The 98,021-nt window shown below is 73.4% G+C and carries 91 protein-coding genes (1 of these 91 running past the window's edge); 47 read left to right on the forward strand and 44 right to left on the reverse strand.

The genetic code is table 11. From position 1 onward, the window contains the following. The 6 genes from WN71_RS05435 to WN71_RS05460 all read left to right on the forward strand — a co-directional run. Window positions 1-209: the 3' end of a DUF2252 domain-containing protein gene (locus WN71_RS05435; RefSeq protein WP_046590443.1), read on the forward strand. 1,225 nt of this gene lie to the left of the window's left edge; the window shows 209 of its 1,434 coding nt (coding positions 1,226-1,434); its start codon lies off the left edge, out of view; the stop codon is at window positions 207-209. Window positions 210-546: 337 nt separating this feature from the next. Continuing rightward, window positions 547-1,167, forward strand: a complete 621-nt coding sequence (locus WN71_RS05440) for an HdeD family acid-resistance protein (protein WP_046590444.1) — start codon at window positions 547-549, stop codon at window positions 1,165-1,167. A gap of 115 nt (window positions 1,168-1,282) precedes the next feature. Then, on the forward strand, window positions 1,283-1,684 hold the full coding sequence (locus WN71_RS05445) for an SHOCT domain-containing protein (protein ID WP_046590445.1): 402 nt from the start codon (window positions 1,283-1,285) through the stop codon (window positions 1,682-1,684). Between the two features lie 222 nt (window positions 1,685-1,906). After that, window positions 1,907-2,314 carry an SHOCT domain-containing protein gene (locus WN71_RS05450; RefSeq protein WP_046590446.1) on the forward strand — a complete coding sequence of 136 codons (408 nt, stop codon included), beginning with the start codon at window positions 1,907-1,909 and terminating at the stop codon, window positions 2,312-2,314. Between the two features lie 115 nt (window positions 2,315-2,429). After that, window positions 2,430-2,876: a DUF6325 family protein gene (locus tag WN71_RS05455; RefSeq protein WP_052743155.1), complete on the forward strand. Its 447-nt coding sequence runs from the start codon at window positions 2,430-2,432 to the stop codon at window positions 2,874-2,876. A 173-nt stretch (window positions 2,877-3,049) separates the two neighbouring features. Next, window positions 3,050-3,616: a cysteine hydrolase family protein gene (locus WN71_RS05460; RefSeq protein ID WP_046590447.1), complete on the forward strand. Its 567-nt coding sequence runs from the start codon at window positions 3,050-3,052 to the stop codon at window positions 3,614-3,616. 21 nt (window positions 3,617-3,637) lie between these two features. Here the strand turns inward: WN71_RS05460 and WN71_RS05465 are convergent, their stop codons facing one another. Beyond that, the gene (locus tag WN71_RS05465) at window positions 3,638-6,751 is read right to left on the reverse strand and encodes a glycoside hydrolase family 2 TIM barrel-domain containing protein (protein WP_046590448.1); all 3,114 of its coding nucleotides are present in this window, start codon (window positions 6,749-6,751) and stop codon (window positions 3,638-3,640) included. 292 nt (window positions 6,752-7,043) lie between these two features. Between WN71_RS05465 and WN71_RS05470 the strand changes: the two genes are divergently transcribed. Continuing rightward, window positions 7,044-9,428: a SpoIIE family protein phosphatase gene (locus WN71_RS05470; protein ID WP_046590449.1), complete on the forward strand. Its 2,385-nt coding sequence runs from the start codon at window positions 7,044-7,046 to the stop codon at window positions 9,426-9,428. Between the two features lie 93 nt (window positions 9,429-9,521). On the opposite strand, the gene WN71_RS05475 is transcribed toward WN71_RS05470, so the two are convergent. Beyond that, complete coding sequence (locus WN71_RS05475) at window positions 9,522-10,073, reverse strand: RNA polymerase sigma factor (protein WP_046590450.1); 552 nt, start codon at window positions 10,071-10,073, stop codon at window positions 9,522-9,524. A 47-nt stretch (window positions 10,074-10,120) separates the two neighbouring features. Between WN71_RS05475 and WN71_RS05480 the strand changes: the two genes are divergently transcribed. From WN71_RS05480 to WN71_RS05500, 5 genes are all read left to right on the forward strand, one after another. Then, window positions 10,121-11,491: a serine/threonine-protein kinase gene (locus WN71_RS05480; RefSeq protein ID WP_046590451.1), complete on the forward strand. Its 1,371-nt coding sequence runs from the start codon at window positions 10,121-10,123 to the stop codon at window positions 11,489-11,491. Window positions 11,492-11,735: 244 nt separating this feature from the next. Next, window positions 11,736-12,458, forward strand: coding sequence for a DUF4232 domain-containing protein (locus tag WN71_RS05485; protein ID WP_046590453.1), 723 nt, complete (start codon window positions 11,736-11,738; stop codon window positions 12,456-12,458). Between the two features lie 203 nt (window positions 12,459-12,661). Further along, complete coding sequence (locus WN71_RS05490; RefSeq protein ID WP_046590455.1) at window positions 12,662-13,915, forward strand: polysaccharide deacetylase family protein; 1,254 nt, start codon at window positions 12,662-12,664, stop codon at window positions 13,913-13,915. Between the two features lie 78 nt (window positions 13,916-13,993). Then, the gene (locus WN71_RS05495) at window positions 13,994-15,292 is read left to right on the forward strand and encodes an SLC13 family permease (RefSeq protein ID WP_046590457.1); all 1,299 of its coding nucleotides are present in this window, start codon (window positions 13,994-13,996) and stop codon (window positions 15,290-15,292) included. A gap of 4 nt (window positions 15,293-15,296) precedes the next feature. Next, the gene (locus WN71_RS05500; RefSeq protein WP_046590460.1) at window positions 15,297-15,782 is read left to right on the forward strand and encodes a universal stress protein; all 486 of its coding nucleotides are present in this window, start codon (window positions 15,297-15,299) and stop codon (window positions 15,780-15,782) included. Between the two features lie 23 nt (window positions 15,783-15,805). Here WN71_RS05500 and WN71_RS05505 read toward each other — a convergent pair whose 3' ends face one another. Both WN71_RS05505 and WN71_RS05510 read right to left on the reverse strand, forming a co-directional pair. Then, entirely contained in the window at window positions 15,806-17,623 is a 1,818-nt protein-coding gene (locus tag WN71_RS05505) for an RICIN domain-containing protein (RefSeq protein ID WP_046590462.1), read from the reverse strand. Between the two features lie 603 nt (window positions 17,624-18,226). Beyond that, a complete protein-coding gene (locus WN71_RS05510; RefSeq protein WP_046590465.1) occupies window positions 18,227-19,198 on the reverse strand; it encodes an aldo/keto reductase in 972 nt (323 codons plus the stop codon). 168 nt (window positions 19,199-19,366) lie between these two features. Here WN71_RS05510 and WN71_RS05515 point away from each other — a divergent pair, with 168 nt between their 5' ends. Both WN71_RS05515 and WN71_RS05520 read left to right on the forward strand, forming a co-directional pair. After that, on the forward strand, window positions 19,367-20,308 hold the full coding sequence (locus WN71_RS05515) for an endo alpha-1,4 polygalactosaminidase (protein WP_420856457.1): 942 nt from the start codon (window positions 19,367-19,369) through the stop codon (window positions 20,306-20,308). A 68-nt stretch (window positions 20,309-20,376) separates the two neighbouring features. Further along, window positions 20,377-20,790, forward strand: a complete 414-nt coding sequence (locus WN71_RS05520) for a DUF3224 domain-containing protein (protein ID WP_046590467.1) — start codon at window positions 20,377-20,379, stop codon at window positions 20,788-20,790. On the opposite strand, the gene WN71_RS05525 is transcribed toward WN71_RS05520, so the two are convergent. Next, the gene (locus WN71_RS05525) at window positions 20,787-21,320 is read right to left on the reverse strand and encodes a flavoprotein (RefSeq protein WP_046590470.1); all 534 of its coding nucleotides are present in this window, start codon (window positions 21,318-21,320) and stop codon (window positions 20,787-20,789) included. The two genes, WN71_RS05520 and WN71_RS05525, sit on opposite strands and share 4 nt — an antisense overlap. 95 nt (window positions 21,321-21,415) lie before the next feature. Continuing rightward, entirely contained in the window at window positions 21,416-22,090 is a 675-nt protein-coding gene (locus WN71_RS05530; RefSeq protein ID WP_046590472.1) for an FMN-dependent NADH-azoreductase, read from the reverse strand. A 68-nt stretch (window positions 22,091-22,158) separates the two neighbouring features. Here WN71_RS05530 and WN71_RS05535 point away from each other — a divergent pair, with 68 nt between their 5' ends. After that, on the forward strand, window positions 22,159-23,067 hold the full coding sequence (locus WN71_RS05535) for a sigma-70 family RNA polymerase sigma factor (protein ID WP_046590474.1): 909 nt from the start codon (window positions 22,159-22,161) through the stop codon (window positions 23,065-23,067). Here WN71_RS05535 and WN71_RS05540 read toward each other — a convergent pair. Together WN71_RS05540 and WN71_RS05545 are read right to left on the reverse strand one after the other, a co-directional pair. Then, window positions 23,059-23,265 (reverse strand): ferredoxin, encoded by a 207-nt coding sequence (locus tag WN71_RS05540; protein WP_046590477.1) that lies wholly within the window; start codon window positions 23,263-23,265, stop codon window positions 23,059-23,061. The genes WN71_RS05535 and WN71_RS05540 overlap by 9 nt on opposite strands. Window positions 23,266-23,275: 10 nt before the next feature. After that, window positions 23,276-24,532 (reverse strand): cytochrome P450, encoded by a 1,257-nt coding sequence (locus tag WN71_RS05545; protein ID WP_079177666.1) that lies wholly within the window; start codon window positions 24,530-24,532, stop codon window positions 23,276-23,278. A 489-nt stretch (window positions 24,533-25,021) separates the two neighbouring features. Between WN71_RS05545 and WN71_RS05550 the strand changes: the two genes are divergently transcribed. Continuing rightward, window positions 25,022-25,471 (forward strand): nitroreductase family deazaflavin-dependent oxidoreductase, encoded by a 450-nt coding sequence (locus WN71_RS05550; protein WP_046583364.1) that lies wholly within the window; start codon window positions 25,022-25,024, stop codon window positions 25,469-25,471. Window positions 25,472-25,583: 112 nt separating this feature from the next. On the opposite strand, the gene WN71_RS05555 is transcribed toward WN71_RS05550, so the two are convergent. Next, window positions 25,584-26,735: a cation diffusion facilitator family transporter gene (locus tag WN71_RS05555; protein ID WP_420856453.1), complete on the reverse strand. Its 1,152-nt coding sequence runs from the start codon at window positions 26,733-26,735 to the stop codon at window positions 25,584-25,586. A 100-nt stretch (window positions 26,736-26,835) separates the two neighbouring features. Here WN71_RS05555 and WN71_RS05560 point away from each other — a divergent pair, with 100 nt between their 5' ends. Continuing rightward, on the forward strand, window positions 26,836-27,132 hold the full coding sequence (locus tag WN71_RS05560) for a DUF4235 domain-containing protein (protein WP_046583365.1): 297 nt from the start codon (window positions 26,836-26,838) through the stop codon (window positions 27,130-27,132). 129 nt (window positions 27,133-27,261) lie between these two features. Here the strand turns inward: WN71_RS05560 and WN71_RS05565 are convergent, their stop codons facing one another. From WN71_RS05565 to WN71_RS05575, 3 genes are all read right to left on the reverse strand, one after another. Continuing rightward, on the reverse strand, window positions 27,262-27,654 hold the full coding sequence (locus WN71_RS05565) for a VOC family protein (protein ID WP_046583366.1): 393 nt from the start codon (window positions 27,652-27,654) through the stop codon (window positions 27,262-27,264). Window positions 27,655-27,793: 139 nt separating this feature from the next. Then, entirely contained in the window at window positions 27,794-28,258 is a 465-nt protein-coding gene (locus WN71_RS05570; RefSeq protein ID WP_046583367.1) for a pyridoxamine 5'-phosphate oxidase family protein, read from the reverse strand. A gap of 66 nt (window positions 28,259-28,324) precedes the next feature. Beyond that, window positions 28,325-29,044: a TetR/AcrR family transcriptional regulator gene (locus tag WN71_RS05575; RefSeq protein ID WP_046583369.1), complete on the reverse strand. Its 720-nt coding sequence runs from the start codon at window positions 29,042-29,044 to the stop codon at window positions 28,325-28,327. Between the two features lie 124 nt (window positions 29,045-29,168). On the opposite strand from WN71_RS05575, the gene WN71_RS05580 reads away from it, so the two are divergent. Continuing rightward, window positions 29,169-30,671: an APC family permease gene (locus tag WN71_RS05580; RefSeq protein WP_046583372.1), complete on the forward strand. Its 1,503-nt coding sequence runs from the start codon at window positions 29,169-29,171 to the stop codon at window positions 30,669-30,671. A gap of 225 nt (window positions 30,672-30,896) precedes the next feature. Beyond that, entirely contained in the window at window positions 30,897-32,531 is a 1,635-nt protein-coding gene (locus tag WN71_RS05585; RefSeq protein ID WP_046583374.1) for an amidohydrolase, read from the forward strand. A gap of 95 nt (window positions 32,532-32,626) precedes the next feature. Here the strand turns inward: WN71_RS05585 and WN71_RS05590 are convergent, their stop codons facing one another. Both WN71_RS05590 and WN71_RS05595 read right to left on the reverse strand, forming a co-directional pair. Next, a complete protein-coding gene (locus WN71_RS05590) occupies window positions 32,627-33,532 on the reverse strand; it encodes a hypothetical protein (RefSeq protein ID WP_046583376.1) in 906 nt (301 codons plus the stop codon). A gap of 270 nt (window positions 33,533-33,802) precedes the next feature. Beyond that, window positions 33,803-34,768: a GlxA family transcriptional regulator gene (locus WN71_RS05595; RefSeq protein ID WP_046583378.1), complete on the reverse strand. Its 966-nt coding sequence runs from the start codon at window positions 34,766-34,768 to the stop codon at window positions 33,803-33,805. Window positions 34,769-34,833: 65 nt separating this feature from the next. Between WN71_RS05595 and WN71_RS05600 the strand changes: the two genes are divergently transcribed. Together WN71_RS05600 and WN71_RS05605 are read left to right on the forward strand one after the other, a co-directional pair. After that, the gene (locus tag WN71_RS05600) at window positions 34,834-35,799 is read left to right on the forward strand and encodes an NADP-dependent oxidoreductase (protein ID WP_046583381.1); all 966 of its coding nucleotides are present in this window, start codon (window positions 34,834-34,836) and stop codon (window positions 35,797-35,799) included. Between the two features lie 239 nt (window positions 35,800-36,038). After that, entirely contained in the window at window positions 36,039-36,419 is a 381-nt protein-coding gene (locus WN71_RS05605; protein ID WP_046583382.1) for an anti-sigma factor antagonist, read from the forward strand. 63 nt (window positions 36,420-36,482) lie between these two features. On the opposite strand, the gene WN71_RS05610 is transcribed toward WN71_RS05605, so the two are convergent. Beyond that, window positions 36,483-37,436, reverse strand: a complete 954-nt coding sequence (locus WN71_RS05610) for a ribose-phosphate diphosphokinase (RefSeq protein WP_046583384.1) — start codon at window positions 37,434-37,436, stop codon at window positions 36,483-36,485. Window positions 37,437-37,736: 300 nt separating this feature from the next. Here WN71_RS05610 and WN71_RS05615 point away from each other — a divergent pair, with 300 nt between their 5' ends. Continuing rightward, window positions 37,737-38,417 (forward strand): DUF4230 domain-containing protein, encoded by a 681-nt coding sequence (locus WN71_RS05615; protein ID WP_046583386.1) that lies wholly within the window; start codon window positions 37,737-37,739, stop codon window positions 38,415-38,417. 412 nt (window positions 38,418-38,829) lie between these two features. Continuing rightward, complete coding sequence (locus WN71_RS43400; RefSeq protein WP_420856458.1) at window positions 38,830-39,261, forward strand: VanZ family protein; 432 nt, start codon at window positions 38,830-38,832, stop codon at window positions 39,259-39,261. Window positions 39,262-39,355: 94 nt separating this feature from the next. On the opposite strand, the gene WN71_RS05625 is transcribed toward WN71_RS43400, so the two are convergent. Then, window positions 39,356-39,601 carry a hypothetical protein gene (locus WN71_RS05625; RefSeq protein ID WP_046583390.1) on the reverse strand — a complete coding sequence of 82 codons (246 nt, stop codon included), beginning with the start codon at window positions 39,599-39,601 and terminating at the stop codon, window positions 39,356-39,358. A 136-nt stretch (window positions 39,602-39,737) separates the two neighbouring features. Here WN71_RS05625 and WN71_RS05630 point away from each other — a divergent pair, with 136 nt between their 5' ends. Then, entirely contained in the window at window positions 39,738-40,781 is a 1,044-nt protein-coding gene (locus tag WN71_RS05630; protein WP_046583478.1) for a PHP domain-containing protein, read from the forward strand. Between the two features lie 330 nt (window positions 40,782-41,111). Then, complete coding sequence (locus tag WN71_RS05635) at window positions 41,112-42,074, forward strand: SDR family NAD(P)-dependent oxidoreductase (RefSeq protein WP_046583479.1); 963 nt, start codon at window positions 41,112-41,114, stop codon at window positions 42,072-42,074. Window positions 42,075-42,083: 9 nt separating this feature from the next. Here the strand turns inward: WN71_RS05635 and WN71_RS05640 are convergent, their stop codons facing one another. Both WN71_RS05640 and WN71_RS05645 read right to left on the reverse strand, forming a co-directional pair. Further along, window positions 42,084-42,926, reverse strand: a complete 843-nt coding sequence (locus tag WN71_RS05640; protein WP_046583392.1) for an alpha/beta fold hydrolase — start codon at window positions 42,924-42,926, stop codon at window positions 42,084-42,086. A gap of 529 nt (window positions 42,927-43,455) precedes the next feature. After that, complete coding sequence (locus WN71_RS05645) at window positions 43,456-44,745, reverse strand: ROK family transcriptional regulator (RefSeq protein ID WP_046583393.1); 1,290 nt, start codon at window positions 44,743-44,745, stop codon at window positions 43,456-43,458. Window positions 44,746-45,098: 353 nt separating this feature from the next. Here WN71_RS05645 and WN71_RS05650 point away from each other — a divergent pair, with 353 nt between their 5' ends. Further along, window positions 45,099-48,362 (forward strand): NACHT domain-containing protein, encoded by a 3,264-nt coding sequence (locus tag WN71_RS05650; RefSeq protein ID WP_079177667.1) that lies wholly within the window; start codon window positions 45,099-45,101, stop codon window positions 48,360-48,362. Window positions 48,363-48,383: 21 nt separating this feature from the next. On the opposite strand, the gene WN71_RS05655 is transcribed toward WN71_RS05650, so the two are convergent. From WN71_RS05655 to WN71_RS05665, 3 genes are all read right to left on the reverse strand, one after another. Beyond that, a complete protein-coding gene (locus tag WN71_RS05655) occupies window positions 48,384-48,809 on the reverse strand; it encodes a CBS domain-containing protein (protein ID WP_046583395.1) in 426 nt (141 codons plus the stop codon). A 69-nt stretch (window positions 48,810-48,878) separates the two neighbouring features. Then, complete coding sequence (locus tag WN71_RS05660) at window positions 48,879-49,547, reverse strand: dienelactone hydrolase family protein (RefSeq protein ID WP_046583397.1); 669 nt, start codon at window positions 49,545-49,547, stop codon at window positions 48,879-48,881. Window positions 49,548-49,787: 240 nt separating this feature from the next. Continuing rightward, entirely contained in the window at window positions 49,788-50,582 is a 795-nt protein-coding gene (locus WN71_RS05665) for a DUF3626 domain-containing protein (RefSeq protein WP_046583482.1), read from the reverse strand. Window positions 50,583-50,816: 234 nt separating this feature from the next. Here WN71_RS05665 and WN71_RS05670 point away from each other — a divergent pair, with 234 nt between their 5' ends. The 3 genes from WN71_RS05670 (at window position 50,817) to WN71_RS05680 (ending at window position 53,780) form a co-directional block, all read left to right on the forward strand. After that, complete coding sequence (locus WN71_RS05670; protein WP_046583398.1) at window positions 50,817-51,311, forward strand: FBP domain-containing protein; 495 nt, start codon at window positions 50,817-50,819, stop codon at window positions 51,309-51,311. An 83-nt stretch (window positions 51,312-51,394) separates the two neighbouring features. Beyond that, entirely contained in the window at window positions 51,395-52,654 is a 1,260-nt protein-coding gene (locus WN71_RS05675) for an FUSC family protein (protein WP_046583401.1), read from the forward strand. Between the two features lie 73 nt (window positions 52,655-52,727). Continuing rightward, entirely contained in the window at window positions 52,728-53,780 is a 1,053-nt protein-coding gene (locus tag WN71_RS05680; protein WP_046583403.1) for a hypothetical protein, read from the forward strand. Between the two features lie 27 nt (window positions 53,781-53,807). On the opposite strand, the gene WN71_RS05685 is transcribed toward WN71_RS05680, so the two are convergent. Then, window positions 53,808-54,710, reverse strand: a complete 903-nt coding sequence (locus tag WN71_RS05685; RefSeq protein WP_046583405.1) for an SDR family oxidoreductase — start codon at window positions 54,708-54,710, stop codon at window positions 53,808-53,810. A 233-nt stretch (window positions 54,711-54,943) separates the two neighbouring features. Between WN71_RS05685 and WN71_RS05690 the strand changes: the two genes are divergently transcribed. Both WN71_RS05690 and WN71_RS05695 read left to right on the forward strand, forming a co-directional pair. Further along, a complete protein-coding gene (locus tag WN71_RS05690; protein ID WP_046583407.1) occupies window positions 54,944-55,888 on the forward strand; it encodes a LysR family transcriptional regulator in 945 nt (314 codons plus the stop codon). A gap of 274 nt (window positions 55,889-56,162) precedes the next feature. After that, on the forward strand, window positions 56,163-57,380 hold the full coding sequence (locus WN71_RS05695; RefSeq protein ID WP_079177679.1) for a lactonase family protein: 1,218 nt from the start codon (window positions 56,163-56,165) through the stop codon (window positions 57,378-57,380). Here WN71_RS05695 and WN71_RS05700 read toward each other — a convergent pair. Further along, window positions 57,348-58,082, reverse strand: coding sequence for a DUF2470 domain-containing protein (locus WN71_RS05700; protein ID WP_046583408.1), 735 nt, complete (start codon window positions 58,080-58,082; stop codon window positions 57,348-57,350). The genes WN71_RS05695 and WN71_RS05700 overlap by 33 nt on opposite strands. A 97-nt stretch (window positions 58,083-58,179) precedes the next feature. Then, window positions 58,180-58,785: a TetR/AcrR family transcriptional regulator gene (locus WN71_RS05705; protein WP_046583410.1), complete on the reverse strand. Its 606-nt coding sequence runs from the start codon at window positions 58,783-58,785 to the stop codon at window positions 58,180-58,182. 177 nt (window positions 58,786-58,962) lie between these two features. On the opposite strand from WN71_RS05705, the gene WN71_RS05710 reads away from it, so the two are divergent. Then, window positions 58,963-60,522: a cytochrome P450 gene (locus tag WN71_RS05710; RefSeq protein WP_046583411.1), complete on the forward strand. Its 1,560-nt coding sequence runs from the start codon at window positions 58,963-58,965 to the stop codon at window positions 60,520-60,522. Between the two features lie 87 nt (window positions 60,523-60,609). Here WN71_RS05710 and WN71_RS05715 read toward each other — a convergent pair whose 3' ends face one another. Then, window positions 60,610-61,461 (reverse strand): pentapeptide repeat-containing protein, encoded by an 852-nt coding sequence (locus WN71_RS05715; protein ID WP_046583413.1) that lies wholly within the window; start codon window positions 61,459-61,461, stop codon window positions 60,610-60,612. Between the two features lie 185 nt (window positions 61,462-61,646). Between WN71_RS05715 and WN71_RS05720 the strand changes: the two genes are divergently transcribed. After that, window positions 61,647-61,847, forward strand: a complete 201-nt coding sequence (locus WN71_RS05720; RefSeq protein ID WP_046583485.1) for a DUF5999 family protein — start codon at window positions 61,647-61,649, stop codon at window positions 61,845-61,847. A gap of 19 nt (window positions 61,848-61,866) precedes the next feature. Here the strand turns inward: WN71_RS05720 and sigJ are convergent, their stop codons facing one another. The 10 genes from sigJ to WN71_RS05770 all read right to left on the reverse strand — a co-directional run bounded on the left by sigJ (window position 61,867) and on the right by WN71_RS05770 (window position 72,772). Continuing rightward, complete coding sequence (gene sigJ / locus WN71_RS05725) at window positions 61,867-62,769, reverse strand: RNA polymerase sigma factor SigJ (RefSeq protein ID WP_046583415.1); 903 nt, start codon at window positions 62,767-62,769, stop codon at window positions 61,867-61,869. 123 nt (window positions 62,770-62,892) lie between these two features. Then, complete coding sequence (locus WN71_RS05730; protein WP_046583417.1) at window positions 62,893-63,636, reverse strand: PIG-L deacetylase family protein; 744 nt, start codon at window positions 63,634-63,636, stop codon at window positions 62,893-62,895. Window positions 63,637-63,689: 53 nt separating this feature from the next. Further along, window positions 63,690-64,991 (reverse strand): alpha/beta fold hydrolase, encoded by a 1,302-nt coding sequence (locus WN71_RS05735; protein ID WP_046583418.1) that lies wholly within the window; start codon window positions 64,989-64,991, stop codon window positions 63,690-63,692. A gap of 120 nt (window positions 64,992-65,111) precedes the next feature. Next, window positions 65,112-66,134 carry a LacI family DNA-binding transcriptional regulator gene (locus WN71_RS05740; RefSeq protein WP_046583419.1) on the reverse strand — a complete coding sequence of 341 codons (1,023 nt, stop codon included), beginning with the start codon at window positions 66,132-66,134 and terminating at the stop codon, window positions 65,112-65,114. A gap of 77 nt (window positions 66,135-66,211) precedes the next feature. Further along, entirely contained in the window at window positions 66,212-67,654 is a 1,443-nt protein-coding gene (locus tag WN71_RS05745) for a BNR repeat-containing protein (protein ID WP_046583420.1), read from the reverse strand. A gap of 17 nt (window positions 67,655-67,671) precedes the next feature. Further along, entirely contained in the window at window positions 67,672-67,992 is a 321-nt protein-coding gene (locus WN71_RS05750; RefSeq protein ID WP_046583490.1) for an L-rhamnose mutarotase, read from the reverse strand. Window positions 67,993-68,009: 17 nt separating this feature from the next. Continuing rightward, complete coding sequence (gene rhaS / locus WN71_RS05755) at window positions 68,010-69,089, reverse strand: rhamnose ABC transporter substrate-binding protein (RefSeq protein ID WP_046583422.1); 1,080 nt, start codon at window positions 69,087-69,089, stop codon at window positions 68,010-68,012. Between the two features lie 65 nt (window positions 69,090-69,154). Beyond that, window positions 69,155-70,129, reverse strand: a complete 975-nt coding sequence (locus tag WN71_RS05760; protein WP_046583424.1) for an ABC transporter permease — start codon at window positions 70,127-70,129, stop codon at window positions 69,155-69,157. Further along, window positions 70,122-71,258 carry an ABC transporter permease gene (locus tag WN71_RS05765; RefSeq protein ID WP_240529566.1) on the reverse strand — a complete coding sequence of 379 codons (1,137 nt, stop codon included), beginning with the start codon at window positions 71,256-71,258 and terminating at the stop codon, window positions 70,122-70,124. The genes WN71_RS05760 and WN71_RS05765 overlap by 8 nt, the downstream gene beginning before the upstream one ends. Then, a complete protein-coding gene (locus WN71_RS05770) occupies window positions 71,255-72,772 on the reverse strand; it encodes a sugar ABC transporter ATP-binding protein (RefSeq protein ID WP_046583425.1) in 1,518 nt (505 codons plus the stop codon). Before WN71_RS05770 ends, WN71_RS05765 begins: the two co-directional genes overlap by 4 nt. A 307-nt stretch (window positions 72,773-73,079) precedes the next feature. Here WN71_RS05770 and rhaI point away from each other — a divergent pair, with 307 nt between their 5' ends. The 6 genes from rhaI to WN71_RS05800 all read left to right on the forward strand — a co-directional run bounded on the left by rhaI (window position 73,080) and on the right by WN71_RS05800 (window position 81,088). Further along, window positions 73,080-74,240 carry an L-rhamnose isomerase gene (rhaI, locus tag WN71_RS05775; RefSeq protein WP_046583427.1) on the forward strand — a complete coding sequence of 387 codons (1,161 nt, stop codon included), beginning with the start codon at window positions 73,080-73,082 and terminating at the stop codon, window positions 74,238-74,240. 248 nt (window positions 74,241-74,488) lie between these two features. Next, window positions 74,489-76,528: a bifunctional rhamnulose-1-phosphate aldolase/short-chain dehydrogenase gene (locus tag WN71_RS05780; protein WP_046583428.1), complete on the forward strand. Its 2,040-nt coding sequence runs from the start codon at window positions 74,489-74,491 to the stop codon at window positions 76,526-76,528. Then, window positions 76,525-77,970, forward strand: coding sequence for a rhamnulokinase (locus tag WN71_RS05785; RefSeq protein WP_046583432.1), 1,446 nt, complete (start codon window positions 76,525-76,527; stop codon window positions 77,968-77,970). Before WN71_RS05780 ends, WN71_RS05785 begins: the two co-directional genes overlap by 4 nt. A 207-nt stretch (window positions 77,971-78,177) precedes the next feature. Next, window positions 78,178-78,933: a (Fe-S)-binding protein gene (locus tag WN71_RS05790; protein WP_046583434.1), complete on the forward strand. Its 756-nt coding sequence runs from the start codon at window positions 78,178-78,180 to the stop codon at window positions 78,931-78,933. Beyond that, window positions 78,930-80,417, forward strand: coding sequence for a LutB/LldF family L-lactate oxidation iron-sulfur protein (locus WN71_RS05795; RefSeq protein ID WP_046583436.1), 1,488 nt, complete (start codon window positions 78,930-78,932; stop codon window positions 80,415-80,417). Before WN71_RS05790 ends, WN71_RS05795 begins: the two co-directional genes overlap by 4 nt. After that, window positions 80,414-81,088, forward strand: coding sequence for a LutC/YkgG family protein (locus tag WN71_RS05800; RefSeq protein ID WP_046583438.1), 675 nt, complete (start codon window positions 80,414-80,416; stop codon window positions 81,086-81,088). Before WN71_RS05795 ends, WN71_RS05800 begins: the two co-directional genes overlap by 4 nt. A 22-nt stretch (window positions 81,089-81,110) precedes the next feature. On the opposite strand, the gene WN71_RS05805 is transcribed toward WN71_RS05800, so the two are convergent. Then, the gene (locus WN71_RS05805) at window positions 81,111-81,698 is read right to left on the reverse strand and encodes a hypothetical protein (protein WP_046583440.1); all 588 of its coding nucleotides are present in this window, start codon (window positions 81,696-81,698) and stop codon (window positions 81,111-81,113) included. Between WN71_RS05805 and WN71_RS05810 the strand changes: the two genes are divergently transcribed. Then, a complete protein-coding gene (locus WN71_RS05810) occupies window positions 81,697-82,383 on the forward strand; it encodes a hypothetical protein (protein WP_240529567.1) in 687 nt (228 codons plus the stop codon). The two genes, WN71_RS05805 and WN71_RS05810, sit on opposite strands and share 2 nt — an antisense overlap. Window positions 82,384-82,414: 31 nt before the next feature. On the opposite strand, the gene WN71_RS05815 is transcribed toward WN71_RS05810, so the two are convergent. Beyond that, the gene (locus WN71_RS05815; protein WP_046583443.1) at window positions 82,415-82,990 is read right to left on the reverse strand and encodes a TetR/AcrR family transcriptional regulator; all 576 of its coding nucleotides are present in this window, start codon (window positions 82,988-82,990) and stop codon (window positions 82,415-82,417) included. Between the two features lie 120 nt (window positions 82,991-83,110). On the opposite strand from WN71_RS05815, the gene WN71_RS05820 reads away from it, so the two are divergent. After that, complete coding sequence (locus WN71_RS05820; protein WP_046583446.1) at window positions 83,111-83,968, forward strand: AAA family ATPase; 858 nt, start codon at window positions 83,111-83,113, stop codon at window positions 83,966-83,968. A gap of 83 nt (window positions 83,969-84,051) precedes the next feature. Beyond that, window positions 84,052-85,452, forward strand: coding sequence for a VWA domain-containing protein (locus tag WN71_RS05825; RefSeq protein ID WP_046583495.1), 1,401 nt, complete (start codon window positions 84,052-84,054; stop codon window positions 85,450-85,452). 147 nt (window positions 85,453-85,599) lie between these two features. Here the strand turns inward: WN71_RS05825 and WN71_RS05830 are convergent, their stop codons facing one another. The 6 genes from WN71_RS05830 to WN71_RS05855 all read right to left on the reverse strand — a co-directional run bounded on the left by WN71_RS05830 (window position 85,600) and on the right by WN71_RS05855 (window position 90,554). Next, the gene (locus WN71_RS05830; RefSeq protein ID WP_046583448.1) at window positions 85,600-85,965 is read right to left on the reverse strand and encodes a cupin domain-containing protein; all 366 of its coding nucleotides are present in this window, start codon (window positions 85,963-85,965) and stop codon (window positions 85,600-85,602) included. Between the two features lie 76 nt (window positions 85,966-86,041). Then, entirely contained in the window at window positions 86,042-87,016 is a 975-nt protein-coding gene (locus tag WN71_RS05835) for a pyridoxal-phosphate dependent enzyme (protein WP_046583451.1), read from the reverse strand. Then, entirely contained in the window at window positions 87,013-87,795 is a 783-nt protein-coding gene (locus tag WN71_RS05840) for a helix-turn-helix transcriptional regulator (RefSeq protein WP_046583497.1), read from the reverse strand. The genes WN71_RS05835 and WN71_RS05840 overlap by 4 nt, the downstream gene beginning before the upstream one ends. A gap of 177 nt (window positions 87,796-87,972) precedes the next feature. Continuing rightward, window positions 87,973-88,875: a TIGR03943 family putative permease subunit gene (locus WN71_RS05845; protein ID WP_046583453.1), complete on the reverse strand. Its 903-nt coding sequence runs from the start codon at window positions 88,873-88,875 to the stop codon at window positions 87,973-87,975. Beyond that, window positions 88,872-89,987, reverse strand: a complete 1,116-nt coding sequence (locus tag WN71_RS05850) for a permease (RefSeq protein ID WP_240529568.1) — start codon at window positions 89,985-89,987, stop codon at window positions 88,872-88,874. Before WN71_RS05850 ends, WN71_RS05845 begins: the two co-directional genes overlap by 4 nt. Window positions 89,988-90,194: 207 nt before the next feature. Further along, window positions 90,195-90,554, reverse strand: coding sequence for an ArsR/SmtB family transcription factor (locus WN71_RS05855; protein WP_046583456.1), 360 nt, complete (start codon window positions 90,552-90,554; stop codon window positions 90,195-90,197). Between the two features lie 161 nt (window positions 90,555-90,715). Here WN71_RS05855 and WN71_RS05860 point away from each other — a divergent pair, with 161 nt between their 5' ends. The 5 genes from WN71_RS05860 to WN71_RS05880 all read left to right on the forward strand — a co-directional run bounded on the left by WN71_RS05860 (window position 90,716) and on the right by WN71_RS05880 (window position 96,463). Further along, a complete protein-coding gene (locus tag WN71_RS05860) occupies window positions 90,716-92,161 on the forward strand; it encodes an MFS transporter (protein ID WP_079177669.1) in 1,446 nt (481 codons plus the stop codon). Window positions 92,162-92,180: 19 nt separating this feature from the next. Next, window positions 92,181-92,726, forward strand: coding sequence for a hypothetical protein (locus WN71_RS05865; protein WP_240529569.1), 546 nt, complete (start codon window positions 92,181-92,183; stop codon window positions 92,724-92,726). A gap of 94 nt (window positions 92,727-92,820) precedes the next feature. Next, entirely contained in the window at window positions 92,821-94,038 is a 1,218-nt protein-coding gene (locus WN71_RS05870; RefSeq protein WP_046583459.1) for a permease, read from the forward strand. Window positions 94,039-94,237: 199 nt separating this feature from the next. Further along, entirely contained in the window at window positions 94,238-94,843 is a 606-nt protein-coding gene (locus WN71_RS05875) for a hypothetical protein (RefSeq protein WP_046583461.1), read from the forward strand. 30 nt (window positions 94,844-94,873) lie between these two features. Continuing rightward, on the forward strand, window positions 94,874-96,463 hold the full coding sequence (locus WN71_RS05880) for an FUSC family protein (RefSeq protein WP_079177670.1): 1,590 nt from the start codon (window positions 94,874-94,876) through the stop codon (window positions 96,461-96,463). A gap of 214 nt (window positions 96,464-96,677) precedes the next feature. On the opposite strand, the gene WN71_RS05885 is transcribed toward WN71_RS05880, so the two are convergent. Then, the gene (locus WN71_RS05885; protein WP_046583467.1) at window positions 96,678-97,700 is read right to left on the reverse strand and encodes a LacI family DNA-binding transcriptional regulator; all 1,023 of its coding nucleotides are present in this window, start codon (window positions 97,698-97,700) and stop codon (window positions 96,678-96,680) included. Window positions 97,701-98,021 lie beyond the last annotated feature (321 nt).

A 98,021-nucleotide genomic window follows, 5' to 3' on the forward strand; every position in this document is an offset into this window, starting at 1 on the left:
AGATCTGCGGGGCGTCGCTGGCCCGCGCCCATGCCCGCTCGGGCGACCCCATCGCGATCGGGTCCTACCTCGGCCACGGCGACGCGTTCGACGAGGCCCTCGCGGAGTTCGCCCGGTCCTACGCCGACCAGAACGAACGCGACCACCAGGCGCTCGACGACGCGGTGGCGCGCGGCCGGGTCACCGCCCGCACCGACCTGACGGAGTGAACGTCCCGGGCCCGGGCGGAAGGGACGGTCACGAATGTCCCGCCCGCGCGGACGGGACGGTCAGGAGTGTCCTGCCGGCCCGGACGGGACGGGACGGGACGGTCAGGAGTGTCCTGCCGGCCCGGACGGGACGGGACGGGACGGGACGGGACGGGACGGGACGGTCAGGAGTGTCCTGCCGGCCCGGACGGGACAGGACGGTCGGGAGTGTCCGACCTGACGGAACGACGACCCCGGGCGCGGGCCGACCGACGAGCGGCGTCCGGTCGATCTCACCCTCCCGGGGTGAGGACCGCGCCGAGATCCGGGCTCAGGCTCGGAGGTGGAGGCAACCGTCATGAGCCAACCGACAACCCCCGCGCCGGCGGATCCGCAGGATTTCCTCGCGGATCTCGGCGACTCCTGGATCTGGGCGCTCGGGCTCGCCCTGGCCACCCTGATCCCCGGTGTCGTCGTGCTCGTCTGGCCGGAGGAGACCCTGCACGTGCTGGCCGTCGTGATCGGCCTGCACTTCCTGGTGGTGGCCGTCTTCGGCTTCGTGAACGCCTTTTCCCGTTCGCGCAACGAGAGCGGCGGCGGCCGGCTGCTGCGGGCGCTGATCGCGTTCGCGGCGCTGGTGGTGGGCGTGCTGTGTCTGCGGCACCCCTTGCAGACCATCGCCGTGCTGGCGCTCGTCATCGGGCTGTTCTGGCTGCTGTCCGGGGCGATGACCCTGTACATCGCGATCGCCGACCGCAACCTGCCGCACCGCGGCCTGGTGATCGCCACCAGCACGCTCGGGATCGTCGCCGGGATCGTGGTGCTCTGCTTCCCGGTGGACTCCGCGGTCGCGCTGGCCCGGCTGCTCGGCCTGTGGCTGGTGCTGCTCGGCGTGGCCGAACTGGTCATGGCGTTCATGGTCCGCTCCGCGCTGCGGCGCCTGCGCTCGGCCCGGACGGGTCCGGTGACCGCGACCTGAGCACCCCGCTCCCCCTTCCCTCTCTCGCGCTCCCCCGCCCCGGCGGGGGCCCGCCTCTTCCCCGCTTCCCGTGCCGCTACGCGGACTTCACGGCCTTCACCGAACGGAGCCGACCATGAACTACCCGCTGCTCGACGTCTTCTGGACCATGCTCTGGTTCTTCCTGTGGATCATGTGGTTCATGCTGCTGTTCCGGGTCTTCGTGGACCTGTTCCGCGACGACTCGCTCAGCGGCTGGGGCAAGGCGGGCTGGGCCGTCTTCGTGTGCGTGCTGCCCTTCCTGGGCGTCTTCGTCTACCTCATCGCCCGCGGCAAGGGCATGGGCGAACGCGATCTGCGCCAGGCCCGGGAGCGCGACAAGGCGTTCCGCTCGTACGTCCGCGAGGCGGCGGCCGAGACCCCGCAGACCAAGCCCGCCAAGGCCGACGAGCTGGGCAAGCTGGCGGCCCTGCACGAGCGGGGCGCCATCACCGACGCCGAGTACGAACAGGCCAAGACCAAGGTCCTCGCGGCCTGATCCCGGAGCGGCGCGACGCGCCGGCGGGACGCCTCCCGCCGGCGCCCGGCCGGGCATCACCCGCCACGGGTGACCCGTCCGCCGGATCACCCACCTCGGGTGATGCCGCTCCAAGAACGGCGGGCGCACGGTGAGAGACGTAGGGCCCGCGACGACTCCCGACGAGACCCGGGGGCCTTGGACGCCGCGGCACCGCCGCGGCGGCGACAAGCGGAGGCAACGATGGACTATCCCCTGCTCAACGCGTTCATGACCATGCTGTGGTTCTTCCTGTGGGTCATGTGGTTCGTGCTGCTGTTCCGGATCATCGGCGACGTCTTCCGCGACGACAGCATGAGCGGCTGGGGGAAGGCCGGCTGGACGATCTTCGTGTGCGTGGTGCCGTTCCTCGGCTGCTTCGTCTACCTGATCGCACGCGGCAGGGGCATGGGCGAGCGCGACCGGCGCCAGATGCAGGAGCAGGAGCAGGCGTTCCGTTCCTACGTCCAGCAGGCGGCTGCCGACACCCCCGCGCCGACCGGTCCGAGCCACACCGACGAGCTGATCAGGCTGGCCGGGCTGCACGACCACGGGGACATCACCGACGCCGAGTACGAGCAGGCCAAGGCGAAGGTCCTCGCGTCGCACTGACCCGCCGCAGGGGCCCGGCCGTGCGGCGCGGGCCCCGTCCGCACCGCACGGGCGTCGTCCGCACCGCACGGCCCCGCCCGGCGAGCGGGCACCGCCCATGAACGGAAGAGGCGCCATGAGCACCATGGGACCGGTCGACCTGGTCATCCTGTCGTTCCCGGCGCAGCGGCCGCCGCAGTCGTTCCTGGCGGCGCTGGAGCTGGTCGAACGCCGCAAGGACGTCCGCATCCTCGACGCGCTGATCGTCACCAAGAGCCCCACGGGCGAGGTGGGACGCGTCGAGCTGTCGGACATCGAGCACCTCGGCGACATGGCCGCCGAGCTCGCCGCGCGGCGCACCCTCGGGATGCTCGGGATCGACGACATCCACGAGATCTCCACCGTGATGGACCCGGACACCACCGTCCTGGCCCTGCTGGTGGAGAACGTGTGGGCCCGCGAGGCCCTCGAGGAGGCCCGCAAGCACGACGGTCGCATGCTGGCCACCCTCCGCATCCCCTACGAGCAGATCGCCGAGGTGGAGGCCGAACTGGCCGCCTCGGCGAAGGCGACACGGCGCTGACGGCGGCGCGGCCGCAGTCCGGCGGGAAGCACGGGAGCGGGGCGGCCGTCCGCCCCGCTCCCGCCGTGCCGGTGGTGGTGCCGATGGCGGTCTGACGGCGTTGTCAGTGGCGGCCTCTACTGTGGCCTGGACATGAGATCGGTACCGCAGGACCCGAGACACCGGAGGTCGCCATGACCACGTTGCCCGACCGGCCGAACACCGCCCTGCTCGTCATCGACGTCCAGCAGGGCGTGGTGGAGGGCTCGCCCCGCCGCGACGAGGTGATCGAGAACATCAACACCCTGATCGGCAAGGCACGCGCGGAGGACGTGCCGGTGCTCTGGGTGCAGCACTCCGACGACGGCCTGGTCCTGGGCAGCCCGGAGTGGGAGTACGTGGCGGAACTGACGCGTCTCGACGACGAGCCCCTCGTGCACAAGAAGTGGGGCGACTCCTTCGAGGACACGGAGCTGGAGTCGCTGCTCGCCGAGCGGGGCGTGGGCCGGATCGTGGTCACGGGCGCCCAGACCGACATGTGCATCCGCTCGACCCTGCACGGCGCCCTGGTGCGGGGGTACGACGCGACGCTGGTGGGTGACGCCCACACCACCGAGGACCTCACGAAGTACGGCGCCCCGAGCCCGGAGCAGGTCATAGCCCACACCAATCTGTACTGGGGCTTCCAGAACGCCCCGGGCCGTTCGGGCGGCACCGTCTCCACGGCGGAGGTGTCCTTCACGGCGGCGGACGCCGGCTGAGGGCGCCCGTCCGCGATCAGCTCACCCCGCCGGTGCCTCCAGCTTGCTGATCCGCACCGCGCCCTGCGGCTCGCCCGGATGCGCGCTGGTCAGCGTCAGCCGCAGCCGGGAGCCGCGGGCCTGGTCGAAGGTGATCACCGTGGGCGTGTCGGAGGTGGCGGCCCAGTCGACGGTCTGTCCGGTGACGGGGGCGTAGGCGTGCCCGTTCCACACCGCCACCTCGACACCCGCGGGCAGGCTGTGGGTGCTGTCCGTGGTGAAGGAGACCTCGATGCGGCCGAAGGTACGGGTGCGTCCCCAGTCGACGGAGACCCAGTCCTTCGGGCGGGCTCCGCTGAAGGCGGGCAGCAGGGCGGTGGCCGACTTGGCGAAGGCGTTGGACCAGCCGGTGGTCGCGTCCCCGTCGAGCACGGCGGCGGGCAGGGTGTCGGTGCGGCCGGAGTAACTGGCGTCGGCGAGGGGGTAGTCGGGCGGCGCGGGCAGATCGGCGGCGAAGGCTGCCGCTGGGGTGGTCGCGGCGGAGCGGGCGGAGGTGGTGCGCACCGAGGTGCTGCCCTTGTGCAGGCCCTCCGCGGTCGCGGTGACCCGCAGGGTGCCGGCGCGGGTGCCGGAGCGGACGATGGCGAGGGCCTTGCCGTGGAAGGCGGTGCGGGTGGTGGCCTGGTAGCGCTCGGCGCTCTCCTCGCGGCCGTTGTCGAGACCGGCGAGTGAGCCGCCGGTGACGTCGAAGGTGATCAGGTGCTCGGCGTCGGGCACGACGACGCCGTGGACGTCGACGACGTCGGCGGTGACGAACACCAGGGAGCGGCCGTCCGCGGCGAGCGTGGTCCGGTCGGGGGTGAGGCGGACGGCGTGCGGCGCTCCGGCGGTGCGCAGCACGTCGGTGGCGACGGCCTTGCCGCCGCGCCGGGCGACGGCCTTCAGCTCGCCGGGCGCGTAGGGCACCTGCCAGACGAGGTGGAGCTTGCCCGCGCTGCCGTTGGGGCTGGTGTAACTGCCGGGGTAGGCGCCGGTGGTGACGGTCTTGTCGTCGCCGGTGGCCTCGGTGGTCTCCAGGTAGGCGCGGCCGTCGGTGGTGGTCTTGGTGTCGAAGGTGCGGGTGCCGAGGGAGGTGCCGTTCAGGAACAGCTCGACGGTGGGCACGTTGGCGTAGGCCCACACCTCGACGGTGTCGCCCGCCTCGTGGTTCCAGGTCATCGGCAGCAGGTGCACCATCGGTTCGTCGGTCCACTGGCTGCGGAAGAGGTGGTACATGTCCTTGGGGAAGCCGGCGGTGTCGACGGCGCCGAAGAAGGACGCCTTGACCGGGAAGACGTTGTACGGCGTGGGCTCGCCGATGTAGTCGATGCCGGACCACAGGAACTGCCCGGCGAACCACTTGCGGTCGCGGTCCTTCTTGTGGCCGTACTCGCCGCTCATGGTCCAGGAGGCGAGGTTGTTGTCGAAGGAGGAGGTGGCGCGTCGGCCGGGGGTGTGGTTCTCGCCGGTGTTGAGGTGTTCGGGCTCCTGGTAGGTGGCGCGGGTGGAGGTCTCCGAGGAGGACTCGGACTCGAAGAGGAACAGGTGCGGGTAGGCGGCGTGCAGCGCGTCGACCGACTTCGCGGTGTTGTAGTTCAGGCCGAGGCCGTCGAGTTTGGCGAGCATCAGGTCCGCGGCCGAGCCCTTGGCGGGCACCGAGCGGTACTTGTCGGAGCCGATGACGAGGGGCCGGGTGTCGTCGGCGGCCCTGATGGCGGCGATGATGCGGTCGGCCATGGCGAGGCCGGCGGTGGAGGTGGAGTCGGGGATCTCGTTGCCGATGGACCACAGCACGACGGCGGGCGAGTTGCGGGCCGCGAGCACCATCTCGGTGGCGTCCTTCTCGCACCAGGCGTCGAAGAAGCGGTGGTAGTCGTAGGTGGTCTTGCCGGTGTGCCAGCAGTCGAAGGCCTCCACCATCATCACGATGCCCAGCTCCTCGCAGACCTCGATCATCTGTGGCGAGGGCGGGTTGTGGGAGGTGCGGAAGGCGTTGACGCCCATCGACTTCATGAGGGTCATCTGGCGGCGGACCGCGTCGAGGCTGATCGCGGCGCCGAGCGCGCCCTGGTCGTGGTGGAGGTCGACGCCCTTGATCTTGGCGGGGGTGCCGTTGAGGGAGAAGCCTTCGTCGGGGTCGAAGCGGTAGGAGCGGATGCCGAAGCGGGTGCGGTGGGTGTCGGTGGTCCGGCCGCCGACGCGCAGCTCGGTCTCCAGGGTGTAGCGCCTGGGGGTGGCGAAGTCCCACAGCTTCGGCCTGGGCACGGTGAGTTCGTGGGTCTCGGTGTGGGTGTCGGTGACGCTCACCGTGGTCGTCGTTCGAGTGACCGAACGACCGTCGGGATCGAGGACACGCGAGACGACCTCGACGTCCGCGGCGGTACCGGAGGCGTTCTCGACGGCGGTCCGGACCCGGACGACGGCCCGCTCGGCGCTGATGTCCGGGGTGGTGACCCAGGTCCCCCAGCGCGCCACGTGCACGGGTTCGGTGACCACGAGCCGGGCCTCGCGGTAGATGCCGCTGCCGGAGTACCAGCGGCTGCTGGGGAGTTGGTTCTGCACCTTCACCGCGAGCACGTTCTCGGTGCGGCCGTCGGTGTGCAGCAGGCCGGTGAGGTCGAAGGCGAACCCGGTGTAGCCGTAGGGGTGCTGGCCGACCTCGGTGCCGTTGCAGTAGACGTGGGAGTCCATGTAGACGCCGTCGAACTCCACCGAGATCCGCTTGCCCGCGTAGCCCGACGGCAGGGTGAAGGCGAGGCGGTACCAGCCGAGGCCGCCGGGGAAGAAACCGGTTCCACTGGTGGTGTTGTGGTCGGTGGTCGGCGTCTGCTCGATGCTCCAGTCGTGCGGTACGGCGACCTCGCGCCAGCCGGAGTCGTCGTAGCCGGGGTCGGCGGCGCCCGCGTAGGCGCCGGTCGGGTCGGTGATCCCGCCCGCGTCGACCAGCGCGAAGCGCCAGCCGTCGCGCAGGGCGAGCGTGCGGCGCCCCCCGGTGTACGCGGCGTGTCCGGGGTCGCCGGAGGCCTCGGCGGCACGGGCGGCGGGGGCGCCGAGCAGCGCTCCGGCCGCGGGCGCCGCCGTAGAGGCGATAAGAACCGATCTGCGAGTGACGGTCATGGCGGCTCTCCCTCATCAGGGACCAGAAGTACTCACAACTGATCGTTACCGCACAGATTCTGACGTGATGGCACACGGCCCCGTCAAGGGTCGGGCAATCGCTTTCCGTCCCGCTTCCCGTCCGTCTGTCCGTCCCGCCTTCCGTCCCGCGCGCCGCGTGGCCGGAATTCACCCTTGACCGAGCCGCTGCGTCACAGCGGGCGATCGGGTCCGCACACCGGCCCGAAGCACTAGGCTGGAACGCAAGTGAACGCACCTGCTCACGGTGAGTGTGCGCTTGGGAGTGGCGAGGATGACGCCGGTGTATCCGTTCGACGACGCGGCGACGGCTCGGGCCGTCATCAGCGAGGACGGCACCCTGGCCGAGTGGAGCGAGGGCGCCGGCCTGCTGCTCGGGCACACCGCGGACGATGTCGTGGGAGGCCCCTACACGCGGCTGCTCGCCGACGGCACCGCGGACCGGCCCTCTCCCGGCGGCCCGCGCTGGGACGGAACGCTCACTCTGCGCCACCGCGACGGACACACCGTGGACGTCTGGCTGCTCGCCCACCACCGGCAGGCCGAGGACGGCGGCCCCGGCGACTGGCTCGTGGTCACCCCGCTCAGGAGCGGCGAGCCGCGCTCCCCGCAGGACCCGACGGACCCGCTGGCCACCCCGGCCCACTCCCCCTGCGCCATCGCCGTGTACGACGACCGGCTGCGGCTGGCGGGCGCCAACGACGCCATGGCCGAGGTCATGGGCCTGCCCCCGGCGCGGGCGCTCGGACTGCGGCCCTCCGAGATCGGCGGCAAGCCGGAGAGCGCCGACATGGAACGCCACATGCTGCGGGTGCTGACCACCGGCCGCGCCGAGGACGTGCAGACCTACGCGCGCAGCGGCGGCGAGGACCGCGCGCACGCCTGGCTGGCCCGGATGGCCCCGGTGCGCGACGCGGCGGGCCGGGTGTGCGGGGTGTCCGTGGCCGCGCACGACTTCACCGACAACTACCTGGCCCGCGAGCGCCTCCAGCTCGTCAACGAGGCGGGCACGCGCATCGGCACCACCCTCGACGTCACGCGCACCGCGCAGGAGCTGGCGGACGTGTGCGTGCCCGCCTTCGCCGACTTCGTCACCGTCGACCTGCTGGACCCGCAGGAGCACGGCGGCGAGCCACCCGCCACGATCACCGCCCCGGTCGGGCTGCGCCGCATCGCCCACCAGTCGATCAACCCCGGCGTCCCCGAGGCGCTGCTGGCCCCCGGCCGGACCCTGGTCTACCCGCCTTCGTCCCCGCAGGCGGACTCGCTGACCGCCGGACACACCATCGTCAGCTCGGCGCCCGGCGGCGACCTCGACCAGTGGCTGTCGTGGGACCCGGTACGCACCGAGCGGATCCGCGAGTACGGCATCCACTCCTCCATGTCGGTGCCGATCCAGGCCCGCGGCCTGACCCTCGGGGTCGCGGTCCTGCACCGGCACCGGCGCCCCGACCCGTTCACCCCCGACGACGTGCTGCTCGCCGAGGAGATCACCACCCGGGCCGCGGTCTGCATCGACAACGCCCGGCGCTACTCCCGCGAGCGCGAGACCGCGCTCGCCCTCCAGCGCAGCCTGCTGCCGCGCTCCCTGCCGCGCACCGCCGCCCTGGAGGCGGCCTCCCGCTATCTGCCCGCGGCGCGCGCCGGCGTGGGCGGCGACTGGTTCGACGTCATCCCGCTGTCCGGGATGCGGGTCGCGATGGTGGTCGGCGACGTCGTCGGGCACGGCGTCCAGGCCTCCGCGACCATGGGCCGGCTGCGCACGGCGGTGCGCACCCTCGCCGACATCGACCTCGCCCCGGACGAACTGCTCACCCACCTCGACGACCTCGTGGTCCGGCTCTCCGCGGAGGCCGGGAGCGAGGGCAGACCCGGCGAGGTCGACTCGAGCTGTCTCTACGCCGTGTACGACCCCGTCTCCCGCCGCTGCACGCTGGCCCGCGCCGGCCATCCGGCGCCCGTCATGATCCGGCCGGGCCGCGCGCCGGAGCTCGTCGAGCTGCCCGCGGGCCCCGCGCTGGGCATGGGGGGACTGCCCTTCGAGTCCGCCGAGTTCGACCTGCCCGAGGGCACCGTGCTCGCCCTGTACACCGACGGCCTGATCGAGAACCTCGACCGGGACGAGGCCGTCGGCCAGGAGCTGCTGTGCGACGCGCTCGCGGCACCCTCGAACTCGCTCGACGAGGCGTGCGACCGGGTCCTGCACGCGCTGCTGCCGCCGGGCGGCGCCCCGGACGACGTGGCCCTGCTGCTGGCCCGCACCCAGGGCCTGCCCGCCTCGCAGGTGGCGACCTGGGACATCCCGGCCGACCCGTCGCTGGTCGCGCCGATCCGCAAGCAGGTCGTGGAGCAGCTGGACGCCTGGCGGCTGACCGAGGCCGCGTTCACGACCGAGCTGGTGGTCAGCGAACTGGTCACCAACGCCATCCGCTACGGCGCCCACCCGATCCGGCTCCGGCTGATCCATGACGCGACCACGCTGATCTGCGAGGTCTCCGACACCAGCCACACCGCGCCGCATCTGCGCCGCGCGAAGACCTGGGACGAGGGCGGCCGCGGGCTGCTGCTGGTCGCCCAGCTCACCCAGCGCTGGGGCAGCAGGCACACCGCGGAGGGCAAGACGATCTGGGCGGAACTGACGCTGCTGGACCTGGAGTGACCGGGGCCACCGCGACGAGCGTCGGGCCCCGCTGCTCAACCAGGGCCGCACCGACCGTCAGGCCCCGCTGCTCAACCAGGGCCGCACCGACCGTCAGGCCCCGCTGCTCAGCCAGGGCCGCACCTGCCGACGGGCCTCGTGCAGACGGGACTTGAGGGTGCCGAGCGGAATGCCGACCCGCTCCGCCACCTCGGCGTACTCCAGCTGGCAGATGTCCCGGTAGACCAGCGGCGCCACCAGGTGCGGCGCCTCCCGCTCCAGCCGGTCCAGCGCCTCCAGCAGATCGACGCGGGAGCCCGCGATGACGCTCGTGGTGCGCGGATCGACGTAACTCGACGGCTCGATGGCGGCGGGCTGCTCGGCGGCCCGCCGCTTCAGCTCGCGGTACTTCTGCCGGGCACAGTTGGAGACCACCGTGTACAGCCAGGTGCTGAAGCGGCTGCGGCCCTCGAACGTCGTGATCCGCCGGGCCACTTGGAGCAGCACGTCCTGCGCGGCCTCCTCGGCGTCCTCCCGGCACGGCAGGAACCGCCCGCAGCGCCGCAGCACCTCGGGCCCGATCTCGGTCAGCAGCCGGTCCAGTGCCTGCGGGTCGCCCGCCGCGGCCCGCCCGGCCAGTTCCTCGGTCAGCGCCGCGTCCTGCACGGGAGGTCCCCCCTGGGAAGTGATCTCAGGCCAGGCATGATAGTCGCATGCACTCCCCGTCGCGGATCGGCCGCTATCGCCTCGAACGGACCCTGGGCACCGGCGCCTTCGGCACCGTCTGGCTCGCCCACGACGACGTACTGCAGGCACCCGTGGCGGTCAAGGTGCTCGCCGACAACTGGTCGCACCGCCTCGACATCCGCGACCGCTTCCTGTCCGAGGCGCGGCTGCTGCGCAAGGCCGGTTCGGACCGGGTGGTGCAGGTCTACGACATCGGTGAACTCCCGGACGGCAGGCCGTACTTCGTCATGGAGTACGCCGACGGCGGCACCCTCGCCGACCGGCTGACCGCGGGCCCGCTGCCGGTGCCGGAGGCGCTGCGGCTGACCGCGCTGGCCGCCCGCTCGGCCCAGGCGCTGCACGAGGCGGGCGTGGTGCACCGGGACATCAAGCCCAGCAACGTCCTGCTGCGCACCGCGCACGACGGCACGCAGCGCCTGCTGCTGGCCGACCTCGGCCTGGCGAAGAACCTGGAGCACGGCTCGGGGCTCACCCTGGCGGCCGGTTCGGCGGGCTACCGGCCGCCCGAGCAGGCGCAGCCGGGCGAGGGCATCGACGCCCGCGCCGACGTCTACAGCCTCGGCGCGGTCGGCTACGAACTCGTCACCGGCACCGTCCCGGGCGCCCCCGGCGAGGTGGTCCGTCCGGAGCGGCTGCGCCCCGGCCTCGCGCCGGAGGTGCAGCGGGCGCTGCTGCGGGCGCTGGAGCCGGACCGGGAGCGCCGCTGGCCGTCGGCGCGGGCGTTCGCCGAGGAGCTGGAGCGGCTGGCCGGGCCCGGCGCCCCGGCCGGGCGGCGCAGGAGCGCGGGGTTCGTGGTGCTCACGGTCGCCGCGGGGGTGGCCGCCGCGGTCGCCGCCGGGGTGGCCGTGACCGTGCTGACCAGGCCGTCGACGCCCACGGAGGTCCGGGTCACGGACCGCACCGGGCGGGTGGTCGCCGAGGTGCCCGCCGGCTGGGGCCGCCAGCTGCGCGACGCGGGCTGGAACCCCAAGGCGCTGGGGCTCGGCTCGGCGCAGGAGCCGGGGCTCGCGGTCGCCGACGACCTCGGGAAGTGGCAGGACCTCACGCAGGACGTCAACGGCCTCTTCATCGGCGTCAGCGAGCACGGCAGCGTCACCCCGAAGGTGGACGCGCTCACCCACTCCGGCTGCCACTACGACGGCAGCCGGTCCTGGGCGGGCGGCGACTGGCGCGGACGTATCCGCAGCTGGGACGCGTGCGCGGGCGGCGGCTCGGTCACCGAGACGGCGCTGACACCGTCCGGCGGCGGGGCGCAGCCGCAGGTGTACGTGCAGGTCAGGCAGGACGGCGGGGCGGACGCGACCGAGCGCATACTGCGGTCGCTGCGGGTCACCTGAGGCAAGTCCGCGAGCCTCTGCGCCGACAACAGGGCTGGACGGTCCGCGAGCCCCCGCCCCGACGGCACGAGACGGTCCGCGGGCCGCTCGCCGACGGCGGAAACCGGCCCGATCGGGCAATTTTTCGAGCGCGCCGCGAACTTTTCCCCGCCGACACGCATCGGACACTCATGACGGCGCACTCGGCGCCGTACGCACGCACCACCGCCGCGCACCACGCGGTGAACCCTCAGGAGTGTGAAAGATGGCGTACACGTCCCAGTCCTCGCACCGGGCGGCCGCCCTGCTCGCGAGCGCGGTCGCCGCACTGGGTCTGCTGACCGCCTGCGGCTCCGGCAACGACTCGGCGAGCACTCCGCAGAAGGTGTCCGGTACGGCCGCGCCCGCGACCGGCGGCAGCGACAGCGCGTCCGACGGCACCACGGACACCGGCACCGGCAAGGCCACCGACGCCTCGTCCGGCACGTCGTCCTCCGGCACGTCCACGGCCAAGACCGGCTCGACCGGCGGCTCGACGTCGGGCGGCACCGGCACCAAGACCGCGACGAGCACCCGCTGCCACACCTCCGAGCTGAAGGCGTCCGTCGGCGGCAACGACCCGGGCGCGGGGCAGGAGAACTTCCCGCTCGTGCTCACCAACACCTCCGGCCGCACCTGCACCGTGCGCGGCTATCCGGGCGCCGCGTTCACGGACTCCGCGGGCAAGCAGCTCGGTCCCGACCCCAAGCGCTCCTCGGGCACGCCGACCACGGTCACGCTCAAGCCCGGCCAGAGCGCGTGGGCGGGGCTGACCTTCTCCAACCCCGAGATCAGCGGCGCCGCGACGGCGACGCCCAGCACCCTGGTGGTCACCCCGCCCGACGAGCTGGACCCGCTGAAGGTGGCCTGGAGCGGGGGCAAGGTGCCGGTCTCCGGCAACTCCTCCTCGGTGTTCCTGACGGTCCTCAGCCCCGGTACGGGGCCCTGACGGCCCCACCGCCCCGCGCCTTCCCGCACCCCGTCACCGGCCGCCGGTGACGGGGTGCGCCGTGTCCGCCGCCCCGGGTTTGTCACAGGACCGCTACACGTCCCCGCCGCCGCGACCTTTCTCGCGCCCCCGCCCATCGAACCCGGTCGACCGACACCGAACGGCTCCGGCACGGGGCCGCGAGAAGGAAACCGGGGACGCACATGAGCGGCATATCACGCAGGCGGCTGCTGACCGCGGGGGCGGCGACGGCGACGGCGGGCGCACTCGGCGCGCTCTCCGCCTGCGCGCCGGGCGGCCGGTCCGCCGGGGGCGACGGCTCCGCGCCGGGCCGGGGCGAGGGGGCGCGGCAGGCGCGGCTGGTGCGGCTGATCGGCGACGGGTCCACCGCCGACACCGGCCCGCAGCCCAAGCAGCCGAAGCCCGAGCGGCTGCGGGCGGGCGAGCGGCCGCCGCAGTTCGTGGTGCTGTCCTGGGACGGCGCGGGCGAGTTGAGCAACAAGCTGTTCTCCCGCTTCCGCAAGGTCGCCGCCGACCACGGCGCGTCGATGACGTTCTTCCTCAGCGGGATCTACACCCTGCCCGAGGCCAAGAAGGACCTCTACCGGCCGCCGCGGCACCCCGTCGGCGCGTCCGCGATCGGCTATCTCGCCGACCGGCACATCCACGCGACCCTCCAGCAGGTGCGGGCCGCCTGGCTGGAGGGCCACGAGATCGGCACGCACTTCAACGGACACTTCTGCGGCGCCGACGGGGTGCGCAACTGGACGCCCGCGGAGTGGCGCAGCGAGATCGACCAGGCCGTACGCTTCGTCACCCAGTGGCGCACCACGACCGGTTTCACCGATCTGGACCCACTGCCCTTCGACTACCGCAAGGAGCTGACCGGCGGCCGGACACCCTGTCTCGAGGGCCAGTCGGCGCTGCTGCCGACCGCGGCCGCGCTCGGCTGGACGTACGACGCCAGCTCCCCGGGCGGCCTGCAGATCTGGCCGGGCAAGGTGCAGGGCGGGAAGATCTGGGACTTCCCGCTGCAGTCCATACCGCTGGCCGGGCACTCCTTCCAGGTCCTGTCGATGGACTACAACATGATGTTCAACCAGTCCGGCGGCAATCCGCTGGGCGACAGGGCCCGGTACGGCGTCTGGCGCACCCAGGCCCGGGACACGTATCTGAACGGGTTCCGCCGCGCCCACTCCACCAACCGCGCCCCGTTCTTCATCGGCAACCACTTCGAGCGCTGGAACGGCGGCATCTACATGGACGCCGTCGAGGAGGCGGTCGCCGGCATGGCCCAGTACGACGACGTGCGGTTCGTGTCCTTCCGTCAGCTCGTGCACTGGCTGGAGGCCCAGGATCCGGCGGTGCTGTCGAAGCTGCGCACGCTCTCCCCGGGGCAGGCCCCGACGGGCGGCTGGGCGGAGTTCCTGGGCGCGGCGGGGAACAAGGCCGCGTGAGCGGCGCGGTGGGGAACAAGGCTGCAGGCGGCGCGGCGGGTACCCGGTCGGGGCGGATGTGCGGGCCCGTCTGTTTTCATGGGCGGGCACCGCCTGATCACCGCCCGAAGGACCGACTCCTTGAACACCCCGCTCGCCGAGACCCTCTCCGTCCTCCTGCTCGTCGCCGTCCTCGCGTGGGCGGTCGTACGGCCCTTCGGCTGGCCGGAGGCCGTCCTCGCGGTCCCGGCCGCCGGTGTCGCCGTCGTGACGGGCGCGATCTCGCTCGACCACGCCAGGGCGGAGACGGCTCAGCTCGGGCCGGTGGTCTGGTTTCTCGCGGCGGTGCTGGTGCTGGCCCACTTCTGCGATGTGGAGGGGCTGTTCCAGGCGTGCGGGGCGTGGATGGCGCGCTGGTCGGCGGGGCGGCCGGTGCGGCTGCTGACGGCGGTGTTCGCGCTGGCGTCGGTGATCACGGCGGTACTCAGCCTGGACGCCACGATCGTGCTGCTGACGCCGGTGGTGTTCGCGACCGCGGGCCGTTCCGGCGTGCGCGCGAAGCCCCATGTGTACGCGTGCACCCATCTGTCGAACACGGCGTCGCTGCTGCTGCCCGTCTCCAACCTGACCAACCTGCTGGCGTTCGCGGCGAGCGGGCTGACGTTCACGAAGTTCGCCGGGCTGATGGTGCTGCCGTGGCTGGCCGCGATCGGTGTCGAGTACGTCGTCTTCCGGCGGTTCTTCGCCCGGGACCTGGCGGCCGCGGCGCCCGCCCCGGACACCGCGCAGGCGCCCGAACTGCCGCTGTTCGCGCTGGTCACGGTGGGCTGCACGCTGGCGGGCTTCGTGCTGGCGTCGGCGGTCGGCCTGGACCCGGCGTGGGCGGCGACGGCGGGCGCGCTGGTGCTGGCGGGGCGGTCGCTGCTGCGCGGGAGGGCTGGGCCGCTGGACGTGGTGAAGGCGGCGGCGCCCGCGTTCCTGGCGTTCGTGCTGGCGCTCGGCATCGTGGTGCGCGCGGTCGTGGACAACGGCCTGGCCGACGCCCTCGGGGACGTGCTGCCCGGCGGCGAGGGGCTCGCCGCGCTGCTGGGGATCGCGGCGATCGCCGCCGTGCTGGCGAACCTGATCAACAATCTGCCCGCGGTGCTGGTCCTGCTGCCGCTCGCGGCTCCGGCGGGGGCGGGCGCGGTGCTCGCGGTGCTGCTCGGGGTGAACATCGGACCGAACCTGACGTACGCCGGTTCGCTCGCCACCCTGCTGTGGCGGCGCATTCTGCACCAGCACGAACACGGCGTGGATCTCAAGGAGTTCACCCTGCTGGGGTTGCTCGCCGTGCCGTCCGCGCTGGCCGTGGCGGTGGTGGCACTGTGGGGGTCCTTGCAGGTGATGGGAGGCTGACGGGATGCGTGTGATCGCCTGGCTGGTGGAGGGCACCTGGCCCGCGTGCGTGGACGCCGTGCGCCGCCACGCGCCGGAGTCGTCCGAGGTGGTGCTGTTGCATGTCAGCGGGCCCGATGTGCCGGACCTGGCGCACGGGGCGTTCGCCGGGCTGCTCGGGCGGGGCCGTTCGGAGCCCGACCCGGGCGACCGGCTGGCGGTGCTCGGCGCCGGCTCGGCGACCGAGTTGCTGGCGGCGGCGGCCGGGCGGCTCGGGCGGCCGTGCGAGCGGCTGGAGCGGGGCGGGCGGGTGGAGCGCGAGGTGGTGGCGGCCTCGGAGGGCGCCGATCTGCTGGTGGTGGCCCGGGACGGCGACCGCGAACGGCTCGGTCCGCACAGCCTGGGCCCGGCGGCCCGCTTCGTCGTCGACCACGCGCCCTGCCCGGTACTGCTGGTGTGGCCGGAGGCCGCTCCGGATCTGACGACACTGCCTCCGCCGCCGCGGCACTGAAAGGGGGGTGTCGGCGCGGCGGTTCAGCGGGCCCCGCCGCGGCCGCCTCCGCCGCCGAAGCCGCCGCCGCCGTGGTCGGAGTGCCCGTCGCCGCACGTGTAGCCGTCGCACGGGGTGTCCGTCGTCGGGTCGTCGGCGGGCGTGGACTGCGCGGCGCTCGGGGAGGCCGAGCCGGCCCGCGAGGCGGGCGAGGCGGTCGGCGAACTCTGCTTGAGCGGAACCGTCTTGGGGGCCGCCGTGGCGGACGGGGAGCTGTCGGCGTCCCAGTTGACGGATTCCATCTGGGTGCCGGGCACAGAGGTGTCGATCACCCAGCGCTGGTTGGTCGCGTCGGTGCGGTTCTTCAGCACCAGGGCGCCGCCGCCGTCCGTCGCGGCCGGGGTCAGGGCGAGGTTCTGGTTCCAGCGCGGGACGAGGACGCCCTGGAGGGTGAAGTCGTAGCGCAGATTGCGGTCGGTGGTGTCCGTGCACGGTTCGAGCCGCACCGTATAGGCCAGATGGGAGTCGAGGCAGAGGCCGGGGTCGGCGCCGTTGCGCAGCTGCCCGTCGCTCTCGTACGACCACTGCTGGGTGGCCGAGCCGGTGCACTTGGCGAGCTGGGTCTCCGCGTCCCGGACCGCCTTGCCGCCGGTCACGGCGATGCACAGCCCGGAGGAGACATTGTGCAGCCGGCCGCGCAGGGCGCCCTTGGAGGTGACCCCGGCGCCGGCCGCCGAGGCGCTGGCGGAGGGCCGGCCGGCCGTGCCCGAGGCGGCGCTGCCGGCCGCGGCGCTGGAGCTGTCCTGCGAGCTGAGCACCGACCACAGCGCCAGCGGCAGGACGACCAGGGCACTGACGGTCGCGACGGCCGCGGCAAGGTTGCGGCGACGGGCCCGGCGGGCCGCCCGCTGGGCCACGCGGCGCGAGCCCGGACCGGCCGCGGGGGGAGCCGTGTCGTCGAAGGGCTCGCCCCCGGCCAGCACGGTTTCGGCGGACGGTACGGCCGTCTCGGCGCCGGCGGCCGGGCCGTCGGCGGCGCCGCTCAGCCGGGCCTCGTGGTAGGCGCGGCCGCCCCAGCCGAGCACCGCCTCGGCCAGCGCGGTGCCGAGCAGTCCCGGTGCGAACTGGGCGAGTTGGTCGGCGGTGTGCCGGCAGTGGGTGCAGCGCCCGAGGTGCTCCTGGAGGTCGGGGTCGACGTCGACACCGCCGCGCCGGTAGGTGACGTCCAGCATCCGTATGTAGCGCAGGCACTCGTCCTCGGGGGCGAGTTCGCGGTGCACCTGGAGGCACTCCTCGCGCAACCGCCCGTGGGCGCGCTCGAGTTCGACCTCGGCGCCCAGCACGTCGAGGCCCACCAGCGCGGCCGGGACGGTGAGCGGGTCCGCCTCGACCTCGGTGTGCCACAGCAGGGCGCGGGCGGACTGCGGCAGCCGCTGGAACGCGCGGGACAGCAGCCGCCGTTCGGCCGTGGGCAGCAGCCGGGCGGAGGCCCGCTCGCCGCCCGCGCGCAGGTCCGGATGGAGCAGTTCCAGGCGTCCGTCGGTCTCCCACTCGGCGGCGATGCGGCGCACGGTGACGAGGAGTTCGGGCCGCCAGCCGGACGTGGGCCCTGCCTGGCGGATGGTCTCGCCGAAGATCCGGGTGAAGGTGGCGGTGGTGAGCATGCCCGCGGCGCGCGGGCCGTCGGTGCACATCCGGGCGTAGGCGAAGGCGGCTTCCCAGTGGCGGTCCAGCAGTTCACCGACCGGGTGGAGCGCGGGTGTCGACCCGGTCCACTTCTTCAGTTCCGCGCTGAGTTGTTCGTCCGTGACGTCGAACAATGGGGCCCGAGCCGGGGAATTCGACATGCCTGCGTCTCTCACCGCTGCATTCCTTCCACAAACACCACGGCTATCGGTCCATACCAACGGCCATACGACAGGGCGGGGGCCTGACCGGTCCCGGTCGCACGGGTTTCGGCACCGCGAACGTCCGCCTACGGCAGCTCATTTGAGACGGTGGGGGGTCGAACTGAGCGGCCGTTGTGCGCACAGCGGGAAAACAGTGGGCCGCGCGCCGTCAGGGCACACCTTTGCACAGGTCAGCGCGCGTGAACAAGTGATGCAGGTGGTTTTCCGCACAGGGCCGCCGGGCCTGCGACATTGACAAATCGTCAACGCGGAGAGGGGTCGGATTCGGCCGTGCGCGACGGTATTCGGGGCCGCAAATCACCAGGCTCCGGGCGGGCGCATTGGCCAACCATTGGGCACCCGCCCGACCTCAGGTCGCGCGCCGCGCGCGGGTTCGGCCACCTTCTCCGTGAACCAATGACGGGGCGCCGCGACGCCGGGACGATCAATGCCGGACACCGGACGCCGGGCGCGCGCGGGACGCTTTCGCGGCGCGGCACGGGCCGCTGTTCCCGTGCCGCGCGGCGTGGGACGCGTGCCGCGCGGCACGGCTGATGGTCCGTCAGGACAACGCTGTCAGGAGTGCCCGCTGATCGCGTGCGGCGTGTAGGGCGCCTCCAGTTCCTCCAGTTCCTTGTCGCTCAGGCCGAGTTCGACGGCCGCGACCGCGTCCTCGATGTGCTGCGGACGGGACGCGCCGACGATCGGGGCGGCCACGGTGTCCTGGTGCAGCAGCCACGCGAGGGCGACCTGGGCGCGCGGCACGGCCCGCTCGCCCGCGATCCGGGTGACGGCCTCGACGATGGTGCGGTCGCCCTCCTGGTAGAGCCGGCCGCCGAAGGTGTCGTTGGCGCTGCGTTCGGTGGTGGTCCCCCAGTCACGGGTGAGCCGGCCGCGGGCCAGCGGGCTCCACGGCACCACGCCGACCCCCTGGTCCCGGCAGAGCGGCAGCATCTCGCGCTCCTCCTCGCGGTAGAGGAGGTTGTAGTGGTTCTGCATCGACACGAACTTCGTCCAGCCGTGCCGCTCCGCGGTGTACTGCGCCTTGGAGAACTCCCACGCCCACATCGAACTCGCCCCGATGTAGCGGACCTTGCCCGCCTTGACCAGATCGTGCAGCGCCTCCATCGTCTCCTCGACGGGTGTGGCGTGGTCGTAGCGGTGGATCTGGTAGAGGTCGACGTAGTCGGTGCCCAGCCGGGCGAGACTGTGGTCGATCTCGGACATGATCGCCTTGCGGGACAGCCCGTGACCGTTGGGTCCGGGCCGGGTGCGGCCGTGCACCTTGGTGGCCAGCACGATCTCGTCGCGCCGGGCGAAGTCCTTCAGCGCCCTGCCGACGATCTCCTCGCTGGTGCCGTCGGAGTAGACGTTGGCCGTGTCGAAGAAGTTGATCCCCGACTCCAGGGCCTGCCGGATCAGCGGACGCGACGCCTCCTCGTCGAGCGTCCACTCGTGCGTACCGCGGTCCGGGAGACCGTAGGTCATGCAGCCCAGACAGATCCGCGACACGTCCAGGCCCGTCGAACCGAGCTTCACGTACTGCATCGTTGCTGCTCCTGCCCTCGGGATGAGTACCGGAATTACCGCAGCCGAGCGTACGTCGTGGCCCGCGCCCGGCCGGGTCCCGCCGGTGCGACTTGACCGCCGCCGACGCCGGACGATTGGATCGTGGACGTGCCCGACTTGCCCCCGAACGATGGAGTGGACGTGCCTTTGAGGGGTGGAGCGCGGCTCACGGGTGCCCGGACGGCCGCCGCCTGTACGGCCGCCGCACTGGCGCTGCTGACGGCCTGCGGACCGTCCTCGCACGACGCCGAGGGCGCGGGGAAACGGTCCCCCTCGGCGTCCGGGACGCACGGTACGCCGGGCGCGAGCACGGGCCGCCGTACCCCGTCGCCCTCGGCGTCCGCCCCGACCGGCGGCAGTTCGCCGAGCAGCCCGTCGGCCGTCCGGCTGCCGCCGCGCCACGCCGGGTTCGACTACCAGATCGGCGGCGCCTACTCCCCGCCGGCCGGGGTCCGTGTCGTCAGCCGCGACCGGTCCTCGAAGCCCGCCCCCGGGCTGTACAACATCTGCTACGTCAACGCCTTCCAGGCCCAGCCGGAGGAGCGGTCCTCCTGGCCCGCCGACCTGCTGCTGCGCGACGCGGACGGCGACGTCGTGGTGGACGAGGACTGGAACGAGGCGCTGCTCGACATCCGCACCGCGGACAAGCGCCGCCGCGTGGCCGAGCGGGTCGACCGCTGGATCGACGAGTGCGCGGCGAAGGGGTTCGACGCGATCGAGCCGGACAACTACGACAGCTACACCCGCTCCGAGGACCTGATCACCGCCGCCGACGCGACCGCGTTCATCACCCTGCTCTCCGGTCACGCGCACGCCCGGCACCTGGCGATCGGCCAGAAGAACACCGCGGAGCTGGCCAGGCAGCGCAAGAAGGCGGGCCTGGACTTCGCGGTGGCGGAGGAGTGCGCGGACTACGACGAGTGCGATGTCTACGCGAAGGCCTTCGACGACCGGGTGCTGGTGATCGAGTACTCCGACCGCGGGCTGCGCAAGGCGCTCGCGGGGTGGGGCTCGCGGCTGAGCATCGTGCGCCGCGACGTGATGGTCTCGACGCCGGGGAGCAAGGACTACGTCCGCGAGGTGAAGTAGGCCCGCGGACCTGTCACCGCGGCCCGGGCGAGGGGCCGTTGTCGGTGCCGGGTCGTACGATCCGGGACATGCGAGCTTCTGGGACCTTCAGCGTCGCCGACTTCGTCCCGGCCCCGGTGCCGGCCCCGCCGGTCGAGACGGCCGTGCCGGTCGGCGTCGCCACGATGCGCAAGGAGTACGACGGCGAGGTGACGGGCCGTTCCGCGACCCTGTTCACCGCGGCCTACGACCAGGCGTCGGGCACCGGCACCTATGTCGCGATGGAGTCGTTCACCGGCACCCTCGGCGGCCGCACCGGCGCCTTCAACTTCGCGCACTCCGCGACCACGCTGGGCGCGGGCAGACAGAGCGAGTTCTTCGTCATCGTGCCGTCGAGCGGAACCGGGGAGCTGACCGGGATCACCGGCGGCGGCGGTCTGGCGGTCGACGAGGACGGCACCCACCGCGTCTGGTTCGACTACGAGCTGCCGCAGGCGGGTTAGGGCCTGTCGAGCAGATCGAGCGCCCGGGTCCAGCCGAACGGCGGGCGGCCGCCGTCCGGCAGCGGTTCGCCGGTGTACGGCTCACCGAAGCGGACGCCCATCCCGCGCAGCCGCGCGAGGCTCGCCCGGTAGGCGGGATGGGCGGCCAGCGCGTCGGCCACGCACGGCAGGACCGCGATCGGCACGCCGAGGCCGTACGCCTCGCACAGGGTGCCGAGGGCCAGGGTGTCGGAGATCCCCGCCGCCCACTTGTTGAGGGTGTTGAAGGTGGCGGGCGCCACGACCACGGCGTCCGGCGGCGGGAAGGGCCGCGCCTCGGCCGGGGTGCGCCACGCGGAGCGGACGGGCCGGCCGGTCCGCTCCGCGACGGCGTCCACGTCGAAGAAGCCGTTCAGGGCGACCGGCGTCGCGATGACACCGGTCGCCCAGCCCCGCTCCCGCGCCGCCTCGATCAGCTCGCCGACCCCGGCCGCGATGCCCGCGGCGCACACGACGACGTACAGGAAGGGCGGTTCGGGACGTGCGGTCATCCGGGCACCCTACGCGAGCGGCGAGGACGGCCCGCGCTCGGCCGCCGGGCGCGGCCCGTACGGCGCGCGTCCCCTCCCCCGCGCGTGGTGCGGTGTCAGGCGGCCGCCAGCTCCGTCACCGCGGCCTCCGCCGCCGCGAGCGACTCGGCGGCCACGTGCTCCAGACCGGCGAGCCGGGGCACGACGTCGACCCGGGTCAGCTCCGCGGCGATCAGGTGCAGCCGCTCGGGCGCCACGCCGAGACCGGTGAAGTACGTCCTCAGGTACGGCGTCTGGAAGTCGGCGGGCTCGCGCGGCGTGCCGGGGCCGTAGCTCCCGCCGCGGGCCATGACCACGACGACCCGGGTGTCGCGCAGCAGGCTCTCCCCCGAGTCCGGGTCGGTGTAGGCGCCGGGGAAGGTCACCCGGTCGATCCACGCCTTCAGCGCGGCGGGCACGGTCAGGTTGTACATGGGCACGCCGAGCAGCACGGTGCGGGCGGCGCGTACCTCCTCGATCAGGGGCAGGGTCAGCCGCCACTCGCGTTCCTCGGCCGCGTCCGCGATCAGCGCGGGCACCTTCTCCGGCGGCACGTGGCCCTCGCGCTCCACGCGGCGGCCGAGGGTGGGATAGGCGGCGGTCAGCGGGGGCACCGGATCGGCGGCCAGGTCGCGGTAGCGGTACCCGGCGCCGGGGCGCGCGGCGCGCCAGGTGCGGGCGAAGCGGTCGGTCAGCGGCCTGCTGACCGAGTCGGCGGTGGTGTCGGCGCTCGCGTCGATGTGCAGCAGCATCGGAAGGTCACCTCGTTCGGCTCGGGTTCGTCGCACAGGTGACGAGGCACGACAGAGAAAGGTGACCCATGGACGGGCACGAGGGTCCGGTGGACGGACACGAGGAGCTGGCCGGGCTGTTCGAGGAGCGGCGCGGGCGGCTGCACGCGGTCGCGTACCGGATGCTGGGCTCGGCGGGCGAGGCCGACGACGCCGTGCAGGAGGCGTGGCTGCGGCTCGGCCGGACCGGCGCCGAGGGCATCGACAACCTCACCGGCTGGCTGACCACGGTCGTCTCCCGCATCTGCCTGGACATGCTGCGGGCCCGCACAGCCCGGCGCGAGGAGCCGTACGGCGACGCGGAGCCCGAGCCGGACGGCGGCAACGCGCCGGAGGACGAGGCGGTGCGCGCGGACTCGGTGGGGCTCGCGCTGCTGGTCGTGCTGGGCACGCTCAGTCCCGCGGAGCGCGTCGCGTTCGTGCTGCACGACCTGTTCGCCGTGCCGTTCGAGCAGGTCGCGGCGGTCACCGGACGGTCGCTGCCCGCGGCGAAGAAGCTCGCCAGCCGCGCCCGGCACAAGGTGCGCGGCACGCCCGCGGTGGCGGGCGCCGAGCAGGAACGCCACCGCAGGGTCGTGGAGGCGTTCCTCGCCGCCGCGCGGGGCGGGGACCTCGGCGCGCTGCTCGACGTCCTCGCGCCCGGTGTGGTGCGCCGTGCCGACCCCGCCGCGCTGCCGCCGGGTGCGGCGCCGGTGCTGACCGGCGCCCGCGCGGTGGCCGAGGGCACGGTCGCCCTGCGGGAGCGCGCCGGGGCCGCCGCGGTCGCGCTCGTCGACGGGCGGGTCGGCCTGGTCGTCACCCGCCGCGGACGGCTGCTGTACGTCCTCACGTTCACGATCGAGGACGAGCGGATCACGGCGTACGACGTCGTCGCGGACCCGGCCCGGCTGCGGCGGGTCGGCCTCGGGGTGCTGGACGCGCCGTCCGCGTCACGCTGAGCGGGACCTCCCGGTCAGCATGATCGCGCCGACCGGGCAGGCGCGGGCGGCCTCCCGGACCATGGGGTCGCCCGCGCCGTCCGCGCGGCCGGGCAGCACGGTGCTGAACCCGTCGTCGTCCTGGGCGAAGACCCCGGGCGCGGTCAACGCGCACTGGCCGGCCCCGATACAGACGTCGGTGTCGATGTCGATCCGCATGGCGCGCCTCTCACCAGGTCACGGGGAGTTCCAGCATCCCTTGGATGGTGTCGCCGGGCTTGAAGGGGATCTCGTGGGCGGGCGCGGCGAGCCGCAGGCCGGGCAGCCGTTCGAGAAGGGCGCCGAGGGCGGTCTCCATCTCGGCGCGGGCGAGGTTGTGGCCCAGGCACTGGTGGATGCCGAAGCCGAAGCCGACGTGGTGGCGGGCGGGCCGGTGCCAGTCCAGGGTGTCGGGGTCGTCGTAGACGGACTCGTCGCGGTTGATGACGGAGGTCGACAGGACCACGCCCTCACCGGCCCGGATCAGGGTCCCGGCCACCTCGATGTCCTCGGTGGCCTGGCGGAGCAGCCCGTCCGCGATGGACAGCATCCGCATCAGCTCCTCGACCGCGGCGGGCAGCAGCGCCGGATCGCGCCGCAGTTCGGCCAGCCGGTCGGGGTGCCGGAGCAGGGTGTAGGCGCCCAGGGAGATCATGTTCGCGGTGGTCTCGTGGCCCGCGACGAGCAGGATGATGCCGAGCGCGACGAGCTCCGCGCGGTCCACCGCGCCCTCGGACGGCGGCCGGTGCACCAGTTCGTCGAGGATGCCGTCGCCGGGCGCGGTGCGCTTGCGGTCGATCAGCCGGCCGAGGTACTCCTCCAGCCGGTCGCGGGCGTCCAGGGTGTCGGCGGGCTCGGGGCCGCGCAGCAACCGCCGCGACTGCTCCTCGAAGAACTCGTGGTCGGCGTAGGGCACGCCGAGCAGCGCGCAGATGACCATGGACGGCACCGGCAGCGCGAAGGCGCCGACCAGTTCGGCGGGCGGCCCCTGCCGGATCATCGCGTCGAGCCGCTCGTCCACGATCTCCCGGATGCGGGGGCGCAGTTCGGCCGCGCGCTTGAGGGTGAAGCCGGGGATCAGCAGGCGCCGCTGGCGGCGGTGCTCGGGGTCGTCGACGCCCAGCAGGGCCGCGCGGCGATGGCGTACGGCGGCGAAGCGGGGGGTGGTGGCGGGGAAGCCGGGGCGGCCGCGGTCGGTGGACAGACGGGGGTCGGCCAGCAGCTGCCGGGCGGCGGCGTGGCCGGTGACCAGCCAGGCGGGGCGGCCGTCGTAGAGGATGACGCGGCCGAGCGGGCGCTCGGCGCGCAGCGGGTCATATCCGGTCGGCGGGTGGTAGGGGCAGGTGCGGTCCTGCGGGAAGGGAACGGCGGGGGTGGGGCTGGGGGCGGAGGCGGTGGTAGGGGGTGTGGGCGGCTCGGGCTGGATCGCTTCGGTCAGTTCCGTCATCGAGGACCTCGCAGACGAAGGGTGTGCGTCGTGCCGATCTTCATTAGATGCCCGGGGCATCTATGGTGCGACGGCGAGATCGGCCAGATCGGGGAAGCGGCCGCTCTGGCCGAACCCCGTGGTGCGGCGGAGGACCCGCGGTCCGGGGCGCGGCCCGGCGGGTCGGCGGGCGCGGCGCGGTGATCTGGGGTCCGGCCCTCGCCGACGCCGCCGGCGAGGGTGCGCGGCGGACGGGGGACGGGGCGGTCGACCGGTCCGCCCTGGCCTGTCCTCATGCGTCCGCGCCGCGCGGCCTGTCCGGCGCTGCGCCCTCCCGTCCGGCGCCTTGCCCCGCCGACCGGCCCGTCGCGCCTGTCGTTGCGCCGTCCTCCGGGGCCTCGCGTCTACCGTTGCGGAGGACGACGATCAGTGATCACGGCGGCCGATCGGGGAACCCGCCGGTGTGGAACCGCGGCGAACAGCCGCACGAGCGACGATGGGACGGATGTCATGCCTCTTGAGGGCGAGTACGAGCCCAGCCCGGCACAGTGGGTGCGCGACCAGGTCGAGTTGTACGAGAGCTCCGGCGGCACCAAGGGAACGACCTTGATGGACACCGGACTTCCCGTGATCGTACTGACCACGCTGGGCGCCAGGAGCGGCAAGATCCGCAAGACCCCGCTGATGCGCGTGGAGCACGACGGGAGCTACGCGGTGGTCGCCTCGCAGGGCGGCGCGCCGACGCACCCGGTCTGGTACCACAACGTGAAGGCGGACCCGCGGGTCGAGCTCCAGGACGGGCCGGTGAAGCAGGACATGGTCGCCCGGGAGATCACCGGTGACGAGAAGGCCCAGTGGTGGGAGCGCGCGGTGAAGGCGTATCCGCCCTACGCCGATTACCAGAAGAAGACGTCGCGGGAGATCCCGGTCTTCGTGCTGGAAGCCGTTGACAAGCACTGACGCACGGCCGGCCCGGCGGGTGATCCGCTTCCGCTTCGGCGCCCTCGAACGGGTCCGGGAAAAATCTTCGGCGAGGCGTGCATAAATCCATACCCCGCCGGGAAACCGTGCGTCAGGCCCCGCCGCGCTCCCCCGTCGCGGCGGGGCTTTCCCATGCCTCCCCGGCGGGGCTCTCGCCCGCCTCCTCGGCACGGCTCCCGCCCGCCTCCCGGGCGGGGCTGTCGTGCGCCTCGCCGGCGGGCCGGTCGGTGATGTCGAGGAAGATCTGGTCGGCCTCCGGGACCTCGCGGGTGACGGTGCGCTTGATGCGGACCGAGACCTCCTCGACCCGCTCGCTGTCCAGGCCGGGCATCAGGTCGATCCGGGCGGCCACGAGGAGGGAGTCCAGGCCGAGCTTCATGGTGAACAGCGCCTCGACGCTGTCGATCTCCGGCTGCTCGTCCAGCAGGGAGCGGACCCGCCCGGTCAGTTCCGGGTCGGCGGCCTCGCCGATGAGCTGGTCGCGGGCGTCACGTCCCAGGCGGTAGGCGACGTAGACGAGCAGGGCGCCGATGCCGAGGGACGCCGACGCCTCCCAGACGACCTGCCCGGTGACCATGTGCAGGGCCAGTCCGGCCATGGCGAGCAGCACGCCGAGCACCGCCGTGCCGTCCTCGGCTATCACCGTGCGCAGGGCGGGGTCGCGCAGTCCGCTGCGGCCGCCCTGGCGGCGCGCCTGGTGCAGCGCCCGCAGCAGGGAGATCCCCTCGGCCACGAGGGCCACCGCGAGCACGACCAGGCCGACCACATAGCCGTCGAACTTCTCCTCCGAACCCTTGCGGAGCGCCTCGATGCCCTGGAAGAACGAGAAGCAGCCGCCCATGACGAAGATGCCGACGGCGGCGAGCAGTGACCAGAAGAACCGTTCCTTGCCGTAGCCGAACGGGTGCCGGGCGTCCGGCGGACGGCGGCTGCGGCGCAGCGCCGCGAGGAGGAAGATCTCGTTGAAGCTGTCGGCGACCGAGTGCGCCGCCTCCGACAGCAGGGCGGGCGAGCCCGCGAGGATGCCGCCCACGGCCTTCGCGACGGCGATCACCAGGTTGGCACCCAGCGCCACCAGTACGGTGACCCGGGTTCTGCTGTCGGGGTTCTGGTCGTCCGGGGTCCGGCCGGTCGTGTCCCGGTCGGGGGTCCGGTCGGAGGTGTTCCGGTCCCGGGCCCGGCCGGTCGTGTCCCGGTCGGACTTCTGGCCGATGGCGTTCTGGTCGGAGGTTGTCCCGCTCACCCTTCGCCGGATGCCCACGCGGCCGCGGCTCACACCGTGCGACAGGCGCGAATCGGGGAACTCAGGGAATGCGCACCTCAGCGACTCGGAGGAGAACCACGTGGCTCAGAAGCGAAAGACGTCCCTCGTCTACCGTCCCGTCGGCCTCGCGCTCGGCTGGACCGGCGGCGCGCTCGCCGGACTCGCCTTCCGCCGGACCTGGCAGGCGATCCGGCGGGAGGACGACGCGCCCGACGCCCTGGACCGGGACCGCGGCTGGGGGGAGATCCTGCTGGCCGCGGCCCTGCAAGGGGCGATATTCGCGGTCGTGCGCAGCGCCGTGGACCGCACCGGCGCCAAGGCGTACGAGCGTTCGACCGGCGTGTGGCCGGCGAAGCAGCCGGGCGGACGGGACTGAGCCCCGCGGGCCCGGGGGTCAGCCCTGCTCCGGCGTGTGGCCGACCAAGCAGCCGGGTGGAGGGGACTGAGCCCGGCCGGCCCGGGGCCAGCCCCGCTCCGCCGGGAGAAGCCCCGCGCCGCCCGGGGTTCAGCCCTGCTTGGGCGCCGAGGACGTGTGGCGGCGCACGGTGAAGGAGTGGCCGGCCGGGTCGGCGTAGCCGCGCTCCTCGTACGGGCCGGCCGCGTCCTTGGTGTCGAGGGGGCGGCCGCCCAGTGCGACCACCTTGCGTTCCACCCCGTCCAGGTCGTCCGCGACGAAGTCGACATGGGCCTGAAAGGCGTTCTCGGGGCGCGGCCAGCTCGGCGGAGTGGCGTTCCCGTCCCGGCGGAACGCCATCCGGAATCCGTCGGCGCCGCGGATCTCCACCCGGTTGGCCGACGCGTCCGTCTCCTCGGCCTGGAGCAACTCCTTGTAGAACTCGGCGAGTTTCTCGGGCTCGGCGCAGTCGAGCACCACGAGGCCCGCGTTCACCAGGGGCATGGTTCCTCCGTCACGTGTGAGGGACGGCGGTCCCACGCCGCCGGCACCATGCGGATATCCCGGCGCCGCCGAATCAGTCGGCGACGCCAACCCGCATGGCAACCGGGCGAGTTGACGTCGGGCCGAGAGGGGACGCCGGTCAGTCCGCCACGAGCCACTCCCCGTCCCGCATCAGCTCGCGGCCCTCGATCTCGTTCGCCTCGCGCCAGGCCTGCATCCGGTGCGGCCGTACGCGGAAGTACCGGTAGGCGGTGGCGAGTTGCCGGGGGTCGAAGCCGGTCCGGGCGGCGAACGCGTCGCCCTCCTCCCGGCTGAGCTCGCCGGGTTCCAGCGCGAGGACTCCGCCGTCGATCATCACGACGTCCCGGGTGGGCCCGAGGCCCAGCCGGGTGACGCCGGACGAGGCGAGATTGCGTCCGGTGGGGCTGGCGGCGGGCGTGGCCAGGAGCAGGGTGGAGCCGTCCCAGAGGAAGGACAGCGGGACCAGGTAGGGCGCTCCTCCTTCGGGTCCGGCGGTGGCGACCCAGACGTCCTCGTCGTGCTCCAGCCGGTGGAGGGTGTCCTGCTTGCGCTGCTTCGCGGGCCGTGCGGGCGGTGTGGTCATGGTCCCAGTGTGGCCGTCGGCGTCCCTGGGCCGCTCGGATTTCGGGCGTCGGGTCCCCTGCGGCCGTCAGCTCCCGTGGGCCGCGCGGATCTCCCTCAGCCGGGCCGCCGCCGCGGTCAGCAGGAGTTCCTGGGCGGCCGGGTAGGAGCTGCCGCGCATGGTCGCCACGAGGTGGGGCGCGGTGGCCGCGATGTTCGGGTGGGTGTCGGCGGGCAGCCGGGAGTAGACGGTCCGCCACACCTGCGCCTCGGCCTCGCGGGCGGCCCGCGGCAGGGCCGCGTTCGCCGAGTCGAGGGCACCGAAGGCGAGCGCCTGGTCGACGAAGGCGTGGTAGATCCGTACCGCCTCGGGGTCCGGGAAGCCCGCCCGGCGCAGCACGCCGAGGATCGCCTCGACGGCCTGGATCTCGTACGCCCGTCCCGTCACGCGGTAGGCGCTGAGCGCGGCCGCGCGCGGCTGCGCGAGCGCCCCGGCGTGCACCCGCAGCCCGAGTTCGCGCAGGTCGGCGAGCCATTCGCCGGTGGGCCGCCAGGGGCGCATGGTGCGGCCGATCAGCTCGTCGGCGATCGCGAGGAGCAGGTCGTCGGTGTGCCGGAAGTAGCGGTAGATCGAGCTGGGGTCGGCGCCGAGGGCGCGGCCGAGGCGTCGTACGGACAGGGCGTCGGAGCCGTGCTCCTCGATCAGCCGGAGGGCGGTCTCGACGATCAGCTCCTGCGACAGCACCACGCCCTGCTTGGTGGGGCGCCGCCGCTGCCGGGCCGCGGCGGGGACGACACGTTCGCTCATGCGCTACCTCCCTGGACGGTGTCCGCACCTTATGACAACACCGTTGACCTGTGAAGGCAACGGCCAGTTTCATGTCCCGTCACCGGGGCCTGCCAGGCCCCACGGTGCGAGCGGAGAGCTGGCCATGATCGACAAGCCCTACGGAGCCGACCCGCCCGAGCGGCCCGGACTGCGCACGTCCCTCGGCGTCCTGGACAGCGTCGCGATCGCCGCTTCCAGTACGGCGGCGACCACGACCATCGGCATCGGCCTGGGTGTCACGGCGGGGGTGGTGGGCCTGCACCTGCCGGCCATCATGCTGCTGGCGTTCCTGCCGATCCTCGGCATCGCGGGCGCCTTCTCACGGCTGAACAAGGTCGAGCCGAACGCCGGCAACGGCTATGTGTGGGTGGGCCGTTCGCTCAGCCCGTGGCTCGGCTTCATGGTCGGCTGGGTGAACATCGTCGCGACGATCGCGTTCCTCGCGTACACCACGGCGGTCACCGGCTCGGCGATGATGCAGCTGGCCGGGGAGGCCGGTCTGCACCGGGTGGGCGGCCTCACGCTCGACCCCGGTTCGACCGCGCAGACGACGGCGGTGGGGATCGTCGTCCTCGTCGCGGTGACCATCACCGCGGTCACCGGCGTGCGGACCGCGGCACGGCTCCAGACCGGGCTGCTGATCTTCGAGTACGTCGTCCTGCTGGGCTTCTGCGGCTACGGCATCTTCACCGGCTCGCACCCCTTCAGCCTGAGCTGGTTCGACCCGTTCGCCATCCCGTCGGCGACCGCCGTGGCGCAGGGGATGCTGCTGTCGGTGTTCTGTTACTGGGGCTTCGACGCCGCGTTCAGCGTGAACGAGGAGGTGCGCGACCCGAAGGACGCCTCCAAGGCGGGCTTCATCACGCTGGTGACCATGCTGGGGCTGTTCCTGCTCGGTTCGGTCGCCTTCCAGCGGGTGCTGTCGGGGCCGGAGCTGGTGGGCCACGGCGCCGAGGGCCTCGCCTACTTCGGCGACAAGCTGGCCGCGCAGCCGTGGGCCGCGATGCCGCTGGTGGCGCTGATGTTCTCCGCCGTCGCCTCGCTCCAGTCCGGCGTCATCCCGACCGCGCGCGGCATGTTCGCGATGAGCCGCGACCGCACGCTCGGTCCGGTGTGGTCGCGGGTGAGCACCAAGTACGGCACCCCGGCGGCGGGCACGCTGCTGATCGGCGCGCTGGCCACGGTGGTCGCCGCGCTCGCGCTGGTGATCCCCCGGCTCGCCGACATGATCATGGCGACGGTGAACGGCGTCGGCATCGTCGTCGCCCTGTCGTACGCGCTGACCGCGCTCGCGGCGGCCGTGCGCTTCCGGGCGCTGCTGAAGGAGGACTGGCGGCAGGGCGTGCGGGCGGTGGTGCTGCCCGGGATCAGCGCGGTCGTCCTGCTCGGGCTCGGCGGCTACCTCGGCTGGTCGTTCTACACCTCGACCGACCACTTCGCGCTCTCCCCTGACAACGGCTGGTTCCTGCTCGCCATGCCGCTCGCGATGATCGCGTCCGGGTTCGTGGCGGCGGCCTGGGCGAAGTGGGGGCGCAAGTCGCCGTACTTCCGCACCGGCACGGGTACGGACGCGGACGCGCCGCGCCTGCTGACCGCCTCCCAGTGAGCGCCTCGCGGGGGCCGGCGGGCGGCGGCGCGCCGGTCACCGGCCCCCGCGGACGCGCCCGGCCCCGCCCGCCGGCCGACGGGCGCGCCCCGCCCACCACCGCGCGCGGCGGCTGAACCAGCCCGCCGCTTCCGCCGACGCCACGACCGGGCCCCACCACCGGTCCCTCGGCCGGGGCATCCGCACCCCCCGCACCGCACCGACGATCCGCAAGGAACGGAAGACATGTACGCAGACCTGCTTTTCACCGGCGGCCCCGTCCTCACCCCCGAGGGCCGTACCGCGACCGCCGTGGCCGTCACCGGTGACCGCGTCACCGCCGTGGGCGGCGAGGCCGAGCTGCGCGAGCTGGCCGGGCCGCGCACCGAGGTCGTCGACCTCGCCGGGCGGCTGCTGCTGCCCGGCTTCCAGGACGCGCACGTGCACCCGCTCCCGGCGGGCATGGAGCTGATGCAGTGCGACCTTTCCGGCACCCGGACCGCCGAGGACACGCTGGCCGCCGTGCGCGCGTACGCCGACGCGCACCCCGAGCGGGAGTGGATCACCGGCGGCGGCTGGTCGATGGAGGCGTTCGAGGGCGGTACGCCGACCAAGGAGCTGCTGGACTCGGTCGTCCCGGACCGGCCGGTCTACCTGCCCAACCGCGACCACCACGGGGCCTGGGTGAACAGCCGCGCCCTGGAGCTCGCGGGCATCACCGCCACGACGCCCGACCCGGCCGACGGCCGCATCGACCGCGACGCCGCGGGCGAGCCGCGCGGCACCCTCCAGGAGGGCGCGATGCAGCTGGTGGGCCGGCTGGCCCCGACGGGCAGCGCGGCCGACCGTCTCGCGGCGCTCCTGCACGCCCAGCGGCATCTGCACTCCCTCGGCATCACGGCCTGGCAGGACGCCCTGGTCGGCGACTTCCTCGGCATGGACGACCCGTCGCAGGCGTATCTCGCGGCGGCACGGGCGGGTTCGCTCACCGCGCGGGTGGTCGGCGCACTGTGGTGGGACCGCGAGCGCGGCGCCGAGCAGATCCCGGAACTCGTGGCGAGGCGGGAGGAGTTGAGCCACGGTCGGTTCCGGGCGGGCAGCGTGAAGCTGATGCTGGACGGGGTCGCCGAGACCGGTACGGCCGCGCTCCTGGAACCGTATCTCGACCCCTGCGGCTGCGTCACCGCCAACCGTGGCACCAGCTTCATCGACGCCGGGCAACTGCCCAAGTACGTCACCGAGTTGGACGCACTGGGCTTCCAGTGCCACTTCCACGCGCTGGGCGACCGGGCGGTGCGCGACGCGCTGGACGCGATCGAGGCGGCCCGCGCGGCGAACGGGCCGAGCGACACCCGCCCGCACCTGGCACACCTCCAGGTCGTGCACCCGGACGACGTGGCCCGCTTCGCGCGGCTCGGCGCGACCGCCAACATCCAGCCGCTGTGGGCCGCCCACGAGCCGCAGATGGACGAACTGACGATCCCCTTCCTCGGTCCCGAACGAGCAGCCTGGCAGTACCCGTTCGGCGCGCTGCTGCGCTCCGGGGCGCGGCTCGCGGCGGGCAGCGACTGGCCGGTCTCCAGCGCCGACCCGCTCCAGGGGATCCATGTCGCGGTCAACCGGGTGCAGCCGGAGGGCGGCGCGCCGGTCTTCCTGCCGGGTGAACGCATCGGCCTCACCGACGCGTTCACCGCCTACACGGCCGGCGCCGCCTACGTGAACCACCTCGACGACACGGGCGCCGTGCGCGTGGGCGCGCTGGCCGACCTGGTGGTGCTGGACCGCGACCCGTTCGCCGCCGCCCCGGAGGCGATCGCCGAGACGACGGTGGCGCTGACGTACGTGGGAGGAGAGCGGGTGTACGCCGCCTCAGGGGTGTGACCGGGTGCCCCGGACGTGATCGGCCGGGGCCCAGGATGTGATCGTCGGGGGCCCGGGACGTGAGCGGCCCGGGGCGGCACCGAGCCCCCGGTCGGTCACTGGCAGGCGACTCCCTCCTTCACCTCGGGCCACGCCTGCACCCGGCCGTCGACACGGACGTACGCCGTCGAGCGGTCGTCCGTCAGCCACAACTGCCGGCCACGGAACCGGTATCCGGTGTCGTGCGCGTCGGCGGGCAGCTTCACGTTCGCCCGGTACGGCGCCGTGAGCATCTCGGACGGCAGCACGCCGTGCGGGTCGGAGGCGTACTCCCGCTTGCCGTCGAGTTCCAGGAAGTGCGCCGACTCCCAACCGCAGTGACCGGGACCGGTGTCGCTCCGCACCTCGGTGACCGGCAACCGGTGCCCGTCGCGGTCCGTCCAGACCTCGTAGCCCAGCGACTCGGCGACCTTCGCCGGGAATTCCGACGGATCGCACGAGGCGCTGGTCTCCGGGCCCCAACCGGGCCGGTCCGGGCGGTCCTTGGCCACGATCACGGCGACCTTCGTGCGGCCCGCGACGTCGTAGGAGAACAGGACGCGGTCGTGCTCGCGCCGCTCCACCCGGTAACCGGAGCGAGGCACGTCGGGCTGCTCCATGTCGAAGTAGGCGAGCAGGCCCTCCACCGGCGTGCTGCCGCCGTCGCCCCGGCTCCACGGGTCGCTGCGGCCCCCCGAGTACATCCGGCCGTCGCACTCCAGGGCCCGGCCCGACGCGCCGGAGGCGTCGACGCCCGTCGCCCCCTTCGCCCGCACCGGGACGTACAGCGGGCCGCTGTACGGGGTGGCCGGGGCCGAGACGGAGTCCGTGTAGACCGGGCCGTTCTTGATGTCGTCGCCCGAGCGGCAACCGGCCACGCCGGGAGCGACGACCAGGAGCGCCGTCAGGGCGAACAGGCCTCCGCGCCGCCTCGCGCCGCCGTCCCGCCCGGCAACCGCCCGTCTCGCCCGCGCCTCACGCATCGCCGCCCCCTGCCCATGGCCCGTGACCCGGGCCGCTCCCGGGCCCGTCCGTCGGCCGTCGCTCCTTCGACGCGGGAACGGGGTGCAACGTTCGGACGGCCCGGACGGCCCGGACGGCAGGTGCCGGAAGCCAGAAGCCGGAAGCCGCAAGCCGCAAGCCGGAAGCCGGAAGCCGGAAGCCGGAAGCCGGAAGCCGGAAGCCGGAAGCCGGAAGCCGGAAGCCGGAAGCCGGAAGCCGGAAGCCGGAAGCCGGAAGCCGGAAGCCGGAGGCTACCGAACGGCCTGGAACGTGCGCCGGTACGTCTGCGGGGAGACCCCGATCGCGCTGTGCAGGTGCTGCCGCAGGGACGCGCCCGTGGCGAAGCCGACGCGGCCCGCGATCTGGTCCACCGACAGGTCGCTGGACTCCAGCAGGTGCCGGGCGCGGGCCACGCGCTGCTGGATCAGCCAGCGGCCGGGGCTCAGCCCCACCTCGTCGTTGAAGCGGCGGGCGAACGTGCGCATGCTCATCCGCGCGTGCCCGGCGAGATCGGCCAGGGCGAGCGGCTCGTCGAGCCGTTCCAGCGCCCAGGTCCGGGTCGCCGCGGTGCTCGCGGCCCCGCTCGCCGGAACCGGGTACTCGATGTACTGCGCCTGCCCGCCGTCGCGGAACGGCGGCACCACGCAGCGCCGGGCCACGGTGTTGGCCAGCTCGCTGCCGTGGTCCTCGCGCACGATGTGCAGACACACGTCCACGCCGGAGGCCGCGCCCGCCGAGGTGAGGATGCGGCCGTCGGCGACGAACAGCACGTCGGGGTCGAGCGGGATGTGCGGGAACAGGCGGCCGAAGTGCTCGGCGAGCTGCCAGTGCGTGGTCGCCCGGCGCCCGTCCAGCAGGCCCGCCGCGGCCAGCACGAAGGCGCCGGTGCAGATCGAGACGATCCGCGCGTCGGGGCGGACACGGTCGAGGGCGGCGGCGATCGGGTCCGGGAGGCCGGGGGTGATCCGGTCCGGGGAGGTCGGCGCGATCACCACCGTGTCGGCCGTGGCGAGGATCTCCGGCCCGTGCTCGACGGCGACGGAGAAGTCCGCGTTGGTGCGCACCGGACGTCCGTCGACCGTGCAGGTCAGCACCTCGTAGTGGCCGTCGGCCGCGCCGAGGATGCGGGCCGGGATGCCCAGCTCGAAGGGGTACACGCCGTCGAGGGCCAGGACGACGACCCGCTCGGGGGCCTCAGCTCGTGGTGTTCGCCGCATGGCACGATCGTATCGAATGATGGCCATCATGCCATTTTCCCCGGCGGCGGCACCGGGCAGGCTGAATGACCATGAGCACTGACGACAACACCCCCACGATGCGCGCCATCGGCCAGGACGTCCTCGGCGGACCCGAGGTCCTGAAGGAGATCCGGCTGCCGAAGCCCGCGCCCCGCCCCAACGAGGTACTGGTCCGGGTCCGCGCGGCCGGCGTCAACCCCACCGACTGGAAGCACCGCGCCACCGGCGGCTTCCTCGGGCAGCCGCCCTTCGTCCTGGGCTGGGACGTCTCCGGCGTGGTCGAGGCCGTCGGGATCGGCGTGGCCGCCTTCCGCCCCGGCGACGAGGTCTTCGGCATGCTGCCCTACCCGTTCGGGCACGGCTCGCACGCCGAGTACGTCATCGCCCCGGTCCGCGCCCTCACCCGCAAGCCCGCCGCGCTCGACCACGTCGAGGCGGCCGCGCTGCCGCTCGTGTCGCTGACCGCGTGGCAGGCGCTGGTGGAGACGGCCGACCTGCGCGAGGGGCAGCGGGTGCTGATCCACGCGGCGGCCGGCGGGGTCGGGCATGTCGCCGCGCAGATCGCCAAGTCCCGCGGCGCGTACGTGATCGGCACGGCCAGCGAGTCCAAGCACGACTTCCTGCGCTCGATCGGCGTGGACGAGCCGGTCGACTACCGCGCCACCGACGTCACCGAGGCGGTGCGCGACGTCGACGTCGTCCTCGACACCCTCGGCGGCGACACCTCCACGCGGTCCCTGCGCACGCTGCGGCCCGGCGGCGTCGTCGTGTCGATCCTGCCCGTGGGCTCCGCCGAGTTCTTCGAGGAGGCGGAGCGTCTCGGGGTGCGCGCGGTGCGGATGCTGGTGGACGCCGACCGGCACGGGATGCGGGCGATCGCGGACCTCGTCGAGCGGGGCGCGCTGCGCGCCACGATCGCCGGGACCTTCCCGCTGGCCGACGCGGCCAAGGCGCACGAGGTCGGCGACACCGGGCGCACCGCTGGGAAGCTGGTCCTGGTGGTGGACTGAGCGCTCTTCCCAGGAGGACCCTGTTCCCAAACCTGACGGCTCGGCACTTCCCTGTCGCCTTCGCCACAGAAAGTGGGCCCTCGAAGGCGAAGACATATGTCAATCGAACATGCTCAAATTCACTCCATCGAGGGTAACTTGCTGAGCGGGGACGGGAATTGGGCATCCGGGGGCCGTGAGGGCCCCAGTGGCCCCCGCCGTCCCGGGCGCACCAGAGGCAGGGTGGAGGCGATGTCGTCGTGGAGCAGCAACCCGCGCCGCTGTCCCGGCACTTACGCGTCCACCAGGACCGGGGCCACACGGTGCTGGAACTCCGCGGCGAGATCGACATCGCCGCGGCCACCGAGATCATGCCCGGCCTCGACCGGGCGACGGGCCGACCCGGCGCGCGCGTGGTCCTCGACCTGCGCCGGGTCGAGTTCTTCGACTGCTCGGGACTGCGGCTGATCTACCGGGCCCGGCAGCGGGTCCTCGACCACGGCGGGCAACTGCACCTCGTCTGCGACCATCCGCTGACCCTGCGGGTCTTCCGCATCACCGGCCTGTCCCAACTGCTGCCGCCGCGGCCGACGCTGGAGGCGGCACTGGGGCAGTCGGAGACGGCGTCCGGCCGCCCGTGACGGGGGCGGCACACCCGCCGGCTCCAGCTCACCCTCCCGCTCCCGCTGCCGCTGCCCCGACGGCTACTCCTTGCGCGGCGCGTCGAACAGGGCGCTGACCGACTCGCCGTTGTGGATGCGGCGGACCGCCTCCGCGAGAGCCGGGGCGATGGACAGCACGCGCAGCTTGTCGGTGTACTCCTCGGCCGGGACCGGCACGGTGTTGGTGCAGACGATCTCCAGCACGTCGCCCTGCGCGCTCAGCCGTTTCAGGGCGCCGCCCGCGAACAGCCCGTGCGTGCAGGCGATACGGATCGAGCGCGGGCCCAACTCCCGCAGCCGGTCCAGCAGTTCGAGGACGGTGCTGCCCTTGGCGATCTCGTCGTCGAGCACGATGACATCGCGGTCGGTGACCTCGCCGATCACCGAGTTGATGTTCACCAGGTCGTCCGCGAAACGCTGTTTGGCCCCGGCGGCCACCTGCGCGCCGATCATCCGCGCGAACGCCGCGGCCTCCTTGGCATTGCCGAGGTCCGGCGAGACGACCGTGGTGCGGGAGAGGTCGTACTGCCGGAAGTGCGCGGCCAGTTCGCGCAGCGCGTGCAGATGGTCCACCGGCACCGAGAAGAAGCCGTGCACCTGCGGCGCGTGCAGCGTCATCGCCAGCACCCGGCCCGCGCCCGCGGCCACCATCAGGTCCGCCACCAGCCGGCCGCCCAGCGAGATGCGCGGGGCGTCCTTCTTGTCGGAGCGGGCGTAGGAGTAGTGCGGCATCACGACGGTGATGCGCCCGGCGGAGGCGCCGCGGGCCGCGTCGCACATCAGCAGCAGCTCGACCAGATGCTCCTGCACCGGTCTGACCAGCGGCTGGATCAGGAAGACGTCCCGTTCCCGGCAGTTCGCCTGGAGCTGCACCTCCAGGCAGTCGTTGGCGAAGCGGCTGACCCGGGTGGGGCTGAGCGGTACGCCGAGGTGCTGGCACACCTCCTCCGCCAGCTCGGGGTGGGCGCTCCCGCTGAACACCGCGATGTCTCGCACGTCCGGCTCCTCGCATGATCGCCTCGGGCTGCGGGGGCTCATGCTACTGACCCGCCAAGCGGCACGCGACGGTGCCACCGTCCATGTTCCCGCACGTCAGGACGGCTCGCGCGGCGAGACCGACGCCGCACTCACCCGAACGGGTGCGGACGTGGGCCCGGCGCACACGCCTCGGCCGTCCCGCGCCGGGCGCGCGCACGGGCGCCCGCGCGCCGCGGCCAGGCCGGTGGTACGCCCAACCATGCGGTCTGGCACGGGCATTGGCGGGCATCCGGAGGGGGAGAGAAGGAGGACGGTCGCATGACGACTTCCACAGAGCGCCCCACCAGGCGCGAGAGCCCCGCCAAGCACATGCCCGGGTGGGCCAAGGTGCTCACCGCGGTGGTCCTGGTGCTCGCCCTGCTGTTCGCGGGCATCCGGCTCGCCGTGCTGCCCGGCCTGCGTGACCTGTTCGGCACCGAGACGCACGACCGCACCGGACCGACCCTGCTCAAGTCGATCCAGGACATGAGCCGTTACGACGCCGCCTCCGGCAACTTCCAGGTCGTGGTGGACCTGGAGAAGGACGCGAAGTACCTGCCCAGCGCGATCCGCGGCACCCGCACGCTGTACGTCGGCGCGGGCACCGTGGAGGCCTACGTCGACCTCGGGAAGGTCGGCGACGACGACGTGAAGGTCAACGCCGACCGCACGTCCGCCACGCTGCGGCTGCCGCACGCCGCGCTCGGCACACCCGCCCTCGACGTGAACCACTCCTACGCGGTCTCCAAGCAGCGCGGGCTGCTGGACCGGCTCGGTGACCTCTTCTCCGACAACCCCGACAGCGAGCACGCCGTGCAGAAGCTGGCCGTGAAACACATCGGGGACGCGGCGAAGGACAGCGGGCTGACCACCCGCGCGGAGAGCAACACCACGGACATGCTGGAGGGCCTGCTGCACTCCCTCGGCTTCAAGGAGGTGCACGTGTCCTACGGCTCCTGAGGAGCGCTCCCACCGGCCGCCCGGCGCGTGCCCCGCGAGCCCTCGCGCGCCGGGATTCCTCGCCCGATTCGAGGGTAACCGGCCTACCACGCCGGCAGGTTGACGACTGGAGGACTTGATGGCCCGGGCCGAGGTACGACCGCGAACGACCTTTCGCCTGCGCAGTACGAAGCGCGACGCCGAGAGTGACGCCGAGCGGGACACGAAGGCCGCCGCGAAGACCGGGAGGGCGGGCCGGACCGGGTGGACGGGCCGGACCGGCAAGGCGAAGAAGGCCCCCGCGGACACCAAGGGCAAGGCGAAGAAGGCCCCGGCGGACACCAAGGGCAACACCAAGGGCAAGGGGCGGGGCAAGGCCGGCGGTGCCGACGACCGCCGCCCGCTCCCCCTCGTCGCCCGGCTCGCGGCCTGCCTGTGCGCGTTCGTCTTCATGGTCGCCTTCGCCGTCGTACTGGCCCGCATCACCCTCGAGCCCTCGCCGGCGTCCGTGTCGATCGCGCACACGAACCTGCACCCGGGCAGCACCCTCAAGCTCTATCTGGACCAGCCGGCCCTGCGCGACGCCGTCAAGCAGGTCGGCGGCAACATCCTGCTGGGCGTGCCGTTCGGGGTGCTGGTGCCGGTCGTGGCCCCGCGCGCCCGCGGGCTGCTGCGCGTGGTCGCGCTGACCGCGATCGTCATGCTGCTGGTGGAGTTCGCGCAGGGCGCGCTGGTCGCCGGGCGGGCCTTCGACATCGACGACGTCATCCTCAACACGGCGGGCGCGCTGCTGGGATACCTGGTTTTGGGCCGGCGGCTCGGGCGGGCGGTGCACGCGCGCAAGCCGCGCCGCCAGCGGGCCTGACCCCCGGACCCGAGACGATCCCGGCACGATCCGACACGGACCCGACCCGGGCAGGACGCCACGGGGCACTGAGCCGGCGGCCGCGGCCGCCGGCTCAGTGCAGTTGCCAGGTGTACCGGTCGCCGCCCACCCAGCAGATGACGTTGGGGTCGTCCAGGTCGTGCACGACCACGCCGTACTCCGCCGCGATCTCCAGGACGTCGGTCACGGTCCGTGCCTGCCCGACCACCTCCCCCTCCACCTCGACGATCCGGAACGGCTTGGTTCCCGGCTTGCCCGGCTGCGGTCCCAGCACCAGGACCCGTGGGTGGGAGAGGAAGGGGCTCGCGATTTCGGTCATGAAAAGAGAGTAGATCGCGCAGCTCATCCCGCTATGTCACGGATCACCCAGCCGGCCGTCGTGCGGGGCGGCCGGGCCTGGGGAACCCTGGTGATGGACGGAGGTGGCCCGGAAAACGCTGGTGGTGGAGGTGGCGATGGATCCCGTCGAGGCCCTGGACCGGATCGCCTTCCTGCTGGAGCGGTCCCTCGCGCCGACCTACCGCGTGCGCGCGTTCCGCACCGCGGCGGGCGTGCTCGCGGCCCTGCCGCGGGGCGAGGTGGCCGAGCGGGCCGCCGCCGGGACGCTGGAGTCGCTGAAGGGCGTGGGGCCGAAGACGGCCCAGGTGGCCCGGGAGGCGCTGGCCGGCGAGGACCCCGCCTACCTGAAACGGGTGGAGGAGGAGTGCGCCGGCCCGCTCACCGAGGGCGGCACGGCGCTGCGGGCCCTGCTGCGCGGCGACTGCCATCTGCACTCGGACTGGTCGGACGGCGGCAGCCCGATCGCGGAGATGGGCCGCACGGCGGCCCGGCTCGGCCACGCGTGGGCCGTACTGACCGACCACTCCCCGCGGCTGACCGTGGCCCGCGGCCTGTCGCCGGAGCGGCTGCGCGAACAACTGGAGCTGGTCGAGGAGCTGAACGCGACCTGGGCGCCGTTCCGGCTGCTCACCGGGATCGAGTGCGACATCCTCGACAATGGCTCCCTCGACCAGGAGCCGGAACTTCTCGACCGGCTCGACGTGGTCGTCGTGTCCGTGCACTCCAAGCTGCGGATGGACGCGGGCGCGATGACCCGGCGCATGGTGGCCGCCGTACGCGATCCGCACGCGGACGTCCTCGGGCACTGCACGGGACGCCTGGTCACCGGGCGGGGGCGGCCGGAGTCGCGGTTCGACGCGGACGAGGTGTTCGCCGCGTGCGCCGAGAGCGGCACGGCCGTGGAGATCAACAGCCGCCCTGAGCGGCTGGACCCGCCGCGCCGCCTGCTGCGCCGGGCGGTCGCGGCGGGCGTGCTGTTCTCCGTCGACACCGACGCGCACGCGCCGGGCCAGCTCGACTGGCAGATCTACGGCTGCGCACGGGCGGAGGAGTGCGGGGTGCCGCCCGAACGGGTGGTCACGACCTGGACGGCCGAGGAACTGCTGACCTGGACACGGGAGGGACGGGTGCCGGAACGCGCGGGAGCGGGCGTCACCTGACCACAGTGACGCAGATCACCCGATTCGGCGCGATCCGTGCGGAACACCCGACGGTGGTTCACCGTTGAACCAGCCGTGGGTGCGGATGGGACAGTGTCCCCGGGCCTCACCATCCGCCCACAGGGACGATCGTTCGGCTGAAGCCCTGTGGAGCCTTTCGCCGAGAGGCGACCGCCATCCGTACCCACCTCAGTCCGCCCCGACCGTGATCCCCCCGTCCGGTCGGGGCGTTCCCTTGCCCCGGAGGCTTGCTCCAGACAGCCGGAGACTTGCTCCGGACGCCGGAGGGAAGTTGACTTCGAGCGCGCTCCAATTCGTAGCGTGCCGACCATGAGCACCGAACAGCACAAGATCGGCTCGGGCTACGGCGCCACGAGCACCGCCACCGAGGTCCTGGACGGCGTCGACCTGACCGGCAGGCTGGCGATCGTCACCGGCGGCTACTCCGGGCTCGGCCTGGAGACCACCCGCGCGCTGGCCGGAGCCGGTGCCCGGGTCGTCGTCCCCGCCCGGCGCGCCGCCGCGGCGCGCACGGCGCTGGAGGGCCTGCCCGGCGTCGAGGTGGACGAGATGGACCTCGGCGAACTGGACAGCGTGCGCGGCTTCGCCGAACGCTTCCTCGCCTCCGGCCGCACCGTGGACATCCTGATCGGCAGTGCCGGGATCATGGCCTGCCCGGAGACCCGGGTGGGGCCCGGCTGGGAGGCCCAGTTCGCCACCAACCACCTCGGGCACTACGCCCTCGTCAACCGCCTCTGGCCGGCGATCGAGCCCGGCGGCGCCCGCGTGGTCTCGGTGTCCTCGCGCGCCCACCACTTCTCCGGCATCCGCTGGGACGACGTCGACTGGCGCCAGGGCTACGACAAGTGGCTCGCCTACGGCCAGGCGAAGACGGCCAACGCCCTGTTCGCGGTGCATCTCGACGCGCTCGCCCGCGACACCGGGGTGCGCGCCTTCTCGCTGCACCCGGGCGGCATCCTCACCCCGCTCCAACGGCACCTCGACCGCACGGAGATGATCGAGCGCGGCTGGATCGACGAGAGCGGCACCGTGCTCAACCCCGGGGCGTTCAAGACCCCCGAGCAGGGTGCGGCCACCCAGGTCTGGGCGGCGACCTCGCACCGGCTCGACGGGATGGGCGGGGTGTACCTGGAGGACTGCGACATCGCCGAGCCCGCCGCCGGGGAGGAGGCACCCGGCGGGGTGAAGGACTGGGCGGCCGACCCGGAGCAGGCGGCCCGGCTGTGGGAGCTGTCGGCGGAACGCACCGGCCTGGACGCGCTCTCCCGCTGACCCGCCCGGTCAGCCGGGCCCCAGGACGAACTCCCGCAGATCCGCGGTGAGCCGGGCGGCGTGGGTGACGAACAGGCCGTGCGCGGCGTTGTCGTAGACCTTGAGGGTGCCCTCCGGCGCGAGGGCGGCGGCGCGGCGGCCGGTCAGCTCCAGCGGGGCGGAGACGTCGTGCGTGCCGTGCACGACGAGCACCGGCAGTTCGGTCTTGGCCAGTTCGTCCGAGACGTCGAGTCCGGCGATCATCCGCTGCACCGCGCTCGACGCGCGGGCCGTGGCGACCATGCAACCGGCGCTGACGTGGCGGACGTAGGCCGGGGAGACCTCGTTGCCGGGCAGGTGGAGGCCGAAGAAGTCCCCCACCGCCTGGGGGTCGTCGAAGAAGGCCGCGCGGTCGCGCAGGAAGGTGTCGGTGGCGGCCCGCATGACCTCGGGGTCCCAGCCGTCGGGGTTGTTCTCGCAGCGGGCCGGTCCGGGCGCGATGCCCGCGACCAGGGCGATGCGGGCCACCCGCCCGGCGCCGTGCCGGGTCAGGCAGCGCACGATCTCCGCGCTGCCGACCGAGTGCCCGATCAGCGTGGCCGCGCGCAGGCCGAGGTGGTCGAGGAGGGCCTGCAGGTCGTCGGCGAGGGTGTCGAGGTCGTAGCCGCCCCACACGTCGTCGGAGCGGCCGTGCCCGCGCCGGTCGAGGCCGACGCAGCGGACGCCGTCCTCGGCCAGCGGGAGCATCTGGAACTCCCACATGTCGGTCGCGAGGTAGGCGCTGTTGACGAACACGGCCACGGGGCCGTCGGTGGGGCCGTAGTCGACGTAGTGCAGGCGGGTGCCGTCGACGGGGCTCGCGAAGTACGGCATGGACGTCCTCCTGAGGGCTCGGGACGACGGCGGAACGCCGGGTGACGGCGGTCTCGTGGAGCCGGTGGTCCCGCGGTGGCGGCCGGCCCCGTGACGAGGGCCGGTCCCGCCTTGACGCCTCCCATGCTGGCGCCGGGGCGCGCCCGCGGTCGATTACCTCCGAGGTAGTGGCGTGCGGTTGCCTTCGAGGAAGTGGCGTCCGGTTGCCTCCGGGGCAGTGGCGTCCGGTGCGGCGGCTCGCGGGGGACGGGGACGGCGCCGTATCCGCGGGCGGACGGCCGGGCGGGCCGTGGGTGAGCCGGACCGGGGTGCGGGGCCCGCACCCGGATGGTGTCGGTGTGGACCGGGACCACCCCCGGGTGTCGGTGTGGGCGGGGACCGCCCCCGGGTGTCGGTGTGGGCCGACTGCCGCGCCCCCGAGCCGCGGCACCCGGCCCACCCGGTCATGGGCCCCCGCCGCCCCACCGGGACCACCCGTCACCACGAGTCACGGCGTGGTGGCCACGGGTACGGGGCGAACCGGGGACGGTCAGTAGGGCGCCCGCTCCTGGAGGGCCGTGCGCCAAGCCGGTTCCGGGCTCTGCGGGGTGGGCTCCGGGCGGCGCCCGCCCCGGGCGAAGAAGTCCGCGAGGGGCAGGATCGCGGCGCCCACGGTGACCGCGTCGGGCCCGAGCCGGCCGAGCTCTATCGTCACCTTGTCCGCCGGATGGCGCAGCGCGTACGCCGTCGCGTGGCGCCGTACCGCGGGCAGGAAGCGGGAACCGAGCTGCAGGCCCGCCCAGCCGCCGATGAGGATGCGCTCGGGCTGGAAGAGGTTGATGAGGTCGGAGAGGCCGGCGCCGAGGTACTCGGCGGTCTCCTCCAGGACGGCCAGCGCGACCGGGTCGGCGGCGGTGCCGTCGGTGGGGTAGGCGGCGGCCAGCATCGCGGTGAGCGCGGTCTCCTCGTCGGCGCCCTGCGGCGGACGTCCGCCCTCCTCGCGCCAGCGCTCCAGCAGGGACTCCGCGCCCGCGTACGCCTCCAGGCAGCCCAGCGCGCCGCAGCGGCAGCGGCGGCCGCGCACCCGCACGGTCAGATGCCCCCACTCGACGGCCCGCCCGTGCTCCACCTCCGGGGTGACCAGGCAGGCGCCGACGCCGGAGCCGAAGAGCACGACGACGGCGTTGCGGGCGCCGCGGCCCGCGCCGAACCACATCTCGGCCTGGCCGAGCGTCTTGGCACCGTTGTCGATGAAGTACGGCACGCTGTCCGGCAGCCGGGAGTCCGAGCGCAGCAGGGACTCCAGCGGGACCGCGCCCCAGCCGATGGTCTGGCCGTGCACGACGGTGCCGCGGTCGGCGGTGTGCTCGACGATGCCGGGCACGCCCACGCCGACGCCGAGCAGCCGCTCGGCCGGGATGCGGGCGGCGGCCAGCACCTCGGCCATGCCGTCGCGGATATGGCCGGTGATGACGTCGACGTCGTAGCGCTGGTGCTCCAACGGGCGCTCGGCGCGGGCCAGTTCGGTCAGGGTGAGGTCGAACAGCTCGACCCGCACCCGGGTCTCGCCGACGTCCACGCCGATCATGTGGCCGCTGTGCGGTGCCACGCGCAGCAGGGTGCGCGGGCGCCCGCCGTCCGAGTCGACGCTGCCGGCCTCCTCGACCAGCCCGTCCGCGATCAGGTCGGCGACGACATTGCTCACCGAGCCGGAGCTCAGGCCCGTGGCCGGGCCCAGCTCGAACCGGCTGAGGGGTCCGTCGAAGTACAGCCGTTGCAGCACGGCCGTGCGATTGGCCCGCCTGAGGTCGCGTACCGTGCGCCCGTTCCGCCCCGCCATGTGGCTCCCTTCGAACCCTTTCCGACCTGCAACATACCTCTGCGGGCGGCTTCGGCGCGACATTCCTCCAACCCTTAGTTCACGTTATGAGCTAAGTAGGTGGCGGCTATGAGGCCCGCGACCGGCCCACCGCGTGCGCCGGGCCGTCCGGCGCGGCGGCCGGCTGCGGCCACCCGCGTGGAACCGCGCCCGCGGAGCCCGCTCCCGGGAGTCCTCCACCATGCCCCGCCCTCCCCTGCCGCTCCGCCGCGCGGGAGCCTACCGGGTTGTTTTGGTGAAAGAGCCACTTCAAGTGATGTGCACGGGTATGACGTTGCTGACCGAATACGGGCCGGGCCGTCGAAGGGGAGCAGATGGCGGGCAGGGCGTTACGACTCGTGCCGCGGGCGGGGCTGCTCGCGCTCGGCACCCTGGTGCCCGGCGCGGCGGGCATCACCTACCGCTCCGCGGTGGCCCGCCACCCGGTCCTCACCGTCGGGGCCCTGCTGGTCTGGGAGGCGCTGCTGCTCGGTGCCGCGTTCACGGGCAAGGTCTTCGGGGACCTGGAGAAGCGGTGGGTCGGGCGCACCGCGGAGGCCCTCGACCGGCGCCTGCTCTGGCGTGCCTCGCACCGCGTGTACCTGCGCCAACTGCGGGCCAACGTCCAGGACATGGAGACCGTGGGCATCGCCACACAGGGCGAGTTCGTGCTCCGGATGCGCCAGGTGTACGTCGACGTCGGCCTGACCCCGCAGACGCCGCACGCGGCCGCGCGGGAGCCGTATCTGGGCACGGTCCCCGGTGGTCGCACGGCGGCCGGCGCGGGGCGCAGACGCAGCCTGGAGTCCGTGCTGGGGGACGCCGAACAGGAGGGCGCCGCGCGGCTGTTCGCCCTGATCGGCGGACCCGGATCCGGCAAGACGACGCTCGCCCGCGGCACGGCGCTGCGGCTGTGCGAGAGACAATGGCCTTCGCGGCGAGGGCGGTTGCCGGTCCTGCTGTACCTGCGCGACCACGCCAGGGCACTGCTCGCCGAAGACCCGCCGGGGCTGGGGGCGGTGGCGTGCCAGGCGACCTGGCTGCGCGAGAAGGTCCCCCCGGGCTGGCTGGAGCGGCAGCTCGAACGGGGCCGCTGCCTGGTCCTGTTGGACGGTCTCGACGAGGTCGCCGATCCGGCCGAGCGGGGCCGCGTGGTGGCGTGGGTGGAACAGCAGCGGGCCCGGCACCCCGAGAACATCTTCCTGGTGACCTCCCGGCCGCACGGCTACCAGTCGAAGCCGCTGACCGGCGCGGAGGTGCTCCAGGTGCAGCGCTTCACCCCGGAGCAGGTCGAACGGTTCCTGCACCAGTGGTCGTACGCCGTGGAGTGCCGGGCGCGGGCCGAGACCGGCCGTGAGGTGCGGGCGATCGCGGACCGTCAGGCGGCGGACCTGATGACCCGGCTGCGGACCCGGCCCGCGCTGTACGACCTCTCGGCGAACCCCCTGCTGCTGACGATGACGGCGAACGTGCACCGCTACCGCGGCGCGCTGCCGGGCAGCCGCGCGGAGCTGTACGCCGAGATGTGCGACGTACTGCTGCACCGGCGGGCGGAGGCGCGCGGGCTGAGCGACGCGACCGGTCTGGAGGGGCGGCACAAGCGGCACGTGGTGCAGCGGCTCGCGCTCGCGATGATGAAGGGCCGGGCCCGGGACTGGCCGCTGGCCAGGGCGGCTCGCGCGATACAGACGGCGCTGCGGGAGGTGCCCGGCGCCGTGACCCCCGAGGTGTTCCTCGACGAGGCCCGAAAGAGCGGGCTGCTCGTGGAGCGGGAACAGGGCGTGTACGGCTTCGCCCACCTGACCCTTCAGGAGTACCTCGCGGCCGCCCAGTTGGGGACCTCCCGGACCGGGAAGCGGTCGCTGGCGGCGACCGTGGACGACCCGTGGTGGCGGGAGACCATCCTGCTGTGGGCCGCCGACAACGACGCGACGGCGATCGTCGACGCCTGCTACCGGTCGGGCTCCATCCAGACCCTGGCGCTGGCCTTCGACTGCGTCGACCAGGCCAGGACCGTCGCGCCCGAGACCCGCGAGCGGCTGGAGTCCCTGCTGACACCGTCCGGCTCCGCCACGGACCCGGCCCTGCGGGCGCTCACGGCGGGCATCCTGGCGACCCGGTCGCTGCGGGAGGTCGTGACGCTGGACGAGAACACGGTGCTGTGCGCGAATCCGGTGTCCGCGACGCTGTACGAGCTGTTCGTCCGGACGGAGGAGGCGCGCGGCCTGCATCACCCGCCCGCCGCCCGGCGGACCTCGGACGGTGACGGACCCGCGGTGGGGATGGAGGGCGAGGACGCGGAACGGTTCGTGGAGTGGCTTCGTGGGGTGACGGGCGACTCTTCCCATCGCCTGCCGACTACGGCGGAGTTGACGGGCTACGCCCATCCCGCCGCCGGGTCCCACACCGTGTGGACGAGCGACGACGGGGGCGTGCGGCTGCACCGAACCCCGGGGGTGGCCTGGCCGTACGCTGCCGACAGCAGCCTGGAGGTGCGGATCCCCGCCGAACTCGCGGAACACGACCTCTATCTGTGTCTGCTGAGCATGCAGCAGAGGTACCGCGTGGTGATCGGCGACTGGGCGCACGCCTTCTCGCGGGCCTTGGCCCCCGACCGGCCTTCCCCACCCGTGGCCCAGCTCGTACCCGTCGTCGCCCTGGCACGGGAACTCGCCCGCGCGCAGGAGTGGATCACCGACTCCAGGCCCCAGGACGCCACCTGGTCGGTCCTCGCGGATCGCATCGCCCGACTCCAGAAGTGCATGGGCCCCGACGTCGACTACCTTCCCACCGTCCACCTCATGCAGGACGCCGGCGGCCCTCGGGACGCGTCCTTCCGGCTCAACCTGGAAGAGCTGCTGGACGACCACCTCGGACAGGTCGTCGTCGAGGCTCAAGAACTCGGGCTCGATCCGGCTGCCGACACATCGGTCGTGCAGCTGACCTCCGTGCTCACCGATTGCCTCGCGCAGATCCCTGCCCCCACCGAGTGGCAGTTCCTCCGACCGTCCGAGGAGTCGCGGTCACTCGTCCAGGCTCTGGTCATGAACGGCCTCGTGTCCGACGCCCCGGCTCCGAGATCCGCCTCCGAGCAGCTCGACTTCGCCCTCGATCTGGGCCTGCGCTACAGCCCCACACATATGCGCATCCTGCCCACGGCCCTCGATGCGCTGTTCGCCGGCTGGTCCCCTCCCGCCAAGCCCATGGACGTCCTGCCGGACCTCACCCGCGTCGCGGCACGAGCCCGTCAGGCTCACTCCGGGACGGGCCTTGTCCCCGTCCCCGAGAACGCTGCGGCGGCCTTGCGGGGCGCTCGTTACGCGATGCCGGGCACGTCCCGGCTGGGCCTCCTCATGGGCGACCTGACCGAGGTGCTCACCGACCTGTCCGAGCGCCGCTCACCGATGGACCGGCGGTCCCTTGCGCTGGTCCGGTTCGCACTGATCGCGGCCTTGATCGAGATCCACGAGGAACAGCCGCTCGGCACGGCGGGCGTTCTCGTCCACATGGCGTTGCAGCACGTCGCCGCCCACCACCCCGTCACCGCGACACTGCCCCAGGCCAACCAGATCCTCCTGATCGCCCGCTCCGAACCCTAGAACCCGCCCGGCAGGGCCCCGTCACCGGTTGGGATCCGCCCCGCTGATGTCCGACAGCACCGTGTGCTCCTCGTGCAGGGTCGCCAGGTCGCCGAGGCTGATCACGCCGACGGGGGCGCCGCCGTGTTCCACCACCGGCAGGCGCCGTACGGCGTACTGGCGCATCAACTCGACGGCGTGGTCGGTCGTGTCGTCCGGGGTCACCGTCACCACCGGCGGCCGGGTGCACAGCGAGCCGACCGGCGTGGTGTGCGGGTCGCGGCCCTCGGCGATGCCGCGGACCACGATGTCCCGGTCGGTGAGGACGCCGAAGAGGTCGACGTCGTACGCCACCAGCACGTCGCCGACGTCGTGTTCGCGCATCACGCGTGCCGCCCGTTCCAGCGAGGTCATCGGCTCGACGGCCTCCGCGCCGGGGGTCATCACGTCACGTATCAGCCGGGTCATGGGGCACCTCCCGCATCGCAACCTTGGCTCTGTCCGGGTCCGGTCGGGTCCGGTTCGTCCGGTCACCGCTCAGGGCGACTCGCGCCCCGCGTCCAGGCGTTCGTCGCACCACCGGACGGTCATCGCCACCGCCCGGTTCACCACCTCCGGCTCGTCGAAGTGATGGGTGGCGCCGGGCACGACCTGCACGGCGTGCGGCGCGCCGAGGTGCTGCGCCGCGTCCTCGGTCAGCTTCTGCGCCTGCGGGTCCCGGTCGCCCGCGATCAGCAGCACCGGCACCCGCACCCGGCGCAGCGCCTCGGTCGCGAGGTCCGGGCGGCCGCCCCAGGTCACGGCGGTGAGCACCAGGTCGGGCAGTTCGGCGGCGGCCTCCAGCACGGCCGCGGCCTCGCTTCCGGCGCCGAGCAGGACGAGCGGCAGCGACCGTACGCCCGGCTGGATGTTCAGCCAGTCCACCCCGGCGACCGTGCGGCGGCCCAGCCGGTAGACGTCGAAGCGCTGTTCGCCGGCGGCCGTCAGGACGTCGTCGCGGTCCTCCCGCTCGCTGAGCAGATCGAGGGCGAGCGTCGCGAAGCCCGCGCCGTTGAGCTCGGCGGCCATGGCCCGGCTGCGCGCCCCGTGCCGGGTGTCGCTGATTCCGTGCGCGCACAGGACGACCGCGCGCGCTCCGTCCGGGACGACGAGATCGCCGCCGAGCGTCACGTGGTCCGCGGGCACCGACACCATCTCGGAGATCATGCGCTTCACCTGTTCCCTCGGGCTGGTCGGCCCGGTCCGGGTGGGCCCGGCCGGGCATCACGTCGGGACCGGGTACCCATTCGGGCGCGGAGTTCGCACGATGTGTCGCGAGAGCTCCGGGCGAGGGCGGCTCGGACGGGACGGTACGGCGCGCACCTCCAAGTCTCTGCCGTACGCGTCGGACCGGCAAACGCCGGGGACGGCGCCGCCGGCGGCGGATCGGCGGCGCCGTCGACGCGGTCAGGACGTTTCGGACGACGGCGCGGCGCGGGCCGTGCCCGCCCCCTCGGGTGCGCCGAAGCGGGCCAGGGTGTGCCACACCTTCTTGAGGTCCTGGAGGTCGTGGCGTCCGGTCCGGGCGGCGTCACCGATGGCCCGTGGGTCGAGCAGGCCGTTCCGGGCGATCCGGGCGCCGAGGTCGGCGTACTCCTGACCGCGGTAGTCGCCATGGCGGCGCAGCGCGGCCACGGTGAGGCGGTAGCCGGGATGCCATTCGACCGGGCAGGGCAGCGCGCGGGCCGCGGCCTCGACCTCGGTGCCGTGGTAGCAGGCGTCCAGGACGAGCGCCTCGACGTCCCGGGCCAGATCGACGCCGCCGTGCACCTGCGCCTCGATGTAGTCGTCGAGCGCGTCCCGCTCGTCGGACTCGGCGAGGTCGATCAGGGTCATGCCCGCCGCCACCCCGAAGTCGGTGGGCTCGGCCGCGCTGTCCGGGTAGCAGAAGGTGGTGCGGTGCAGCGGGCCGGGCGCGAGCCGGAAGTGGGCGGAGCCGAAGCGGGGCGCCGCGCCGACGACTTGGCGGCGGAAGTCGAGGGCGCCGTAGACCGGGCGCTCGACGGCGGGCGCGTCGTCGTAGGCCCCGCCGAAGATCCTGCTCTCCCAGCGCCAGCGGTCACCGCCCGGGCGCGCGGTGAGCCCGCCGTTGCTGGTGCCGGTCACGAACTGGGAGCGGTAGGCGCCGTCCCTGGCCAGCGCGTCGAGGATCGGCATCCCGCCGATGAGGCGGTCGGGATGGAAGTTGAGCGTGAGGCGCAGGTCCTCGCCGACGGGCCGTCCGGCGGAGCGCGCCGCGACATGGGCGAGCGCGGCACGGGCCCGCCCTTCGAGCCCGCCATGAACCCGTCCGTCGAGCCCGGCGCGGGTCGGCCGAGGTCCTGCCTCCGGGAAAAACAAGTGGCTCCCCTCCCCCCAGGCTGCCTACCCTAGGCAGCAGCCTAGACCTATTAGGTTTGGTTTTCCGGTCACCGTACGACGTCCAGGAGTCCCCCAATGAAACCCCTCACCGAGCAGGACATCCGCGCCTCCTTCGTCAACTGTTCCAAGGGCGAGGCCAAGCGGTTGCCGGTGCCCAGGGATCTGGAGCAGCGGCCGTGGCCCGATCTCGACTTCCTGGGCTGGCGGGACTCCGGGGCCCCCGACCGCAGCTGTCTGGTGACCGAGCGGGAGGGCCGGACCGTCGGCGTCACGCTCCGCTTCCCGACCTCGCGGCGCGGCTTCCTGCACCGCAGCATGTGCTCGCTGTGCCTGACCACCCACCCGGGCGGCGGCGTCTCGCTGATGACGGCGCGCAAGGCGGGCACGGCGGGCCGCGAGGGCAACTCGGTCGGCCTCTACATGTGCACGGACCTCGCCTGCTCCCTCTACGTACGGGGGAAGAAGATCCCCGAGTCCGGTCTGCGGATCGAGGAGAGCCTCACCGTGGAGGAGCAGATCGCCCGCACGACGGGCAACCTGTCCGCCTTCCTCGACAAGCTCTACGACTGATCGGGTTGCGCGGCTGATCGGACAGCCCCCGTCCTCGGTGAATGACCGTTCGTTGTGGCCGCCGAGGGGGAACAGAGCTAGAGATGCACGTCGTACAGAAGGGGACGGAGTCCCTCGCCCAGCTCCGCAAGCGCTCCCGGAACCCCGTGGTCCTCACGGCTCTGCGCTCGACCGTCGCGGCGACGATCTCCTACGTCATCGCGCTGCACATGACGCTGGAGTCCCGTCCGCTGACCGCGCCCCTGACCGCCCTGCTCGTCGTCCAGGTCACCCTCTACGCCACGCTGAAGACCGCCGTCCGCCGGGTGAACTCCGTGATCGCGGGTGTCCTGGTCGCCGTCGGCTTCAGCCTGCTGGTCGGGCTGACCTGGTGGAGCCTCGCCCTGGTGATCGTCGCCTCGCTGGCCGTGGGGCACCTGGTGCGGGTGGACGAGTTCGTGCCCGAGGTGGCGATCAGCGCCATGCTGGTGCTCGGCGTCACCACCGTCTCCACCACCGCCTGGTCGCGGGTGCTGGAGACCGTGATCGGCGCGACCGTCGGCATGGCCTGCAACCTCCTGTTCGCGCCACCCGTCTGGGTGGACGAGGCAGGCGCGTCGATCGAGGAACTGGCCCGCCGGGTGCGGCGGCTGATGCTGCGGGTGGGCGAGGAGGCGGCGGGGCGCACCCCGGTCGAGCGGGCCGCCGCCCGGCTGCACGAGGCGCGCCGGCTCGACCACGACATCGTCCAGGTGGACGCGGAGCTGCGCCAGGCCGAGGACAGCCTGCGGCTCAACCCGCGGGTGCAGGAGGGCCTGCTGCACCGGGTCGTGCTGCGCACCGGGCTGGACACGCTGGAGATCTGCACGGTCGTGCTGCGGGTGCTCACCCGCACCTTCACCGACCTCGCCAAGGAACGCGAGCCGGAGCCGCTGTTCGCGCCGGCGACCGGCGCCATGGTCGAGCAGCTGCTGTCCGAGATCGCCGACGCCGTGGTGAGCTTCTCGGTCCTGGTCACCACGGACGTGAGCGTGAGCGCCGAGTCGGCCGAGTCCCGGCTCACCGGCGAGCTGCGCCAGGCCGCGGCCACCCGCGACAAGCTGGCCCAGCTCCTGCTGGAAGAGGTCCAGCGGGACGCCACGCAGTGGCAGCTGCTCGGCGCGGTCCTCACCGAGGTGAACCGCATCATCGACGAGCTCGACACGGAGCACCGCTCACGGCGGCTGCTGGAGGAGCTGGACCGGGTGGCCGCTCTGCAGCGCAACAGCTCGATGGCGCGGATCCGGGAACGGTTCACCCGGCGCACGCGCAAGATCGTGCGCCGGAGCCGGAACCGGAAGCGCGTCGGCCGACGTTCTCAGTGAGGAAGTCCGCGGGCGCGGGGCGCGTCCGGGGGCGGCGCGACGCACGTCGGCACTTCGGAGGGGGAACCTGCGCATGACGGACACGGCCGTACGGATCGACGGGAACACGCTGCGGCTGCCGGGCGGTGTGGCGGTGCGGTTCGTGCGCACGCTGCGGCTGCCCGAGACGGGCACGCATCCGCTGCCGCCGGGGCTCGGTGACTTCCCCCTGCGCAGGGTCGAGGACTACGCGGACACGGTGCCCGAGCAGTGGCGGGCCCGCGGCGGCGTGATGCTGCCGGTGTATCTGCGCGAGGCGATGTGGCTGAGCTTCGCGGGCAGCAGCGAGCCCGCGGCGCTCCAGGTCGGCGTGGGAAAGGTGTGCGCGGTCTCGGGCAAGCCGTGGAGCGACCGCCTTGCCCGCAAGCCGCAGAACTACCTCGTGATACCGAGGCAGCCATGGCTCGACGGCATCAACTCCGGCAAGGGCACGGTCCGCCAGTTCGTCGCGGTCCCGCTGGGCCTCGGCGCGACCGTGGAGGGCCAGGTCACCGGCGAGGAGGTCTGGGGCGGCGTACAGCTCCAGAGCTTCGCGCTGAACGACGCGGAGCTGGCGAAGTGGCGTGAGCAGGAGCGGGCGCGGGCCGCCGCGCGCCCGCTCCCCGGGGGCTTCGCGGGGGCGGCGATGCCCATGGCGGCGGCCGCGCCGGGAGCCCCGCCCGCCCCCGCCATGGCCCGTCCCGGCGGCGGACCCCGCCCGGCGGCCGCCGCGATGGGTCTCGGCGTCGGCGGCTCGATGCGCCAGGAGGTGTACCAGGACGACCGGCCCCTCACGTCCTGGGCGGAGTCCCCGTCCGGGCGCGTGTTCGTGCACCTGGTGACGCCTCCCGAGTGGCGCCGCATCACGGGCGAGGAGCCCCCGCCGTCGCCGGTGGACCGGGCCGCGTACACCCGGGCCGGACTGCCCTGGTTCGACTACTACGACGAGGAGGCGCAGGACCTCGCCCCCACCGACACGCTCGCCGACGTGAAGCCGGTCGGCGACTGGCTCGGCGACGACCACGAGCCCTGGCAGCAGCCGACGCCGGGCCAGGTGAAGCCGCTGGGCGACGCACCGGGCAAGGCGGTGGCGGACGGGGAGTGGTGAGGGCACCCACCCCTCAAGAAAACCCGCTCAGGCCGTCGGTACGGCGAAGTAGTGGTCCTGGTCGAAATCGGCCAGCAGGCCGGGGCGGGTGGGCCGCCAGTCGAGGAGTGCGCGGGTCCGCGTGCTGGAGACCGGGTTGTCCATGGTGGCGAAGTGCCCGAGCCAGCCGAAGTGCGCGTCGACGTCCTCGATCGCCACGCCGGTCACCGGCAGGTCCAGCCGGCGCCCGACGACCGCCGCGATCTCGCGCATGGGCACGCCCTCGTCGGCGACCGCGTGCAGCACCGAACCGGCCGGGGCCTGCTCCAGCGCCAGGCGGTAGAGCCGGGCCGCGTCGGTCACGTGCACGGCGGGCCAGAGGTTGGCGCCGTCCCCGGCATGTCCGCAGACGCCCTTGTCCCGGGCGATGCCGACGAGGACGGTCAGGAAGCCGTGGTCGCCCGGCCCGTGCACCAGCGGCAGCCGTACCACCGAGGCGCGCACGCCGCGCGCGGCCGTGGCGAGCGCGGCCTCCTCGGCGGCCAGGCGCGCCGAACCCGGCGCCCCCGGCACCCCGCGGTCCTCCTCGGTGCCCGGCCGGGAGGGCGCGAGCAGCCCGGTGACCGAGGTGCTGACGAAGGGGCGGCCGGAGCCGGCGAGCGCGTGGCCCAGCGTCTCGACGGCCCGCAGGTCCTTGCGTACGGAGGCGCGGAAGTCGGCGAAGTCGTGCACGAACCCGGTGTGGACCACGCCGTCGGCGGCGGCCGCCCCGGCGCGCAGCGCGTCGAGGTCCTCCAGGTCGCCGCGGTGCACGTCGGCGCCCGCCGAGGTCAGCGCCGCGGCGGCCGTGTCCGAACGGGCGAGGCCGAGCACCTCGTGCCCCGCGTCGAGCAGGTCGCGGACGAGGGCGCGGCCCACGAATCCGGTCGCACCGGTGACGAAAACGCGCATGGCACATCTCTCCTCGAGGAGTGGGAAGGGGGAGTCGGCCGCGTCGGCGGACCGCTTTCCCCACCCTGCGCGCCGACGGCAGCCCCGGTCCAAGACCCGTTCCGCACCGGCCGATTCACCTGGAGCATGACCGCAGCTCGGCGCGGGCGGGTCCATCCGACGCAGGGGTCCATCGGACGCAGGGGCCCATCGGACGCAGGGGTCCCTCGGGCGCCGGGGGTTAGAGTCGACGGGTGCCCGCATCCTCCGATCCGCCGCCTGACCTGGACCTGCGCCTGGTGCGGTACTTCATCGTCGTCGCCGAGCAGCTGCACTTCGGCAGGGCCGCGGACGCGCTGCACCTGGCCCAGCCGTCGCTGAGCCGCCAGATCCGGCGGCTGGAGACCCTGATCGGCGCGCGGCTGCTGGACCGCACCCCGCGCGGTACCCGGCTCACACCCGCCGGGGAGGCGTTCCTGCCGGAGGCCCGGGCGCTGCTGGAGGCGGCGGCGCGGGCCGCGGCCCGCGCGCAGGGAGCCGCCCGGCCCAGTCGGCTCACCCTCGGCTACACGACCGGCATCATCGTGACGCCCGCCGTACGGGAGCTGCGCCACCGTTTCCCGCAGGCCGAGGTGACCGCGCTGCACCTGCAGTACCACGAGCCGCGCGCGGCCCTGCTGGACCACCGGGTGGACGCGGTGGTGAGCCGACTGGCCTTCGCCACCGACGGGTTGGCGGTCGTCCCGCTCTACGAGGAGCCCCGGGTCCTGGTGGTCCCGCTCACGCACCGGCTGGCGGGGAAGGGGTCGGTGACGCTCGACGACATCTCCGGCGAGCCGGTGCCGAGGCTGCCGGAGATCGGGGCAGGTCCGTCGCCGCGGGGCGCGGGCCCGGACCGGGCGGACCCCTGCCGCGACGGGCACGGCGCCGAAGGACGCGACGACGAGGGACCGTTCGTCACCGTCACCACCTACGAGGACAAGATCGAGGTCGTCGCGGCGGGACAGGCCGTGGCCGTGGCGCCCGCCTCCGCCCGGTCCGGGCTGCGCGCCGATCTCACCACCGTCCCGATCGCGGACGTCGAGCCGTTCCGGGTGGTCCTCGTGACGCGCGAAGGGGACGGCGGCCCACTCCTGGACGCCCTCCGCCGGATCGCCCCGTCGTCCCTGACCGGCGAGCGGCAGCGGACGGCCGAGTGAGCGGGACGAGCCGGGCGGACGGCCGAGTGAGCGGGACGAGCCAGGCGGACGGCCGAGTGAGCGCGACGACCCGGGCGGGCAGCCGAGCGGGCGCGACGCCCCGGGCGGCCGTCCCACGGTCCGGATCGCCGACCGTACGGCGGCCAGGCACGGGACACGGACGGCGACACGAACGGCGAGACGAACGGCGAGGCGACCTGAGGTGCGGACGGTGAACGGCGCGACGGGCGGGCGGCAGGGCGACTGGAACAGGCGCCGGTTCGCCGGGGCCGCGATGGGAGTGGCCGCGCTGACCGTGCTGCCGTCACCGGCGGCCCCGCCCACAGCCCCGTCCCGTGAGCCGTCCCCGGCGTCGGGCGCGGCGGCGTCGCCGGAGCCCTCGGCCGCCGGCTCCCCGCCCGGGACACCGGGCGCGCCCCAGCCCTCGGGGTCGTCGGGCTCGCCCGAGCCGTCCGGCGCCCGGCCCCTGTTCCTCGGCACCTACACCTCCGTCGACGGCGGCGGCAGTGGCATCGGTCTCGCTTCGTACGACCCCGGCACGGGCCGGATCACCCGCACCGGGGTCCTCGGCGGCGTCGCCGACCCGTCGTTCCTCGCCGTGCACCCCGACGGCCGCACCCTCTACGCGGTGGACGAGCGCAGCAGCGGCGCGGTGACCGCGATCCGCCTCGCGGACCGGGCGATCCTGGGCCGCCGTGCCACGGGCGGCGCGGGCCCCTGCCATGTCTCCGTGCATCCGACGGGGCGCTGGCTGCTGAGCGCGAACTACGGCTCGGGCAGCGTGGCCGTGCACCCGATCGACGCGAAGGGCCGGCTCGGGGAGCGCACGGATCTGGTCACGCACACCAGCCCCGCCCCCGGTCCTGGCCAACAGGGGCCGCACGCCCACCAGTTCGTCACCAGTCCGGACGGTGGGCACGTGCTCGCGGTGGACCTCGGCACCGACACGGTCTACAGCTACCGGCTGGACGGCGCGGCGGGCACGCTCACCGAGGTGGCGCGGGCACGGACCCGGGCGGGCGCCGGGCCGCGCCATCTCGCCTTCCATCCGGGCGGCCGGTACGCCTACCTGGCCGACGAGGTGGACGACACGTTCGCCGTCTGCGCGTACGACCCGGACGGCGGGCGCCTGACGATCGGGGCGCCCCAGCCGACGGGAACGGGCGGCGGGGGCGGGGTCACCAACTACCCCGCCCAGTTCCTGGTCTCGTCCGACGGCGCCCACGCCTATCTCGCCGGGCGGGGCCGCAACACCCTCACGCGGTTCGCGGTCGAAGCGGCCGGGGCCCGGCTGCGGGCCGCCGAATCGGTGCCGGTGCAGGGGGACTTCCCGCGGCACATCGCGTTCTCGCCGGACGAACGGCTGCTGTTCGCGGCGAATCAGCGCTCGGGCACGGTGAGCGTCTTCCACGTGGACCGGGCCACCGGCGAACTGGAGCTCGCGGGCGAGCCGTTCGCGTCACCCGTCGCCGTCTGCGCGCTGCCGCTGTAGGGCGTTCGACCCGCGCGGGCAGGCACCCGCCTGGGTGAGCAGCACGTGGATGCGCTCGGTCAACTGGGCGACGTCGTCGGCAGGCGCGTGGAACGGCAGCCGTACGTCGCCGTGGGCGCGGACGCGTTCGATGCGCAGCGTCAGCCCGTGCCGGTCCACGGCGAGCGGCCGTACGCGTACGGCGCCCTGGAGGCCCGCGGGTTCGACGAGCCGGGTGAGCCGCTCGACGGCCTCGGGGTGGGCGTCGGCGAGATGCGTGAGCAGGTGGGCCTCGGCCGTGGCGAGCGGGTCGGGGCGGGCCTCGGCGAACTCGTCGAGGTCGATCAGCTCGACGCCGGGCGGGCGGCGCAGCACGATGCGCGTGGGCCGGAAGGCGAGCCGGCCGCCGTCCTCGGGGGTGAACCAGCCCGCCATCCACAGCCGGGCGCGCACCCGGTGCCGTACCGGGACGGGTGCGACGTCGGCGAACTCCAGGACGGCGGAGGGCTCTCCTCGGGGTGCGAGGATCGCGGTGGCGAGCAGGGTGCTGTCCGTCGGCGGGTGCACCAGCACGCGGCCGTCGTCGGCCACGCTGTGCGCGCCGACCAGTTCCTCGCGTCCGCCTTCCGCGGTGACCTCGCACGACCAGGCGGCGGCGAGCACCGAGCGGGCCTGTTCCGCCGCGCCGGGCACGGCCGTCCAGCTCCGGCTGCTGACACCCATCCCAGACCTCCTTAGGTAAGCCTTGCCTAACCTATCGAAGATCGGGGCGCACGCCAACCTCGCCGCGCCGCCCTGCCCCGGCGTCCGCTCACCTTCCTCAGGTCAGCACACCCAGCAGCGCCCGCGCGCACAGGTCCCGCACCTGTTCCCGCGACAGGTCCGAGCCCCGCAGCCACTCCAGGCAGACGGCGGTCGTGAACGCCAGCCAGCCGCGCACCGCGAGCCGGACGTCGTCCCGCTCCCCCGGGCCGGGCCCGAACTCGGGGTCCGCCGCCAGCGCGTCGAGGATCTGGCGCTCCTGCGCCGCCAGCGCGCGCCGGTAGACCCGGCGCACGGTCAGGTCGCCGGCCGCGTCCGCGCGGTGGAAGGCCCGGTAGCCGTGGGCATGGGCCTGGACGTACTCCAGATAGGTGTCCAGGCCCGCGCCCAGCTGCTCGCGGACCGGCATCCCGGGCACCGCGGCGGTCATCCGCAGCATCCGCTCGCTCTCGCGCTCCACCACGGCCGCGAAGAAGTCCCGCTTGGTCGGGAAGTAGTGGTACAGCAGCCCCCGGGAGACCCCGGCGATCTCGGCGACCTGCTCGATCCACACGTCGTCGTACGGGCTCTCGGAGAACAGGCGGGCCCCGACCGACAGGAGCTGCTCGCGCCGCTCCGCGGTGCTGAGCCGCCGCCGGGTGCGCTCCTCCTGATTCGCGGCCATGCCCGCACTCTAGTGCCGCGGCGGGCGAGGGCCCGTGCGGGAATCGCCACACAGGCCCCAGGCCACCTTCACCACTCCTTCCCTTGACGCGACTTCGGCGGCGGGACCAGACTGAACCGCGTTATTGAACCCACGTACAACACGCCAACCTGCCGCAGTACCGAGGGAGTTCGCGTCATGGCGGAGACGACGGCCGGGGCCGTGCCACCGAAGGGGTTCCGCGGCGCCCGGCAAGGCTGGCCGGAACTGGACCGCATCCCGCACCCACCGCACCGGCTGCCGCTGCTCGGCGACGTGCTCGGCGCGAGTCGGCGCACCCCGCTCCAGGACTCGATGCGCATCGCCCGGCGGCTCGGGCCGATCTTCCGCCGCAAGGCGTTCGGCAACGAGTTCGTCTTCACCTGGGGCGCGCCGCTGGTGGCCGACCTGTCGGACGAGTCGCGGTTCGCCAAGCATGTCGGCCTCGGCATCGCCAATCTGCGGCCGGTCGTCGGGGACGCCCTGTTCACCGCCTACAACCACGAGCCCAACTGGCAACTGGCGCACGACGTGTTGGCCCCGGGCTTCAGCCGGGAGGCGATGGAGGCCTACCACCCGATGATGCTGGCGGCAGCCGGCCTGCTGACCGATCACTGGGACCGGCAGGCGGCGGCCGGCCGTAGGGTGGACGTGCCCGGCGACATGACGAAGCTGACCCTGGAGACCATCGCGCGCACCGGGTTCGGCCACGACTTCGGCTCGTTCGAACGCGACCGCCCGCACCCCTTCGTGACCGCGATGGTCGGCACGCTCGCCTACGCGCAGCGCCAGAACACCGTGCCGCTCCCCCTCGCCCCGCTGGTGCTGCGTGGGGCGAGCCGGCGGAACGCGGCCGACATCGACCACCTCAACGGCACCGTCGACGCCCTCGTGCGCGACCGGCGTGCGGGGCGGTCGACCGGCTCCGGGGACCTGCTGGACCGGATGCTGCGCACCGCGCACCCGGAGACCGGCGAGCGGCTGTCCGCGCAGAACGTCCGGCGCCAGGTCATCACCTTCCTGGTGGCGGGCCACGAGACCACCTCGGGCGCGCTGTCCTTCGCCCTGCACTACCTGGCGCGCCATCCCGAGATCGCGGCCCGCGCCCGCGCCGAGGTCGACCGCGTCTGGGGCGACGCGCCGGCCCCCGGATACGACCAGGTCGCCAAGTTGCGTTACGTCCGCCGGGTGCTCGACGAGACGCTGCGGCTGTGGCCGACGGCGCCCGCCTACGCCCGAGAGGCGCGTGCGGACACGGTGCTCGCCGGCGAACACCCGATGCGGCGGGGCGCGTGGACGCTGGTGCTGACGTCGATGCTGCACCGGGACCCCGAGGTGTGGGGCGCGGACGCGGAGCGCTTCGACCCGGACCGGTTCGACGCCCAGGCCGTACGGGGCCGCCCGCCGCACACCTTCAAGCCGTTCGGAACCGGCGCGCGGGCCTGCATCGGCCGCCAGTTCGCCCTGCACGAGGCCACGTTGGTGCTCGGCCTGCTGCTGCGCCGCTACGACCTGCGCGCCGACCCGGCCTACCGGTTGCGGGTGGCCGAACGGCTGACCCTGATGCCGGTGGGCCTGCGGCTGGGCCTGGACGGACGTACGGCGCCGCCTGCGGACGCGACCGGACGCGAGCCCGGCGCCGACGCGGCCGTCGCCCCCGAGGCCGGGACGGACCCGCGGACCGGCGGTGGCTTGTCGCGCAGTTCCCCGCGCCCCTGAGGGAGTTCCAGCTCGCGCATCCCAGTCGCGCACCCGGAACCACCGTGGCCGAACGCGCAGTTCCCCGCGCCCCTTTGGGGGGCGGGGTCAGGGCCCGGTTGCCCAGTGGACCGGGCGGGTGACCGACTCCGGCAGCCGGGTCCGGGCGTCGCCGCGGGCCGCGTTCAGCTGGGGCTGGGTGACGAAGAGGGCGCCGGTCAGATCGGCGTCCGTGAGATCGGCGTCACGCAGGTCCGCGCCGGTCAGATCCGCGCCCCGCAGATCGGCGGCGGTCAGGTCGGCCGCGACGAGGCAGGCCCCGCGCAGGCTCACTCCGCGCAGGTCGGCGCCCTTCAGCCGGGCACCCAGCAGATCGGCACCCCGCCGGTCCCGGCGCTTGCCGCGGAAATCGGCACGCGTCAACTCACTCACACGCAACAGTAGTTCGTTCACCGAGGCGCGGTGCGCGGCGACGTCGAGGCTCTCCAGCTCCCCCGGCGGGAGGTGGACCAGGCGTCGCGTCTCGGCGTCGGCGCGGCGCAGGTCCGCACGGACGGCGCCGGCCGCGGGCAGGGCGACGGCCTCCGCCAGATACCAGAGCAGCTCGTGCAACTGCCGTACGACCGGGAAGACTTCGAACATCTGCCGGGCCCGCTCACGTGAACCGCCGCGCCAGCCCTGGCCGTCGAAGGTCACCTGCGAGACGTGCTGGCCCGCGCCGAAGCAGTCGTAGACCGTGCAGCCGCCGAAACCCAGCGGCCGCAGCCTGTCGTGGACCCCGCAGCGGTGGTCCTCGCGCAGCTGGGCACAGGCCTTCCCGGCGGGCTTGTCGACGGCGAAGTCCGCGGAGCGGGCGAACGGCAGGGCCACGCAGCACAGTCCGAAGCAGCGGGCGCAGTCACCGCGCAACACCTGCCGCGCTTGGACCAGTTCGTCGGCGTCGTCGGCTTCCTCACCCATCCGGCCCACCCTACAGAGCCCCGCCGAGCCACTCCGCCGGAGCTCGCCGCCGGGCTCCGTGGAACACCACCTCACCGTCGAGTTTCCACCACCGTGGGCGTCCTCTCATCCGGCGGAAAACAAGCCCTGCTACCCATGAGGAATCAGCCTGAGTGGCAGGAGCCGTCCGCGTCGAGGAGACCGTCATGTGCAGTCACCAGCCCCCGTGCCCGACCGCCGACAGCCCCGTCCATCTGGCCGCCGCGACCGTGACGACCCATCCGGAACAGGGCTGGCGCCTGCTGTGCAACGGCACGATCGTCTTCGACGACACCGGTGAACTCCTGCCCGACGGGCGGATCGTGGCCCCGCGGCGCGCCCCGTACGCGACCACGGCCGTCGCCTGACCGACGCGGGGCCCGTCGCCTACGCCAGGCCGGACACGTCGAGGCGGGCGAGGCGTTCGGGGTCGGCCAGGATGTACATGCCGGTGATGCGGCCGCCGGACACGGTGAGGCCCATGACCCCGACGGCCTTGCCGTCGACGACGTTGACCAGGCCCGGCTCGCCGTTGACCAGTGCGACACGCGAGAGCGGCGCGAACTCCCGGAAGAAAAGGGCCTGTTCGGCGACGGCGCGGGCGCCGTGCACCACCTTGGACGCGGCCGGGCCGCTGATCCGCGCACCGGAGTCGGCGCGCAGCACGACATCGGGGTCGAGGACCGCGAGCAGGGCGTCGAAGTCCCCGGCGCGGGCCGCGGCCATGAACGCCTCGACGGCCTCGCGCTGCCGCCCCGGGTCGGGATCGGCCGACGGGGTGGCGCCCTTGACCCGGCGGCGCGCGCGGCTGGCGAGCTGCCGGGTGGCGGCCGAGCTGCGTTCCACGACGGGCGCGATGTCGTCGAACGGCACGGCGAACATGTCGTGCAGCACGAACGCGAGCCGCTCCGCGGGGTCGAGGGTCTCCAGCACGACCAGCAGGGCGAGCCCCACCGAGTCGGCCTGGAGCACCTCCTGTTCGGGGTCGATCCGCGACAGCGGCCGGAGCACCGGGTCGGGCACGAAGGTGTCCGTGAAGACGTCGTCGATGGGCTGTTCGCGTCGCGAGGTGCGGGTGCGCAGCAGGTCGAGGCAGACCCGGCCCACGACGGTGGTCAGCCAGCCGGAGAGGTTGCGGATCTCCGCCGCGTCCGTACGGCTCAGCTTCAGCCAGGTCTCCTGGACGGCGTCCTCGGCCTCGGCGAGCGACCCCAGCATCCGGTAGGCCACCGCGCGCAGCCGCCCCCGCTCCTGTTCGAACCGCCCGGCCAGCACATCCTCCGCGTCCATCCCGTCCCCGTTCGGCTCGGCACCCCGTGATGATCCGACAGGAACAGTCTTATCAGGGGGCACATCGGCGTCGCATACTTGAGCCCCTTGCGGCGGTGCCGCCGCCCGGGCGGTCGACTTCCGCTAGCGGGCGAAGAGTTCGAAGGCGACGGCCGGCTTGCCGTCGAAGCGTGGGCTGAGGCTCTGGGCGGTGCCGGTCAGGAAGGTGCGGACGTACGTCTCGGGGTCCTCGTCGGTCAACACCTCGATGTACGTGCGGTGTTCGAGGAGGGAGTGGATCGCACGCTCCAGGCCGGGGGTGGCGTCGACCGCGTGGGTGGGGGTGCTGGAACCGGCCACCGCGACCCAGCGCACCCCGTTCCACGGCTGAAGGCCCTGCGCGGCGAGTTCCGGGAAGATCCAGCGGTTGCCGGCGTCCCCGGCCGCGTCCAGGGTGGCGCGGCCCACGGCGACGTGGTCGGGGGTGTTCCACGCGACGCCGCCCCACGTGTCGCGGTGGTTCAGGGTGATCACCAGCTCGGGGCGGTGGCGGCGGATCGCGGCGGCGATGTCGCGGCGCAGCGGGACGCCGTATTCGATGACGCCGTCCTGGTGGTTCAGGAACTCCACCGTGGAGACACCGACGACGGCCGCACTGGCCTGCTGCTCCTGCTCGCGCAGGGGGCCGCAGCGGGCCGGGTCCAGGGTGTCGATGCCGGCCTCGCCGCGCGTGGCCAGCACATAGGTGACCTCGCGGCCGCCGTCGGTCCAGGCGGCGATCGCGGCGGAGCAGCCGTACTCGAGGTCGTCCGGGTGCGCGACGACGGCGAGGGCGCGCCGCCAGTCGTCGGGCATGGGTTCGAGCGGGGAAACCTGCGGCTCGGTCATGAGCCGCAGCCTACGGCTCCGCGCGGACGGTCACCCCTCGACGGCGCGGAGGCTCACACCTCGTCCCGTGCGAGCGCGAGCAGGCGGTCCAGGACGCGGGGGCCGCCGGCCCGGACGCCGTCGTGCTCGAACTCGTCGGTGACCCAGGTGCGCAGCCCGCGGATGGCGCGCGCGGTGGCGAGGGAGTGGGCGGTGTCGACGTACATGTCGTCGTGGTAGACGGCGGCGGCCACCGGCACCTCGTTGGCGGCGAGGCGGGCGGGGTCGTACAGGGGGCGCCAGTCGGTGCGCGCGGCGAGGGCGTCGGCGGTCTCGCGCAGCGGGCGCAGCGCGGGGTCGCAGTCGAAGGTCCACGGGTGGACGGTCTCGCCGGTGAACAGCAGCGGGCCGTCGCCGGTGAGCGTCTTGGCCGCGTCGAACTGGGGGAACTCCGCGCGTACGCGCTCCGCCGACCAGGCGGTGGGGCGCTCGTCCCGGCCGTAGATCGACTCGTGGACGACGGCGTAGAGGGGGTGGCTCGCGTACGACAGCTGGCCCTGGACCTGCTCCAGGAAGGCGTCGGAGAGGGCCGGGCCGCCGGGGGTGGGCACGAAGGCGTCCTCCAGCAGGAAGTGCAGCTGGTGGCTGCCGTCGCCGCCGCCGAGGAGGATGCCGAGGGACTGGAACGCCTCGACGGTCAGGCGGTAGCCGTTGGGGAGGGTCACCTCGTGCTGGAGGAGGTGGTCGGCGATGCGGCGGGCGCGTTCGACGTCCTGCGGGTAGCGGGCGTAGTGCGCGGCGACCTTGCGTTCGATGCGCGGGTAGGCGGCCCGGTAGACGTCGTCGGCGTGGGCGTCGAGGGACGGCAGCCCGCCGGTGATCAGGGCGGCGGCCAGGCCCTCGGGGGCCAGCGAGAGGTAGCTGACCGTGCAGAAGCCGCCGAAGCTCTGGCCGAGGACCGTCCACGGGTCGCCGCCGGTGATCTGCGGGCGGATCGCCTCGCAGTCGCGGACGATGGAGTCGGCGCGGAAGTGCGTGAGGTAGTCGGCCTGCTCGGCGGGGCCGCCGCGCAGCGGCAGGGTCTGCCGGTTGGCGGGGGTGGAGGCGCCGGTGCCGCGCTGGTCCAGAAGGAGGACGCGGTACTCCTTCAGCGCGCGGCCGAGCCAGGCCGGCCGGCCGACGAAGCGGTTCGCGCCGAAGCCGGGGCCGCCCTGGAGGTAGACCAGCCACGGCAGGCCCTGGCCCGCCTTGTCGCGCGCGACGACCTCACGGGCGTAGAGCTCGATCGTCTCGCCACCCGGTTCGTCGTGGTCGAGGGGCACGGTGAAGCGGCGGTCGGTGAGGACGACGCCGGGCTGGCGGTAGCTGACGGTCAACAGGTCTCCCGGGACGGACGTACAAAACGGTCGTGGCCGGCGTGCGGGCCGCGTCCCAGTTCAGCACATGCCCCTGCCCCGGGCCGACCCCGGGATCATGAAATCGTACTGCACACCCGATCAGCGCGCGATCAGGCTGGAATGACGTACCACCAGCTCGGGTTGGAGAACCACCCGCCGGTGCTGGTGCGGCGCCTCTCCCGCGGACTCGGTCTCCTCCAGCAGCAGCTCGGCGGCGAGCGCGCCCATGGTGACCGCGGGCTGCCGTACGGAGGTCAGCGGCACCGCGGCCGCTGCGGCGAACTCGATGTCGTCGTAGCCGACGATGGCGAGGTCGCGGGGGACGGAGACGCCGGCCGCGTACAGCGCCTGGAGCACGCCGAGGGCGAGCAGGTCGTTGGCGCAGAAGACGGCGGTCGGGCGGTCGGCGAGGCCGAGCAGGCGGGCGCCCGCGTCCCGGCCGGCGGCCACGTCGAGCCGTTCGGTGGGCAGCTCGCGCAGGCACTCGGGGCCGAGGCCGGCCTCGGCGAGCGCGTTCAGGGCGCCGATGCGCCGGTCGCGGACCTGGTTCAGGCCAGGGGGGCCGCTGACGTAGGCGATCGAGCGGTGCCCGGCGTCCACGAGATGCCGTACGGCGAGCGCGCCGCCCGCCACGTCGTCCACCGACACGGAGCACTCGGTGGTGCCCTCCGCGACCCGGTCGACGAGCACGAACGGGATGCCGTGGCGGCGGAACGCGGCGATGTTGCGGCCCGTCGCGTCGGCCGGGGTGAGCAGCACGCCCCGCACCCGCTGCTCGGCGAAGAGGGACAGGTAGTCGGCCTCCTCGCCCGCGCTCTGCGCGCTGTTGCAGACCATCACGCCGAGCCCGGCGTCGCGGGCGGCGCGCTCGGCTCCGCGGGCGACGTCGACGAAGAAGGGGTTGCCCATGTCGAGCACGAGCAGCCCCATGATCCGGGACCGGCCGGCGCGCAGCTGGCGCGCGGACTCGCTGCGCACGTACCCGAGCCGGTCGATCGCGGACTGCACGCGCGCCCGGGTCTCGCTGGCGACGCTGTCCGGGCGGTTGATGACGTTCGAGACCGTGCCGACGGAGACTCCGGCGGCGCGGGCGACGTCCTTGATACCCACCGACTGGGCCATCGGGCGGAGACCTCCACGTGAACAGGGGGCGGCGGGGCCCCACACATTAGCGTCATCGAACCACGGAAACCGCCCGGTCAGGCGGGCAGCGCGTAGTCCGCGACATGCAGCGCCGAGGGGGTGGTCCCGCTCGACGCCTCCTGGTACAGGAACGACAGGGTGTGGTCCTCGGCGACGCGTGTCCGGTCGATCACGACCTCGCCGAACGCGTTCAGTCCGCCGCCGTCGTCGAGCAGCGTCCAGTCGGTGTGGCCGGAGGACCTGGACGCGGCGGCGATCCGTCCCCGGGGGAGGATCGCGTAGGCGTTGTCGTACCGGTCGAGGACCAGGGCGGTGCGCTGGCTGGAGTGCAGCGCGAAGGGCAGTTCGGTCTTGTGCCAGCGGCCGTCGGCGTCCTTGCGCAGGTGGTGCGCGCGGGCGCGGGCGGCCCGGTCGGCGGCGTACGGCCCGGTGCAGGGGCCGTGGCGCTCGGGCACGTGACTGATGATCGCGTGCGGCAGCCCGGCCGAGTCGACGGCCTGGCTCTCCTGGTTCATCAGGGCGTGGTCCGGGCCGAGCGGGTCGACGACGAGCCCGGGGTCGGTGACGGTCACCGTGTCCGGGGTGCCGGTGATGGCGACGAGGGTCCCCGCGTCGGTGTGCCAGGTGCGCCCGCGGTCGGCGGAGCGCACGTAGCCGGTGTCGTGGTTGGTGAGGCCGCCCGGGTGGCGCAGGACGGCGGGGTCGCGTTCGCGCCAGGTGAAGAAGGCGTGCAGCAGGCCGTCGCCGCCGTAGCCGATGCCGTGCAGATACATGTTGCGGGCGGTGCTGGAGCCGTGGGCGGTGGTGTAGGTGCCGGTGGAGCCGGTCCACTCCCCCAGCTCGGTCCAGGCCGAACCGTCGTACTCCGCGAGGGCGTTGCGCCCGTCGCCGGACTCGCCGGTGCGGTAGCCGAGTTGGAGGCGGCCCTCGGGGGTGGGGAGGAACTGCGGATAGGTGAAGCGGGTCGTGAGCGCGAGCCCGTCGAGCGTCGACCGCACGGGGCCGAGGACGTCCGGCGTCCATGCGGTGCCGGCCGGGTCGTCGAGGAGCCCGGCGGCGGACTTCACGTAGAAGTAGCCGTCGCTGTGGGCGTCCATGACGAGGTGCAGCCGGCCGTCGAGCGGGGAGTGGCCGAGCGAGATGACGTTGTGCGAGTCGTCGCTCTTGAGGCGGTGGGCGAGGGTGATCGTGGACCAGCCGCCGGATCCGCCCGCCCCGCCAGTGCCGCCCGCGCGGTCCGCCCGGTCCGCGCCGAGCGCTCGGCGGGCGACGACGGCGTGCCGGGTGGCGGTCCACCAGGCCGCGTACTGATGGCCGCGGTGGGTGAACAGTCCGTTCTGCTGGAAGGAGTTGTTGTTGACGAGTCCGTCGTAGGAGACGAAGTAGAGCGCCCGCGGGTCGAGTTCGGTGATACGACGGCGAGTCACGGAGGGGGTGGGTGGCGCCGCGCGCCGGTCGGACGGCGGCGCCCCGGTGCGGGGGGTGTGGTGGGGTGGCATGGCCGGTCTCTCCCGCGTCAGGCGAGGTGGAACACTTCGCTGAGGGGCTTCATGGCCTCGTCGGGCCGGGCGCCGTCCAGCGACTCGAAGAACGGCGCCATCTCCGCCTGCCAGCGGGCGTTGACGTCGGTGGCCTCCATGGCGGCCTGGGCGGCAGCGAAGTCCTCGGTCTCCAGATAGCCGACGAGCAGTCCGTCGTCCCGCAGGAAGAGCGAGTAGTTGTGCCAGCCGGTCGCGCCGAGCGCCTCGAGCATCTCCGGCCACACGGCCGCGTGACGCTCGCGGTACTCGGCCAGCCGGTCCGCCCTGACCTTCAGCAGGAAGCACACGCGCTGCATCAACGCCCCCTCGGACATCAGAAGTTGAACTGGTCGATGTTGTCCTTCGTGAACACCGTGGGCTTGCCCAGGTTGATCACGCCGTCCTTGCCGATGGTGTAGGTGGTGTCGCCGGCCTTGAAGGTCTCGCCCTCCTTGCCGGTGATCTGGCCGGAGGACAGCGCGACCGCGGTGCGGGCGGCGAGGTCACCGAGCTTCGCCGGGTCCCACAGCTCGAAGCCCTCGACGGTGCCGTTCTTGACGTACTTGCGCATGTCGTTGGGCGTGCCGAGGCCGGTCAGCTTCACCTTGCCCTTGTACTTGGAGCCGGACAGGTACTGCGCGGCCGCCTTGATGCCGACCGTGGTCGGGGAGATGATCCCCTTCAGGTTCGGGTACTGCTGGAGCAGGCCCTGGGTCTGCTGGAAGGACTGCTGGGCGTCGTCGTTGCCGTACGCGACCTTGACCAGCTTGATGTTCTTGTACTTGGGGTCCTTCAGCTCGTCCTTCATGTAGCCGATCCAGGTGTTCTGGTTCGTCGCGGTCTGCGCGGCGGACAGGATCGCGATCTGGCCCTTGTAGCCGATCTGCTCGGCGAGCAGCTGCACCTCGGTACGGCCGAGGTCCTCGGCGGACGCCTGGGAGACGAAGGCGTTGCGGCAGTCCGTCTTGGTGTCGGAGTCGTAGGTGACGACCTTGATGCCGTTCTTCATGGCCTGCTTGAGGGCGGTGCACAGCGCGCCCGGGTCCTGCGCGGACACGGCCATCGCGTCGACCTGCTGCTGGGTCAGGGTGTTGACGTAGGAGACCTGGCCGGAGGTGTCGGTGGCGCTGCTCGGGCCGACCTCCTTGTACGACTCGCCGAGCTCCTCCAGCGCCTTCTTGCCGCCGTTGTCGGAGGAGGTGAAGTACGGGTTGTTGACCGCCTTGGGCAGGAAGCCGACGGTCAGCCCCTTCTTGAGGGCCGCGTTCGGGTTCGCCTTGCCGGAGGTGGCGGCGCCGGCGGAGTCGTCCTTGACGTCGTTCTTGGTGGTGCCGCCGCAGGCGGTGAGGCCCAGGGCGAGGGAGGTGACGGCGGCGAGCGCCGCGCAGCTGCGGCGGATGGCTGACTTGCGCATGGCGGATTGTCCTTCTGACGAGGTGTGACGAAGGTGAGAGAAAGAAAGAGGGCGAGGCGAGCGGTCTAGCCGGGGGACCCGGCGGCCCGTGCGATCGCGATCTGCCGGGCCACCCGCGGCCCGAGCACGGAGATCACGAGCAGCACGCCCGTGACGACGATCTGCGACTGCGCGGAGACGTTGAGCAGGCTCATCACGTTCTGGAGCGCGCCGAGCAGGAACACTCCGGCGACCGCGCCGCCGAGCGTGCCCTTGCCGCCGTCGAAGTCGATACCGCCCAGCAACACGGCGGCGACGACGGAGAGTTCGAGTCCGGTGGCGTTGTCGTACCGGGCGCTGGCGTAGTGCAGGGCCCAGAACACGCCGGTGAGGGAGGCCATCACGCCGGTCACCGTGAACAGGAGCAGCTTGGCCCGCTTGACGCGGATGCCGGCGAACCGGGCGGCCTCCTCGCTCGCGCCGATCGCGAACAGCGACCGTCCGAACGGGGTGGCGTGCAGCACGACCACGGCGATCGCGAGCAGGACGAGGAAGGGCAGGAAGGCCTGCGGCAGGAAGCTGTCGCCGAACCGTCCGGCGGCGAAGTCCAGGTACTGGGTGGGGAAGTCGGTGACCGCGTTCGAGCCGAGCACGATCTGTGCGATGCCCCGGTAGGCGGCGAGCGTGCCGATGGTGACGGCGAGGGAGGGCAGTCCGAGCCGGGTCACGAGCAGGCCGTTGACCAGGCCGCACACCACGCCGAGCAGCAGGCAGATCGGGATGATCGTCTCGATCGCCATGCCGTCGTTCCACAGCTTGCCCATCACCGCGCCGGAGAGACCGGCGGTGGACGCGACGGACAGGTCGATCTCGCCGGAGACGACCAGCAGGGTCATCGGCAGCGCGATCAGCGCGATCGGCAGGGTGTTGCCGAGGAAGAACGACAGGTTCAGGGCGTTGCCGAAGCCGTCCACGAAGCCGAAGGAGAACAGCAGCAGGACGATCAGGAGGGCGCCGACGACCGTGTCCCAGCGGATCGCGCGCGTCAAGGACTCAGGCATGGGTGTTCCCCTTCTCCGCACCGGACGGGTCCGACGGCGAGTTGTCCTGCTGCGGCAGGCTCGCGGCCGGCCCCGACGTGGCCGCCGTCCCCTTCCGCAGCGCCGACTTCTTCTTCAGCGCCGTCGCGACCCGCACGGCGACGACCCGGTCGACCGCGATGGCGAGCAGCAGCAGTACGCCGTTGATGGCGAGCACCCACACGGAGCTGACGCCGAGGGCGGGCAGCACGCTGTTGATGGAGGTCAGCAGCAGCGCGCCGAGAGCCGCGCCGTAGACGCTGCCGGAGCCGCCGGTGAAGACCACGCCGCCGACCACCACCGCGCTGACGACGGTGAGTTCGTAGCCGTTGCCGGTGCTGGAGTCGACGTTGCCGAACCGGGCGAGGTACATGGCGCCGGCCAGGCCCGCGAGGCCGCCGCAGACGGTGTACGCGGCGAGGATGCGCTTGCGCACGGGGATGCCCGCGAGCCGGGCCGCCTCCGGGTTGGAGCCGAGCGCGTACAGTTCGCGGCCGCTGCCGAACTGCTTGAGGTAGTACGCCACCACGACCAGCACGGCGAGGGCGATCAGCGCGAGCCACGGCACCGCGGAGATGCCGCCGGAGCCGAAGTCGACGAATCCGCCGGGGAGATCGGCCGCGGTGATCTGCCGGGAGCCGACCCAGATGGAGTCGGCGCCGCGGATGATGTAGAGCGTGCCGAGCGTGACGACGAGGGCGGGTACCTGGCCGAGGCTCACCAGCAGGCCGTTGACGAGGCCGCAGCCGATGCCGAGCAGGATCGCGAACACGATCGCCAGAACGGGGTTCCCGCCGCCCTGGAGGTAGGTGCCGGCCGCGAACGCGGTGATGCCGAGCGTGGAGCCGACGGACAGGTCGACGTTGCGGGTGATCACGACGAGGGACTGGCCGGTGGCGACCAGCACCAGGATCGTGGCGTTCAGCAGCAGGTCCTTGATGCCCTGCTCGGACAGGAACTGGCTGTTGCCCGCCTCGGTGACGGCGATCATCACCAGGAACACGACGAGGATGGCGAGTTCGCGCATCTTGAAGACGCGGTCGGCGAGCCGGGTGCCGCTGGACTTCGGTACGCCGGCGACGGTGGTCTCGTGCGGGGTGGTCACCGTCATGCGGCGGCCCTCCCGGTGGCTGCGGCCATCACGGTTTCCTCGGTGGCTTCGGAGCGGGGGATCTCGGCGGTCAGCCGGCCCTCGTGCATCACGAGCACGCGGTCGGCCATGCCGAGGATCTCGGGCAGGTCGGAGGAGATCATCAGCACCGCCACGCCGTCGGCGGCGAGCTGGGACAGCAGCCGGTGCACCTCGGCCTTGGTGCCGACGTCGATACCGCGGGTGGGCTCGTCGACGATCAGCACCCGGGGGCCGGTGGCCAGCCACTTGGCGAGGACCACCTTCTGCTGGTTGCCGCCGGACAGCGTGGAGACGGTGTCGGCGATCCGGGCGTACTTCACCTGGAGCTTGACGGCCCAGTCCAGGGAGCGGCTGCGTTCGGCGCCGCGGTCCATCAGACCGGCCCTGACGGTGGTGCGCAGGCCGGTGAGGCCGATGTTGCGCTCGATGGACATGTCCATCACCAGACCCTGGGCCCGTCGGTCCTCGGGGACCAGGGCGAGTCCGGCGGCCATCGCGGTGGAGGGTGCGCCGCTGGTCAACTGCTTTCCGTCGACCTCGACTTCGCCGGCGTCCCAGCGGTCCACGCCGAACACCGCGCGGGCCACCTCGGTACGGCCGGCGCCGACGAGCCCGGCGAGGCCGACGATCTCGCCGCGCCGCACGTCGAAGGAGATGTCGGTGAACACGCCCTCGCGGGTCAACCGCCGCACGCTGAGCGCGACATCGCCCGGCGTAACGTCCTGCTTGGGGTAGAGCTCGTCGAGGTCGCGGCCGACCATGCGGCGCACGAGGTCGTCCTCGGTCATGCCGTCCAGCGGTTCGCTGGCGATCCAGGCGCCGTCGCGCAGGGTGGTGACGCGCCGGCAGATCTGGAAGATCTCCTCCAGGCGGTGGGAGATGAACAGCACGGCGGCGCCCTGGTCGCGCAGGGTGCGCACGACGCCGAAGAGGCGGGCGACCTCGCTGCCGGTGAGGGCGGCGGTCGGCTCGTCCATGATCAGGACGCGGGCGTCGAAGGAGAGCGCCTTGGCGATCTCCACGATCTGCTGGTCGGCGATGGACAGGCCGCTGGCTGGACGGTCCGGGTCGAGCTCGACGCCGAGCCGCTTCATCAGGGCGAGGGTGGCCGCGTGGGTGGCCTTGTGGTCGATGCGGCCGAGGGCCCGCTTGGGCTGGCGGCCCATGAAGATGTTCTCGGCGATCGACAGGTCGGGAAAGAGGGTCGGTTCCTGGTAGATCACGGCGATGCCGGCGTCGCGGGCGTCGCCGGGTCCGTGGAAGACGACGGGTTCGCCCGCGAGCAGCACCCGGCCGGCGTCCGGCCGGTGCACCCCGGCGAGCGTCTTGATCAGGGTCGACTTGCCCGCGCCGTTCTCCCCGGCGAGGGCGTGCACCTCACCGGCGTACAGCTCGAGCGACACGTTCCGCAGGGCGCGCACGGCTCCGAAGGACTTCGAGACGTCCTCGAGCGCCAGCACCGGGGCGGTCCCCGTGTCGGACGGGTGGGTCATGGGGGCTCCTCGACGACACCGGCCGGAAGGCCCGCACCGCGTCGTGAAAGGTTTCAACTGGGTTGCCGGGAAGTTAGACACTTCAGCCATGTCACGTCAATGGTGCGAGTCGAAAAACTTCTGAGACCCGAAGGTCACGGCGGAGTTACGGAGAACCGGGTGCACCGGAACGCTTGACACCTCTCCCGAGGGCTCATAGCTTGCCGTTCTGAATCGTTTCACCAGTTCAGTCAGTCGACGCACCCGGTCGACTCATCACCTCGACTTTTGAAGTCGCTGTCGCGACCGATGCCACAGGAGCCCTGCTGTGACCGACCTCGCCGCGGTGAAGGCCGCGCTCAAGTCCCAGGCCATCGAGACGCCGTCGTGGGCGTACGGGAACTCGGGGACCCGTTTCAAGGTGTTCGCCCAGCAGGGCGTGCCCCGCACTCCGCAGGAGAAGCTGGACGACGCGGCCCAGGTGCACGCGTTCACCAGGGTGGCGCCGACCGTCTCCCTGCACATCCCGTGGGACAAGGTCGAGGACTACGCCGCCCTCGCCAAGCACGCCGAGGACCGCGGCGTGCGGCTCGGCGCCATCAACTCCAACACCTTCCAGGACGACGACTACAAGCTCGGCAGCATCTGCCACCCGGACGCCGCGGTCCGCCGCAAGGCCGTGGACCACCTGCTGGAGTGCGTCGACATCATGGACGCCACCGGCTCGCGCGATCTGAAGCTGTGGTTCGCCGACGGCACCAACTACCCCGGCCAGGACGACCTCCGCGGCCGCCAGGACCGCCTCGCCGAGGGTCTCGCCGAGGTGTACGGGCGGCTCGGCGAGCACCAGCGGATGCTGCTGGAGTACAAGTTCTTCGAGCCGGCCTTCTACTCGACCGACGTGCCGGACTGGGGCACCGCCTACGCGCACTGCCTCAAGCTCGGCCCGAAGGCGCAGGTCGTCGTCGACACCGGGCACCACGCGCCGGGCACCAACATCGAGTTCATCGTGGCGACCCTGCTGCGCGAGGACAAGCTCGGCGGGTTCGACTTCAACTCCCGCTTCTACGCCGACGACGACCTGATGGTCGGCGCCGCGGACCCCTTCCAGCTGTTCCGGATCATGTACGAGGTGGTGCGCGGCGGGGGCCTCGGCTCGGACGTCGCCTTCATGCTCGACCAGTGCCACAACATCGAGGCGAAGATCCCGGCGATCATCCGCTCGGTCATGAACGTCCAGGAGGCCACCGCCAAGGCCCTCCTCGTCGACCGGGACGCGCTGACGGACGCGCAGCGCTCGGGTGACGTACTCGAGGCGAACGCGGTGCTGATGGACGCGTACAACACGGACGTACGTCCGCTGCTGCGCGAGGTGCGCGAGGAGCTGGGCATCGACCCCGACCCGATCGCGGCGTACCGCCGGTCCGGCTGGGGTGAGCGGATCGTCTCCGAGCGGGTGGGCGGGGAGCAGGCCGGTTGGGGGGCCTGACCCCTGCGGGGGCGCGCCGGCTGACGGTGGGCGGGGCAACGGGGTGTCCCGGCCCCCGCCCCTTCCGGGCCCCGGGCCCCTGTGCCCCGTCAGGGGCGCGGGGAACTGCGCGACCAGCCACGACGGACCCGCACGGGGGCACCACCCGGATCGCCCGCCCGCGGGCCTGCGGGGGCTGAGCGCGCAGTTCCCCGCGCCCCTGGAAGGGGCACCCACAGAACGCTTTCCGACGAACTTAAGGAATCCGCATGGCCAGCCATCCCGAAGCCGCCGCGTTGATCGCCCGGTCGCACCGGCTCGGTGCCGATCCGCGCAATACCAACTACGCCGGCGGCAACACCTCCGCCAAGGGCACCGACACCGACCCCGTCACCGGTGGAGACGTCGAGCTGATGTGGGTCAAGGGCTCGGGCGGCGACCTCGGCACGCTCACCGAGGCCGGTCTCGCCGTCCTGCGCCTGGACCGGCTGCGCGCGCTCGCCGGCGTCTACCCGGGCGTCGAGCGCGAGGACGAGATGGTCGCCGCCTTCGACTACTGCCTGCACGGCAAGGGCGGCGCGGCCCCCTCCATCGACACCGCGATGCACGGCCTCGTCGACGCCGCCCACGTGGACCACCTGCACCCCGACTCCGGCATCGCGCTGGCCTGCGCCGCCGACGGGGAGAAGCTGACCGCCGAGTGCTTCGGGGACACCGTGGCCTGGGTGCCGTGGCGCCGGCCCGGCTTCCAGCTGGGCCTGGACATCGCGGCCATCAAGGCGGCCAACCCGCAGGCGATCGGTGTCGTGCTCGGCGGGCACGGCATCACCGCGTGGGGCGCCACCGCCGAGGAGTGCGAGCGCAACTCGCTGCACATGATCCGCACCGCCGAGGCGTTCCTCGCGGACAGGGGGAAGGCCGAGCCCTTCGGCCCGGTCGTCGAGGGCTACGGCGCCCTGCCCGACGCCGAGCGCCACGCGCGGGCCGCCGCGCTCGCGCCGTACATCCGCGGTATCGCCTCCCAGGACCGGCCGCAGGTCGGGCACTTCACCGACTCCGACGTGGTGCTGGACTTCACCGCCCGCGCCGAGCACCCGCGGCTCGCCGCCCTCGGCACGTCCTGCCCCGACCACTTCCTGCGCACCAAGGTCCGCCCGCTCGTCCTCGACCTGCCGCCGACCGCGCCGCTCGAGGAGGCGATCGCCCGGCTGAACGAACTGCACGCCGAGTACCGCGAGGAGTACGCCGCCTACTACGCGCGGCACGCCGAGCCCGACTCCCCCGCGATGCGCGGCGCCGATCCGGCGATCGTGCTGGTGCCGGGCGTGGGCATGTTCTCCTTCGGCAAGGACAAGCAGACCGCGCGCGTCGCGGGCGAGTTCTACGTCAACGCGATCAACGTGATGCGCGGCGCCGAGGCGGTGTCGTCGTACGCGCCGATCGAGGAGTCGGAGAAGTTCCGCATCGAGTACTGGGCGTTGGAGGAGGCCAAGCTCCAGCGGATGCCGAAGCCCAAGCCGCTCGCGACCCGGGTGGCGCTGGTGACCGGCGCGGGCAGCGGGATCGGCAGGGCCATCGCGGCGCGGCTGGTCGCCGAGGGCGCGTGCGTCGTGATCGCCGACCTCGACGCGGAGAACGCCGCGGCCGTCGCGGAGGAACTGGGCGGTCCCGACAAGGCCGTCGCCGTCACCGTGGACGTGACGTCCGAGGAGCAGATCGCGGCCGCGCTGGACGCGGCGGCGCTCGCGTTCGGCGGTGTGGACCTGGTCGTCAACAACGCGGGCATCTCCATCTCCAAGCCGCTCCTGGAGACTTCGGCGAAGGACTGGGACCTCCAGCACGACATCATGGCCCGTGGCTCGTTCCTCGTCGCGCGGGAAGCCGCGCGGGTGATGATCGCGCAGCGGCTCGGCGGCGACATCGTCTACATCGCGTCCAAGAACGCCGTGTTCGCCGGCCCCAACAACATCGCCTACTCCGCGACCAAGGCCGACCAGGCGCACCAGGTGCGGCTGCTCGCGGCCGAGCTCGGTGAGCACGGCATCCGTGTCAACGGCGTCAACCCTGATGGCGTGGTGCGCGGTTCGGGCATCTTCGCGGGCGGCTGGGGCGCGCAGCGCGCGGCCGTGTACGGCGTGCCGGAGGAGAAGCTCGGCGAGTTCTACGCCCAGCGCACCCTGCTCAAGCGGGAGGTGCTGCCCGAGCACGTCGCCAACGCCGTGTTCGCCCTGACGGGCGGGGAGTTGACGCATACCACCGGGCTGCACGTCCCGGTCGACGCCGGCGTCGCCGCCGCCTTCCTGCGATGACGGCCCGGGGGACCTTCGCCGCGGTCGACCTCGGGGCGTCCAGCGGACGCGTCATGGTCGGCCGGGTGGGGCCGGACACCCTGGAGCTCGCCGAGGCGCACCGGTTCGCCAACCGGCCCGTGCGCACACCGGAGGGGCTGCGCTGGGACATCCTCGCGCTGTACGCGGGTGTGCTCGACGGGCTGCGGGCGGCCGGGCAGGTCGACTCCGTCGGCGTGGACAGCTGGGCCGTCGACCACGGCCTGCTCGACGCCGACGGCGCGCTGCTCGGCAACCCCGTGCACTACCGCGACGCCCGTACCGAGGGCGTCGCCGAGAAAGTGTGGGCGACCGTGCCGGCGGCCGAGCTGTACGCGGCGACCGGCCTCCAGTACGCGCCCTTCAACACCCTGTACCAGCTGGCCGCGGCCCGCTCCACGACGCAATTCGCGCACGCGCGAAGGCTGTTGCTGATCCCGGACCTGCTGACGTACTGGCTGACCGGCGAGCAGGGCACCGAACTCACCAACGCCTCGACCACCCAGCTGATCGACCCGCGCACCCGCGACTGGTCCTACGACCTCGCCGCGCGGCTCGACATCGACCTCTCACTGTTCCCGCCGCTGCGGCAACCCGGTGATCCAGCGGGCCTGTTGCGGTCCGAGGTGCTCGACGAGACCGGGCTGAGCGGGCCGGTGCCGGTGACGGCGGTCGGCTCGCACGACACCGCCTCCGCGGTGGCGGCGGTCCCCGCGACCGGCGAGCGATTCGCCTACATCTGCACCGGCACCTGGTCGTTGGCCGGGCTCGAACTGGAGACGCCGGTGCTCAGCGAGGAGAGCCGCGCCGCCAACTTCACCAACGAGCTGGGCCTCGACGGCACGGTCCGCTATCTGCGCAACATCATGGGCCTGTGGCTGCTGCAGGAGTGCGTACGCGCCTGGGGCGACCCGGACCTCGGGGAGCTGCTGCGGGAGGCCGCCGCCGTGCCCGCGCTGCGGTCCGTGGTGGACGCGGGCGACGCGTCCTTCCTCGCGCCGGGCCACATGCCGGAGCGGATCGCCGAGGCGTGCCGCGCGTCCGGGCAGCCCGTGCCGGGCACGCCCGCCGAGATCACGCGCTGCATCCTCGACTCCCTCGCGCTGGCCCACCGCAAGGCGATCGAGGACGCGCAGCGGCTGGCCGGTCATTCCGTGGACGTGGTGCACATCGTCGGCGGGGGCACCCGCAACGAGCTGCTGTGTCGGCTGACCGCCGACGCCTGCGGGCTGCCGGTGGTGGCGGGTCCGGCGGAGGCGGCCGCGCTCGGCAACGTCCTGGTCCAGGCGCGGGCGCACGGGCTGGTCGGCGACCGCGCGGGGATGCGGGACCTGGTGGCCCGCACCCAGCCGCTCACCCGGTACGAGCCGAGCGGCGACACCGCGCGCTGGCGGGCCGCGGCGGAACGGCTCGCCACGCGGTGAACGACCTGCCTCGGAGGACGCGCCACTCGGTGCATCACCCGCCCCGGCGGACCCGCGACGCGGCGAATCACCCACCCCGGCGGACCCGCGGCGCGGTGCATCACCCGCCCCGGCGGACGCGAGCCCACGCGGTGCGCGCGTCCGTCCTCCGTGGCACGACCGCCCACTACCCTGCCCCCATCCGATGACCGACCCCGAGGAGCCGCGATGCGTGTCGCACTGTTCCTGACCTGTGTCAACGACACGCTCTATCCGGACACCGGCCGCGCCGTGGTGAAGCTGCTGAACAGGCTGGGCGTCGACGTCGACTTCCCGATGGCGCAGACCTGCTGCGGGCAGGCGCACTACAACACCGGCTACCGCCACGAGGCGGAGCCGCTGGCCCGGCAGTTCTCCGATGTCTTCGGGGAGTACGACGCGATCGTCACGCCGTCGGGGTCCTGCGGGGCGATGGTGCGCGAGCTGTACCCGCGGATGGGTGAACGGGCCCGCGCCGAGGGCCGCGGCGACTCGCTCGCCCGGACGCTGGCGCCGGTGGTGACCAAGACGTACGAGCTGACGGAGTTCCTGGTGGACGTGGTGGGGGTGACGGACGTGGGGGCGTACTACCCGCGCACCGTCACCTACCACCCCACCTGCCACGGGCTGCGCGGCCTCGGTCTCGGCGACCGCCCGCGGCGGCTGCTCCGGGCGGTGAAGGGGCTCGAACTCGTCGAGCTGCCGGGGGCGGAGGAGTGCTGCGGCTTCGGCGGCACGTTCGCGCTGAAGAACTCCGACGTCTCGGCCGCCATGGGCACCGACAAGGTACGCAACGCCGAGTCGACCGGGGCCGACGTGCTCTGCGCGGCCGACAACTCCTGCCTGATGCACATCGGCGGCACGATGTCGCGGCTGAAGGTCGGCATGCGGCCCGTGCACATCGCGGAGATCCTGGCGAGCACGGAGGAGGAACCGGCCGTATGAGCGGGACGTTCATGGGGATGCCCGCCTTCCCAGAGGCGGCGCGCGAGGCGGTGGACAACCCCACCCTGCGCGGCAATCTGCGGCATGCGACGCACACCATCCGCGCCAAGCGCGCCAAGGCGGTCGCCGAGGTGTCCGACTGGGCGGAGCTGCGCGAGGCGGGCAAGCGGATCAAGGACCACACGCTGCGCCATCTCGACCACTACCTCGTGCAGTTGGAGGAGGCGGTCACCGCGGCGGGCGGCATCGTGCACTGGGCCGCGGACGCCGACGAGGCCAACGCGATCGTGACCCGGCTGGTCCAGGAGACCGGCGAGTCGGAGGTCGTCAAGGTCAAGTCGATGGCCACACAGGAGATCGGGCTCAACGAGGCACTCGAGGCGGCCGGCATCCGCGCCTACGAGACCGATCTCGCCGAGCTGATCGTGCAGTTGGGCAAGGACCGCCCCTCGCACATCCTCGTGCCCGCCATCCACCGCAACCGCGGCGAGATCCGCGACATCTTCGAGAAGGAGATGGGCGAGTGGGGCCGCCCGGCGCCCGAGGGGCTCACCGACACGCCCGCCGAACTCGCCGAGGCGGCGCGGCTGCACCTGCGGGAGAAGTTCCTGCGCGCCAAGGTCGGCGTCTCCGGCGCCAACTTCATGGTCGCCGAGACCGGCACGCTGGTCGTGGTGGAGTCGGAGGGCAACGGGCGGATGTGCCTGACCCTGCCCGAGACGCTGATCTCCGTCGTCGGCATCGAGAAGATCGTGCCGACCTGGCGCGACCTGGAGGTCTTCCTGCAGACCCTGCCGCGCTCCTCGACGGCCGAGCGGATGAACCCGTACACCTCGATGTGGACCGGCACCACCGACTCCCGGGCGGCGGACGGGCCGCGCGTCTTCCATCTGGTGCTGCTCGACAACGGCCGCACCGACACCCTCGCCGACGAGGTCGGCCGTCAGGCGCTGCGCTGCATCCGCTGCTCGGCCTGCCTGAACGTCTGCCCGGTGTACGAGCGGGCCGGCGGCCACGCCTACGGCTCGGTCTACCCGGGCCCGATCGGCGCCATCCTCAGCCCCCAACTACGCGGCACCGCGAGCGAGATCGACGCCTCGCTGCCGTACGCCTCGTCGTTGTGCGGGGCCTGCTACGAAGTGTGCCCGGTCGCCATCGACATCCCCGAGGTGCTGGTGCACCTGCGCGAGCGGGTCGTGCAGGGCGGGCCGGCGGTCCGCGAGGGCAACAAGGTGGTGCTGCGGCCGGCGAAGGGACACGCGGCGGAGCGGGCGGCCATGCGGGCGGCGCGCTGGGCGTTCAGCCACCCGGGCGCGCTGCGCGCCGGGCAGCGGCTCGCCTCCCGGACCCGCCGCGCCCATCCGCGGCACCTGCCCGGCCCGGGCAAGGCGTGGACCGGCAGCCGGGATCTGCCCCCGCTGCCCGCGGAGCCGTTCCGCGACTGGTGGCAGCGCACCCACGGCGGAAAGGACGGCGTCCAGTGAGCGGCCCCGAAGTCAGCAGCAGGGAACGGATCCTGGGGCGGGTGCGACGCGCGCTGGCCGACGTACCGGGCGACGGCGCTCCCCCCGCCGGGCCCGCGTACGAGCAGGAGGTCGAGCGCGGCTACCTCCGCCGCCACGGGGACCTCGATGCCGCCGGGACCGTCGAACTGCTGGCGGAGAACCTGGCCGACTACCGCGCCTTGGTGCACCGCTGCTCGGAGGCCGAACTGCCTTCCCTCATCGGCCGGTTGCTGGCCGCGCGCGGCGCGCGGACGGTCGTCGTACCGCCGGGTCTCGACCCGGACTGGCTGTCGGGGACCGGGGCCGAGCGGGTCGAGGACACGGCCACCGACTCGCCGGAGCGGCTGGACGCGGTGGACAGTGTGGTCACCGCGTGCGCGGTGGCGATCGCCGAGACCGGCACGATCGTCCTGGACGGCGGTCCCGACCAGGGCCGCCGCCGGATCACCCTCGTGCCCGACCACCACGTGTGCGTGGTACGGGTGCCCGAGCAGGTCGTCTCCTCGGTGCCGGAGGCGCTCGAACGGCTCGACCCCGTACGCCCGTCGACGTGGATCTCCGGCCCGTCCGCGACCAGCGACATCGAACTGGACCGGGTCGAGGGCGTGCACGGGCCGCGCACGCTGGAGGTCGTGCTCGTGAGCGCGTAGGGGTTCCGGGCCGGGTTCCCGTTCAGGACCAGACGATCGGGCAGCCGCGGCGAATGGAGTGCTGGGCCGCGCGGAGGTACAGTGCGACGTAGAAGGCCGCGTCGAGGTCCTCGCTCCACGGACCGGGGCGCTTCGCGGCGAGCGCCTCGGCCTCTCCTTCCCGGAACCAGAAGGTGAGGTCGAGGTTGTCGCACATCTCGGGTACCTCCGCGGGCAGTTCGATCGCCGCCGCCAGGCGCTCCGCGAGGGCGAGGACCTGCGGGGCGCCGGCCGCCATCGCGTTGTCGGTGTAGCCGTCGCCGACCTCCAGCCATATCTCCTCGTCGAGGGAGAACGGCACCAGCACCGACCAGCCGCAGAACTCGTCCTGCTGCTCGGGCGTCAGATGCGCGGCGCACAGCGCGCTGAACCCGTCCATCGGCGGGATGAGCTTCTCCTCGAACTGCGTGCCCGAGCCGTGCCGGAACTCCGCCGCCGCCGGCACGGACTCGTACGCCGGCAGGCCGCGCTCGCGCAGCCGTTCGTTCAGCGCGGCGGCGAGTTCCCCGCGCCCGTCCTCGCTGTCGTCGAACCACTCCTGCGCGTCGACGCTCACCAGATAGACACCCATGCGCCGCACAGTAGAGGGCGCCACTGACAACGGCCGCCGCGGCGGCTCGGACCGCGGCTGGGAGGATGCACGGGTGAACCACTTCTCGTACCGCCCGATCGGACCGGGTGACGACCGGCCCCGTCTCCCCGAACCGCGACCCGCCGAGCCCGGTCGCTGGCCGATGCTGGAGGCCGCGCTCGCGGTGGTCAACCGCGATGTGACGGCGACCCTGCCGGGCCAGGAGCCGCTGATCCTGATGGCCGTCCCGTCCCACGAGCCCACGCCGCAGGGCGGGTTCGACGGGGAGCAGGTCCATGTGGCGCTGCCCGACGGCCGTTGGCACGGCAATCAGGTCAACGCGTACGACCCGGAGGAGGGCGACCCGGAGGAGCCGGACGACGAGGAGACGGCCCTGAGCGTGGTCGCGGACGCCGCGCAGTCGACCCTCATGGAGCTGCTCTGGCAGACGTGGCCGATCTGCCCGGAGCACAAGCTCGGCACCCACCCGCGCCCGGCCGGGAGCACCGAGGACTGGTACGAGACCACGACGCAAGCGGACGGGCCGACGGTGTGGTGGTGCCGGGGCGACCAGGACAGCCACGGCCACGACCTCTGCCGGGTGGGCGAGTTGGCGGGCACGCTCCCGGGGAAGGAACGGCGCGCGCTGCGGCGCGCCGAACGCGCACGCGGCGAGCGGCCCTAGGACCGGACAGCCGACCAGGGCCGGTCAGGCCCTAGTCGACGACGCCCGCCGCGTCCAGCAGGGCCGTCGCCGTCGCCACCGCGAGGCCGTCGTCGAGGTGTTCGACGCCCGAGCCGGCGCGGGCGCTCGCGCCGTCGAAGACCAGCATCAGCTGGCGGGCGAGGAGGTGCGGGTCGCGGGCGCCGCCGCGTTCGGCGGCTGCGCGGAAGGACGCCTCCAGGCGCTGCTTCGCGCCGCTCGCGACCACGCTCGCCGGATGTTCGGGGTCCTTGAGCTCGACGAGCACCGCGAGGTAGGGGCAGCCGTGGTAACCGGGGTCCGTGGCCGTCTTCTGGATCTGCTCGAAGGTGTACAGGATCACCGCGCGGGAGGTGGGGGCGTCCTCGGGGGCAGGGGTGAGCAGCGCCTCGTACCGCGGCAGGCCGCGGCGCAGGCTCTCGGCGAGGACCTCGTCCTTGCTGTCGAAGAGCTGGTACATGGACCGCTTGGAGACGCCGGCCGCGCGGCAGAGCGCCTCGACGCCGATGGAGACGCCGTCGCGGTAGAACAGGTCGGCCGCCGCGTCGAGCAGCCGGTCCCGGGTGGGTGCCTTGTCCGTGGTGGCCATAGAGGTGAGGGTACCGCGCCGGACCGCGAACGGAAACTGATCGGTTTTCGGCGTGTACAGCAAGGTGAACAAGCGCTTAGATAGGAGCGCGCCCGATCGCCGAACCGCACGGAGGCCCCGTTGTTCACGTCCGTCGACGATGTCTCCGCCCGCCTCGCCGAGACCGGGTATCTCGCCTCGCCCGCCGTCGCCACCACCGTCTTCCTGGCCGACCGGCTCGGCAAGCCGCTCCTGGTGGAGGGCCCCGCCGGGGTGGGCAAGACCGAACTGGCCAAGGCCGTCGCCGCCGTCGCGGACGCCCGCCTCGTACGGCTCCAGTGCTACGAGGGCGTCGACGAGTCGCGCGCCCTGTACGAGTGGAACCACGCCAAGCAGCTGCTGCGCATCAGCGCGGGCCGCGACGAGAGCTGGGACGAGGCGCGCACGGACATCTTCAGCGAGGAGTTCCTGCTCACCCGCCCCCTGCTCACGGCCATCCGCGGCGACGAACCCACCGTCCTGCTGATCGACGAGACCGACAAGGCCGACGTCGAGATGGAGGGGCTGCTCCTGGAGGTGCTGAGCGACTTCCAGGTGACCGTGCCCGAACTCGGCACCATCACCGCGACCCGCCGCCCGTTCGTCGTGCTCACCTCCAACGCCGGACGCGAGCTGTCCGAGGCCCTGCGCCGCCGCTGCCTGTTCCTGCACATCGGCTTCCCCGACGAGGAGCTGGAGCGCCGCATCGTGCGCCTGAAGGTTCCGGGGCTGTCCGAGGCGCTGACGGCGTCGGTGGTGCGGGTGATCGGCGCGCTGCGCGCGATGGACCTGCGCAAGGTGCCGTCGGTCGCCGAGACCGTCGACTGGGCGCGCACCCTGCTGGCGCTCGGCGCCGACACCCTCGACGAGCAGGTCGTACGCGACAGCCTGGGCGTGATCCTCAAGCATCAGGACGACATCCTGAAGGCGGCCGCCAAGCTCGACCTGGACGCCCTGTGACCACCCCGCCCACGCCGGCCACCCCGAGCACCGCGGACACGGCGGGCGCGGCGGACACGGCGGACTTGGCCGATTCGGCGGACTTGGCGGACACGGCGGGCGCGGCGGACACGGCGGGAGTCGCCGAGCGGCTGACCTCCCTGGTCGCGGCGCTGCGCGCGCACGGCCTGCGGATCGGCACGGGCGAGACCGTGGACGCCGCCCGCGCCGTGGAGGCGCTCGGCCTCGCGGACCGGGAGCTGCTGCGCGAGGGCCTCGCCGCCACGCTGCTGCACGACCTGGGCCGGCGCAGGGTGTTCGACCAGGTCTTCGATCTGTACTTCCCGCGCCGGGTCGGCGGCCCCGAGGACGCGTCGAGCGACCGCGACGACCTGCGCGACCGGCTCGCCGAGGCGCTCGCCGCCGGGGACCGCGCACTGCTGGCGATGCTGGCCGCGGAGGCGGTCGACGCGCTGGGCCGCTACGGCACCGGCGCGCAGGGCGGCGACGGCGGCGGTCCGGGCGGCGACGGCTGGTCGTCGTACCAGACGCTCGACCGACTGCGCCCGCAGACGCTGCTCGCCCGCGTGCGCACGAGCGTGCGGGAGCGGGACGGGGCCACCGGGTTCGCCGACCGGCTGCTCGACGACGAGATCCGGCGGCGCATCGAGGCGTTCCGGACGCTCGTGGCCGCCGAGGCACGGCGCCGGGTCGCAGAGCGGCGGGGCGCCGAGGAGATCGCCCGGCGGGCCGTCGCCCCGAGCGCCGACCGGGTCGACTTCCTCTACGCGGGCCGCGACCGTCTCGCCGAGCTGCGCCGGACCGTGCAGCCGCTGGCCCGCAAGCTGGCCACCCGGCTCGCGGCGCGCCGCCGTCGGGCCGCCCGCGGCAGCATCGACCTGCGCCGCACCCTGCGCGGCTCACTGTCGACCGGCGGCGTCCCGATGAAGCCGGTGCTGCGCCGACGCCGCCCCGCCCGGCCCGAACTGGTGCTGCTGTGCGACGTGTCGGGGTCGGTGGCGGGCTTCTCGGACTTCACCATGCTGCTGGTGCAGGCCCTGCACGACCAGTTCTCCAAGGTACGGGTGTTCGCCTTCGTCAACCGGCTCGACGAGATCACCCCGCTCCTGGTGCACGGCACGGCCGACCCGGAGGGGCTGGGCGCGCGGATCCGCTCCGAGGCGACGCTCACCGCCTGGCACGGCAGCAGCGACTACGGCGTGGCGCTGGGCGAGTTCGCGGAGCGCCACGCCGACTCGGTGGGCCCGCGCGCCACGGTGTTCGTCCTCGGCGACGCCCGCACGAACATGGCCGACCCGAACCTGCCCGCCGTACGCCGGATCGCCGCGCGGGCGCGCCGCGTGTACTGGCTCAACCCCGAGCCGCGCGCCCAGTGGGGCACAGGGGACTCGGCGGCACCCGCGTACGCCGGCCTGGTCGAGATGCACGAGTGCCGCACCGCCCACCAGCTCAGCGCCCTGGTGGCCCGCCTGCTGCCGGTGTGACCGCCGGACGGCCGCCCGCACCCCTCGGCGCGACCCTGGCGGCCGTACCGGCGGCCAGGGCACCCGCACCAGTCGGCCCGCCCGCGGCGGCCGTGCCCGTCGCCTGCACCACGCCGCCGAGGTGTCCGTCGGACGACGGGGCGGTTCTCAGGTGTCGTCCGCCTTGGCGTACTCGTTGGCCATGGTGCCCGCGAAGTCGTACACGATGGCCTGCTCGTCCCCCACCACCCAGGCGTCGTGTCCCGGGGGCAGGACGAAGACGTCGCCGGGCCCGACCTCGCCCTCGCCGCCGTCGTCCATGACCACGTGCATACGGCCCTGGACCATGTAGCCGTTGTGGTGGATCTGGCAGGTCTTGGTGCCCGCGATCGGGCCCACGGACTCCGACCAGCGCCAGCCCGGTTCGAAGGTGCCCACGGCGAAGTCCAGCCCGGTGAGGTGGACGGCCTCGAGGTGACCACGCGGAAAGTCGCGCCGCTCGTCGGCTTTGTCGACCGTCTTCACTTCCAGCATGACGGGCCTCCCTTCCGTCCACTCCATGGTCCGCCTGTCAAACGGGCGGTGCCAACCTGGTGCCGTACGCGGACGATCAGTGGGCGGGGCCCAGCAGTTCCGCGAAGCGTGCCGCGTCGACGTTGCCGCCGGAGAGGATCACCCCGACCCGCTTCGGCAGCCGCCCCGCGCGCCCGGCGAGGAGGGCCGCGAGCCCGCTGGCACCGCTCGGCTCCAGCACGGTCTTCAGCCGCTCGAAGGCGAAGCGCATCGCGTCGCGGATCTCGTCGTCGCCGACCAGCACGATCTCGTCGACCAGCCGCCGGGTCACCGAGAACGTCAACTCTCCGGGCGTGTGCACGGCTTGGCCGTCGGCTATGGTCCGCGGCACCGGTACGGCGACCCGGTGGCCCGCCGCCAGGGACCGCTTGGTGTCGTCGCCCGCCTCCGGCTCTACACCCATCACCCGCAGGCCGGGGTGCAGCCCCTTCGCGGCCGTGGCGCAGCCCGCGATCAGCCCACCGCCGCCGACGGGCACCAGCAGGACGTCCAGTTCGCCCGTCTCCTCCAGCAGTTCGAGGGCGGCGGTGCCCTGCCCCGCCATCACGTGCGGGTGCTCGTACGGCGGGATGAGGGTCAGGCCCCGCTCGGCTGCCAGGGCCTCGGCGATGGCGACGCGGTCGCCGGTGTAGCGGTCGTAGGTGACGATCTCGGCGCCGTAGGCGGCGGTCGCCTCGCGCTTCGACCGGGGGGCGTCCTCCGGCATCACGATCACCGCGGTGGTGCCGAGCTCCCGGGCGGCGAGGGCGACGGCCTGGGCGTGGTTGCCGGAGGAGTAGGCCGCTACGCCGCGGGCGAGCTGCTCGGGGCCGAGCCGGGAGGCCGCGTTGTAGGCGCCGCGGAACTTGAAGGCGCCGACCCGCTGGAGGTTCTCGCTCTTGAGGTGGACCTCTGCGCCCACGAGTGCGTCGAGGGTGCGCGAGCGCAGCACGGGGGTGCGGTGGGCGACGCCCTTGATCTGATCGGCGGCCTCGCGGATGTCGTCCAGGGTCACCGGCGGGTGGATGGTCACGCGTGATCTCCCTCGGGGTTCGGTACGAGGTTCGGGGCGGGCTCCGGGACGTTGCCCTGGGCGAGGTCAGGGATGTTGTCCGGGCTGGGGTCCTGGACGTTGTCCGGGGTGGGCGGCCGGGCGGCTCTCGCCTGGGCCAGGTAGCTGTAGGCGGAGGCGCGGGAGATGCCGAGCCGGCGGGCCACCTGCTCGACCGAGCGACGGACCGCGAACACGCCCCTGCGGTCGAGGCCGCGGAAGAGGTCCAGGCGCTGGTCGCGGTCGAGTCCGGACCAGTCCGCATGCCGGTGCAGCTGGTCGGCGTCGACGATCGCGTCGATCACCGAGTCGAGGTCGTCGCCGAAGAAGGTGGTCGGCGGCTCCGCGGGGGCGGCGCCCAGCCCGGCGAGCGCGCCGAGCAGGGCGTGGGCCTGGTCGACGGCGGTCACGTCCACGTTCACACACAGGGCGCCGAAGACCGCGCCGGTCGAGTCCCGCAGGGGCAGCGTCGAGGACTTGAGCAGCTTCCCGGACGGGGTGCGGGTGCGGTAGCCGACCTCGTCCCGTGCCGCGTCGCCCAGGGCGGCCATCCGGAGGCCGATCTCGCTCATCGTGGCGCCGACGGCCCGCCCGGTGACGTCTCCGCCGACGGCGACGACGGAGTGCTCGGGGTCGCGGTAGTCGTGCAGGACCACTTCGCAGACGGGCCCGAACGTGGCCGCGAGCCCGCCGACGATCCGGGCCAGCGCGCCGAGAACGGCGTCACGCTCATGGCGCAGCGCGGTGTCGGTAGCTCCCACGCGCCCCACCCCCTTCCCACTCCTCTGTTCTGGGTCATCCGCCTCTGGACCATCTGTCCAATCACTGTACAGAATTTCCAGAGACCACCCAAGGGGGCGCGGGAGCGCGGGGTGGTGAAGGGGGGGCGCGCGGGAGCGCAAGGTGCCAGGGAGCCGTGTGAAAGAGAGAGGGGACCGTCAGGACGGGGTCAGCGGCAGGTCGTCCGTGAACGCGTTGACCGGCTGGGCCATGGGCCGGGTGCCGCGCACGTCGAGGGCCGCCTCCGCGGACCTCGTGCCGAGGGCACCCCGGGGGTGCCAGGTGCCGGTGACCGCGAGCCAGGTGTCGGCGGCCGGCGCCCCGCCGCCGTACATGCGGATCTTGACGGTCTGCGCGTCCGCCGCGCAGCACGTGAAGATGATCCGGGTCAGATACCAGCCGCCGCCCCGCGCGGCCGGGGTGACGAAGCCGGTGAGCCGCACCGCGCGGCCCTCGATGGCGTGGGCGTGGTCCTGTTGGACCCGGGTGGTGAAGTCGGTGAGGGTCATCGGCAGCGGAGAGGTCGCGGGCAGGGGCGCGAACTGCTGGTGCCGGGCGACGGGTTTCCCGCCGGCCCGGGCCGCCGTGTACGCGCCGAGGGCGGACGGGGCGTAGACCAGCAGGCTCAGCGCGGGCAGGAACAGCAGCCAGGCGACTCGGGGGGCGGCGGCGTGGTCGTGGCCGTGGTCGTGACCGTGGTCATGGGTGTGCTCGCGCTGGTGCTCGTCGCCGTGGTCGTGGTCATGGGTGTGCTCGCGCTGGTGCTCGTCGCCGTGGTCATGGGCGTGCTGGTGCTGGTGCTGGTGCTCGTGGTCACGGGTGCAGGCGTGACCGTCCGCGGAGCAGTCGGCCGCACCGCCCCCGGCCCGCTCCCGCTTCCGTTCCCGCCACCCCAGCACCCCCGACACCGCCCCCAGCAGCGTCAACAGCACCCCGGAGGCGATCAGCAGCGGGCGCAGCCCCTCCTTGACGTAGCGCAGGTACAGATCGGTGAACAGCGCGGAGTGCAGCAGTCCGGCTCCGATGAGGAGCAGCAGGACCACCTGGACGGGGCGCTTCACAGCAGCGTGCCTCCGATCAGAACGCTGGCGGCGACCGCGACGACCGTCGTCGCCGTGGAGAAGCGGACGGCGAAGGCGCGGCCGAACGTGCCGGCCTGAAGGGCGATCAGTTTCAGATCGACCATCGGCCCCACGACCATGAACGCCAGCCGGGCCGTCGGCGAGAACCCGGTCAGGGACGCGGCGACGAACGCGTCCGCCTCCGAGCAGACCGCCAGCAGCACGGCCAGCCCGGCGAGGAACAGCACCGACAGCCAGGGTGAACCGGAGAAGGTGTCGAGGACCGAACGGGGAACGGCCACGTTGAACGTCGCCGCCGCCATCGCGCCCAGCACGAGGAACCCGCCCGCGTGCAGGAAGTCGTGCTGGAAACCCTCGCGGAACTCCCGCCACCGGTTGCCGCCGTGCCGGTGCCCGGTGTGCCGCACGACGGGCCGCAGCCATTCCTCCTTGCCGAGCCAGAGCCACAGCCATCCCATGACCGCGGCCGTCGCGAGCGACGCGAGCAACCGGGCCGCGACCATCGCGGGGTTGCCGGGGAACGCGACCGCCGTCGCGGTGAGCACGACCGGGTTGATCGCGGGCGCGGAGAGCAGGAACGCGAACGCCGCGGCCGGGGTGACACCCCGCCGGATGAGGCTGTTCGCGACGGGCACGGAGGCGCACTCGCAGCCCGGCAGCACCGCGCCGGCCATCCCCGCGACCGGGACCGCGAGCGCGGGCCGCCGGGGCAGCACCCGGGTGAACAGGTCGGCCGGGACGAAGGCGTTGATCGCCCCGGACAGCAGGGTGCCCAGCAGCAGGAAGGGCAGCGCCTGCACGGTGATGGCCAGACAGACCGTGCGCCACGCCTGGACGGCCGGCCGGTCCGGCCACGCGGTGCCCGCCAAGAGAACGAGAGCGGAGACGGCCGCGGCCAGGACGAGGGCGGCCCACGGAGGGCGCACGCGGCGTCGGCGCCGGACGGCGGGGCCCGGTGCCGGTGTCGCGATCGCCGTCGCCGTCACCGCCGTCGTCGCCGTGCCGGTCACCGCCGTCGTCGCCGTGGCCGTCACTGCCGCCGTCGCCGTCGCCGTCGGTACCGGTGTCGCCCCGGCCGCACCCTCGGCCATTTCATCCGCTTTTGACATTTTCACTCCGGATGTCAGTGTCTGGCCGAACATAAGCGACACCCGGAGTCAGGTCAGCGCGCACACGCCGCCGCGCGCGAATGCCCCCCTGTCAGTCGTGCGGCACCCGGCCCCGAACCCGCGGCACCCGGCCCCGCGGCACCCGCCCCAGCCACGCGACACCCGACTGCGGCCCCGCCGCACCGGACCTCAGTCGTGCGGCGCCTGGCCGCTCACCCGGTGGTCGGCGTGGCTGAGCGCCTCCATCACCAGTCGGCGCAGATGCCCGTCGCGGAGGCTGTAGTACACGTGCCGGCCCGCGCGCCGCGTCTCGACCAGCCCCGCCAGCCGCAGCTTGGCCAGGTGCTGGCTGACCGCCGTACGGGACGCGCCGCACCGCTCGGCGAGCGAGCCGACGTCCGACTCGGCCTGCGCGAGCAGCCACAGCAGATGGAGCCGGGTCGCGTCCGAGAGCAGCGCGAACACCTCCGCCGCCTCCGCGAGCCGGACACCGTCCGGCGGCCGCAGATGCGCACCGGGTGCAGCTGACAGGGGCTCGCGAGCAGACATGGACACAGCGTAGAGCGCCCCGAGTCGGCACAGAGCGCCAGGAGTCGGCCGCGGAGCGGGCGCCGGGACCGATTCCGTACCCGACAGGTGCGCATCTGCGCACCTGTCGATACAGTGAGGACAGACCCTGGCACCGCTCCCCGTCCGGCCGAGGGACCCGCATGATCTCCGTGCTGCGCAACCCCGTCTACCGCCGTCTGCTCGTCGCCCAGGTGGTGGCCCTGGTCGGCACCGGTCTCGCCACGGTCGCGCTCGGACTGCTCGCCTACGACCTCGCGGGCGCGGACGCCGGTTCGGTGCTCGGCACCGCGCTGGCCGTGAAGATGGCGGCGTACGTGACGATCGCCCCGGCAGCCGGCGCACTCGCCCGCCGGCTGCCGCGCCGGGCGCTCCTGGTGAGCGCGGACCTCGTCCGGGCCGCGGCAGCGCTCACCCTGCCGTTCGTGGACCAGGTGTGGCAGGTCTACGTCCTGATCTTCCTGCTCCAGTCGGCGTCGGCCGTGTTCACGCCGGTCTTCCAGTCGGTCGTACCCGACGTGCTGCCCGCCGAGCGCGACTACACGCGGGCGCTGTCCCTGTCGCGTCTCGCCTACGACCTGGAGAGCCTGTTCAGCCCGGCGCTCGCCGCCGCCCTGCTCTCACTGATCGCCTACAACTGGCTCTTCCTCGGCACGGTCGCGGGGTTCCTCGGCTCGGCGGCGCTGGTGGTCTCGGCGGTACTGCCGAAACGGGTCGCGGGGGCGGACGACGCGGTCCGGGCCGACTCACGTCGGTCGCCACGTACAGCAACGGGCCGCGGCACCCACGCGGAGGCCGCGTCCGGCGTCCGCCTCTTCCTCTCCACCCCCCGGCTGCGCGCCCTGCTCGCGCTCGATCTCGCGGTGGCCGCGGCCGGCGCGGTGGTCACGGTCAACTCCGTGGTCTACGTCCGCGACGCGCTGGGCCGGAGCGCGGGCGACGTGCCGCTCGCGCTCGGCGCCTACGGCGGCGGGTCCATGGCCGTGGCGCTGCTGCTGCCGCGCGTTCTGGAGCGGGTGCCGGACCGGACGGTGATGCTGCGCGGCGCACTGGTCCTGTCCGTCGTCTTCGCCGGACTGGCCGCGCTCACGGCGGCCCGCGACGGCGACTGGCGCTGGCCCGCACTGCTGCTGACGTGGGCCGCGTTCGGGGCCGGCTGCTCGATGGTGCTCACACCGACCGGGCGCCTGATCCGCGACGCGGCGCCGCCCGAGCTGCGCGCATCGGCGTTCGCGGCGCAGTTCTCGCTGTCGCACGGCTGCTGGCTGCTGACGTATCCGCTGGCCGGCTGGCTCGGTGCGGCCGGCGGGCTGGAGTCGGCGGTGGTGGTGCTCGGCGCGGTGGCCGCGGCGGCGGGCCGGCGCGCGGCACGGCTGTGGCCTGCGGAGCCGGCCCGCGTCCCGGCCGTGCCGGACACCCGCCCGGCGCCGGGCGGCGGCCAAGCCCCGGACACCCGCCCAGCGCCGTACACCCGCCCGGCGCCGGGCGGCGGTCGGAGGGATGTCGCGCCGGCCGGTCCTGGTTCGCGCGGCGGCCGGAGGGATGCCGCGCCTGCCGACCCTGGTTCGGGGGCTCCGGGCGCACACTGAAAGGACCGGGAGGAGCCCTATGCACACAGCCGGAACCCCCGCCCCCTCCGCCACCGGCGCCTGGTACCGCCGTCTTCTCCTGCTGCTGGTACGGCGGCTGCGCGGCCCCCGGCCCGCCGCTCCCCCGCGCATGTCCCGCCCGGCACAGGTGCTGGCGCTGCTCGGCGTCCTCGACGAGGCTGTCGGCGCGCAGCGGTCCACCGACGCCGCGGTGGCCGCGTGCGGCGACCCTGGCCCGCTGCCCGCTTCCGCCGCACAGGACTGCGGCCGGGTCAGCTCGACCGTGCACCGGCTGCGCACCCGGCTGCGCGAACTGCCCCTCACCGAGGGCGACCTGAGGGAGATCCGGACGCGCGCGGAACGGCTGCTCGCCTACGACCAGTGGATGGTGCGCCAGTCCCTGGACCTGGCCTTCGCCGTGCAGCGCAGCTCCCGGATCGAGGCGGCCCGGCTCCAGCTCAACGGCCTCGGACGCCCGGCGGACGAACTGCGCCGCCTGCGGGACGCCCTGCGCGAGGGCGTCCTGCGGGAGTACGACGAGGCCGCCTCACCGTCGTCCTCGTGAACCGGTCCTCCGCCGCGCCTGATACCCCCCAGGGGTACACTCGCGACTCACGGCCCCTGGTCGGTGACGGACCCACGGCGAAAGGCACGCGACGATGGACGCGATCAGGCACGCCCTCTCCCTCACCGGATCGATGACATGGGAGATCACCTGGGCGCTCATCCTCGGCTTCACGCTCTCCGCGGTGGTGCAGGCCGTGGTCCGCCGGTCGACGGTCGTACGCCTGCTCGGCGACCACCGGCCGAAGACGCTCACGCTGTCGGCGGGCCTCGGCGCGGCCTCCTCGTCCTGCTCCTACGCCGCCGTCGCGCTGGCCCGCTCGCTGTTCCGCAAGGGCGCCGACTTCACGGCGGCGATGGCCTTCGAGATCGCCTCCACCAACCTGGTGATCGAACTCGGCGTGATCCTCGCGCTGTTGATGGGCTGGCAGTTCACCGCGGCCGAGTTCATCGGCGGGCCGATCATGATCGTCGTACTGGCGCTGCTGTTCCGCCTCTTCCTGCGGGCTCGGCTGCTGCGGGAGGCGCGGGCGCAGGCCGAGCGCGGTCTCGCCGGGTCGATGGAGGGCCACGCGGCGATGGACATGTCGGTCGGCGGCGAAGGAGGCTTCGCGCGGCGCCTGTTCTCGCGCGACGGGTACACGTCCGTGTCGCACATCTTCGTCATGGAGTGGGCGGCGATCCTGCGTGACCTGGTGGCGGGCCTGCTCATCGCGGGCGCGATCGCGGCCTGGGTGCCGGACGACTTCTGGCACACGTTCTTCCTCGTCGACCACCCCACCGCCGCGAAGGTGGTGGGGCCGCTCGTGGGACCGCTGGTGGCGATCGCGACGTTCGTCTGCTCGATCGGCAACGTGCCGATGGCGGTGGTCCTCTGGAAGGGCGGCATCAGCTTCGGCGGGGTGATCGCCTTCATCTACGCGGACCTGCTGATCCTGCCGATCCTCAACATCTACCGGAAGTACTACGGCGCCCTTATGGCGCGGTTCCTGCTGGTCACGTTCTTCGCCGCGATCGCGGTGGCGGGGTACGCGGTGGAGCTGCTCTTCGGCGGCCTCGGCCTGGTGCCCGACCAGGCCGACGCGACGGTTCCCGACGCGGGCGTCTCCTGGAACTACACGACCTGGCTCAACATCGCGTTCCTGCTGCTGGCGGCGGCGCTGGTCGTCCGCTTCCTGCGCACCGGCGGCCCGGCGATGCTCCGGATGATGGGCGGTTCACCGGAAGGCGACCACGGGCACGCGGGCCCCCCGCCCGGACCGGGGCACGGCCGGACGGCCCAGCGCCGGGTGGCACCCCGGCCGGCCCCGTGATCGCCTTGGACGACAGACCGCAGTGACGGCGGACCGCGATGTTACGGACCACCGTGACAGCGGACCACCACGACAACGGACCACTGTGACGGCGGACCACCACGACAACGGACCGCCATGACGACACACCGAGATGACGGCGCACCGCCATGACGACGGACCCCGGACGGCACGAACGACGACGAGGAGGAGGCCGAGGATGAGCGCGCGCCCCCGCCTCCGCTTCACCGGCTGGATCGCCGGACTCGGCACCTCGTCCGGCACCCGGCTGGTACTCGGTCACTGGACCCGGACACCGTTCGGGCCGTTCAGCGACGTCATGGTCGAACGACCCGACGGACACCGACTGTTGCTGGCGCCAAGTCGGCAGGCCGCCACGTTCGTCGCCGACACCTACACGTTCGACGACGTACGCGTCGAACCGGTCGGGGTGACCGTCGCGGCGGGCACCTGGACCGTCCGGGCGCCGTCGCTGGACCTGTCGTTCACCACCGGCCGCCGCACCGCGCTGGGCCTGCTGCTGCGTGCCGTGCCCCGCCGGCTGTCCGCCCGCCCGGCCTGGACCCTCGTGACGGACCTGCCCGCCCGGCTGCTGCTCGGCATCCGCACCCGCGGCAGCACGCGCGGCGGCCGGCGCGAGTGGTACGGCGCCCACGACGTCCGCCGCATCACCGCGGCCTCGGCCGTCTGCGAGGGCGCCCCGCTCGGCGGGCTCGCTCCGGTCGAGCCGCCGGTACGGTTCGGGTTCGCCTCCACCCCGCGCACCCCCAGCGTCGTACGGGTCACCACCACGGTGGCGACGTAGCGGCCGGCGGATCCGGGCGGCGGTCGCACGATGGCCAAGGACACCGGCACAGAGACCGGCACCGGCACCGGCACCGGGCGCCGAGCCCTGTGGCCACGGCTTCGGCCGGCCGACGCCTTCGTGTGGGGCAAGGGCTCCCCGATGCGGTACGAGTTCGCGTGGTCGGTGGTGATCGCGGTCGGCGTGCCGCTGTTCCTGCTCCTCGCCGTCGACCGGCTGGCCCTCGGCCTGTACACGGTGGCCGGCTCGAAGCAGGCGCTGTTCGGGCACGACCGGCCCTACGGCGCCCGCGCCCGGCTCCACCTGGGGCTGACCGCCGGTCAGACGGTGGCGGTGGCGGGCTCGGTGGCGGTGGCGTCGGCCGCGCTCCCCACGGCCGTACTGGTCGCGCTGGGCGCGCTGGTGGTGACGGCGCAGAAGGTGATGTGCGACGCGGTCCGCACCGGGCCGCCCGCGCAGGCGGTGCTCTCCTTCATCACCCTCGGGATCCTCTTCGGTCCCCAGGGCGGCCCGCTGTCCGAGCTGCCGCGCGACGTCCTGCTCTTTCTCGGCGCCGCGGCGTTCGCGGCGCTGGTGTGCCTGGTCCCGGCGCTGTGGAAGCCGCACGGCCCGGAGGCGGCGGCGGTCGCCGAGGCCGAACGGGCCGCCGCCGCGCACGTACCCCACCGGGCGTTGCCCGCGCTGACCACGGCCTGGGACGCGCTGGTGGCCGCGGGCCGGCCTCCCCCGGCCCTGATCCGGCGCCTGCTCGCTGCCGAGAACGCCTTCAGCGGCCGCCCGGCCCCGGCGCGGACCGGCCCCGAGGAGCTGAGCGGGGAGCTGCTCGAGGAGCTGCGCAGGGAGCTGGAGGTGCGCCGGGCGCAGCGGCCCCGGCATCCGGTGCTCGGCCGGCTCCGCCCCACGTCCCCGCTGTGGGGATCCGCGCTGCTCTGCCTGATCGGCTGCCTGGTCGCCGGATACGCCGCGTACGGGCTCGGTCTGGGCCGCCCCTACTGGGCCATCGTCACCGCCTGCGCCCTGTACCGGGGCAACACCGTCGTCGTGTGGCAGCGGGCGCTGCTGCGCACGGCGGGCACCCTCGGCGGCGTGCTGCTGTACGCGGCCGTCGCGCCGCTCGCCCGTGTCAGCGACGTCTGGCTGATCGTGCTCGTCCTGCTCATGACGATCGGCATCGAGACGTTCGTCAGCCGCAACTACGCGGCGGGCAACCTGTTCATCGCCCCGATGGCGCTGCTCATGACCAACCTCGCGGAACCGCAGAGCACCGGCACGCTGATCGGGACGCGCGCCGTCGACACGGTCGTCGGCGCGGTCGTCGGCGTCGCGGCCGCGTTCCTGGTCACGGACCGGCGCAACGCCCATCACGTCGTACGGACCCGGGAGCGCGCGCTGGCGGCGATCGCGGACGCCCGCGCGGCCCTCGACCGCGGGGCCCGGGGCGCCGACCTGATCGCCGTGCGCGACCGCCTCGGGCACGCCCTGACCGCCCTCGCCACGGCGGCGGACGACGCGGCGGGAGAGTGGCACGCGCCCGCCCTGCCCCCGGAGGAGGTCGCGGCGACTCTGCACGAAGGCCACGAGGTCGTCGTGCGGACGCTGCTGCAGACGGAAACCCGGTGAGCCACACCTGACGGCAGCTCCTGCGCGCCGAGCTCCCTCAGGCCGAGGAACCCTGGTGAACCACACCTGACGGCAGCCCCCGCGCGCCGAGCTCCCTCAGGCCGAGGAACCCTGGTGAACCACACCTGACGGCAGCCCCCGCGCGCCGAGCTCCCTCAGGCCGAGGAACCCTGGTGAGCCGGACTCGACAGCCGCCTCTCCGCACCAGCCCCCCTCAGCTCGACTCCCGCACCACCAGCCGGCACGGCACCGTGTACACCCCCGGCGCCGGCTCCGTGTCGATCGCCTCCAGCAGGCGCAGCGCGGCGATGCGGCCGATCTCGGTGAGGTTCATGTCGATGGTGGTCAGCGGCGGGCGGCAGGCGAGCGCCATGGTGTCCCAGTTGTCGTAGCCGACGACCGCGACGTCCCCGGGCACGCCGATGCCGCGTTCCCGCAGGGTGTCCGCGACGCCGCGGGCGATCTGGTCGTTGCCGCAGAAGAACGCGTCGGTGAGCGGCGCGGTGCGCAGTACGGCGTCGGCGGCGCGGCGGCCCCACGCCTCGCTCCACTCGCCGAAGTGGACGCGCCCGGTGGCCGGTTCGAGGCCGGCGGCGGCGAGGTGCTCGCGGGCGTGCCGCGCCCGTTCGCGGGCGGCCTGGTGGTGTTCGGGTCCGGTGACGTGCGCGACGGTGGTGCGCCCGGTGGCGAGCAGATGCTCCATGGCGAGGCGGGCGCCGCCCCGGTCGTCGGTGACGACGGAGGTGTCGGTCGGGTCGGTGGACGGCGAAAGCGCGTAGACGACCGGGATGCGCGGGTCGATGCCGACCAGCGGGGGCCGGGGGTCGGTGCGGCGGCCGGTGACGATGATGCCGTCGACCCGGCGGTCGGTGAGGTTGCGCAGGTGGTGCTGCTCGCGGATGGCGTCGCCGCGGGTGTCGCACAGCAGCACGGAGATCTTCCCGGCGCCGAGCGCGTCCTCCGCGCCCAGCAGCACCGGGGTGCTGAAGCGGCCGATGCCGTCGGTGGTCATCAGGCCGACGGTCCAGCTGCGGCCGCTGTGCAGGCTCTGCGCGTGCTGGTTGGGCCGGAACCCCAGCTCGGCCACCGCGTCCAGGACCCGCTGCCGGGTCTCGGGGCGCATCCGGCCGCCGCCGTTGAGCGCCTTGGAAGCGGTGCCGACGCTGACGCCGGCGAGGGCCGCGACGTCGGCGAGCCGGGCCCGGCCGGTGGGGGGAGAGCCTGGAGCAGAAGTCACGGGCAAACCTTTTCCTGAAGACGGAGATGCCTTTCATCGTGGCAGCGGCGGAGCGGAAGTTCCAGGGCGTGCGCACGGTGAAAAAAGCTTTGCCGCGACCCTTGACCGTCCTGCCCGGCTGCCCTGTACTGCTCGTCGAGAAAACGATTGCGCACAGCGGTACCCGCCCGCCCCATCCGGTCGCGGTCGGCGCCTCCCGAACTTCGACCAACGTTCGAGATATCGGACACCGAATCCCGGGCCGGAGACCCGAACGCCGGACCCGAGCCCCAGACCCGCCCGACGGACCCGAGCCCCAGACCCGCCCGACGGACCCGAGCC

The organism is Streptomyces mangrovisoli (genome assembly GCF_000974985.2).
Lineage (GTDB): Bacteria > Actinomycetota > Actinomycetes > Streptomycetales > Streptomycetaceae > Streptomyces > Streptomyces mangrovisoli.

What these genes read in the sequence shown, in the direction of transcription:
- WN71_RS05595 (WP_046583378.1), bottom strand. Translation starts at nt 34,768, where the DNA reads ATGCGGCGAACACCACGAGCTGAGGCCCCCGAGCGGGTCGTCGTCCTG.
- WN71_RS05520 (WP_046590467.1), top strand. Translation starts at nt 20,377, where the DNA reads ATGCGAGCTTCTGGGACCTTCAGCGTCGCCGACTTCGTCCCGGCCCCG.
- WN71_RS05670 (WP_046583398.1), top strand. Translation starts at nt 50,817, where the DNA reads ATGAAACCCCTCACCGAGCAGGACATCCGCGCCTCCTTCGTCAACTGT.
- WN71_RS05490 (WP_046590455.1), top strand. Translation starts at nt 12,662, where the DNA reads ATGAGCGGCATATCACGCAGGCGGCTGCTGACCGCGGGGGCGGCGACG.
- WN71_RS05705 (WP_046583410.1), bottom strand. Translation starts at nt 58,785, where the DNA reads ATGGCCGCGAATCAGGAGGAGCGCACCCGGCGGCGGCTCAGCACCGCG.
- WN71_RS05780 (WP_046583428.1), top strand. Translation starts at nt 74,489, where the DNA reads ATGGCCAGCCATCCCGAAGCCGCCGCGTTGATCGCCCGGTCGCACCGG.
- WN71_RS05440 (WP_046590444.1), top strand. Translation starts at nt 547, where the DNA reads ATGAGCCAACCGACAACCCCCGCGCCGGCGGATCCGCAGGATTTCCTC.
- WN71_RS05795 (WP_046583436.1), top strand. Translation starts at nt 78,930, where the DNA reads ATGAGCGGGACGTTCATGGGGATGCCCGCCTTCCCAGAGGCGGCGCGC.
- WN71_RS05880 (WP_079177670.1), top strand. Translation starts at nt 94,874, where the DNA reads ATGGCCAAGGACACCGGCACAGAGACCGGCACCGGCACCGGCACCGGG.
- WN71_RS05565 (WP_046583366.1), bottom strand. Translation starts at nt 27,654, where the DNA reads ATGCCCCTGGTGAACGCGGGCCTCGTGGTGCTCGACTGCGCCGAGCCC.
- WN71_RS05810 (WP_240529567.1), top strand. Translation starts at nt 81,697, where the DNA reads ATGCGCCGCACAGTAGAGGGCGCCACTGACAACGGCCGCCGCGGCGGC.
- WN71_RS05770 (WP_046583425.1), bottom strand. Translation starts at nt 72,772, where the DNA reads ATGACCCACCCGTCCGACACGGGGACCGCCCCGGTGCTGGCGCTCGAG.
- WN71_RS05635 (WP_046583479.1), top strand. Translation starts at nt 41,112, where the DNA reads ATGAGCACCGAACAGCACAAGATCGGCTCGGGCTACGGCGCCACGAGC.
- WN71_RS05450 (WP_046590446.1), top strand. Translation starts at nt 1,907, where the DNA reads ATGGACTATCCCCTGCTCAACGCGTTCATGACCATGCTGTGGTTCTTC.
- WN71_RS05790 (WP_046583434.1), top strand. Translation starts at nt 78,178, where the DNA reads ATGCGTGTCGCACTGTTCCTGACCTGTGTCAACGACACGCTCTATCCG.
- WN71_RS05850 (WP_240529568.1), bottom strand. Translation starts at nt 89,987, where the DNA reads ATGGCCGAGGGTGCGGCCGGGGCGACACCGGTACCGACGGCGACGGCG.
- WN71_RS05545 (WP_079177666.1), bottom strand. Translation starts at nt 24,532, where the DNA reads ATGACGGAACTGACCGAAGCGATCCAGCCCGAGCCGCCCACACCCCCT.
- WN71_RS05715 (WP_046583413.1), bottom strand. Translation starts at nt 61,461, where the DNA reads ATGGGTGAGGAAGCCGACGACGCCGACGAACTGGTCCAAGCGCGGCAG.
- WN71_RS05830 (WP_046583448.1), bottom strand. Translation starts at nt 85,965, where the DNA reads ATGCTGGAAGTGAAGACGGTCGACAAAGCCGACGAGCGGCGCGACTTT.
- WN71_RS05675 (WP_046583401.1), top strand. Translation starts at nt 51,395, where the DNA reads ATGCACGTCGTACAGAAGGGGACGGAGTCCCTCGCCCAGCTCCGCAAG.
- WN71_RS05870 (WP_046583459.1), top strand. Translation starts at nt 92,821, where the DNA reads ATGGACGCGATCAGGCACGCCCTCTCCCTCACCGGATCGATGACATGG.
- WN71_RS05625 (WP_046583390.1), bottom strand. Translation starts at nt 39,601, where the DNA reads ATGACCGAAATCGCGAGCCCCTTCCTCTCCCACCCACGGGTCCTGGTG.
- WN71_RS05630 (WP_046583478.1), top strand. Translation starts at nt 39,738, where the DNA reads ATGGATCCCGTCGAGGCCCTGGACCGGATCGCCTTCCTGCTGGAGCGG.
- sigJ (WP_046583415.1), bottom strand. Translation starts at nt 62,769, where the DNA reads ATGGACGCGGAGGATGTGCTGGCCGGGCGGTTCGAACAGGAGCGGGGG.
- WN71_RS05680 (WP_046583403.1), top strand. Translation starts at nt 52,728, where the DNA reads ATGACGGACACGGCCGTACGGATCGACGGGAACACGCTGCGGCTGCCG.
- WN71_RS05600 (WP_046583381.1), top strand. Translation starts at nt 34,834, where the DNA reads ATGACCATGAGCACTGACGACAACACCCCCACGATGCGCGCCATCGGC.
- WN71_RS05875 (WP_046583461.1), top strand. Translation starts at nt 94,238, where the DNA reads ATGAGCGCGCGCCCCCGCCTCCGCTTCACCGGCTGGATCGCCGGACTC.
- WN71_RS05510 (WP_046590465.1), bottom strand. Translation starts at nt 19,198, where the DNA reads ATGCAGTACGTGAAGCTCGGTTCGACGGGCCTGGACGTGTCGCGGATC.
- WN71_RS05760 (WP_046583424.1), bottom strand. Translation starts at nt 70,129, where the DNA reads ATGCCTGAGTCCTTGACGCGCGCGATCCGCTGGGACACGGTCGTCGGC.
- WN71_RS05685 (WP_046583405.1), bottom strand. Translation starts at nt 54,710, where the DNA reads ATGCGCGTTTTCGTCACCGGTGCGACCGGATTCGTGGGCCGCGCCCTC.
- WN71_RS05765 (WP_240529566.1), bottom strand. Translation starts at nt 71,258, where the DNA reads ATGACGGTGACCACCCCGCACGAGACCACCGTCGCCGGCGTACCGAAG.
- WN71_RS05650 (WP_079177667.1), top strand. Translation starts at nt 45,099, where the DNA reads ATGGCGGGCAGGGCGTTACGACTCGTGCCGCGGGCGGGGCTGCTCGCG.
- WN71_RS05465 (WP_046590448.1), bottom strand. Translation starts at nt 6,751, where the DNA reads ATGACCGTCACTCGCAGATCGGTTCTTATCGCCTCTACGGCGGCGCCC.
- WN71_RS05540 (WP_046590477.1), bottom strand. Translation starts at nt 23,265, where the DNA reads ATGCGGATCGACATCGACACCGACGTCTGTATCGGGGCCGGCCAGTGC.
- WN71_RS05535 (WP_046590474.1), top strand. Translation starts at nt 22,159, where the DNA reads ATGGACGGGCACGAGGGTCCGGTGGACGGACACGAGGAGCTGGCCGGG.
- WN71_RS05815 (WP_046583443.1), bottom strand. Translation starts at nt 82,990, where the DNA reads ATGGCCACCACGGACAAGGCACCCACCCGGGACCGGCTGCTCGACGCG.
- WN71_RS05580 (WP_046583372.1), top strand. Translation starts at nt 29,169, where the DNA reads ATGATCGACAAGCCCTACGGAGCCGACCCGCCCGAGCGGCCCGGACTG.
- WN71_RS05550 (WP_046583364.1), top strand. Translation starts at nt 25,022, where the DNA reads ATGCCTCTTGAGGGCGAGTACGAGCCCAGCCCGGCACAGTGGGTGCGC.
- WN71_RS05645 (WP_046583393.1), bottom strand. Translation starts at nt 44,745, where the DNA reads ATGGCGGGGCGGAACGGGCGCACGGTACGCGACCTCAGGCGGGCCAAT.
- rhaS (WP_046583422.1), bottom strand. Translation starts at nt 69,089, where the DNA reads ATGCGCAAGTCAGCCATCCGCCGCAGCTGCGCGGCGCTCGCCGCCGTC.
- WN71_RS05615 (WP_046583386.1), top strand. Translation starts at nt 37,737, where the DNA reads ATGACGACTTCCACAGAGCGCCCCACCAGGCGCGAGAGCCCCGCCAAG.
- WN71_RS05495 (WP_046590457.1), top strand. Translation starts at nt 13,994, where the DNA reads ATGGGCGGGCACCGCCTGATCACCGCCCGAAGGACCGACTCCTTGAAC.
- WN71_RS05710 (WP_046583411.1), top strand. Translation starts at nt 58,963, where the DNA reads ATGGCGGAGACGACGGCCGGGGCCGTGCCACCGAAGGGGTTCCGCGGC.
- WN71_RS05590 (WP_046583376.1), bottom strand. Translation starts at nt 33,532, where the DNA reads ATGCGTGAGGCGCGGGCGAGACGGGCGGTTGCCGGGCGGGACGGCGGC.
- WN71_RS05660 (WP_046583397.1), bottom strand. Translation starts at nt 49,547, where the DNA reads ATGATCTCCGAGATGGTGTCGGTGCCCGCGGACCACGTGACGCTCGGC.
- WN71_RS05570 (WP_046583367.1), bottom strand. Translation starts at nt 28,258, where the DNA reads ATGACCACACCGCCCGCACGGCCCGCGAAGCAGCGCAAGCAGGACACC.
- WN71_RS05745 (WP_046583420.1), bottom strand. Translation starts at nt 67,654, where the DNA reads ATGCCACCCCACCACACCCCCCGCACCGGGGCGCCGCCGTCCGACCGG.
- WN71_RS05500 (WP_046590460.1), top strand. Translation starts at nt 15,297, where the DNA reads ATGCGTGTGATCGCCTGGCTGGTGGAGGGCACCTGGCCCGCGTGCGTG.
- WN71_RS05530 (WP_046590472.1), bottom strand. Translation starts at nt 22,090, where the DNA reads ATGCTGCTGCACATCGACGCGAGCGCCGACACCACCGCCGACTCGGTC.
- WN71_RS05585 (WP_046583374.1), top strand. Translation starts at nt 30,897, where the DNA reads ATGTACGCAGACCTGCTTTTCACCGGCGGCCCCGTCCTCACCCCCGAG.
- WN71_RS05750 (WP_046583490.1), bottom strand. Translation starts at nt 67,992, where the DNA reads ATGCAGCGCGTGTGCTTCCTGCTGAAGGTCAGGGCGGACCGGCTGGCC.
- WN71_RS05480 (WP_046590451.1), top strand. Translation starts at nt 10,121, where the DNA reads ATGCACTCCCCGTCGCGGATCGGCCGCTATCGCCTCGAACGGACCCTG.
- WN71_RS05655 (WP_046583395.1), bottom strand. Translation starts at nt 48,809, where the DNA reads ATGACCCGGCTGATACGTGACGTGATGACCCCCGGCGCGGAGGCCGTC.
- WN71_RS05695 (WP_079177679.1), top strand. Translation starts at nt 56,163, where the DNA reads ATGGGAGTGGCCGCGCTGACCGTGCTGCCGTCACCGGCGGCCCCGCCC.
- WN71_RS05525 (WP_046590470.1), bottom strand. Translation starts at nt 21,320, where the DNA reads ATGACCGCACGTCCCGAACCGCCCTTCCTGTACGTCGTCGTGTGCGCC.
- WN71_RS05445 (WP_046590445.1), top strand. Translation starts at nt 1,283, where the DNA reads ATGAACTACCCGCTGCTCGACGTCTTCTGGACCATGCTCTGGTTCTTC.
- WN71_RS05855 (WP_046583456.1), bottom strand. Translation starts at nt 90,554, where the DNA reads ATGTCTGCTCGCGAGCCCCTGTCAGCTGCACCCGGTGCGCATCTGCGG.
- WN71_RS05805 (WP_046583440.1), bottom strand. Translation starts at nt 81,698, where the DNA reads ATGGGTGTCTATCTGGTGAGCGTCGACGCGCAGGAGTGGTTCGACGAC.
- WN71_RS05575 (WP_046583369.1), bottom strand. Translation starts at nt 29,044, where the DNA reads ATGAGCGAACGTGTCGTCCCCGCCGCGGCCCGGCAGCGGCGGCGCCCC.
- WN71_RS05485 (WP_046590453.1), top strand. Translation starts at nt 11,736, where the DNA reads ATGGCGTACACGTCCCAGTCCTCGCACCGGGCGGCCGCCCTGCTCGCG.
- WN71_RS05470 (WP_046590449.1), top strand. Translation starts at nt 7,044, where the DNA reads ATGACGCCGGTGTATCCGTTCGACGACGCGGCGACGGCTCGGGCCGTC.
- WN71_RS05720 (WP_046583485.1), top strand. Translation starts at nt 61,647, where the DNA reads ATGTGCAGTCACCAGCCCCCGTGCCCGACCGCCGACAGCCCCGTCCAT.
- WN71_RS05640 (WP_046583392.1), bottom strand. Translation starts at nt 42,926, where the DNA reads ATGCCGTACTTCGCGAGCCCCGTCGACGGCACCCGCCTGCACTACGTC.
- WN71_RS05785 (WP_046583432.1), top strand. Translation starts at nt 76,525, where the DNA reads ATGACGGCCCGGGGGACCTTCGCCGCGGTCGACCTCGGGGCGTCCAGC.
- WN71_RS05460 (WP_046590447.1), top strand. Translation starts at nt 3,050, where the DNA reads ATGACCACGTTGCCCGACCGGCCGAACACCGCCCTGCTCGTCATCGAC.
- WN71_RS05740 (WP_046583419.1), bottom strand. Translation starts at nt 66,134, where the DNA reads ATGGCCCAGTCGGTGGGTATCAAGGACGTCGCCCGCGCCGCCGGAGTC.
- WN71_RS05700 (WP_046583408.1), bottom strand. Translation starts at nt 58,082, where the DNA reads ATGGGTGTCAGCAGCCGGAGCTGGACGGCCGTGCCCGGCGCGGCGGAA.
- WN71_RS05455 (WP_052743155.1), top strand. Translation starts at nt 2,430, where the DNA reads ATGAGCACCATGGGACCGGTCGACCTGGTCATCCTGTCGTTCCCGGCG.
- WN71_RS05860 (WP_079177669.1), top strand. Translation starts at nt 90,716, where the DNA reads ATGATCTCCGTGCTGCGCAACCCCGTCTACCGCCGTCTGCTCGTCGCC.
- WN71_RS05730 (WP_046583417.1), bottom strand. Translation starts at nt 63,636, where the DNA reads ATGACCGAGCCGCAGGTTTCCCCGCTCGAACCCATGCCCGACGACTGG.
- WN71_RS05865 (WP_240529569.1), top strand. Translation starts at nt 92,181, where the DNA reads ATGCACACAGCCGGAACCCCCGCCCCCTCCGCCACCGGCGCCTGGTAC.